This window comes from Halomonas sp. 11-S5 (assembly GCF_029889825.1).
Classification (GTDB): Bacteria; Pseudomonadota; Gammaproteobacteria; order Pseudomonadales; family Halomonadaceae; genus Halomonas.
The window spans coordinates 1-113,305 of record NZ_JARANW010000004.1; the positions used below are offsets into that span (position 1 = coordinate 1).

Here is a 113,305-nt window from a genome sequence, read left to right on the forward strand (position 1 = left end):
CGCAGGAACACCTCGACCACGCTGATGCCCATGGCAATCAGTACCAGCCAGGCGGCGCCGTGGGCGCCCCGGGCCACCAGGCGGTCCAGGGCGGTACGTTCGGGGCCGAGCTCCTCGACCGTGTCGGCGGGATCACGGTTCGCGGATGAGAACTTGGTCATGACATGTCTCGATCAAAAGCCCCCGAGCCACTCTGACCCGGGGGTGGTTACCACGCGAAGATCACTACGTTTAGAGGAGGTTGCGCGAGCGCAAGAAAGCCGTCGCAGAGTCGTAGATCTTCTGAGTCATATCATTTTTACTCGCCCACTCGGCCCATTCTTGCTCGGCGGCTTGGCGAAACTTCTTACGCTCCTCGGCCGGCAGATCATAGGGATGGACGTCGGGATCTTCCTGTAGCTTCTGCAGGGTCACGACATCCTGTGCCTTGAGACGCGCGATCAAGTCGTAGGCCATGCCGTCGAAGGCAACTTCCAGCGTAGTCTGGAGTTCGGAAGGTAGTCCGTCCCAGATCTCCTTGTTGACCGAGACCGCGATCATCGGCATGGAATGGAAGCCCGGGTAGAGCGGATAGGGGGCGAAGGCGTGGATGCCCATAGCGTCGTTGTTGGAGAGCACCGTGGAGTCGGCGGCATCGATCACGCCCTTCTCGAGCGCGGTGTAGACCTCGGAGCCCGGCAGGTTGACCGGCGATGCCCCGATGCGTTCGAAGATGTTGGAGACCATGCCCTGAGGGGCGCGGATCTTGAGGCCATTGAAATCATCGAGTGTCTTGATGGGAACGGTGGAAGGGATCGATTCGAGTGGGAATGTCGCGGCCCCGATCAGGTGAGTGCCATAGGGGTTGGCCAACTCGTTGTAGAGCTCCTCACCACCGCCATGCTTCATGTACTCCAGGAAATCGTAGGGATCGCTCCAGGCGCCCACCAGGTTGCCCAGCATGCCGAAGGCCGGATCCTGGCCGGAGAAGTAGCTGGGGTCGGTCATGTGGCCCTGGAGGATGCCCGAACTCACCGCGGTGAGTGTCTCGGTCGGGCCGACGATGGAGTTGATCGGAAGGATTTCGATCTCGACACGACCATTGGTCATCTTCGTGACCTTGTCCGCCCATTCCTGCTTGATCTTGAAACTAGGCTCGCCGCTGGTCTCGGAGGCCTGGAATTGCCACTCGTACTCCGCCGCCTGGGCGGTCGACAGGCCGAGTAACAGGGCCGAACCCGTGAGCAGCAGGCATGACGTGCGTTTGAGCATGGTTCTCTCCAGAGGGGATGTTGTTGGTTGTGTGCTGGCATGGGGTCATGTGTGACGCCCTTAATGTTGAACATTTGGGTAGTTTGTTCAACATATACTTTCGTATGTATCGACTGCGAGGGTGTCAAGCGTTACCTTCGTCGCAATCGATCCCCCAGGTGCATGCCGGCCGGCTGCGCCCCAGGCAAGGAGCAATAGAGATGACCGCCCGCAAGCGCCCCCTGCGCAGCGCCGAATGGTTCGGCAGTGCCGACAAGAACGGCTTCATGTACCGCAGCTGGATGAAGAACCAGGGCATCCCCGACCATGAGTTCCAGGGCAAGCCGATCATCGGCATCTGCAACACCTGGTCGGAACTGACGCCCTGCAATGCCCACTTCCGCAAGCTGGCGGACCACGTCAAGCAGGGCATCCTCGAGGCGGGCGGCTACCCGGTGGAGTTTCCGGTGTTCTCCAACGGCGAGTCGAACCTGCGGCCCACGGCGATGTTCACCCGCAACCTGGCGAGCATGGACGTGGAGGAGGCGATCCGCGGTAACCCCATGGACGGCGTGGTGCTGCTGGTGGGCTGCGACAAGACCACTCCGGCATTGCTGATGGGAGCGGCGAGCTGCGACCTGCCGACGATCGTGGTGACCGGCGGGCCCATGCTCAATGGCAAGCACCAGGGCAAGGACATCGGTTCGGGCACCGTGGTCTGGCGGCTCTCCGAGCAGGTCAAGGCCGGCGAGATCTCGATCCACGACTTCATGGCCGCCGAGGCCGGGATGTCGCGCTCGGCGGGCACCTGCAACACCATGGGCACCGCCTCGACCATGGCTTGTATGGCCGAATCGCTGGGTACCTCGCTGCCCCACAACGCGGCGATTCCCGCGGTGGACTCGCGGCGCTACGTGCTGGCCCACCTGTCCGGTAATCGCATCGTCGAGATGGTCGACGAAGACCTGCGGCTATCGCAGGTGCTGACCCGCGAAGCCTTCGAGAATGCCATCCGCACCAACGCCGCGATCGGCGGCTCGACCAACGCGGTGATCCACCTCAAGGCGATCGCCGGGCGCATCGGCGTCGACCTGGCACTCGACGACTGGACGCGGATCGGCCGTGGCACGCCGACCCTCGTCGACCTGCAGCCGTCGGGGCGCTTCCTGATGGAGGAGTTCTACTACGCCGGCGGCTTGCCGGCGGTGCTGCGCCGACTCGGTGAGGCCGACCGACTGCCCCACAAGCACGCCCTGACGGTCAATGGCCGAAGCCTGTGGGACAACGTCGTTGACGCCCCGCTCTACAACGAGGAGGTGATCCGCCCGCTCGACAATCCGTTGCTTGAGGATGGCGGCATGTGCGTTGTGCAAGGCAACCTGGCCCCGAAGGGGGCGGTGCTCAAGCCCTCGGCGGCGAGTCCCGAGCTGATGCAGCATCGCGGCCGGGCGGTGGTGTTCGAGGATTTCGATGACTACAAGGCACGCATCGATGACCCCGACCTCGACGTCGATGCCGACAGCGTCCTGGTGATGAAGCATTGCGGGCCGCGGGGTTACCACGGCATGGCCGAGGTGGGCAACATGGGCCTGCCCGCCAAGCTGCTGGAACAGGGCATCACCGACATGGTGCGTATTTCGGATGCGCGCATGAGCGGCACCGCCTACGGCACCGTGGTGCTGCACGTGGCCCCGGAGGCCGCCGCCGGCGGCCCACTGGCGGCGGTGCGCAACGGCGACTGGATCGCGCTCGACTGCGATAGCGGCCGGCTACACCTGGAGGTCGGCGACGAAGAGCTCGCCACGCGGCTGGCGGAGAGCGACCCCACCGAGCGGTCGCGGCGCATCGCCAGCGACGGTGGCTACCGCCAGCTGTACATCGAGCATGTGCTGCAGGCGGACGAGGGGTGCGATTTCGACTTCCTGGTGGGCTGCCGGGGCGCCGAGGTGCCGCGCCATTCACACTGAGACCGGAGGCACCATGACAACCAAGCGACCCCGCATCGCGCCCGACCAGCTGCGCTCGCGCTGGTGGTTCGACAACCCTGACCACCCGGGCACCACGGCGCTGTGCATCGAGCGCTATATGAACCAGGGCATCACCCTGGAGGAGCTCACCAGCGGCCGGCCGATCATCGGCATCTGCCAGTCGGGCTCCGACCTGACGCCCTGCAATCGCCACCATGTGGCGCTCGCCAAGCGGGTCAAGGACGGTATTCGCGCCGCTGGTGGGGTGCCCTTCGAGTTTCCCATGCACCCCATCCACGAGAACGTGCGTCGTCCCACCGCGGCGCTGGACCGGAATCTGGCCTATCTGGGCCTGGTGGAGGTGCTGCACGGCTATCCGCTGGACGGCGTGGTGTTGACCACCGGCTGCGACAAGACCACCCCGGCCGCGCTGATGGCTGCGGCCACGGTGAACATTCCGGCTATCGTGCTCTCCGGCGGACCCATGCTCAACGGCTGGCGCGGCGCCGAGCGAGTGGGGTCGGGCACGATCGTCTGGGAACTGCGCAAGCGGCTCGCCGCCGGCGACATCGACTACGCCGAGTTCCTGTCGCGAATCACCGATTCCGCCCCCTCGGTGGGTCACTGCAACACCATGGGCACCGCCTCGACCATGAACTCCCTGGCCGAGGCACTGGGCATGAGCCTGCCCGGCTCGGCGATGATCCCCGGCCCCTACAAGGAGCGCGCCATGGTCGCCTATCAGACCGGCGAGCGGGTCGTCGAGATGGTCTGGGAGGACCTGCGGCCTAGCGATATCCTCACCCGCGCGGCCTTCGAGAACGCCATCGTTACCTGCTCGGCGCTGGGGGGGTCCTCCAACGCACCCATTCATGTCAACGCCATCGCCCGCCACGCCGGTGTCGAGCTCGACAACGACGACTGGCAGCGCCTGGGCCACGCCATCCCGCTGCTGGCCAACGTCATGCCCGCGGGGGCCTACCTCGGCGAGGAGTTCCATCGCGCTGGCGGTGTGCCGGCGGTGATGCACGAGCTGCTGGCGGCCGGCGAGCTCCACGGTGAGGTGCTCACCGTCAATGGCCAGGCGCTGGCCGCCAACCTGGCCGACCGCGAGACCCAGGACGCCGAGGTGATCCGCCGCTACGCCAATCCGCTGGTGGAGCATGCGGGCTTCCTCAACCTCAAGGGCAACCTCTTCGACTCGGCGATGATGAAGACCAGTGTGATCTCGACGGACTTCCGCGAGCGCTTCCTCAGCGACCCGGACGATCCCGAGGCCTTCGAGGGCAAGGTGGCGGTGTTCGACGGCTCGGAGGATTACCATGCGCGCATCGACGACCCGGCGCTCGGGATCGACGAGCGCACCATCCTGGTGATGCGCGGCGCCGGCCCGGTGGGCCACCCCGGCGGCGCCGAGGTGGTCAACATGCAGCCGCCGGAAGCATTGATTCGCCGTGGTATCGAGTCGCTGCCATGCCTGGGCGATGGCCGCCAGTCAGGCACCTCGGGGTCGCCGTCGATTCTCAATGCGTCGCCGGAGGCGGCCACGGGTGGGCCCTTGGCGCTGCTCGAGAGTGGTGACCGATTGCGGGTCGACCTGGGCCGTGGTGAGGTCGGGTTATTGGTGGACGAAGCGGTTCTTGCCAAGCGTCGCGAGCAGCTCGATGCTGCCGGCGGCTACCATTATCCGGCACACCAGACCCCTTGGCAGGAGATTCAGCGCACCCTGGTGGAGCCGCTGGATCGTGGCATGGTCCTGCGGGGCGCCGACAAGTATCGCGATGTGGCTCGCCGCACTCCCCCCAGGGATAACCACTGACTGAAGCTCACCGTGCACGGTGCGAAGCGCATGTCGGCTGCGCCACCCTGTCATTGCCATTAACATAATGTCATGGTGTCATACCAGGGTGGCGGTAAGGTTCTGTCGCATCACGCTGCCATCTTTGAGTGAGTAGTGGCCTTGCTTAGGTAACCGTCCTGTCCGTTACTGTCGCCGGCGAGTCGAGACCCAGATTCACTGAGTGTCGCGCTCACTGGAGGTCTGAGCGAATGCAAATCGAGCCGTGAGAGGGGCCTCATGCCTGACGTGACACGAATTCCCAAGCACAAGGCCCATGGCCATATCGCGATGGTTCACCTGGGGCTGGGGGCCTTTCACCGCGCTCAGCAAGCGGTCTACCTCGAGCGGTATCGCCAGCGTACCGGCGATACCCATTGGGGCCTGAGCAGTGCCAACCTTCGTTCTAGTATCGACCTGGTGGATGACCTGCGCACGGCGGGATATGGCTATCATGTGGCCGAGTACGCCGACAGCGAGACCGTGACCCTGCGCGAGATCGGGGTAATCGAGGAGGCGCTGTTTACCGGCCGCGATGCCAAGGGGTATTGGGGGCGCGACCTCGAGGCCCTGCTATTGCGCCTGGCTTCGCCCGAGACCCGCATCGTCACCCTCACCGTCACCGAGAAGGGCTACTTCCTCAACCCGGCCAGCGGCGAGCTGCTCGTTGACGACCCCATGATCGCCGCCGATATCGCCACACCCACACAGCCGCGCACCGCGCCTGGGATCCTGGTGGAGGCGCTGGCGCGGCGTCGCGAGGCAGGCCTGCCGCCGTTCACTGTGCTCTCCTGCGACAATATGCCGGACAACGGCAAGCGGACACGCAACGCTGTAATCCTGCTGGCCAAGCGTCGCGATGCTGCCCTGGGCGAGTGGATAGAATGCGAGGTGGCCTTTCCCTGCAGCATGGTCGACCGTATCGTGCCGGCCATGACCGAGGCTGATTTCAAGCGACTCGAAGCCTTGGGGGTCGATGATCCCAATGCCGTCGTCAGCGAATCCTTCATCCAGTGGGTCATCGAGGATGACTTCCCCCAGGGGTGCCCCGACTGGGCGGCCGATGGAGTGGAGATGGTCGCCGACGTGGCGCCCTTCGAGATCATGAAGCTGCGCATGCTCAACGGCAGCCACTCGCTGCTGGCCTATCTGGGGCCGCCGGAGGGCATCGAGACAGTCTTCGAGGCGGTGAGCCGCGACGACCTGCGCAAGCTGCTGCGTCGCTACATGCGAGAGGAGGCGGCGCCGACGCTGGCCATGCCCGAGGGCGTGGATATAGCGGCCTACGCCGACTCGCTGCTGGCGCGCTTCGCCAACGACAGCCTGCGCCACCGCCTGCACCAGATCGCCATGGACGGCAGCCAGAAGCTGCCGCAGCGCTGGCTGCAAGGCACCCTGGCACGCCGCGAATCTGGGCTGGCGGCGCCCTGCACGGCGCTGGGCCTGGCCGCCTGGATCCGCTATACCGCCGGCAGGGACCGACAGGGTCAATCCTATACAGTGGACGACCCCCTGGCGCCGCGCTTCGCCGAGCTGCACGCGCGTCATGGCCAGGCCCCCGGGGCGCTGGTCACTGCCTTCCTGGCCATGGACGACGTGGTGCCGCCGGCCCTGGCGGCCGACGCCGCCTTTGCCGACGCGGTACTCACGGCCTATCGTTCCCTGACCGAACAGGGCCTCGATGGGGCGCTCGAAGCCCTGGCAGGCAGTAGCGAATAAAGAGGCCTGAGAGGAGATCCCCATGGAACCTACCTGGCGCTGGTTCGGCCCGAAGGACCCTATCCGCCTCGACGAGATCCGTCAGACCGGGGCTACCGGCATCGTCACGGCGCTGCACGAGGTGCCCAACGATGACGTCTGGTCACTGGCGGCGATCCGCGAGCGCAAGGCGCTGATCGAGGCCGCCGGCCTGACCTGGTCGGTGGTGGAGAGCGTGCCGGTCCCCGAGGCGATCAAGCAGGGCCGCTCCGAGCGCGATGCTCTGATCGCCACCTACTGCCAGACCCTGCGCCACCTGGCGGCCTGCGGCATCGACACCGTCTGCTACAACTTCATGCCGGTGCTCGACTGGACGCGTACCGACCTCGCCTGGCCGCTGCCGGACGGCGCACTGGCGCTGCGCTTCGACCAAGTGGCGTTTGCCGCCTTCGATCTCTACCTGCTCGAGCGTCCCGGCGCCGAAGCGGAGTATGGTGAGGACGAACAGCTAGAGGCCAGGCATTTCCTCGATGGCCTTGATGCGGCCGGTCGCGACAGGCTGGTCAATACCCTTATCGCTGGCCTGCCGGGGGCCGAGGAGCACTACACCCTGGAGCGCTTCCGCGGCGTGCTGGAGGACTATGCCGAGATCGACGCCGCGCGGCTGCGCGAGCACCTGGCGTACTTCCTGCGCGCGATGATCCCGGTGGCCGAGGAGGTCGGCATCCGCATGGCGATCCACCCCGACGACCCGCCCCGGCCGATGCTGGGGCTGCCGCGGGTGGTCTCCACCCCCGAGGACGCCGAGTGGCTCCTCGACGCCGTGCCCAGCCCGGCCAACGGCCTGACGCTGTGCACCGGCTCCTACGGGGTGCGCGCCGACGTCGACCTCGCCGACATGGCCCGGCGTTTCGGGCCGAAGATCTACTTCGCCCACCTGCGCTCGACCCGCCGCGAGCAGCGCGATCCGCGCTCCTTCCATGAGGCGCCGCATCTCGAGGGCGACGTCGACATGGTGGCGGTGATCCAGGCCCTGGTGGAGGAGGAGCGGCGCCGCGAGCGCGAGGGCGGCCCGCGTCTGCCGCTGCGCCCCGACCACGGCCACCATATCCTCGACGATCGCCACCGCGACACCGCTCCGGGCTATCCGCTCTATGGTCGGCTACGTGGCCTGGCCGAACTGCGCGGGGTGGAATTGGCGGTACGGCGGTTGACGGCCTGACTGCCCCCACGCCAACGGGCCCCGTCGAAATCGACGGGGCCCGTTGCTTCCAAGGCAGGTCACGAGGCGTCTCAGCGAGCCAGCCAGCCGCCATCCACCGCCAGGGCGTGGCCAGTGACGTAGGCGGCGGCATCCGAGCAGAGCAAGATCACCGCGCCGGCCAGGCCCTGGCCGAGCCCCTTGTTGCAGCCGGTGACCATGGCCACCCGGCCATGCAGGTCAAAGCGAGGCATGGGCGGTCTCCTGGGTGGCGAGCCGGGCCACCGCCGCGGGCAGCTCACCGGCATGATGGATGGCGACGGCGCCGCCAGGCGTCGTCTCTTCATCGGGGAAACGGTTGAGGTGGATGACCCGCATGCCGGCGGCCAGTCCGGCGGCCACGCCCACGGCGGCATCGTCGATCACCACGCAGCGCTCGGGGGGCTGGCCCATGGCCTCGGCGGCCTTGAGGTAGAGGCCGGGGTCGGGCTTCCAGACGTTCAGGGTGTAGGCACTGTAGAGCTTGTCGCCGAAGTGGCGGGCCAGGCCGCTGCTCTCCATGGCGCAGCGGATCTTGCGCGCCGGGCCGTTGGAGACCACCGCCTTGGGGTGGGCGCCCAGGGTCGTCAGCGCCTCCGGCATGCCGTCGATGGGCAGCAGCTCGGCGCGCATGCGTCGCTCCATCAGGTGACGCATCTCGCCCTCCAGCGTCGGGAAGCGTCCCTCGGCAAGGGCGCCGTGGCGCTCTTCCAGGGCCTCGATGATGGTCTGGAAGCGCACGCCGCGAAACTCCTCCAGGTACTGCCGGGCGGAGAAGGGCAGGCCAAAGGCCGGCAGGATGTCACCCATCACCTCGGCGAGCAGGATCTCGCTGTCGACCAGGGTGCCATCGGAGTCAAAGAGCAGGCAGAACGGTGGGGTCATGGGGTCCTCGCGGTCGGTGAAGGGAGAGACGCCGGCCCATCTTAGCAGGGTCCGGTGGGCAGGCTCAGACGAAGTCTAGGATCGCCCGATCAAGCGCCTCGGCGCGTCTCCCAGGCATCTTCGTTGACCAGGCTGATGGGGCGTTCGCCGGAGAGCGCCAGGATGAGATTGTCCACCGCCCGCTGGGCCATGGCGTCGCGAGTCTCATGGGTCGCCGAGCCAATGTGCGGCAGGGCCACCACGTTGGCCATGTACGGCAGCGGCGACTCCGGTGACAGCGGCTCCTGCTCGAAGACGTCGAGGCCGGCGGCGCGGATGCGCCCCATCTCCAGCGACTCGATCAGGGCCGCCTCGTCGACCACTGGGCCGCGGGCGATGTTGACCAGGATCGCCGAGGGCTTCATGCGCGCGAGCTCATGGGCGCCGATCAGGTGGCGGGTGGCCTCGGAGAGGGGCACGGTGACGCACACGAAGTCGGACTCGGCGAGCAGTTCGTCGAGCTCGCGGCGCTCGGCGCCCAGCTCCGCCTCCAGGGCCGGCTTGGGCGAGGCCATGGCGTAGCGCACCCGCATGCCGAAGCCCAGGGCGCCGCGCCGGGCCACGGCGGCGCCGATGCGCCCGAAGCCCACCAGGCCGAGGGTCTTGCCATGCACGTCACTGCCGAAGTGCGCGGGGCCAATGCTCTTCTGCCAGTCGCCTCGCCTGACGAAGTCGGCCAGCTCCACCACCCGGCGCGCGGTGGCCATGATCAGCGCGAAGCCGGTGTCGGCGGTGGTTTCGGTGAGCACATCCGGGGTGTTGCAGAGCAGGATGCTGCGCTGGGTCAGCGCCGCCACCGGATAATTGTCGTAGCCCACCGAGACGCTGGCGATGGCCTCGAGGTTGGGGGCCTCGTCCAGCAGCTCGGCGGGGATCGCCACGCTGGAGCCGATCAGTCCATGGGCCTCGTGCAGAGCGGCCCGGAACTCTGGGTCGTCCGCCGAGGCGAGGCCGTGGAACTGCTGGACCTCGAACTCGCGGGACAGCTGGGCCAGCTGGACCTCGCTCAGGCGGCCGTAGGCCAAGATGCGCTTCTTCATGTCGGTCTCCTCACTGCGGGGTGGATGCCAGTCGCTCGAGGTGGGTGCGGTCGGGCAGACCCTCCATGTCGCCGCGTACCTGCACCGCCAGGGCGCCGACCAGGTTGCCGCGGTGTAGCGCCTCGCGGGGCGAGAGGCCGTCGAGCAGGGCGCTGATCACGCCCACCGCGAAGCCATCTCCGGCACCCACGGTGTCGACCACTTCGGCCACCGGTACACCGGGCACGGTGAAGTCCGCCTGCTCGCCGCCCAGGCTACCCCGATAGTAGCTGCCCTGGGGACCTAGCTTGATGATCACCGCCCGAGCGCCGCGCTCCAGGTAGAAGTCGGCGATTGCCTCGGGGCTGTCCCGGCCGGTAAGCAGCCGCCCCTCGACCAGGCCGGGCAGCACCCAGTCAGTGCGCGCCGCCAAGGCGTTGAGCGTGTCGCGCATCTCGGCCTCGCTCTTCCACAGGCTGGGGCGCAGGTTGGGGTCGAAGGAGAGGCTGGCGCCGGCGTCCCGGGCCCGGTCGAGCATGGTCTCGGTGAGCTCGCGGCAGCTCGTCGAGAGCGCCGGGGGAATGCCGGTGGCGTGCAGGTGGCGCAGCGCCGAGAAGTCGACGCCGTCGGTGTCGCTCGGCGACAGGTGGCTGGCGGCGCTGCCGCGGCGGAAGTACTCCACGTGAGGATCGGCGCCGCCCTTGGCGCGTTCCTTGAACACCAGGCCGGTGGGATGCTCGGCGTCGGTGCGCAGGTGGCGGCAGTCCAGCCCTTCGGCCTCCAGGGCGCGGCGAACGAAGGTGCCGAAGCCGTCGTCGCCGACCCGGCTCAGCCAGCCCACATGGAAACCCAGACGGGCCAGGCCGATGGCCACGTTAGTGTCGGCGCCGGCGATGCGGCGCTGGAAGTGCTCCACGGCGGCGAGCTCGCCGGCATCTTCGGCGACGAACATCGTCATGGCTTCGCCGAAGGCGAGAATCTCGGGAGGGTCGGATGGCTGGGTCATGGCAGTCTCCTGTGGGGGGCGGGGTGTTAGAGGCGGCGCAGTCGCGCCAACTGTTCGGTTGTGATGGCCACCAAATCCTGGCCCTGCAAGGGATATTCGATGGCGCGCGTCAGGCCGGCCGGTAGCCGCTCGCGGCGGATCTCCACGCCGTCGGCGCCGGCCGCGTTGAGCCATGGCAGCACCGCGGCCTGGCCGTGGGTAGTGATGGCGTCGTGGCCGTAGGCAGAGGTGGCGACCAAGGTGGCGGGTGTATCCTCCGCGCCGGTCAACAGTGGTGGGAACGATACCATTCGAGGGCTGGAAGATGTGGCAGACATGGGGCTCCTGCAGGGTTGGATGAATCAGCCGCGGGTGGAACCGCGCGGGATGAGGCTGGCCTGGAAATGCACCCTGCGCGCCGGCGTCGTGCGGTCACCTGCCTCGCGGCGGCGCATCAGACACGCCACGGCGGCGCGACCGATCGCCTCGGTGGGCTGGGCCAGTGTCGTGATGCCCGGAGTGACCAGCTCGCACCAGTCGAGCTCGTCGATGCCCATCAGCCCGGTCTCGCCGAGGCGGACGCCGACGTCGCTAAGCTCTCGATCGAGCAACACCAGGGGAATGCCCTCTTCCACCAAGGCTTGCAGTTCGCGGTCTGAGCTGCCGGCGGCGTTGAACACCAGGCCCTCGACTTGGTAGGAGGCGAGCAGGGCGAGGTGCTCGCGCTCCTGGGCCGGGTCGTTGTCGGTATTGCAGACCATCAACGACAGGCCGCGCTCGCGGCGGCCTGTTCCACGCCATGCATGACCGCCACCGAGAAGGGATTGCGAATGTCTGCCACCAGCATGCCGATCAGTCCCGAGTGGCCCCCCTTGAGGCTACGGGCCATCTGGTTGGGACGGTAGCCGAGACGGCGGGCAGCGGCGGCAATGCGCGGCCGCCGCCCACCATCGACCAGCGAATCGGGGCGGCAACTTTCAGGTCACCCTGGATCAAGGTCATTCATCCTGTGTCAGACGTCCGCCTGGAAGCCCTGACGCTTCAGGTACTCGAGGCTCGCCGTGACTTCACCAATGGGACACATCACTCCCTGGGCGCAGGCATCGAAGAAAACAAGGCGACCCGGGGGAGTCCGGGTCGCCCTGCTATGGTTGGTATGAGCGACTCAGTTGCGCCCGACGTATTCATCCAGGTTGTCAGGGGTCACCAGTTCGAAGGGTACCCACACGGCATTGTCAACATCCTCGCCTTTGATCAGCCGATGCAGGGTGTCGACGGAGCCCGCGCCCTGGGCAGGGCCGTTCTGGAAGACGGTGACATCCAGCTCGCCGGCCTGCATCGCGGCCAGGGCATCGCTGGTGGCATCGATACCGGCGACAATCACCTCATCCATGTCGTGGCCGACATTCTTCAGCGCCTGGATGGCGCCGATGGCCATTTCGTCATTGTTGGCAATCACCGCGTCGAACTCGAGACCTGACGTCAGCCAGTTGGTCATCAAGTTGTTGCCTTCGATACGCTGGAAGTCGGCATCCTGCTGCTCGACGATCTCGAGCCCACTGCACTCGGGGGTGGCAATGACGTCATGGATGTCCTGGGTACGGACCTGGGCAGCGTTATCACCCAGGGTACCCATCATCACAAGCAGCTTGCCCTCGCCATCGAGCTGTCGGCAGACCTCCTGGGTCTGCAGGGTGCCGGACTCCCTCTCGTCGGAGCCGACGAAGGCCTGTTTATCGGGAAGCGACTCGATGTCCATGGGCTGGCGATTCACATAGACCAGCGGGATGCCTGCCTCGGCGGCGGCACGGCTCATGGAGCTGGTGGAGTCCGAGTGCACCGGGTTCACGATGATACCGTCGACGCCGGAGGCGATGAAGTTCTGCACCTGGCTGAGCTGCCGGCCGATGTCGTTGCGGGCATCCTCGACTTGCACTTCCATCCCCTGCTCCTCTGCCGCCAATTCGAGACTCTCGCGCAGGCCGATGATGAAGCGCTCATTGAGGTTGAAGAAACTGACGCCGATATCGAGCTCTTCGGCCAGGGCAGGGCCGGTCATCAGAGCGGCGGCGAGCGGAATAAAGATGAGTTTTTTCATGGTCTTGCTCCTTTCTTGTAGTCTTCGTTATGGGGTGGTCTTACTTGCTGATGGTCTGTTGCAGGGCGTCGATGGAGGACTGGATACCTGCCTCAGTGGACATGGTGAAGTCTTCCATCTCGAGGCTGACCCAGTCGTTGTAGCCCAGCATGCGCACGACGGAGAAGAACTCCTTCCACCACTGGAGGTCGTGGCCAGCGCCGACGGCGACGTAGTTCCAGGCGCGGTTGGCCACGTCGGTGACCTCCCGTAACTCGAGCAGACCATTCACGTCGGCCAGGCCACGCTCGATTCGAGTGTCCTTGCCGTGCACATGATGGATCGCATCGCCCAGGGCCCGGGCCGCGGCGATCGGGCAGGCCCCCTTCCAGAACAGGTGTGACGGGTCGAGGTTCATGCCGACCATCGGCCCCACTTCGTTACGCAGGCGGAACAGGGTCTCGGGGTTCCAGACCAGCATCGCCGAGAAGTTCTCCAGTGCGATTTTGTCGACGCCCACTTCCTTGCTGAGCTTCACCAGGCGATGCCAGTAGGGGAAGGCGCAGTCCTCCCACTGGTAGCGGTCGCGTTCGGGCATCTCCTCCGGCCAGCTCTTGGTATAGACCAGCCAGTTCGGCACGCTGTCGCCCGGCGCCGCGGCCGGCAGGCCGGACATGGTCACGATCTTCTTGACGCCGATCTCGCCGGCCAGGCGGAAGGTCTGTTCGATCTCCTTGCGGTGCCGCTCGCCCAGCGCACCGGGATCGAGCGGGTTGCCCGAGCAGTTGAGCGCGGCGATCTCGAGCCCACGTGCCTCGATCTCATTCAGCTTCTTCTTCAGCAGGCTCTTGTCGGCCAGCAGTTCGTCGGCGCGGAAATGCGGCGCAGGCGACCAGCCGCCGCCGGTCATCTCGATGCCCTCGACACCCAGCGCCACGCATTTGTCGAGCATCTCGGTGAAGGAAAGATCCCCCATCGCGTCGGTACAGATGGAAAGTTTCATGATATGGCCTCGTGTTTTATTGGAAATCGACCCAAGCCGAGCCTGCATCGGCGGAACGTACACAGTTCTCGAGCCAGCGCACGCCTTCGGTGCCAGCCTCGATACCCGGGTAATGGTGGGTCTTCAGGAAGGCGTCGTCGCCACGCTTCCTGGCGTCGATCGCCTGGGCGATCCACAGATAGATGTTGGCCCAGCTGTCACCGAGCCCCTCGGTATGCAGCGCGCCCATGCGATCAATCGCGAGGGACTCCTCCTCGAGGTAGGGCATGCCATGGTGCAGGGTGCGAGGCGGCTCGTCCTGCACTTCGTAGATCAACTGGTCGGGATGGGCATCGGACCACTCGACTGAGGCCCGTGAGCCGACGAAACGGTAGCGCTGGGAACCCATGTGACCGGCGTTCACCGATGACACCCACAGGCGGCCGCGAGCGCCGTTAGCGTAGTGGGTCAACACGGTCGCGTTATCTTCGAGCGGCTCGCGGGTGGGAATGAAGGCCTTGCGGTCGCAGAGCAGCTTGTCGATCTTCATATGCGGCAGCACCACCTCGGAGAGGTAGTAGAGGTGCGTGCCGATATCGCCCAGCACGAAGGTGGGGCCGGCGGTCTCCGGGTTGGTGCGCCATTTCACGGCCTCGCCCGCGTCCGTATCGTCGCCCGAGTTGAAGCCATGGGTATATTGCATGTCGACGATACGGATATCGCCCAGCATGCCCTTCTTGACCATGGCGGCCATCTGGTGGACCAGCGGGTGACCGCTGAAGCCGTAAGTGACGCCCACGATCAGACCCTTGTCCTCGGCGAGTTTCGCGACCTCGTCGCACTCGGCGACGGTGAAGAACAGTGGCTTCTCGCAGATCACGTGCAGGCCGGCTTCCAGGCAGGCCTTGGTGATCGCGTAGTGGGTGAAGTTGGGGGTGGCGATCGACACCACCTCGACGCCGTCGTCGCGCGCGGCTTCGCCGGCGATGAGTTCCTGGTAGGTCGCGTAGCAGCGATCCTCGGCGACACCCAGCTGGGTGCCGAAATCGCGCCCGCGCTCGGCGTCCAGGTCGAAGGCGCCGGCCACCAGCCGATAGGCCGTGTTGTCGCGCAGGGCGCCGGTGCGATGCTTGTAGCCCACCTGGCCGGTGCGGCCGCCGCCCACCATGCCCCAGAGCAGGGGGCGTTCGATCGTCTTCTCGCCGTTCAACATGGCAATGCTCCTCTTGTGAATTGTGTTGATGCGTCTACGTCCAACCACCTTTTCGCGTGCTCGCAACAATTTGCAACCGGGTGCAAGTTGCGGCAAAAAAATTGATGGCTTCATGCCACCAGCGTCAGGCGAGGCTCCATCTGCTAGTATCGAAACGGGTCTGCACCCGGTTGCACAAAGACTAGAATGGAACAAAAATTCCGTCAAGGTGAAATAATGATCAAAAAGTCTAAAGGCAGGGAGGCGGCGGGTGGCACCCACAAGGTGACCGCCAGCGATGTAGCCCGACGGGCCGGTGTCTCCAAGTGGACCGTCTCGCGGGCCTTTACCGAGGGCGCCTCCATTTCTCCCAAGGCTCGCGAGAAGGTTCTGCAAGCAGCGGCGGAACTGGGCTATCGGCCCAATCTGCTGGCCCGCGGCCTGACCAAGCGTCAGACGCGCATCGTGGGTCTGGTCGTGGACGAGATGGATAACCCCAACCTGCTGGGCCTGCTGAACGAAACGAGTCTGCAGCTGCAGCGGCGGGGCTATCTTTCCATGCTGCTCAACATCAGCGAGGAGGACCGGGAGGGGGCCGCCATCTCACTCGCCGATCAATTCCAGGTGGACGGCTTGATCTTCCTGGGGACCGTGCTCACCGAGGAGCTAGTCCGCTTGGCACACGACATCCGCCACATCCCGCTGGTGGTGCTCTACCGCAACTGTGAGGATCCCGACATCCAGGTCGTCTCCACAGATGGTTATGCCGCCGGTCGGGAGATCGCCGAGCTGCTGGTGACACAGCAAGGCTACCGGCGAATCGGCTATATGGCAGGCCCGAGCAGCGAGACCACCCGTTTGCGCCGCCTGGCAGGCTTCCAGGAAGGGCTTGCCCAGCATGGGGTGGATGCCATCGAGCTGCTGGAGGCGGGGCATTATCAGCGTGAGCGAGGGGTCGCCGTGCTGGCGAATTATCTGGAGGCGACGCCAGCGGCGGAGCGCATCGAGGCGCTGTTCTGCGAGAACGACATCCTCGCCATCGGGGCCTTGGACGCCCTCTCCGAGCGCGGCCTGACCGACCGGCTGGCAGTGGTCGGCTTCGACGACATCGAACTCGCCGCCTCGCCACGCTACGCGCTGACCACCTACCGGCAACCCCTGGAGTCCCTGGTCAGTGAGGCAATACGACGCGTGATTGAGCGGCCGGATGCCGAAACCCAGCATCTGCAGCGCGGCGAGCTGATACTGCGTCGCTCCCACCGGGTCGCCACTCAGGCCGCCGAATGAAAGACGCCGAAGCCTCCGGCTCCGGCGTCTTCCGGGTGATCCGCAGAGCGCAGGCTCAGTGCGTCGGCATGGTGAAGTGGTTGGTCTCCTCGCGGATGCCGCTGGGCCAGCGTTGAGTGATGGTCTTCATGCGGGTATTGAAGCGCACACCATCGGGGCCGTGCATGTGCAGCGGACCGAACAGGGAACGCTTCCAGCCGCCGAAGCTGTGGAAGGCCATGGGCACCGGGATCGGCACGTTGACGCCGACCATGCCGACCTGGATCTGCTCGCAGTACTGGCGGGCGGCGTCACCGTCGCGGGTGAAGATGGCGGTGCCGTTGCCGAACTCATGATCGTTGATCATCTTGACCGCGTCATCGAAGCTGGCGGCCCGGGCGATGGCCAGCACGGGACCGAAGATTTCCTCGCGGTGGATGCGCATGCCCGGCGTGACGTGATCGAACAGCGACCCGCCGAGGAAGAAGCCGTCGCCCTCGATGCTTGCGTCGCGGCCGTCCACCACCAGCTCGGCCCCCTCGTCCGCACCGGCCTGGATATAGCCCTTGACCTTCTCCAGGTGCTCGCGGGTGATCAGCGGGCCCATGTCGTTGTCGGGGCCGTCGACGAGGCCCGGGCCGATGCTCAGCTTGTCGAGTTCGGCGACCAGCTTCTCGCGCAGTCGGTTGGCGGTCTCCTCACCCACCGGTACGGCCACGGAAATGGCCATGCAGCGCTCGCCGGCACTGCCGTAGGCGGCGCCCATCAGCGCGCCGACGGCCTGGTCCAGGTCGGCATCCGGCATGATCACCATGTGGTTCTTGGCGCCACCCAGGGCCTGGACGCGCTTGCCGTGGGCCGAGCCGGTGGCATAGATGTACTCGGCAATGGGGGTGGAGCCGACGAAGCTCACCGCCTCGACCCGCTCGTCGGTGAGCAGCACGTCGACGGCCTCCTTGTCGCCGTTGACCACGTTGAAGACGCCATCGGGCAGGCCGGCCTCGGTGAGTAGCTCGGCCAGGCGCATCGAGGTGGAGGGGTCCTTCTCGGAAGGCTTCATCACGAAGGTGTTACCGCAGGCCAGTGCGATGGGGAACATCCACATCGGCACCATGGCCGGGAAGTTGAACGGCGAGATGCCCGCACAGACGCCCAGCGGCTGCATCATGGAGTAGCTGTCCACCCCGGTGCCGACGTTCATGGAGTGCTCGCCCTTCTGCAGGTGCGGGATGCCGCAGGCGAACTCGACGACCTCCAGGCCACGGGTCACCTCGCCCTTGGCGTCGGAGAACACCTTGCCGTGTTCGCTGGCGATCAGTCGCGCCAGCTCGTCGGCATGCGCCTCGACCAGCGCCTTGAACTTGAACAGGATGCGCGAACGCTTGAGTGGCGTGACCTTTGACCAGCCGGCGAAGGCCTCATGGGCGACGCGTACCGCCTCGCGGGTCTCGTCGGCGGTTGAAAGCGCCACCTGCAGGCTCTGCTGGCCGGTGGCGGGGTTGTAGACCGGCGCGGTGCGCTCGCTCTGGCTGGCCACGGCCTGGCCGTTGATGAAGTTGCCCAGAATGCTCATACGGGAGTGTCCTCTTGATCGTCAGTCGGGTTATTCGGTGATTGGAAGTCCGGCCTCGGCACAGAAGCGCTGCAGGTTGTCATGCCCAAGGCGCGCATAGGTCAGCGGATGCGCCACGGCGGGGTCCTGCTCGGCCTCGACCACCATCCAGCCCTCATAGCCGCTCTCGCGCAGCCCCTTGAACAGGGGGACATAGTCGATGTAGCCGTCGCCCGGCACGGTGAACATGCCGTTCAGCACGCCGTCCAGGAAGCTGAGGTCACGGTTGCGCACGTCCTCGAGCACTTCCCGGCGGATGTCCTTGCAGTGCACGTGAACGATGCGGTCGGCATATTGCTGTTGCGCAGCCACGGGGTCGCCGCCGGCACCCACCAGGTGGCCGGAGTCCAGCAGCAGGCCCACGGAGGGCTTGGTTTCGGCCATCAGCCGCTCGATCTCCGCGGGGGTCTCGATCACCGTGCCCAGGTGATGGTGGTAGGCGATCTGTACGCCCTGCTCCAGGCAGTAGTCGGCCACCTGGTTCAGGCGCGGAATCAGCGTCTTCCAGCCTTCTTCGCTCATCCGTGGCGAGTGGGACAGCGGCGTCTCACGCTGTCCATGGATGCAGTGTGTCACCTCGCAGAACACCATCGCCGTGGCGCCCAGCGACTTGAGCAGGTGCAGGTGCGGCTTGAGCGCCTCGATCTCCTCCTCGGCGCTGCGGGTCAAGAGCTCGCTGCTGTACCAGCCGGACACCAGGGAGAGGCCTTGCTTGTCGAGGATCGGCCCCAGCACCTCGGGGTCGCGGGGGAACTTGTGGCCCAGCTCGAAGCCGGAGAAGCCGGCCTGTCTGCCCTCGGAGAGACACACCTCGAGCGGCGTATCACCACCGAGAGACGGCATATCGTCGTTGGTCCAGGTCAGCGGGTTGATGCCCAGTTTTACACTCATGGCGAACTCCTGAGATCGGTCGTCGTGATCGAGATTTAGAGATTCTTGAATTGGCGGGCCTTGTAGGCCTCGTAGCGCGCACGGGCCGCCTTGACCTCGGCGCGCGGGGAGACCTCGGGCACCGCCACGTCCCACCAGGCACCGCCATCCTGGGTGTCGGCCAGCGCATCGGTGTCGATGGCGATCACGTAGCTCACGTCGGACGCCTTGGCGCGCTCAAGTGCCTTCTCGAGCTCGCCGATGTTGCCCACCTGCTCGGCCTTGGCACCCAGCGAGGTCGCGTGAGCGGCGAAATCGGTCTTGGGGGCGCCACCCTCAACGCTCAGGCAGTCGTCGAGCATGTTGTTGAAGCCGGGGCCACCACAGAACTGCTGCAGGCGGTGGATACAGCCGTAGCCACGGTTGTCGAGTACCACGGCGATGATCTTGTGGCCGAGCATCACCGAGGTGGCGATCTCGGAGTTGAGCATCAGGTAGGAACCATCGCCCACCATGACGAAGACCTCGGAGTCGGGCAGGGCCATCTTGGCCCCCAGGCCGCCTGCCAGCTCGTAGCCCATGCAGGAGTAGCCATACTCCATGTGGTAGCCGCGGTCGAAGCGGGTGCGCCAGAGCTTCTGCAGCTCGCCGGGCAGGCCGCCGGCGGCACACACCACGATGTCGCGCTCGCCAGCGGCGCGGTTTACCGCTCCCACCACCTCGGCGTCACACGGCAGGTTGGTGCCACGATCGGCGGTGACGCGCTCCACGGTCTGGTTCCAGTCGGTGCGCAGCGAGGCGGCCTGCTCGATCCAGCCACCCTCGGGTTGCCACTCTTCCAGGCCTGCGGTCAGCTCCGGCAGGGTGATCTTGGCATCACCCACCAGCGCCTGGCCCTTGTGCTTGACGGCATCGAAGGAGGCGACGTTCACGCTCAAGAGCTTGGCCTCGGGGTTGATCATGGCGCGGGAGCCGGAGGCGAAGTCGCCCAGCCGGGTGCCCACGGCGATGATCAGGTCGGCCTCGGCGGCCAGGGCGTTGGCGGCCGCACCGCCGGTGACGCCGATGGTGCCCAGGTTCTGCGCATGATCCCAGGGCAGGGCGCCCTTGCCGGCCTGGGTCTCGCCCATCGGCAGGTGGTGGCGGGAGACGAAGGCGTCGAGCTCGGCCAGGGCGCCCGAGTAGTGGGCCCCGCCTCCGGCGATCACCAGCGGTTTCTTCGCCTGGCGGATCAGGGCGATGGCGTCCGCAAGTTCCTGGCGGTCGGCGGCCTGGCGACGCAGGCGGTGCACCTTCTCGTCGAAGAAGTGCTCGGGGTAGTCGAAGGCGAAGGTCTGGATGTCCTGGGGCAGCGCCAGGGTGACCGGACCGCACTCCACCGGATCGGTGAGTACCCGCACCGCCTGGGGGAGCGAGGTGAGCAGCTGCTCGGGACGGGTGATGCGATCGAAGAAGCGGCTCACCGGCTTGAAGCAGTCGTTGGTGGTCAGGGTGTGGTCGTGGAAGTTCTCCACCTGCTGCAGCACCGGGTCGGGCATGCGGGTGGCGAAGGTGTCACCCGGCAGGAAGAGCACCGGCAGGCGATTGACGTGGGCCACCGCGGCAGCGGTGACCATGTTGGTGGAGCCCGGTCCGGCCGACGCGGTGCAGGCCATCACCTGGCGGCGATTGAGGGTCTTGGTATAGGCGATGGCGGCATGGGCCATGCCCTGTTCGTTATGGGCCCGGTAGGTGGGCAGGCTCTCCCGGGCCTGGTACAGCGCTTCGCCGAGGCCGGCGACGTTGCCGTGGCCGAAGATGGCCCAGACCCCGGGAAACAGCGGTTTGATCTCGCCGTTGACGTCGACCTTCTGGGCCATCATGTAGCGGACGACGGCCTGGGCCATGGTGAGTCGGATAGTCTTCATATCAGTAGCCCTTCAACAGGATCGTTCGGGATCAGGCGCGCTGGCGCGCCTGCCAGGTTTCCACCAGCTCGAGATAGTTGGTCTTCACGGCCTCGATCAGCTGCTCGTCGTCGTAGTCGCCGCGCAGCCACTGGCGGCTCGGCTCGCCGAAGATGGTGCGGCCCACCGCGAAGCCCTTGCAGACATCGACACCGGCGCTGTCCATGATGCCCTTCTTGAGTTCCTCGGCCGGCGCGTCCAGGCCGAGCATGACCACACCGCGACAGTGGGGCGCTCGCTCGGCGAGGAGGTCGCCGATGCGCCGCCAGGCGTCCGGGGTCTGGGGGGGCAGCTTCCACCAGTCGGGCTGCACGCCCAGGTTGTAGAAGCGCTGCATGGCGTTGAGGTAGGTGTCGTCATCCTTGGCCAGGTCGCGTGGCGGAATGATCTCCAGCAGCAGCTCGTTGCCGGACTCGCAGCAGGCGCGATAGAGCTCGATCACCTGGCGCTCCTGGGCGCGGCGCAGTTCCCCCTGGTCCTCGGGGTGGTAGAACACCAGGCACTTGACGATATGCTCGCGCGGCCAGGTCTTGAGCCGCGAGCCGATGCTGCGACCGCCCTCCAGCTCGATGGGGCGCGAACTGGGCAGCTCCACGGGGCGGCCGATCCACCAGCCGCGGCCGGTGACATCGTTGAGGGCGTCCTGACCGTAGGTGTCATCGATCAGCACGCCGACCTGGCTGTCGCCTAGGTGCTCACTGCCGCGCTCGGTGGCCTGGACCAACAATCGCTTGAGCGTGTTGATGCGGGCCGGAGCGGCGCCTTCCTCGCGGGCCATGTCGAAGAGCTGCTTGCGGTGGTCGAAGGCCAGGATGCAGAGGTCCTTCCACTGGGTCGGCAGGCGCTGGGTGGTGACCCGGTGCAGGTGGTTGAGCCGTGTGTCCAAATCGGGACGCGGAATCGACTCGGCACGCGCCAGGTAGTCATCGAGTTCCTCGGCACTGGGGATGGCCGGGGCGCAGCCATGGCGCGAAACCACCAGGGCGCCACAGGCATTGGCGTAGGCGCAGCTCTGAGCATGGGACTCGCCGCGCAACCAGCCGCGCAGGAAGCCGCTCATGAAGGCGTCGCCGGCCCCCAGCACGTTGAGCACATCGACGCGAACCCCGGTATGCACCTCGAAGTCGGCTTCGCTATCGGGGATCTGACCCTCGAGCACCGTGCAACCCTGGGCGCCGAGCTTGAGCACGATGGTGGCATCGGTCAGCCCCCGGATCGTCTTCAGGGCGGTGATGGTATCGGTGCTGCCGCCGGCGATATGCACCTCCTCCTCGGTACCCACTACCAGGTCCAGGTCGGGCAGAATGGTCTGCAGGTGGCGGCTGACCCCCTCGTTGGAGACGAAGCGGGTCTCGCCATCGCCCAGGGTGGTCAGGCCCCACAGCACCGGCCGATAGTCGATATCCAGGATCACCTTGGTGCCGGCCGCCTTGGCGTACTCGATGGCGGTCTTGCTGGTCTGGTAGGTCTGCTCGGTGGAGAAGTGGGTGCCGGTGATCAGCAGCGCCCGGCTGGAGGCGATGTACGCCGGATCGAAGTCAGCGCTGTCGACCGCCATGTCGGCACAGTCCTGGCGGTAGAAGATCAGCGGGAAGGTATCGCGGTCCTTGATGCCCAGGATCACCAGGCCGGTGAGGCGCTCGGCGTCGGTGACCACATGGCTGGTGTCGACCCCGGCCCGGGTCAGCTCCTCGCGCACGAAGCGACCCATGTGCTCGTTACCCACCCGGGTGAGCATCGCCGACTTCAACCCCATGCGGGCGGTGCCATAGGCGATGTTGCCGGACGAGCCGCCGAGGTACTTGGCGAAGCTGGTCATGTCCTCGAGGCGGCTGCCGATCTGGTCACCATAGAGGTCGACGGCGGCACGCCCCAGGCAGATCAGATCCAGTGTCTTGGTGTCATTCATGGGATCACATCCTACGCTTGGCCAGTCGCGAGCCCTGCGCGGATGTCACAGCTCCGCGGCTCGGCCGGTCGGTTTGTTGGAAACGGGGTTCGCGTTCAATTTGTCTGTTTCATTGAAGATCAGTTTAGAACGAAGATTCCATCCAATCAATAAATGGAAAAGATGATTCGTAGTGCTTTGGTCGCATTGGGTGACGCTGGTCGACGAGAAGGGGAAGACCGGGACGGCACGAGGCGCTCGACAAAAGAAGCGGCCCCGGCCCTGCCAGGGGCCGGGGCCGCTCATGGACGGCCGAGAGGCAGGCCTCAGGTGTAGAAGGCCGGCCGTTCGGGCATCTCGATGACCTCGATGCCGCCACTCTCCTGGGCCTTGACGCAGACATCGCCGGCGATGGCCGCCGCATAGCCGTCCCAGGAGGAGGGCCCGCCGATCTCGCCGGCGGCGGCGCCGTCGATAAACGACTGCAGTTCCACGTCGAACGCCTCGCTGAAACGTTTCTTCCAGTCCTGGAGGATCTCGTTGGAGCGCTGGCCGGCCTGACGGAACTGCAGGCTCTGGGGTTCGGGCAGGCGGGCGATGCCGTCCTCGCCGACCACGTCGCACTGGATGTCGTAGCCGTAGCGACAGTTGACGAACACCTCGACGTCGATGCGCACGCCCTTGACCGTCTCCAGCAGCACGATCTGGGGGTCCTCGACCTTGCTGTGGGCATGGCGCGTCTTGCGCGGGAAGAGCACCTGGGCACTCTTGTAGTCGTCGTCCAGTAGCCAGCGGAAAGTGTCCAGCTCGTGGATCAGGGTGTCGTGGATCGCCATGGGGGTGATATAGCGCTCTGGCACCTCCGGATTGCGGTGAGCCGCATGGATCATCAGGGTTTCACCCAAACGGTCGCTATCGATGGCCTCCTTCATCATCCGGTAGCCGCTGTCGTAGCGGCGCATGAAGCCGACCTGCACGTGCCGACGTCCTGCCTTGATCTCGGCATCGATGATGTGGCGGCAGCCCTCGGCGGTGGTCGCCAGGGGCTTCTCGCAGAACACCGGTTTGCCGGCGGCGATAGTGGCCAGCACGTACTCCTCATGGGTCGGCCCCCAGGAGGTGACCAGCACGGCATCCACGTCGTCGGACTGGATCAGCGACTGGCCGTCATCGAAGACGCGGGCCTCGAGTCCCAGGCGGTCGACCACGGCCCGCGCCTGATCCAGGTTGACGTCGGTGACGGCGACGATCTCGCCGCCGGTGAGCTGCTGGGTGATGCGGCGGGAGTGCTCCTCGCCGATCATCCCGGTGCCGATGACTCCGATTCTGACTGTCATGATGTTGTCTCCGGATTATTTCCAGTATGTGTCGACGTAACGCTGGATCTCGTTGCGCATGAAGCGAGAGGAGTCCTCGGCCTTCTCCTCCCAGGCGAAGACGCAGGCGGTCATGATGCCGTCGAAGCCCACGTCGGCCAGGGTCTTGAAGAACAGGTCCCAGTTGACCTCGCCCTCGCCGATGTTGAGGTGCTGATGGACCCGGGCGGTGGAACCCGGCGGGTTGATGATGTAGCGCAGCCCGGAGGACGCCTTGTGGTTGAAGGTGTCCGCCACGTGGACGTGGGCCAGCACCGGCGCGCAGTCGCGAATCATCTGCTCCATGTCGTCGCCGAAGTGGAAGGTGTGCGGCGCGCAGAAGAGGAACTTGACGTTGTCGGAGTTGACGGTGCGGATCATGTCGACCGCGGGGTGCAGCGTCTCGACGAAGTCATCCGGGTGCGGCTCGACGTTGAGCTGGATGCCCTCACGCTCGAAGATCGGTACCAGCTCCTCCATGGAGCGCCACCAGGAGGCCTCGCTGGACTCGGTGGTCGCCCCGCCCTGGCAGCAGCTGGAGCAGCTGCCGCGCTCGGGGTGCGGGCCGCGTCCCATCTCGGAGTTCATGGTGTCGACGCCCAGTTCCACGGCGACCTCGATGGCCTTCTTCCAGTACTTCACCGCGGCCTGGCGCTCGTCCTCATGGGGGCTCGCCCAGCGATACATGGGCAGCAGGGAGGAGAGTTGGACGCCGTGGTCCTTGAGCGACTTCTTGAAGGACTGGAGGCGCTCGGGATAGACCCGCGGATGCACGAACCAGTCGAGGAAGTCGGCGCGCGGGGACAGTTCGATGTGTTCATAGCCCAGGTCGGCGGCGAGCCTCGGCAGGTCATCGAGGGGCACATGGCGGTGCATGAAGGGGTCGAGGGCGATCTTCATGATGAGAATCCTCCTGTGGAATGTTGGATCAGCGTGCAAGGCCCGCTTGGACGAATTGCATGCTGTCATGTAGCGCAGCCACCGGATCGGCCAACGCATGGACCGGCTCGGCGAAGGGTTCGAAGGAGACGTAGCCGTCGTAGCCGTCAGCCAGCAGGCGGCGCAGCTGGCCGACGTTGTTGAGGCGATCGCACTCGCCGACCAGGTAGCGATGGGCATCCAGCATTTCCTCGAAGCCGATCGCCGGGTCCTCCACACCCGAGATATGCACCAGGCCGGTCATGTCGGCAAAGAAGGCCGACTCGCCGGCCCCCTGATGGTGGAAGGTGTCGTGGACCAGGCCGAAGCGCGATTCCAGTCCCAGTGATCGGATCGCCTCGACCGCCTCGGCCTTGGTGCGCAGCGAGGAGATCGGGAACCCCAGCGGCTCGACGAAGCCTTGCAGGTCATAGCGACCCAGGATGGTATCCAGTTCGGTCAGCGCCTGTTCGAGTCCGGCTCGCTTGTCTTCCGCACTGGCGGAATAGTCGGCATCCACCAGTGGACAGAGCACCAGGCCGTGGCCACCGACGGCATCCACCAGTTGCGCCAGCTCCTGTGCCTTGGCGGCACGCTCCTCGTTCCAGATATTGAAGGGATAGAGGGCGTTGATACTGAGTACCTCGATGCCCAGCTCTCGGGCACGCTGCCCGGCGGCACGCGCCGCCTCAAGATCGAGGATGCTGTTCTCACCCACATCGTTGCGCAACTCCACGGCACCGACACCCATCTCGGCGGCGGTCTCGATCAGCTGCTGCGGGGTCCAGCGGGGACAGACCATATGATTCAGGGAGAACTTCAGTGCGTGCTGTGTCATGGCGGCCTCCAGGTGACTTGGCAGTGTCGTCGTAACCCATCGCGGGGCCGTATCGCCCAGCTGGCAGAGGGGTACGCTGTCCAGGGTTTCAGGAAGACTAGAATACATATTCCAACCAATCAACAAACAGAATATTCCATCTTGCCCGCTCCAGCTCCGATAGATTCGACGGCTTCCCCTGAGAATCAGCATGTTGAATGAAGGTGGCGGGATTGACCGAGGGACGGGCCTTCGACCAAAGCAGCAGCTACCCGACGTGATCGAGCGGGCCTCGGCCGCCCCCTCATTGCCAGAGCCGGCATTCTAGACTAACGTTCAAATGGAATTTTTATTCCTAAAAGTCTATACTAGAAGAACAGGATCCAATGTATTGCGAGAAGCCACCCACGAGGCGGACACCATGAGCCAGACACCGCAGGATTTCTCAACACTGGAAGAACGCATCACGGCCGACTATCCCTCGCTGAGTCGTCGTCTGCAGCAGACGGCCCGTTTTCTCCTGGATCATCCCCAGGAGATCGCGTTCGCGACGGTGGCAAAGCTGGCCGAACGGGCCGGTGTCACCCCTTCCACTCTGATCCGCTTCGCCAATCACTTCGGTTTCTCCGGCTTCTCGGAGATGCAGCAGCTGTTCCGTGCACGCCTGGTCGACGAGCTGCCCAACTACAACGAGCGCATACGTGCCGTGCGCAGCGCCACCGGCGAGACACCCGACAGCACCCAACTGCTGTGGGAATTCGCCGAGGCCAACCGCGAGGTGCTGGACCAGCTTCCGGGACGCACCGACCCGCGCCTCCTGGAGCGTGCCCTGGATATCTTCGAGCGTGCACGCGCCATCCACGTGATGGGGGCGCGTCGCAGCTTCGTGGTGGCCAGCTACATGACCTATGCGCTGCACCACATCGACAAGCGCACCTTTCTTGTCAACGGCCTGGGGGGCATGTATGGCGAGCAGGTTCGTGCCATCGATGCCGAGGATGCCCTGCTGGTGGTGAGCTTCTCGCCCTATGCCCAGGAATCTCGCGATGTGGCCGACGAGGCCCGCAGGCGCGGTATCCCGCTGGTGGTGATCACTGACTCCAACTTGAGCCCGCTGGCGCGCCTGGCCGACGTTACGCTGGTGGTGCACGAGGCCGAGGTCAAGAGCTTCCGTGGCCTGACTGCCTCGCTCTGCCTGACCCAGACCCTGGCCATCTCCCTAGGCGTCCGCCAGGACAAGGCGCGCGAGCGCAAGGCCGAGGACGACGGCGCCGAACGTGCCTGACGCCGGTACCAATCCTTGAATTCCATCCACTGCTACGCACAGGAGCGACCCATGAGTTCACTACTGGTACGCCCCCACGAACCCGATGCCCAGGGCACGGTGCTTGACGTCACCCCCGAGTCCGCGAACTGGGGGCATGTCGGTTTTCGCGTCCACAAACTGGCCAAGGGCCAGAGCATCGAAGCTTCCACCGATGAGCGCGAACAGTGCCTGGTGCTCCTTTCGGGCCATGCCACTGTCACCAGCGGGGAGCACCGCTGGGAAGACATCGGCGAGCGAATGGACGTCTTCGAGAAGATTCCGCCCTACGCCGTCTATCTTCCGGACGGCGTCAGCTACAGGGTGGAGGCCACGACGGACCTAGAGCTGGCGGTCTGCAGTGCCCCCGGGCATGGCAATCACGCCCCGAGGCTGATCCGGCCCGACCAGGTGAAACAGAGCACCCGCGGCGGCGGCACCAACACGCGTCACATCCAGGACATCCTGCCGGAGACCGAGCCGGCCGACAGCCTGCTGGTGGTAGAGGTTTATACACCGGCCGGCAACTGGTCCAGCTATCCGCCCCACAAGCATGATGTGGATAATCTCCCGGAGGAATCGATCCTCGAGGAGACCTACTATCACCGGATCAATCCCTCACAGGGTTTTGCCTTCCAGCGGGTCTACACCGACGACCGCTCATTGGATGAGACGATGGCCGTGGAAAACGGCTGCTGTGTGATGGTGCCTTACGGCTATCATCCCGTGGGTGCTCCCCACGGCTACGAGCTCTACTACCTCAACGTGATGGCAGGCCCCAAGCGGGCCTGGAAGTTCCAGAACGATCCGGTCCATGAGTGGATCGCCAAGCTGTAAGCGATATCTCTCCCCCTCGGTGGGCTGTCCGCCCTGACGTCTCTCTTTTCCCCGCCTCGGCGGGGTTTTTTTCGCCCGACAACGAACAGTAGGCCGCCATAACAGGCCCAGGGAAAAGGAAACAAACGTTTCATATATACTAAAGTATAGAACGTTCCTTTTTGCATTTTCCGTATTTAGAATCTACATTCCATATACGGGCTTACACAGACCCTGTGTTCCACCAGCCACGCTGGCAACAAACACAACGACAAATCTTCAGGAGAATGCCCATGAAACGCCTACTCCTTGCCGCCGCCGTCTTCGCCACCTGCTCCAGCCCCGCCATGGCCCAGTCGATCGGCGTCTCCGTTGCCTGGTTCGACGACAACTTCCTCACCACCATGCGTAACGCCATGGAGGCCGAGGCCGAGGCTCAGGGCTACGATATCCAGTTTCTGGATGCCCAGGGCGACATCGGTCGTCAGCTCAGCCAGACCCAGTCTCTCGCCGCCCAGGGCGTCGACGCCATCATCATCAACCCGGTCGACACCGCCGCTACGGGCATGATGACTGACGTCGCCGTCGGCAATGACATCCCGCTGGTCTACGTAAACCGTCAGCCCGAGGGCAGCGATCTCGATCACGATAACGTCGTCTTCGTCGGCTCGGACCAGAAAGTCTCCGGTGAAATGCAGATGGAGGCACTGGCCGAGAAGCTCGGCGGCGAGGGCAAGGTCGCCATCATGCTGGGAGAGCTGTCCTCGGGGGCGACTCACCAACGCACCAACGGGGTTAAGGAAGTCGCTGCCGAGTATCCCGGTATCGAGATCGTCGCGGAACAACCCGCCGATTACCAGCGCACCAAAGCCATCGACTTGATGACCAACTGGGTGGTCGGTGGCCAGCAGATCGATGCCATCGCCGCCAACAATGACGAGATGGCCATCGGTGCCCTCAACGCCATGCGCCAGTTGGGCATTTCACCACAGGACATCCTGGTAGGCGGCATCGATGCCACTCGCGATGCCCTAGAGTCCATGCAGAACGGTGAACTGGCGGTCACCGTCTTCCAGGATCCGATTGGCCAAGGCGGCGGCGCCGTCAAGTCGGCGATCGATCTGGCCGAGGGCAAGGAGGTCGAGAATATCACCTTGGTGCCCTTCAAGCTGGTTACTCCCGAGACTCTTGAAGAATTCCTTGCCAATCAATGAGGTGTTCAGCCCACCCGGCGGTGGGCTGGTCCCGAAGCCTGCGGAGGACACAGCATGGCGACAATGACTGCTGAAGACCTGACCCCCGACGCCGCCGAGTTCATTCTCGAGGTGGCCGATGTCCGCAAGACCTTTCCCGGTGTGGTCGCCCTGGACAACGTTCAGTTGCGGGTTCGCCCAGGCACAGTACATGCCTTGATGGGCGAGAACGGCGCCGGCAAGTCGACCCTGATGAAGATCATTGCCGGGATCTACATTCCCGACCAGGGTGAGGTCCGCCTGAATGGTAAGCCGCTGCACTTGCACGGTCCGCTGGACGCCCTGGAAGCCGGCATTGCCATGATCCACCAGGAACTCAATCTGATGCCCTACATGAGCATCGCCGAGAACATCTGGATCCGCCGTGAACCCCTCAATGCCTTCGGCATGGTGGATCATGGCCGGATGTTCAAGAACACTGAAGCTCTGTTCGATCGCCTGGGCATCGACATGGACCCGGAAATGGAGGTCCGCCGTCTCAGCGTGGCCGGCCGTCAGATGATCGAAATCGCCAAGGCCGTTTCCTACGAGTCTAACGTCTTGATCATGGATGAGCCCACCTCGTCACTGGCTGACCGAGAGGTGGAACACCTGTTCCGGATCATCAAGGACTTGCGGGCCCAGGGGAAGGGGATTATCTACATCACCCACAAGATGGATGAGGTGTTCGAGATCGCCGACGACATCTCGGTATTCCGCGACGGCCAGTTCATCCACTCCGCCGCGGCCAGCGACATGACGGCAGACGAGATCATCAAGCTGATGGTCGGTCGCGAGGTCACCCAGATGTTTCCCAAGGAGAATGTGCCGATCGGGGATGTGGTGCTGTCGGTAGACAGGCTCAGCCTGGAAGGTGTCTTCAAGGACATCAGCTTCGAGGTTCGCGCCGGTGAGATCCTCGGGCTCGCCGGCTTGGTGGGATCGGGACGCACCAATGTCGCCGAGACTCTGTTCGGTGTGACCCCACCCACGTCAGGCCGTATCTCCATCGATGGCAAGGAAGAAATCATCAGCTCGCCGCATCAGGCCATGCTGCGCGGTCTGGCGCTACTCACCGAGGATCGCAAGGAAACGGGCCTGTTTCTCGGTCTCTCGGTTGTCGAGAACATGGAAATGGCCGTGCTGCGTGACAGCTACACCCGGGCAACCTTCGTCGAGCAGGATCGACTCGACCAAGAGTGTGATTCGATGAAGGAACGATTGAACGTCAAGACCCCCTCCATGGATGAGCGCATCGGCAACCTCTCGGGTGGCAATCAGCAGAAGGTGCTGATCGGCCGCTGGCTGATGACCAAGCCGCGCATCCTGATCCTCGACGAACCTACCCGAGGGATCGATGTGGGCGCCAAGGCCGAGATCCACAAGCTGGTTACTGAACTCGTCCGGCAAGACGTGGCCGTGATCATGATCTCTTCCGAACTGCCCGAAGTGCTGGGCATGAGCGACCGCATCATGGTGATGCACGAAGGCAGGGTCACCGGCTTCCTCGACCGCAGCGAAGCCAATCAGGTCAACATCATGGAGCTTGCCTCGTCACCGGTGGAACCGCCGGTCGTCGAGGACTGATTATCTTCCCGGACACGGGTGCCAATGAGGTAGAAGACAATGACCAAGACAATGGAAACCACTGATCACCTGGAGGTGGTCAAGAAGCGTAAGAAGAAGATTCCCACCGAGGTAAGCATCTTTCTCGTCCTCGTCGGCATCGCGATCCTCTTCGAGATCCTCGGCTGGGTCGTGCGTGGTGACTCCTTCCTGATGAATCCCCAACGTCTGCTGATCATGATCCTGCAGATGTCGATCATCGGCATCATCGCCATCGGTGTGACGCAGATCATCATTACCGGCGGCATCGACCTCTCGTCGGGGTCGGTACTAGCGCTGACGGCCATGGTCACCGCCAGCTTGGCGCAGCAGTCTGACTATGCACGGGCCGTCTATCCCGCACTGACCGATATGCCCTGGATCATCCCACTTATCGCCGGTGTTGTGGTGGGTGCCCTGTGTGGGTTGATCAATGGTGCCCTGATTTCCTTCGCGATGATTCCGCCGTTCATCGCCACCCTGGGCATGATGGTCAGCGCCCGTGGCGTGGCTCGCGCTTATACCGACGGCCAACCGGTCAGCATGCTGAGTGACGATTTCACCTGGATCGGCTCCGGTGCCAATCCGGTGATCATCTTCCTGGCGGTCGCGGTGATCTTCCATATTGCGCTGAAGTACACTCGCTATGGCAAATATACCTATGCCATCGGCGCCAATCCCCAGGCCGCCCGTGTCTCCGGTATCAACGTGCGTCGCCATCTCGTCATGGTCTACACCATCGGTGGCCTGCTTGCCGGCCTGGCCGGTGTCGTGGCGTCGGCCCGCGCCGGTACCGGTCAGGCGGGCATGGGCTTGATGTACGAGCTGGATGCCATCGCGGCAGCCGTCATCGGCGGCACCAGCCTGGCCGGCGGTGTGGGGCGTATTGCCGGCACCGTGATCGGGGCGCTGATCCTCGGGGTGATGCTCAGTGGTTTCACCTTCTTGGGCGTCGATGCCTATTACCAGGATATCGTCAAGGGCGCGATCATCGTCGCCGCCGTGGTGGTTGACCAGTACCGCCAGCGCAAGCGCAACAAGACCGTCTGATCGACCTTCCCCCCACCTGATATCAGGAAATTAATTGGCTGATAATCAGGTGGGGAGTTGCATCTCTTTTTTATTGGCTCTTCGTCCGTGGGTGTAGAATTCTCCCCACGAGACAACGATCGACTGGAAGACGAGGCTCACCATCGCCACGGCAAGGATGCCCGCATCGAGCGTTGCAACCGGCAACCTGGATGCCGAGGCCCACGATGTCGTCCCAGCGTCCGAGTGGCCCAAGATGATTCGCTCCAGTCGACTCTACCTGCTGACCTTCCTTGGGCTGATCGCCTGGTGCCTCGCCATCGGCAGCATCCTGCCGACCCGATGCGCCTTGTCTTCTGGCATCAACTCGCCATAGGCCTCGATACCAAACGCCTCGCCGATTGCCGCAGCGGTGTGCCTTCCTTGGGGGTCACATCTACCGTACCGACGCTGGCATTGGCGCTGACGTCCTCTATACCATCCAGCTTCGCGATGGCCGTCTCGACCCTGCGCTCACAGCCGCCACAGACCATGCCCTCGATACGGAACCGATAGGTGTCTCCAGCGGTGATGCTTCGCGATTGATCAACCATGGGGATCCTCGAGCATTGCGTTCAGGGCTGTTTCTCCGCAGGATATTCCCTACAGCCACTAGAGGTTCAAGCTGTGAATGTAGACACCACTGGCTTCGAGACTTCGAGTCTGTCGATCGGCACGCTGGCCCATCGCGCGGAATGCAAGGTCCAGACGATCCGTTACTATGAGCAGATTGGCTTGCTGCCACCGCCCGAGCGGAATGCCGGCAACCAGCGGCGCTATACGGAAGACGCCGTCAAGCGACTGACTTTCATTCGTCATGCCCGCGACTTCGGCTTCACCGTAGAGGCGATACGCGAGCTGCTCGATATGTCGGATCAGCCTGACATGCCCTGTGATCACGTCGACGGCCTGGCCAAGCGCCACCTGGAGGAAGTCGAAGCGAGGCTGGCGCGCCTTTCTGTCTTACGCGATGAGCTGCGTCGCATGATCCTGCTGTGTCAGGGAGGCAACGTCGGAGAGTGCCGAATCATCGAGGTACTCAGTGACCATCGGCTATGCCGATATCACGGCCATGACGCCGATGGCAATGCCCGCGACTAAAACATATATGAACCTTTAATAGGATAGCTACATGGAAACCGCCTCACCGATTGTCCTGGCGTTTGTTGGCAGCCTGTCAGCCGGGTTGCTCACTGCTGTTGGGGCACTTCCCGCATTGTTCGGCAAGGTACCCGACCGCGCTTTCCGCGATCTGGCGCTGGGCTTTGCAGCCGGGGTGATGCTATCAGCTTCCTTTTTCTCGCTGATAATTCCTTCCTTGGATGCAGCGGAGCTGCTCTATGGTGGCACGACTTTGCCAGCCACCATTGCCGGCCTCTCGATTCTGTTGGGCATTGGAGCGGTCGCACTGTTGAATGAACGACTTCCCCATGAGCATTTCCAGCAGGGACGAGAAGGGCCCGAGGCCGATTCACTGCGCCGAGTGTGGTTGTTCGTCATTGCCATCACCATCCACAATTTTCCGGAAGGGCTTGCTGTAGGCGTTGGCTTCGGCGCTGGCGGATACGAAAAAGGGTTGCCGTTGGCGTTAGGGATTGGCCTGCAGAACATGCCGGAGGGGCTGGCGGTGGCGGTTTCTCTGCTGGGTGAAGGATACTCCAAATGGAGGGCATGGATTATCGCCTCACTGACCGGCCTGGTCGAACCCATCGGCGGCTTGCTGGGGGCAAGCGTCGTGAGCATATCCCAGCCGCTGCTACCTTGGGGCTTGGCGTTCGCCGCCGGTGCCATGCTCTACGTTATCAGCCACGAAATCATTCCTGAGACCCATCGCAACGGGCATCAGAACAAGGCGACGTTTGGCCTTTCGGTCGGCTTGGTTATCATGCTGTTTCTTGATGTTTCACTTGGGTGAATGGAGAAAATTCCCAGGACAGGAGGTAGCCCAGCATGCGCTCCAATTCGATACATTACCTCCCCCTGGCTGGCTGTCGCACCTTATCCCTACATGTAGAAGCCCGCACCTCCGATTCATGAACCCAGGCAGCAGCGATCCGTAAAGGCCTGACGCCAGCATGAATGTCGTTTTGTGTGGATTTTTCGTCGTTCTTGGTCAAAACGCCACGTCAAGATGACCGCACACTGTAGGCACATCCTCGTTGAGCCACAGGAGGCCGAACGTGAACCGCCATGTCATCCTGACCTGCGCCGTCACCGGCGCCGGCGATACCACCGGCAAGAACCCCAATGTGCCGGTCACCCCCAGGCAGATCGCCGACGACTGCATCGCGGCCGCCAAGGCCGGCGCCAGCGTGGCGCACATCCACGTGCGCGACCCCGAGAGCGGCGCCGTCAGCCACTCCGTCGACCACTTCCGTGAGGTGATGGAGCGCGTCCGCGAGGCAGACGTCGACATCGTCATGAACATCACCGCCGGCGGCGGCGGCGACTGGATCCCCGGCGCCCAGGACCCCACCCGCGGCGGCCCGGGTACCGACATCCAGACCCCGGCCCAGCGCCACGAGCCGGTGGGCGCGCTGCTGCCGGAGCTGTGCACCCTGGACTGCGGCAGCCTCAACTTCGGCGACATGGTCTACGTGAACCCCGCCGACTGGCTGCGCGAGCACGCCCGCCTGGTGCAGGCCGCCGGGGTCAAGCCGGAGCTCGAGTGCTTCGATCTGGGCCACGTCTGGTTCGCCCGGCAGTTGCAGCAAGAGGGCCTGATCGACGGCGACCCCCTCTACCAGCTCTGCCTGGGCATTCCGTGGGGCGCCGAGGCCGACACCGAGTCCCTGCTGGCGATGCGTAACAGGCTGCCGGCGACCGCCAACTGGGCGGCCTTCGGCATCGGCCGCCAGCAGATGCCCATGGTCGCTCAGGCGATGCTGCTTGGCGGCCACGCCCGGGTCGGCCTGGAGGACAACCTCTACCTGAAGAAGGGGGTGCTGGCGACCAACGCCCAGCTGGTCGAGAAGGCCGGGACCATCATCGAGCAACTCGGCGGCCGCGTGATGACGCCGGCCGAGACCCGCGCCCACCTCGCACTGCGCGATCCGCGCACCGGCCAGATCGTTGAACGGGCCGCAGGAGGTGAGGCATGAGCCAGCAACTCTCCGTGATCGGCACCGGGGTGATCGGCAACGGCTGGATCGCCCGCGCCCTGGCCCGCGGCTGGGACGTGGTGGCCTTCGACCCCGACCCCGAGGCCCCCGCGCGCACCCGCGCCTTCGTCGCCAATGCCTGGGAATCGCTTGAGCGCCTGGGCCTGGCCGAGGGTGCCAGCCCCGAGCGGCTGACCTTCGCGGATAGCCTGGAATCCGCCGTCCAGGGTGCCGACCTGATCCAGGAAAACGTGCCGGAGCGCCTGGAACTCAAGTGCGAGATCCTCGCCGCCCTGGACGCCGCCACCGAGGATGGCGTGGTCATCGGCTCCTCCACCTCCGGCTTCAAGCCCAGCGACCTGCAGCGCGACTGCACCCGGGCGCCGGGCCGGGTGATCGTCGCCCACCCCTTCAACCCGGTCTACCTGCTGCCGCTGGTCGAGCTGGTCGGCGGCGTGGCCACCGAGCCCGGGCATATCGAGCACGCTCGATCCCTCTACCAGGACCTGGCCATGCGCCCGCTGGTGGTGCGTCGCGAGATCGAGGGGCATATCGCCGACCGCCTGATGGAGGCGCTATGGCGCGAGGCGCTGCACCTGGTCAACGACGGCGTGGCCACCACCGAGGAGATCGATGCCGCCGTGGTCTACGGCTGCGGCCTGCGCTGGTCGCTGATGGGCACCTTCCTGACCTTCCACCTGGCCGGCGGCGAGCCGGGCATGCGCCATATGCTCGAGCAGTTCGGCCCGGCGCTGAAGCTGCCCTGGACCAAGCTCGAGGCCCCGGAGCTCACCGATGAGCTGATCGACAAGGTGGTCGAGGGCTGCGAGTACCAGGCCGCCGATCGCCCGGTGGCCGAGCTCGATCGCCGCCGCGACGACTTCCTGGTCGAGCTGCTCGATCTGGTGCAGAAGTACTGGCCCGAGGCCGAGGGCCTGGAGGGACGCATCTGATGGTGATCCTGGAGAGCCGCGTCGCCCCCGAGTGGGTCGACTACAACGGCCACATGAACGACGCCGAATATGCCCGGGTCTTCTCCCTGGCGGTGGAGGCGCTGATGGACCATATCGGCCTGGACGAGGCAGGCCGGGCGCGCCATGGCTACACCCTCTATACCCTGGAGACGCACCTCTGCTACCGCCGCGAGGCCCACGAGGGGCAGCCGCTCAGGGTCGCTCTGACCCTGCTGGATCGCGATGCCAAGCGGCTGCACGTCTTCTTCGAGCTGCTCGACGAAGAGGAGAGCCTGCTGGCCACCAGCGAGCAGATGCTGATGGGCATCGACAGCGACGCCGGCCGCCCGGCGCCGTTCCCGGCGGCCGTGGTGCCCGCCATCACGGAGCTTCCCCATGTTGATCGCGAGGCCTGGCCGGAACTGGCCGGGCGCACCATCGGCATCCGCCGCTGAGCGAACCCTCGTGGGAGGTGAGTCGGATCGGCCCTTAGAGCGTCATGAAGGCCGTGTCCTGCCGGTCGCTGAACTGGTAGACCTCGTAGGGCGCCTGCTGAGGGCCAGGCATGCCGGGTGTACCGAGGGGCATGCCGGCCAGGCCGATGCCATCGATGTCCGGCCGTTCCTCGAACAGCTTCTCCACCGCCGCCAGCGGCACATGGCCCTCGATCACGTACTCGCCCATCTCGATGGTGTGGCAGGCGCCGAGTCCGTAGGGGAGGCCAGAGGCTTCCTTGATCTGGCCGAGATCCCTGTCGTCGATGACGGTGACCGCGATGCCCATCTCCTCGAGATGTCTGGCATAGCCATCGCAGCAGCCGCACTGGGGATTCTTGTAGAGGGTCGCCTCGGCCGGCAGGGCGGCCTGGGCGCTGGTGGCGCCGAACAGCAGGGCGCCGGCGAGCAACATGGACGTGGTGGGGCGATTCATGAGCGGTCCTCCCGGTGGGAATGGTTGGATGAGACGAGGTACTTGATGAGCGAGGCGATGCCGAGGCCAAGCAAGAGCGTGATGGTCAGCGGCATCAGCCAACCCATCCAGCTCATTGAGCCCATGAGGGCGAAGCATTCGTTGCTGAACATGGTAAGACTCCTGACAGAGGGGGAGGAATTGCCGGTAACGGGCAGCCAGCAGCGTTACCGAGGTGCTGGCTGCATGGTCAGGATCTTGGCGGTTGGCACGGCGGTGAGGAGGTGTGCTCGACCACGGCCGGATTGGATATGCCGGCCAAGGTGTCAGAGTGCGCGCTGGTGACGAGGGGCGACTCGGTCAAGGCCACACAGGCGCTGCACTCGGGGTCAGTGTCATCCACGATCTCGACCTGGGCCGTCGAGCAGTCGGAAGCGCAGGCGTCCATGGCCGCATGGCCGGCCAGGCTGGACATCGACAACAGCACCGCGAGCAGCAACGCCAGTAGGCGTCCTCCTCGGATGAGATGTGGGTGCCTGGCCTTGCCGGTCATGCTGATGTCCTCATCATCGATACGTCATTCTGTGCCAGTTTTGCGAGTCGCCACATTGATCCAGCGCAAGAGAGCGGGATGGCTGAGAGGTGCCCGCCAGGCGGCGGGCGCCGGGTGTCATTGTTGGCTATTGGGGGAAGAGGCGCCCTGCCTCAACTGTTCGCGCTGCTCGTCGCTCAGCAAATCGAGCATGGCGTTACGCATGCGTACCATCTCACTTATCATCTCGCCCTGAAGCTCGGCCATCTGGCCATGAAGAGACTTCACCTCTTCGGGGTCGGGCGCCTCGGCGTGCATCTCTTCCATAAGCGCCATGCGCAGGTCCATCATTTGCCCCATGCGTTCGAACTGGGCGGGACGATGCTGCTGCATCAGTTCACGCATCTCGCTACGCTGCTCGGGGCCGAGTCCCTGCATCATGCCGTAGCCCATCATCATGCAGGGGCCCATACCGCCCTGACCGTAGCCCATCATGCCGGGGCCCATACCGCCCTGACCATAGCCCATCATGCCGGGGCCCATACCGCCCTGGCCGTAGCCCATCATGCCGGGGCCCATGCCGCCCTGGCCGTAGCCCATCATGCCGGGGCCCATGCCGCCCTGACCGTAGCCCATCATGCCGGGGCCCATGCCGCCCTGGCCGTAGCCCATGCCGCCTTGCTGCATGCCTTGAGCAGAGGCAGCGCCGCTTGCGGCGACCCCCATGCTGGCGGCCAGAATGATGGCGAGAAACTGCTTGTTCTTGACCATGGTATTTCCCCTCATCTTGCTGGTGGTAGAAAAGTCGTCTTCCCCGGTTGGGCAAGGCGTGGGCTAGCTTTCGCTATGAGCTTACAACCTATGGGTAGCCCCAATGTCAAGGCGTGAGATGAATTGACACTATTTTTTGCTGAGTTCAGCCTATTTTCAGGTTTATACGTTACAAGTGAACCTTCCCGACTCGACTCAAAGAGGTCATATCATGCGCAAGACACTGCTGGCTCTGGCACTGGGCCTGACCACGACGACTGCCTTCGCTGGCGCTGGGCACGGCGGCTCCAATGCCCTGGTTAGCGATGAAGACGTCGATCGCACCGTTCGGCTCGAGGCGGGTGACATGTGGTTCGACTCCGAGAATCTCGACATCGCGCCAGGCGACACCATCAAGTTCGAGATCGTCAACACCGGCAACCTCGAGCATGAATTCGTCATCGGCGATGCCCACGCACAGCAAGAGCATCGCGAAATGATGCAGGCGATGACGGGAAGTGGCCACGGAGATGGCGGGAATGGTGGCCATGGCATGGCCGAGGGGGAGCAAGTTGCCAGCATGCCATCCGTGACCATCGCGCCGGGCGAGACGGCAGAACTCATCTGGACCGCCCCTCAGAACGTCGACGGCCTGGAGTACGCCTGCAACATCCCGGGGCACTACGAGGCCGGCATGTCCGGAAACATCGATCTCCAGGGATGATTCTCCCGCATGAAACTGTTGCTCCTCGAAGATGACGACCTGCTCTGGCGGGTTTCTTGACGGGCTTCGGTGAGAAAGGCCTTGACCCTTGGGTGACCCAAGGGTTCTAGGATGAAACCAATAAGAGGGGGGGGGGATGTGCCCATCCGTCAGTGAGCGCAGGGTTCGAGTTATCTCTTGGTACCGCAAGGAGGTTGATACCCATGAGCACTGTCACTTCGGCGTCTTCTGCACAGCACGAGACGGCTCGCGTCTTCCGCATGAAGACCAGGGAGCACCTCTGCCCGTTCGTCTCCCTGACCGAGAACCTGATCATGATGGCCATGGGCATCTGGATGCCCCTGAAACAGCTCGTCCTGTGATGACAAGGAGATATGGATGACCGACTCCACGGATCGAACTCCTGAGTACGAGGAAGGAAGCCTCACGCTAGTCGGTGCGATTGCCCTGGGCACAGGTGTGATGATCGGGGCAGGCATCTTTGCCCTGACGGGACAGATGGCGGAGATGACGGGGCGCCTGTTCCCGCTGGCCTTCCTGTCGGCTGCCCTGATCGTCTCTTTCAGCGCCTATTCCTATGTCAAGATGTCACGTGCCTATCCGTCGGCAGGGGGCATCGGCATGTATCTGCAGAAAGCCTATGGCCCGACGCTCCCTACCGCCTTCCATGCGTTGCTGATGTATTTCTCCATGGTGATCGCCCAGAGCTTCCTGGCGAGAACCTTCGGCTCCTACACGCTCGAGCTTTTCGATGTGGAGAACAGGTCACTGCTTGTCCCCTCGTTGGGCGTTGCCCTGTTGCTTTCCGCGTTCCTGATCAACCTCTCTGCCAACAAGTGGATCCAGGGCGTTGCGTCAGTACTTGGCGTCATCAAGATCGGCGGCATCATCGTGTTCGGGGTGGTCGGTGTCCTGGTCGCCGACGCCTTGGAGATGGAGGCCTCGTCTTCGGCTCCTGAAGGGTCTCTTTCAGGCTTCCTGGGTGCGACCGCGTTGGGCATCCTGGCCTTCAAGGGCTTCACGACCATCACCAACAGCGGCTCGGAGATCCAGGATCCCCATCGCAACCTGGGCCGGGCGATCATGATCTCGATCGCCCTGTGTGTGGTGATCTATGCGCTGGTGGGCTTCGCTGTCGCCAGTAACCTGTCGCTCGGCGAGATCATCGCGACGCAGGATTACTCGTTGGCAGCCGCCGCCCGGCCCGCGCTGGGGGAGGCCGCCGTCTGGTTCACCGTCATCCTGGCCATGCTGGCCACGGCAGGCGGCATCATCGCCAGCGTGTTCGCGGTGTCGCGCATGCTGGCGATGCTGACCGAGATGAAGCTGGTGCCCCATCGCCATTTCCACATGCCGGGCAGCATCCAGAAACATACCCTGGTCTACACCATCGTCCTCGGCCTGCTGTTGACGGTGTTCTTCGATCTCAGTCGCATCGCGGCGCTTGGCATCATCTTCTATCTGATCATGGATATGGCGATTCACTGGGGGGTATATCGTCATCTTCGGCATGATGTCGGCGCCAACCCTGCCGTTCTGGTCGTCGCCCTATTGCTGGACGCGGTCGTCCTGGCGGGGTTCATATGGGTGAAGGCAACCACCGACCCGATGGTTCTCGTCGTTGCCGTTGCAGGGATGGCGCTCATCCTGATCGGCGAATGGTTTTTCCTGTCATCGCGTGAATCGTCGGACGATAACGGCCATTCGCATTCCCACTGACCTCCCCGGGAGTCGGCAGATGGACATCAAGAGCATCGGCATATCGATCCACTGGGCCCGCCAGTCGCACCGACACCTGCCTTGGCAGACGGGGAGGGTGAGTGATGTCTGATAACGCTTCCCACCGGGTGGTCAAGGATCCGGTCTGCGGCATGGATGTCGACCCGCACGAGACCGAGCACCGGGCCTCCCACGCCGACACGACCTGGTACTTCTGCTCCGCGACGTGCCGGGAGAAGTTCGAGGTCGACCCCGAGGCTTACCTGGGCGACACGCCAGCGGCCGAGCCGGCGCCGCCCGGCACGATATATACCTGTCCGATGCACCCCGAGATCCGCCAGGAGGGGCCGGGGGACTGTCCCATCTGCGGCATGGCGCTGGAACCCGAGACGGTCAGCGCCGATACCGGGCCTTCCGAAGAGCTGACGGACATGACGCGCCGCTTCTGGATCGGTCTTGCCCTCGCCCTGCCGGTGCTGGTGCTGGAGATGGGTGGCCACCTCTTCAGGCTCGATCACCTGGTCGCGCCTCAAGTTTCGAACTGGATCCAGCTGCTGCTCGCCACGCCGGTGGTGGCCTGGGCGGGCTGGCCCTTCTTCGTGCGCGGCTGGCGCTCCATCGTGCGCCGAAGCCTCAACATGTTCACCCTGATCGCCATCGGTACCGGGGCGGCGCTGGTCTACAGCCTGCTGGCGACGATCGTGCCGGGCATCTTCCCCGCGACCTTCCGCCAGGCCGATGGCTCGGTGGCCGTCTACTTCGAGGCGTCGGCGGTGATCGTGGTGCTGGTGCTGCTGGGGCAGGTCCTGGAGCTGCGGGCCCGGGAGAAGACCTCCGGGGCGATCCGCGCCCTGCTCGACCTGGCCCCGGCCACCGCCCGACGCCTCGACGATGACGGCCAGGAGGAGGAAGTCTCCCTCGACAAGGTCGAGGTCGGCGACCGCCTGCGCGTACGGCCTGGCGACAAGGTGCCGCTGGACGGCGAGGTGCTTGAGGGACGCTCCAACATCGACGAGTCGATGGTCACCGGCGAGCCGCTGGCGGTGCGCAAGGAGGCTGGCGATGGCGTGATCGGCGGCAGTATCAACGGCCAGGGCTCGTTCATCATGCGCGCCGACAAAGTGGGGCGCGACACCATGCTGTCGCAGATCGTGCAGATGGTGGCCAGCGCCCAGCGTAGCCGGGCGCCCATCCAGGGGCTGGCCGACAAGGTGGCCGGCGTCTTCGTGCCGGCGGTGATCCTGGTGGCCGTGGTGGCCTTCATTGCCTGGTCGCTGTGGGGGCCGGCGCCGCCCATGGCCTTCGGCCTGATCGCCGCGGTCAGCGTGCTGATCATCGCCTGCCCCTGCGCGCTGGGGCTGGCGACGCCGATGTCGATCATGGTGGGCGTGGGCCGCGGTGCCCAGGCCGGCGTGCTGATCCGCGACGCCGAGGCGCTAGAGCGCCTGGAGAAGGTCGACACCGTGGTGGTCGACAAGACCGGCACCCTGACCGAAGGCAAGCCGCAAGTGACCGAACTGCGCCCGGCGGAAGGCGTCGACGAAACAGAGCTGCTGCGGCTGGCCGCGGGGCTGGAGCGCGGCAGCGAACACCCCCTGGCGCAGGCGATCGTCGAGAAGGCCAGGGAGGTGGGCGTGACGCTCTCTGAGGCCACGGAATTCGACTCCCCCAACGGCAAGGGCGTGACCGGGCGGATTGACGGCCAGCGTATAGCGCTCGGCAATCGTCTGCTGATGGAGAGCGAGAAGGTGGCCCTGGCCGAACTGGAGGAGGAGGCCGAGCGGCTGCGGGGCGATGGCGCCACCGTGATCTTCGCCGCCGTGGACGGCCGCCTGGCGGGGCTGGTGGCCATCGCCGACCCGGTCAAGGAGACCACCGAGGCGGCCATCCGCGCCCTGCAGGCGGACGGTATCCGGGTCGTCATGCTGACCGGTGACAACCGCACCTCCGCCGAGGCGGTGGCGCGCCGCCTGGGCATCGACGAGGTCGAGGCCGAGGTGCTCCCCGAGGACAAGGGCCGCGTGGTGCAGCGCCTGCGTGATGAGGGGCGTGTGGTGGTAATGGCTGGCGACGGCGTCAACGACGCCCCCGCCCTGGCGACCGCCGACGTCGGCATCGCCATGGGCACCGGCACCGACGTGGCCATCGAGAGCGCCGGCGTGACCCTGCTGCGTGGCGACCTCATGGGTATCGTTGAGGCGCACCGGCTGTCGCGGGCCACCATGCGCAACATCCGCCAGAATCTCTTCTTCGCCTTCGTCTACAACGCCGCGGGGGTGCCGATCGCCGCCGGCATCCTCTATCCCTTCACCGGCCTGCTGCTGTCGCCGATCATCGCCGCCGCGGCGATGTCGCTCTCCTCGGTCAGCGTGATCGCCAATGCCCTGCGACTGCGGATGGTGGCCCTGAAAACGGGATGAGGCCTCGCGGACGTCCGGCGCCGAGGCCCCGGGTAGCAGGATGTTCCCCCAGTGTTTCCCGCCACGCTGGGCCTTGGTCACGGCGGGAACTTCATGGCATGGGGGCGCGTTTTACCCCGCCGGCCATTCCTGTCATCTTGTGAGCCGAATCCCGGGACGGAGCCGGTATCACGGGCCGGGCAGCGATATGGAGAGGGCTATGAGGGAGCACGGCAATGCAGTCACGGATGGAGGCTGAAGAGGCCTTTCGCCAGCTGGCGGAGGGCCTCGGCCGGAGCGGGGCCCCCGACTTCTACGACACCCTGGTGGCGCGGCTCGCGACCATTCTGAAGGTCGACCATGTACTGGTGGCCCGGGTCACCGAGGATGCCATGGTCCGCACCCAGGCGGTCTGGTCGCATGGCCAGCCTCGACCGAACATCACCTATCCGCTGGCGGGCACGCCCTGCGAGATCGTCGTGGTCGGCGAGGCGACTTGTCATTACGCGGAAGGCCTCCAGGCCCGCTTTCCCGACGATCGACTCCTGCGTCAACTGGGCGCGGTCAGCTACCTCGGCCTGCCGCTCCTTGCCGCGGACGAGACACCCTTGGGCCTGCTCGCGGTGCTCAAGAACACGCCCATGAAGGCCGCTGGCCTGGAGAAGGAGGTGCTGCGCATCGCCGCGGTCCAGGCCGGTGCCGAGCTGGGCCGCAGCCGGGCCGAGCTGGCGGTGAAGGAGAGCGAGCGTCGTCTCGACACCCTGCTCAATCACCTGCCCGGCATGGCGTATCGCTGCCTGAATGATCGCGACTGGACCATGAGGGTCGTCAGCCAGGGGGCACAAGCGCTGACGGGCTACCGGGCCGAGGAGCTGCAGGACAATCGGGTCACCAGCTATGCTGCGCTGATCCATCCCGCCGACCGAGAGCGGGTGTTCGAGGAGGTCCAGGCCGCCGTGGCACGCAGGGCGCCCTTTCGCGTGATCTATCGTCTGCACCATGCCGGGGGCGACACCCGCTGGATGTGGGAGCAGGGCCAGGGGGTCTTCGCTGCCGCCGGTGAGCTGCTCCATCTGGAGGGCTTCATCACCGACATCACCGAGCAGCATGAGGCGCAGCGTGTCCAGGAGGCGGTGATGCAGGTGGCCTCGACCGTCACCACCCGTATCGGCGACGACTACTTCCATCAGCTGGTCAGCACCCTGGTCGAGATCCTCGAGGCGGATGCTGGCTTCATTGCCTTGCTCGACTCCTCCCGGCCGGACGTCGACCCCCTGAGCGGTCGCGCGTCCGCGACCATGAGCATGGTCAGCGTGGTCGCGGAGGGGCAGCGGCTCGACAACTACGCCTATGCGCTGGCGGGCACCTCCTGCGAGCAGATCCTCGGCGAGCGGGAGGCCATGGTCCAGGACGGCAGCACCGCGCGGCTGCCGGGTGGGGCTGGAGTGGCCAGGGCCTGGATCGGCCGTCTCCTGGACAACGCCAAGGGCGAGCCGATCGGCGTCGTCATGGTGCTCTATCGCCGTCCGCTGGAGGCCAACGCCTTCGCTACCTCGGTGCTGCGTATCCTCTCCACCGGCGCCGCGGCCGAACTGGAACGGCGACGCGACCACCGTCGCATGCACCAGCTGGCCTATACCGACGGTACCACCGGCCTGCCCAACCGGGTGCGCTTCATGGAGGAGCTCATGCGCCTGAGGCAGGAGGCCGAGAAGGGCCAGCATCCCCTGTTGCTGCTGCTCCTCGACATCCGCCGCTTCAAGGAGATCAACGACCTCCACGGCCATCAGGTCGGCGACCAGCTGCTGTCGACCACGGCCGGGCGCCTGGCGCGTGCCATGGGGCCGCATGAGGTGCTGGCGCGGCTCTCCGGCGACGAGTTCGCGGTGCTGGTGCCGCAAGCGAAGGCGAGCGGGCTCGAGCAGAGCATCCGGCGGCTGCAGGCCGCCGTGAGCAGGCCCATCGAGCTCGGGCATCGCAGCTTCGTGCTCGAGGTCAGCATCGGCTCGGCCCGCTACCCGCGGGATGCCGTCACCCCCGGGGAGCTTTTCAAGTCCGCCAGCATCGCGCTCTATCACGCCAAGCAGCAGGATGGCGGGACCTGCCCCTTCGACGAATCGATGACCCGGGCGCTCCAGCGCCGCCAGCAGATGACGGAACGGCTGAGCGCGGCGATCAGCGGCCAGCGCCTCGAGCTCCACTTCCAGCCCCAGGTCGACCTACGCACCGGCGAGCTGGTGGGCGCCGAGGCGCTGTGTCGATGGCACGACGAGGCCTGGGGCTGGGTCAGCCCTGGGGAGTTCATCCCCCTGGCGGAGGAGCGCGGACTGATTCGACCGCTGGGCGATTGGGTGCTGCAGGCGGCCTCCCGGCAGATGGCCGCCTGGCGGCGCGAGGGCATGGCCCTGCCCGGTCGGCTCTCCCTCAACGTCTCCGCCCAGCAATTCGTGGATCCGCAGCTGGCCGAACATATCGCCACCCTGACCCGGGGCATCCCCGCCTCGGCCATCGGCCTGGAGCTCACCGAGAGCGATTTCATGCGCGACCCTGAGCAGGCCGTCGGCATCACCCATGCGCTGCGCGAGGCCGGCTATGCCCTGGCCATCGACGACTTCGGCACCGGCTACTCCTCGCTCTCCTATCTGCGCCGGTTCTCGGCCGATGCCTTGAAGATCGATATCTCCTTCGTGCGGGAGATGCTCGAGAGCCACCATGATCGGGCCATCATCCAGACCATCATCGCCATGGCCCGGACCCTGGGAATGAAGACCGTGGCCGAGGGCGTCGAGACGCAGGAACAGGCCGAGGCCCTGGCCGGCATGGGCTGTGAGCAGGCCCAGGGGTACCATTACGGCCGGCCGCTGCCGGCCGCCGACTTTACCGCTGCTTGGGCTCGGGCCATGCGCCGCGAGGCGGCGGGCTAGCGGCAGTGCCCCGGTAGTTCGCTTTGCGTCTTTTCCTGTCAGCGACCCCCGCCTCTCTGAACGCGACATCATTACCCGTATCACCTGGCCTCCCCCAGGTTGATAGGCCATTGTGACATGCCAAATCACGACACCAAGCGGTACCTTTTCGTACGGACTTGCCTGATCGTGACAGCCAGACACCAGCGGGCGTGCGGATACCGACATAACAACAAAATGTGTACGACATCCGTACAGGAGTCCTGCCATGACGACCTCTCCCCAGCCGCCGCAAAAGCCAGCCGCTCCCCAAGCCATCGGGTTCTTGTTGCTGGAAAACTTCACCCTCTTTTCCCTGGCCTCGGCCATCGAGCCGTTGCGCATGGCCAACCAGCTGGCCGGTCGTGAACTCTACCGCTGGTTCACCCTGAGCATCGATGGCGACCCGATCTCCGCCAGCGATGGTCTCAAGGTCACACCGGATGCGGCGATCACGGTGCCGCTGGCGCTGGACATGGTGGTGGTCTGTGGCGGGGTGGGGCCGGCGCGCGCGGTGCAGCGCGAGCATGTCGTCTGGCTGCAGGGGCAGGCACGCCTCTCCCGTCGGCTGGGCGGCATCTGTACCGGTAGCTGGGCGCTGGCCAAGGCGGGCCTGCTGGATGGCTATGAGACCAGCGTCCACTGGGAGTGCCTGGCTGCCATGCAGGAGTCCTTTCCCCGGGCCGTGCTGACGACCCGGCTGTTTACCATCGATCGCGAAAGGGCGACCTCGTCAGGGGGTATTGCCCCCCTGGACATGATGCTCACCCTGATCGGGCGGGACCATGGCCGTGAGCTCGCGGCAGGCATTTCCGAAATGTTCATCTGTGACCGGGTACGCGGAGAGCAGGACCTCCAGCGTGTGCCGCTCAAGCATATCCTGGGGACCACTCAGCCCAAGCTGCTGGAGATCGTGGGGCTCATGGAGGCCAACCTCGAAGAGCCCATCGCGCTCGAGGAGCTGGCCGCCTACGTCGACGTGTCGCGTCGCCAGCTCGAGCGGCTCTTCCAGAGATACCTGCTCTGCTCGCCGTCGCGCTACTACCTCAAGCTGCGACTGACCCGCGCACGCCAGCTGCTCAAGCAGACGTCGATCTCGATCATCGACGTGGCCTCCGCCTGCGGTTTCGTGTCCACGCCGCACTTTTCCAAGTGCTATCGGGAGTTCTTCGGCCGCCCGCCTCGCGACGAGCGGCTGGGAACGAGTCCCGTCAGGTCGCCGGTGCCGCCTTGCGAGCGGGAAGGGGCCAACCTGGAGTTGCTGACCTTCGAGCCCTACCCGGTCGAGCCGGTCTCATCGGCGATCATGGCGCTCGACCAGGCGCGCGGCGAGCCGACCTACGCCAGCGTCCTGCTGCGTTCCTGAGCGATGCCTTCCTGAGTCCCCCCTGCCGGGTCGCCATGCCTGCCCTTGACCGGCAGGCATGGCGCCTGTGTCAGCGTTCGTCGTAACCACGATAGTCATGACGTTTTTGGAATCCTCTCCGTCGCTTCCAGGCGCCGGGCCGGGGCAGGCCAGCGCTATGCTGCCGTCGAGTCGAACACATCCCCGGAGCGGCACACATGACCCCAAGAGAGCTGCACGACGACGCCATCGTCATCGATGGCCTGATCATCGCCAAGTGGAACCGCGAGCTGTTCGAGGACATGCGGCGCGGCGGGCTGACGGCGGCCAACTGCACGGTGTCCGTCTGGGAGGGGTTCCAGGCCACCGTCGACAACATCGTCAGGTCCAATGCGCTGATGGCCGAATGCAGCGACCTGGTGCGTCCCGTGCGCACCACCGCCGACATCACCCGCGCCAAGGAGGAGGGCAGGACCGGCATCCTCTATGGCTTCCAGAATGCCCACGCCTTCGAGGACCAGATCGGCTACGTGGAGGTCTTCAAACAGCTGGGCGTCGGCATCGTGCAGCTGTGCTACAACACCCAGAACCTGGTGGGCACCGGCTGCTACGAGCGCGACGGCGGCCTCTCCGGCTTCGGCCGCGAGATTGTTGCCGAGATGAACCGCGTGGGCGTCATGTGTGACCTCTCCCACGTCGGCGAAACCACCTCCCGGGAGGTCATCGAGGCATCCACCAAGCCGGTCTGCTACTCCCACTGCCTGCCCTCCGGGCTCAAGGAGCACCCGCGCAACAAGTCCGACGCCGAGCTCAAGTTCATCGCCGACCGCGGCGGCTTCGTCGGCGTGACCATGTTCACTCCCTTCCTGCGTGCCGGCCTCGACGCCACCGTGGACGACTATGTGGAGGCCATCGAGTACGTGATGAACATCGTCGGCGAGGACGCCATCGGCATCGGCACCGATTTCACCCAGGGCCATGGCCAGGACTTCTTCGAGTGGCTGACCCACGACAAGGGCTATGCCCGACGCCTGACCCGCTTCGGCGAGATCATCAATCCCGAGGGCATCCGCACCATCGGCGAGTTCCCCAACCTCACCGAGGCGCTCTCGCGTCGCGGCTTCAGCGAGCCCCAGGTGCGCAAGATCATGGGCGAGAACTGGGTACGCGTGCTCAAGGACGTCTGGGGCAGCTGACGGGCAGCCACCGTGGCGGGGATGTCCCCTGCCCGAAGTCGCGGCTTTACCGGCGATAGGTCTACGAGGGGGCGCTGTGAATCCCTCCCTGGACGCTACTTTTGCCATCCATGGCAAAAGACCCCCTCTACGACCTATCCCCGGCGCCGCTCACCTCACACCTCACACACAACAATGATTTAGAGGAATACGACCGTGACCCAGATGGCCCCCGAACTGCCCATCGAGGTGGACGCCGAGACCGGCGTCTGGACCACCGACGCCCTGCCCATGCTCTACGTGCCCCGGCACTTCTTCATCAACAACCATCTGGCCGTGGAAGAGGCCCTGGGCGCCGAGACCTACGCCGAGATCCTCTACCACGCCGGCTACAAGAGCGCCTGGCACTGGTGCGAGAAGGAGGCCGAGTGTCATGGCATCTCAGGCGTGGACGTGTTCGAGCACTACATGAAACGCTTCTCGCAGCGTGGTTGGGGCAAGTTCGTGACCGAGGCCATCGATCTCGAGGCGGGCACCTGCCGGGTGCGACTCGAACACAGTGCCTTCGTCTACCAGCTGGGCAAGGTCGATCGGAAAATCGAGTACATGTTTACCGGCTGGTTCGCCGGGGCCATGGACCAGATTCTTGCCGCGCGTGGTAGCGATCTGCGCACCCTCGCCGAGCAGGTCCAGAGTGCGGCCGAAGAAGGCTGCGACGTGGGCATCTTCATCACCCGGCCGCTTACCTCCCACTCCCAGGGCTGAGGACTCATCACCATGGCATTCGACGCACTCTTCCAGCCGATCCAGATCGGCAAGCTGACCATCCGCAATCGGGTGGTCAGCACGGCCCATGCCGAGGTGTATGCCACCGACGGCGGCATGACCACCGAGCGCTACGTGAAGTACTACGAGGAGAAGGCCAAGGGGGGCTGCGGGCTCTGCATCTGCGGCGGCTCGTCGGTGGTTTCCATCGACAGCCCCCAGGCCTGGTGGAGCTCGGTGAACCTGGCCACCGATCGCATCATCCCGCACTTCCAGAACCTCGCCGATGCCGTGCACCAGCACGGCGGCAAGATCATGATCCAGATCACCCACATGGGGCGTCGCTCGCGCTGGGATGGTCACGACTGGGTCACCCTGCTGTCGCCCTCCGGCATTCGCGAGCCGGTCCACCGCTCGACCTGCAAGACCATCGAGGAGGAGGAGATCTGGCGCATCGTCGGTGATTTCGCCCAGGCCGCACGGCGGGCCAAGGAAGGGGGCCTCGACGGCGTCGAGCTCTCCGCCGTGCACCAGCACCTGATCGACCAGTTCTGGAGCCCGCGGGTCAACAAGCGCACCGACCAGTGGGGCGGGAACTTCGAGAATCGCATGCGCTTCGGCATGGAGGTGCTCAAGGCGGTGCGCGCCGAGGTCGGCGACGACTTCGCGGTGGGCATGCGCATCTGTGGTGACGAGTTCCATCCGGACGGCCTCTCCCACGAGGACATGAAGCAGATCGCCGCCTACTACGATGCCACCGGCCAGGTCGACTTCTTCGGCGTTGTTGGATCGGGCTGCGATACGCATGACACCCTGGCCAATGTCATTCCCAACATGGCCTATCCGCCGGAACCCTTCCTGCACCTGGCAGCGGGTATCAAGGAGGTGGTCAAGGCGCCGGTGATCCATGCCCAGAACATCAAGGACCCCAACCAGGCCGAGCGGATCCTGGAGGGTGGCTATGTGGATCTGGTCGGCATGACCCGGGCGCATATCGCCGACCCGCACCTGATTGCCAAGATCAAGCTGGGCCAGGTGGACCGTATCAAGCAGTGCGTGGGGGCCAACTACTGCATCGACCGTCAGTACCAGGGCCTGGACGTGCTGTGCATCCAGAACGCCGCCACCTCTCGAGAGTACATGGGCCTGCCGCACATCATCGAGAAGAGTGAGGGCACCAAGCGCAAGGTGGTGGTGGTCGGCGGCGGCCCCGGCGGCATGGAGGCGGCGCGGGTGGCCGCCGAGCGCGGCCACGACGTGACGCAGTTCGAGGCCGCGGAGCAGCTGGGCGGGCAGATCACCATCGCCTCGAAGGCCCCCCAGCGCGACCAGATCGCCGGCATCACCCGCTGGTACCAGCTGGAGCTGGCGCGGCTTGGCGTCGACCTGCACCTGGGGACCCGCGCCGACGAGGCCACCATCGCTGATCTGCGACCGGACATCGTGGTGCTGGCTACCGGCGGCCAGCCGTTCATGAGCCAGCATCCGGGGTGGGGCTATGCCGAGAATCCCGAGGAGAGCCTGGTGGTCAGCACCTGGGACATCCTCTCCGGCCGCGTGGCGCCGGGCAGCAATGTGCTGGTCTATGACGCCATATGCGAGTTCTCGGGCATGTCCACGGCCGACTACCTGGCCGACAAGGGGGCCAAGGTGGAGATCGTCACCGACGACATCAAGCCCGGCGCGGCGGTGGGGGGCACCACCTTCCCGACCTACTACCGCAGCCTCTACAAGAAGGAAGTGATCATGACCTCCGACCTCGCGCTGCATAGGGTCTATCGCGAGGGGACGAGCCTGGTGGCGGTGCTCGAGAATGAGTACACCGGTACCCAGGAAGAGCGGGTAGTCGACCAGGTGGTGGTGGAGAACGGCGTGCGGCCCGATGAAGCGCTTTACTACGCCCTCAAGGGAACGTCGCGCAACCGCGGCCAGCTGGATCTGGAGGCGCTCTACGCCATCCAGCCCCAGCCCTGCCTGTCGGAGGAGGGCGAGGGGTTCCTGCTGTTCCGGCTGGGTGATTGCAGTGCACCGCGCAACACCCATGCGGCCATCTATGACGCCCTGCGGATCTGCAAGGACTTCTAACCACCAGCTGGAAGCCAGAAGCTAGAAGCTGGAAGTGAAACGCGCCCTTTTCGCCCTTTTCTTCCAGCTTCCGGCTTCCAGCTTCCAGCTCGCCCGTCAGGTGAGCCGTGATGCTGAATACCATTCTTCCGATTCTGATCTTCGCCGCCCTGGCGCTGGCTCTGCTCGGCGCCGGGCGGCGCATCCGCCTGTGGCGCCAGGGGCGGCCATCGCCTGTCCCGATTCTCAAGGGCCTGGCGGCCATGCCGCGCCGCTATCTGGTGGACCTGCACCATGTGGTAGGGCGCGACAGGGTGATGTCCAACACCCATGTGGCCACCGCCGGCGGCTTCGTCGCCGCGGCGGTGTTGTTGATCCTGGTCCACGGCCTGGGGCTGGGCTCTGGTCTGGCTGCCGGCGTGCTCGGTTGGGCACTGCTGGTGGCCAGCGCCACCATGTTCCTCGGCAGCCTGTTCGTCTATCGGCGCCGCCGCAACCCGCCGTCACGGCTCTCCAAGGGCCCGTGGATGCGCCTGCCCAAGAGCCTGATGGCCTTCTCTCTCGGCGTCTTCGCCATCACCCTGCCCACGGTGGGCATCCTGCCCGCCGACTTCGGGAGTTGGATACTGGTCCTGGTGCTGGCCGCCGTGGTGGTCTGGGGCCTGGCCGAGTTGGTCGTCGGCATGACCTGGGGCGGGCCCATGAAGCACGCCTTCGCCGGTGCCCTGCACCTGGCCTTCCATCGCCGTCCGGAGCGCTTTTCCACGAAGGCCGGCGGTGAGGGGCGTTCCACCGGCCTCAAGGCCCTGGACCTGGACGATCCCGAGGCGCCGCTAGGCGTCGAGACGCCCGCCGACTTCACCTGGAACCAGCTGCTCGGCTTCGATGCCTGCGTACAGTGTGGCCGCTGCGAGGCGGTTTGCCCGGCCTTCGCCGCCGGCCAGCCGCTCAATCCCAAGAAGCTGATCCAGGACATGGTGGTGGGCATGGCCGGGGGCAGTGACGCGGCCTATGCCGGCAGCCCCTATCCTTCACAAGAGCCTGGGGGAAAGCCCGTTGGTGAGCACTCACTTGAACGGTATGGTTCCCCCCATGGGCCCATCGTGGCTTCGCTTCACGAGCATGACGGCAAGGCCCTGGTGGACGCCGAGACCCTGTGGTCCTGCACCACCTGCCGGGCCTGTGTCGAGGAGTGCCCAATGATGATCGAGCACGTCGATGCCATCGTCGACATGCGTCGTTTCCTGACCCTCGAGCGTGGCCAGACCCCCAACAAGGCGCCCGAAGTGCTCGATAACCTGATCGCCACCGACAATCCCGGCGGCTTCGACCCCGGTGCCCGGATGCACTGGGCTACTGATCTGGAACTGCCATTGATGGCCGACCTCCAGCAGGTCGACGTCCTGCTCTGGCTCGGCGACGGGGCCTTCGACATGCGCAACCAGCGCACGCTCAGGGCGTTGGTGAAGGTCCTGCGTGCCGCTCGCGTGGATTTTGCCGTGCTCGGCAACGAGGAGCGCGACAGCGGCGACGTGGCCCGGCGCCTGGGCGACGAGGCCACCTTTCAGAGCCTGGCGCGGCGCAACATCGCCACCCTGGCGACATATCGTTTCCAGCAGATCCTGACCTGCGACCCTCACAGCTTTCACGTGCTGGGCAATGAGTACGGCGAACTGGGTGGCGTCTATGAAGTGCGTCACCACAGCACCTATATCGCCGAGCTTTACGAGGCGGGTCGCCTGGCCTTCCGGCCCTGGAAGGGCGGGCGCGTGACCTGGCACGACCCTTGCTATCTCGGCCGTTACAACGGCGAGTACGAGGCCCCGCGTCAGGTGCTCCGTGCACTGGGTATCGAGGTCGCCGAGATGGAACGCTCCGGCTTCCGTTCGCGCTGCTGCGGTGGCGGCGGTGGCGCGCCGATCACCGATATTCCCGGCAAGCGGCGGATCCCCGATATGCGTATGAACGATGTCCGCGAGACCGGAGCCGAGCTGGTGGCGGTGGGCTGCCCGCAATGCACCGCCATGCTGGAAGGCGTCGTCGATGCCGGTGCCGAGGTTCGCGATATCGCCGAGCTGGTCGCCGAGGCCCTGGTGGAACCCTCGACATCGGTAGCCACCGATGCGGTTGGCCACGATGCGCGGTCGACAAGACACCTGGCCGAGGAGGTCCCGCTATGAGTGAGTCCAACAGCGAGATGCTGCGTCGCGATCCCCGCCAGGCGTGGATCGCCCGAAACCGGCTGCATCCCCGGCACCTCGAGGTGCTGGCTGAACTGGGCACAGGGGGCGGCCAGGAGGCGGCCAGTGAATGGCTGGGGCCAAATGGCCTGATTCGCCGGAATCCGCGTACCGTGGGCTTTATCGGGCCCCATGGCGTAAAGCGCATCGACCGCAGTGGCGCCCAGCAGGGCGGCGAGGCTCCGGGGGGCACCCGCCAGGTGGTCAAGGATGATCGCCGCCTTGTCGAGATTCCCGAGCCCGCCTTTCTGGTCGCCGTGGTGCCGGACATGGCCGGCGGGCGCCTGACCTCCCACGACCGCGACCTGCTGGGGTTCGCCCGTCAGCTGGCCGATGCCGACCCGGATAGCCGGGGAGCAGTGCTGGCCGTGGTCTTCGGCGGGCACAAGGAGAATGGCGTCGGCGACGCGGGAATCGATCGGGTGCTGCATTTCGACGATGAGGCCTTTGCCGGCTTCTCCCCCGAGGCCCGGCTCGGCGCCCTGGCGGCGGTGGAGCAGGCCTGGACACCCAGGCACTGGCTGCTGCCGGACTCCCCGCTGGGCGGTGCCGACCTGGGCCGGCGGTTGGCGGCGCGGCTCGGCGAGCGACCGGCCACCGGCGTCTGGCAGCTGGAGGCCGACGCCGGGAGTCCGCTGGGCTGGTGCTGCACCGCCCGGGGCGCGGCGAACAGCCTGGATATCCGGCGGCCCTTGCCGCGCCTGGCCCTGATCCTGGCCGAGTGCGCCGAGCCGGTTAGCGAGACCCGCCACGCAGCCCGCCTTCTGGCCCTGCCCGAGGCTTTGCCGCCGCAGCTGGCGCGCCTCGAGGACCTCGGCCAGGTGGCAGTGGACCCGGCCGGGGTGGCGCTGTCCGAGGCCGAGTTCATCCTCTCCGCCGGCAACGGCGTGCGGGACTGGGAGGGCTTCCATCATGCTGCCGAGGTGCTGAGGGCGACCGAGGGGGCTTCCCGGGTGGCGGTGGACGACGGACACATGGCCCGCGACCGGCAAGTCGGCGCCACCGGCACCTGGGTTAGCGCCCGGGTCTATGTGGCCGTGGGCATCAGCGGGGCCATCCAGCACCTGCAGGGGATCCAGCGCTGCGACAAGGTGGTGGCCATCAACATGGATCCCGGCTGCGACATGATCAAGCGCGCCGACCTGGCGGTGATCGGCGACTCGGCCAGGGTGCTCGAGGCGCTGGTGGCCCTGGTGGAGCAGTCAAGGGAGGAGAAGCGTGATGCAGCCTGAGAAGGGTATGGCACCGAACCTGGCGATAACCGTGCTGGTCTCCGTCGGGCGTCACCCGCTGACCGGCCGCGGCAGGCAGGCCGATCAGGATGCCCGGGGCGTGGAACTGGCCCGCTCGATACCGCAGGCCGAGGTGAGCCTGCTGCATGCGGGCCCTCTGGGCGATGCCAGCGAGACGGCCCTGCGCGGCTATCTGGGGATGGGCTTCGAGTCCCTCTCGCTGCTCGAGCAGCCCGATGGGGCCGACGTGCTGCCGGCCCTGGCCGATACCCTGGGCCAGGCGGCGCCACAGCTGGTGATCACCGGTGAGCGAGCCGAGCAGGGCGAGGGCTCCGGCCTGCTGCCCTACCTGCTGGCCGAGCGGCTCGGCTGGCCGCTGGTCAGCGGCCTGGCGGCCGTGGAAGAGGTCGCGGAGGGCGTCGCCACCCTGCTGCAGGCCCTGCCCCGCGGACAGCGGCGGCGCCTGAGGGTCCGCCTGCCGGTCATCGTCACCGTGAACGCCGCCGCGCCGTCGCCGCGCCAGAGTGCCTATGGCCCGGCCCGGCGGGGTCAGTTGGTGCTAGAGGAGGCTCAGGTGGTCCACGACGAGGAACTGGCCAAGTGGCAGGTTCAGCCGGCTCGCAAGCGGCCAAAGCGCCTGAAGATCATCAAGGCGGCCTCGGCGCGGGATCGGTTCAAGGCCGCGGCGGCCAAGGCCGAGGGCGGGGGGGGACAGGTGCTTGCCGACGCCACGCCGGCAGAGGGGGCCGAGGCGATCCTCAGGCTGCTGCGCGAGGAGGGCGTCCTGACCCGCTGATCATGCGGTCGGCCAGACGACGACAGCCCCGGCACCTTGCCGGGGCTGTCGTCCGTGCGGGGCAGGCGAGAACGTCAGGGCGCGATGCGCTCGCTGGCGTCGGTGAAGCCCATCAGGGAGATGTCCAGGTCCATGCGATTGCCGCGCGGCCCGATCAGGCTGAGGGTCGCGCTGCTGCCGCTGCGCAGTCCCTGCAGCAGGGAGGGTTCAAGTGGCAGGTCGGCGCGGCAGCTCTGTTCCAGGCAGACCTGGTAGGGGAACTGGGCCGGCTCGCCGCCTCCCACGCTGAGCTGCAGGCCCGGGGCGAGACGCACGCCCAGCGGCAGCAGGAAGGTCATCGCCGGTCGGCCCTCGAGCTCGGGGGGATAGCCTACGATCACCCGCATCAAGGGATCGTTGCTGCCCGGATTGGTGACCAGTTGGCTCATGGTGCAGGCGCCCTGGCTCCCGGCGGGCGGGCAGATGACCTCCCAGTCCCGGAATTGCTCGGTCTCGACTTCAGCTCCCGGCGATGCCTGCTGGGCAACAGCCTGGGAGGCCAGGGCTATCAGCGACAGCAGGGCGGTCAGGCACAGGCGTCTTGCGAAACGGTTCGACATCGGTAGTTCCTCCTTGGCCTCGGGGGTCATGACGGGACATGGAGCACAACCATGCCTGTTCGTCGACGCGAGGTCGACCCCCGCCACCCGATGGCCGGCGCGAACATACCAGGAACGGGAGGAGAGGGCGATGTCCTGAATGCGACCATAGGTGGCCTGTCGGCCCCTGGGGGCGAGGCGATGTCTCGAGGAGGCATGCGGGTGCCTCTCTGGGACAAGTGGGCCGCCTCGCAGGCCTTAGGCTGGAGCAGCGGAAGCCTCCGCCACGCTACAACGCCGTCCGTTACAACAATATCGAGGAGCTAGCCATGAGTGCAGCCAACCGCGGAGTCGTCTACAAGGGCCCGGGCAACGTCGCCGTCGAATCCATCGCCTATCCGGAACTCGCCCTCGGCAACCGCAAGTGCGACCACGGCGTGATCCTGAAGGTCGTCACCACCAACATCTGCGGCAGCGACCAGCACATGGTGCGTGGCCGCACCACCGCGCCGTCCGGCCTGGTGCTGGGCCACGAGATCACCGGCCGGGTCATCGAAGCCGGCCGCGACGTCGAGTTCATCAAGCCCGGTGACCTGGTCTCGGTGCCGTTCAATATCGCCTGCGGTCGCTGCCGCAACTGCAAGGAGGGCCGGACCGGGATCTGCCTCAACGTCAATCCCGCACGCCCGGGGGCGGCCTACGGCTACGTCGACATGGGCGGCTGGGTCGGCGGCCAGACCGAGTACGTCATGGTGCCCTATGCGGACTTCAACCTCCTGAAGTTCCCGGACGCCGACCAGGCCATGGAGAAGATCCGTGACCTGACCCTGCTCTCCGACATCTTCCCCACCGGCTTCCACGGCTGCGTGACCGCGGGCGTCGGGCCGGGCAGCACCGTCTACATCGCCGGCGCGGGTCCGGTGGGCCTGGCGGCGGCGGTCTCCGCCCAGCTGCTCGGGGCCGCCTGTGTGATCGTCGGCGACATGATCGAGGAGCGCCTGGCCCAGGCGCGCAGCTTCGGTTGCGAAACCCTCGACCTGACCCAGGAGGGCGACATGGCCGACCGGATCGAGGCGATTCTCGGCGAGCGCGAGGTCGATGCCTTCGTCGACTGCGTCGGCTTCGAGGCCCATGCCTGTGGTTGCAACCATGGCAAGGAGGCCCCCGCCACCGTGCTCAACTCCGCCATGTCACTGACCCGGGCCGGCGGCCAGATCGGCATCCCCGGCCTCTACGTGACCGAGGACCCCGGCGCCACCGACGATGCCGCCAAGCATGGCGCGCTGAGCATGCAATTCGGCCTCGGCTGGGCCAAGTCGCATAGCTTCCACACCGGGCAGTGTCCGGTGATGAAGTACCACCGTCCGCTGATGCAGGCGATCCTGTTCGGCAAGGTGAATATCGCCGATGCGGTCAATGTCCAGATGATCACTCTGGACCAGGCGCCTCAGGGATACGCCGATTTCGATGGCGGTGCGGCGAAGAAATTCGTCATCGACCCCCACGGCAGCGTCGCCGCCTGATTACCTGTGACCTGCCCCGGCCCCAGGCCGGGCCATTCCCGAAACGGCTCCTGCATATCCGTCGGTTGCCTCCCGGACCAGCCGGGCATTGCCCCTGCCCGGGGCCGGTGCCAACATGCAGGATAGGCAAGTGCCAACCGATAACAACGAGCACGCCATGACCGTCGAGACCGTCACCCCCAAGCGCCGTTTCCGCAGCAGGCCCCGTGGCCGTGAGCTGCCCCCCGTCGCCCTCGCCTCGTTGCGTCAGCTGCTCGGCGACGAGCGCAGCGATCCGGGGCTGCGGCGCCGTGATTTGCTGATCGAGCACCTGCACGCTCTCCAGGACGCCCATGGCCATCTCTCGCTGGTGAACCTGCGGGCGCTGGCCGCCTACATGAACCTGCCCATGGCGGCGGTCTACGAGACGGCGACCTTCTACGCCCACTTCGACGTGGTGCATGACGACCAGTCGCCGCCGCCGGCGGTGACGGTGCGGGTCTGCGATTCACTCTCCTGCCAGCTGGCCGGCGCGGCGACGCTCAAGGCGCAACTGGCGGCCGGTGTCGACCCGCAGGCGGTGCGGGTGCTGCGCGCGCCCTGCATGGGGCGCTGCGAGACGGCACCGGTGGTGGAAGTGGGGCACCACCATGTGCTCTTCGCCACCGCCGAGGGCGTGGAGGCGGTGGTGGATACCGGCCACTTCCATCCCGAGGCGATCGTCTGGCAGCGCCTGGCGGACTATCGCGGCGAGGGCGGCCACGGGCTGCTCGCTGACTGCCGCGCGGGACGCATCACCGTCGAGGCACTGATGGCGATGCTCGAGACCGCCAACCTGCGCGGCCTGGGCGGCGCCGGCTTCCCCACCTTCAAGAAGTGGCGCTCCGTGCGCCAGGAGCGGGGGCCGCGCTACTGCGCGATCAATGCCGACGAGGGCGAGCCCGGCACCTTCAAGGACCGTTACTACCTGGAGCGCTCGCCGCACCGCTTCCTCGAGGGGGCCCTGGTCAGCGCCTGGGCGGTGGAGGCCTGCGCGCTCTATATCTACCTGCGTGACGAGTACCCCGGCCTGCACCGGGTGCTGCACGAGGCGATCGGCGAGCTCGAGGCCGCCGACCTGGTGCCGCCGGGCTATATCGTGCTGCGCCGCGGCGCCGGGGCCTACATCTGCGGCGAGGAGTCGGCGATGATCGAGTCGCTGGAGGGCAAGCCCGGCAAGCCGCGCCATCGCCCGCCCTTCGTCGCCCAGCAGGGCCTCTTCGGCCAGCCGACCCTGGTCAACAACGTCGAGACCGTCACCTGGATCCCGTTGATCTGGGAGAAGGGCGCCGACTGGTTCGCTGGCCAGGGTCGCCACGGCCGCCAGGGCCTGCGCAGCTTCTCGCTCTCCGGCCGGGTGCGGCGTCCTGGGGTCCACCTGGTGCCTGCCGGCATCACCTTGAACGAGCTGGTCGAGGAGCACGGCGGCGGCATGGCCCAGGGGCACCGGCTCGCCGGCTACCTGCCCGGCGGCGCCTCCGGGGGGATATTGCCGGCCAGCAAGGCGGACATTCCCCTCGATTTCGATACGCTTCAGGAACACGGCTGCTTTATCGGTTCGGCGGCGATCATCGTGCTCTCCGACCAGGACGACCTCAGGGCGGTGGCCACCAATCTGCTGGCCTTCTTCGCCGACGAATCCTGCGGTCAGTGCACGCCGTGCCGGGTGGGCACCGAGAAGATGCTGACCCTGCTCGAGCGCGACGAATGGCGCGTCGAGGAGCTCGAGCGCTTGTCCCGGGTGATGATGGACGCCTCCATCTGTGGCCTGGGCCAGGCGGCGCCCAATCCGGTGCTGGGGCTGCTCAAGGATTTCCGTGGCGAGCTCGCCGGCCAGAACGTGATCGTGAAAGGGTAGGGAGACTGACGATGGCACAAGAGACCTTTACCCTGACCCTGGATGGCGCCGAGGTCAGCGCCCGTCCCGGCGAGACCCTCTGGCAGGTGGCCAGGCGCGCCGGCGAGACCATCCCGCACCTCTGCTTCAAGGATGCCCCCGGCTACCGCAGCGACGGCAACTGCCGCGCCTGCATGGTGGAGATCGAGGGCGAGCGGGTGCTGGCGGCGAGCTGCCTGCGCGAGGCGACCCCCGCCATGGTGGTGAAGAGCGCCAGCTCCGAGCGGGCGCGAGTCTCCCGCGAGGGCGTCATGGAGCTGCTGATGGCCGACCAGCCCGAGCGCGATGACAGCCCCGACCGCTCGAGCCACTTCTGGGCCATGGCCGACCAGTTGGCCATCGACGCCAGCGCGGTGCGCGAATGGCTGCCGGCGCGTGCCGAGCGAGGCGCCCCCACGGTGCACCATGTCGCCGAACGCGACGCCGCGCTCCCCCATGCCCACGGCCATGACGCCAGCCATTCGGCGATGAACGTCAATCTCGATGCCTGCATCGCGTGCAACCTCTGCGTGCGCGCCTGCCGCGAGGTCCAGGGCAACGATGTCATCGGCCTGGCCCATCGCGGCGCCGCCGCCAAGATCGTCTTCGACTTCGACGACCCCATGGGCGCGAGCACCTGCGTGGCCTGCGGCGAGTGCGTCCAGGCCTGTCCCACCGGGGCGCTGATGCCGGCGACCCTGGTCGATGCCGCGGGGCACGGCGACTCGCAGGCGGCCGATCGCACCGTGGATTCGGTCTGCCCCTACTGCGGGGTGGGCTGTCAGCTCACCTACCATATTCAGGAGGGCCCCAGTGACCGCGAGGGGCACCGGGGGCAGGGCGAAGGGGAGGTCCGAGGACCAGGGACGGCCGAGGTAGCGTCCAGGGAAGGATCCACAGCGCCTCCCCGCAGTACTGTCGCCGGGTCAGCCCCGAGCGAAGGACGTATACTCTTCGTCGAGGGTCGAAATGGACCGTCCAACCAGGGCCGGCTGTGCGTCAAGGGCCGCTTCGGCTTCGACTACCCTTACCATCCCGCACGCCTCACTCGGCCGCTGATCCGCCGGCCGGGCGTGCCCAAGGGGCTCGATCCCGGCTTCGACCCCCTCGACCCGCTGACCCATTTCCGCGAGGCGAGCTGGGAGGAGGCGCTGGACCTCGCCGCCCGGAGACTCGGCGATCTCAAGGCGGCCCATGGTCCCGACGCCCTGGCCGGCTTCGGCAGCGCCAAGTGCTCCAACGAGGAGGCCTGGCTGTTCCAGAAGCTGGTGCGCACCGGCTTCGGCTCCAACCATGTCGACCACTGCACCCGGCTCTGTCACGCAAGCTCCGTGGCGGCGCTGATGGAGTGCATCGGCTCGGGGGGGGTGACCGCCTCCTTCATGCAGGCCCTCGAGGCCGAGGTGGTGATCCTCACCGGCTGCAACCCGGCGATCAATCACCCGGTGGCGGCCACCTACTTCAAGCAGGCGGCCAGAAACGGCACCAAGCTGATCATCCTCGACCCCCGTGGCCAGGCGCTGGACGCCTATGCCCACCGCAGCGTGCGCTTCACCCCCGGTGGCGACGTCTCGCTCTACAACGCCATGCTCAATGTCATCGTCAGCGAGGGGCTCTTTGATCAGGCCTATATCGATGCCCACACCGAGGGTTTCGAGGCGCTCAAGGCCCATGTGCAGGACCTGACCCCCGAGGCGATGTCGCCGGCCTGTGGCGTCGCCCCCGAACAGATCCGCGAGCTCGCCCGGCTCTATGCCAACGCCGACAAGGCGATGATCTTCTGGGGGATGGGCATCTCCCAGCACGTGCACGGTACCGACAATGCCCGCTGCCTGATCTCCCTGGCCCTGGCCTGTGGCCACACCGGCCGCCCCGGCACCGGCCTGCACCCGCTGCGCGGCCAGAACAACGTCCAGGGCGCCTCCGACGCCGGCCTGATCCCCATGGTGCTGCCCGACTACCAGCCGGTGAGCGACGCCCAGGTGCGTGCCGCCTTCGAGGAGCTGTGGAACACCCCGCTCGACGCCACGCCCGGGCTCACCGTGGTGGAGATCATGGATGCCATCGCGGCCGGGACCATCAAGGGGATGTACATCCTCGGCGAGAACCCGGCGATGTCCGACCCGGACCTCGACCATGCCCGGGCGGCCCTGGCCAGGCTCGAGCACCTGGTGGTGCAAGACCTGTTCGTCACCGAGACCGCCCAGTTCGCCGACGTCATCCTGCCGGCATCAAGCTGGCCGGAGAAGGACGGCACGGTGACCAACACCAATCGCCAGGTGCAGCTGGGCCGCGCCGCCGTGCCACTGCCCTTTGATGCCAGGCCCGACTGGTGGATCATCCAGCAGATCGCCAATCGGCTGGGCCTGGGCTGGGATTACACGCACCCGCGCGAGGTGTTCGCCGAGATGCAGCAGGGCATGGCCTCCCTCGACCATATCTCCTGGGCACGCTTGGAGCGCGAGAGCTCGGTCACCTACCCGTGCCCCGCCGCCGACGCCCCGGGTGCCGACGTGGTGTTCAGTGAGGCCTTCCCCACCGCTAGCGGGCGGGCGCGGTTCACCCCGACCCGTCCGCTGCCCCCGGACGAGCCCATCGATGGCGACTACCCGACGGTACTGATCACCGGGCGTCAGCTGGAGCACTGGCACACCGGCTCCATGACCCGCCGCTCCCGGGTGCTCGACGAGCTTGAGCCCGAGGCGGTGGCGAGCCTCGCCCCGGCCGAACTGCTGCGCCTGCGCATGGCGCCGGGCGAGCCGATTACCATCACCACCCGGCGGGGCGCCATCACCCTGAAGACGCGGGTCGATCCGCTGATGGCCGAGGGGATGGTGTTCGTGCCCTTCTGCTACGTGGAGGCGGCGGCCAACATCCTGACCAACCCGGCGCTCGACCCGTACGGCAAGATCCCGGAATTCAAGTATGCCGCATGCCACTTGGGTTATGCCGCATCGGCATTGGCGGAGGGCGACTGAGGTCCGTGAGGCTGGTATAAATTAGACTTCCGCTGGTGTATGCGCGTTGTGCATGACTTGCAACATTTTGCGCCAAGGGTGTCTAACCTAATTAGCAAGATATGATGTTGCATTCGCCTATTGAGGCGCATTTTCCGAAGCCAACGGAGGTCACATATATGATCCCACAGGACGTACTTAAGAAGGTCGGTATTCTTGGTATCGCATTTGGCTTGGTCCTTGGTCCACAGGCCTTTGCTGCCGATGAGCCAGCAGCAAAGGCCACGGATTCGGCGGCCAATCCCGTGGAAGAGGGTGATCTGGACGAAACCCTTAGGGATGGCGAAATGGTGAGTGAAGACAAGGTGCCTGACCGCGTCAAGTCCACGGATTCGGCGGCCAACCCGGTTGAAGAAGGTGATCTCGATGAGGCGGTAGGACCCAATGGTGAAACGCTGAGCGAAGATGAGGTGCCTGACCGGGTCAAGGCCACGGATTCGGCGGCCAACCCGGTGGACGATGAGTGAGATATTGCCGATTCATAGCACCTAGCATTGGCGGTTCACGCCAGTGAAAGCAAGACGCCCCCGAGATCGGGGGCGTCCTTTTTGTAAGTGCTTGTTCTTTGGAAGTACTTATCTATACCTGCTTCCTTGTAGGGTTTCGCGTAGAGTCGCAGCGGCTTGCCAAACCCTTGCTGGACCCGGCGAGCATGGCAAGCAAGCGGTCAGCCTTCCGCCAGCTTTAGGTGCGGGGCGGTATGGCCGAGGTTCTCCAGCAGGCTCTCGCTGTACCAGTCGATGAAGTCGATCACCCCGAACTCGAAGGTCTCCGAGTAGGGGCCGGGCTCATAACCCCGGGAGTTGATCCCGCGCTGGTTCTCTTCGGTCAGTCGGCGATCCTGTTCGTTGGTGGCGTCCCAGACGCGGCGCAGCTGGGTCGGATCGTAATCGACGCCCTCCACGGCGTCCTTGTGGACCAGCCACTTGGTGGTCACCACCGTCTGCTGGGGCCCCAGCGGCATCACCCGGAACACCACGGCATGATCACCCATGAAGTGGTTCCAGGAGTTGGGCAGGTGCAGGATGCGCAGGGCTCCGAGGTCGGCGCTGGGGAGGCGGCCCATCAATTTCCTGCATCCTGGTTTGCCGTCCAGGGTCATCGAGACGGTGCCTTCTAGCAGCGGGGTGCGGGTCAGGCGGTTGCGCTTGCCCAGTCGCCTCAGCTGCCAGGGCACGCCCATCTCTCCCCACTGCTGCTGCTTGTGCGCCACCAGCGCCTTGTAGGTCGGGGTGGCGCGGGGGTCGTCGCTGTCGTCGAACTCTTGCAGCGAGCTGAGCAGCTCCGGATGGGCCGCATTGCAGTGGTAGCACTCGCGGTTATTCTCGATCACCAGTTTCCAGTTGGCCTGCTCGATGATGCTGGATTCTACCGCCACCTTGACGTTGTCCATGTCGTAGGGGGCGAGGTAGTGCGCCAGGCTTTCGAGGAGCTCCTCGATGGCCGGGGGCTCATCGGCCAGGCTGACGAAGAGATAGCCGCCGGCGGTGCGCACGTTCACCGGCTTGAGTCCGTAGGCGGCGAGGTCGAAGTTCACCCCCATGTCGCTGCCCGCGAACAGCAGCCGGCCATCCAGCTCGTAGGTCCACTGGTGGTAGGGACAGACCAGCTTGGCGACCTTTCCCTTGTCGCTGACGCAGAGCCGGGAGCCGCGATGCCGGCAGACGTTGTGAAAGGCATGGATCCTGCCGTTATCGCCCCGCACGATGACTACCGGGTTGTCGCCCGCCTCCAGGGTCATGAAGTTGCCCTTGGCGGGAATCTCGCAGGTCATCCCGGCAAACAGCCACTCCTTCTCGAAGATTTCCTGCATGTCCAGGCGGAACAGCCGTTCGTCGTTGTAGAAGGGTTGGGGTAGCGAGAAGTGATGCTGGCGGTGGGTCAGCATCTCGGCCGTTGCCTCGCGGGCCGGTGCCAAAGGATCATCCAGACGAGCGGGAGACATAGGGTCCATTGCGATACATCCTCTTGCTGGGCCGTTTTGGCGGCCTCGCGGTTGTTCGGGAAAAAAGGAACCGATGGTGGCCGCTCACGGCCGTTGGCAGTGGCGGATTGTAGCGAGTGTGGATCAGCGGCTTCGAGTCCAGTTGTCTCGTCGCGACTCGCGATGATGCAGTAGCGACGCGGACCACAAGATAAAGTTGCCGGTCAGGAGGTCATGGGCATGTCCGTGTCGCTGACAGGCAAGTCGAGTGGCGCCAGGCTGCGCAGAATTCGCTCAACGGCAGGCGGGGCACCGCGGTCGGAGACCTTCATGCTGCAGCCCGGGCGATACGACAATGACAATGAGCTTCCTCAATCCCGTCACCACCCAGACCTGGACCAACGGCCGTCACCTGGTGCGCTGCGTCAAGGTGATCCAGGAAACCTGGGATACCTGCACCTTCTGCTTCATGGCCGAACAGCCCGTCATGTTCTTCTTCAAGCCGGGACAATTCGTGACCCTGGAACTGCAGATCGACGGTCAGCAGGTCATGCGCTCCTACACCATCTCCAGCTCGCCGTCCGTGCCCTACAGCTTCTCGATCACCGTCAAGCGCATTCCGGGCGGGGTGGTGTCCAACTGGCTGCACGACAATCTGGGGGTGAACGACGAGCTGGCGGTGCATGGGCCGGTCGGCAACTTCAATGTCATCGACTACCCTGCCGACAAGGTGCTGATGCTCTCCGGTGGTGTCGGTATCACGCCCCTTATGTCGATGGCACGCTGGTTCTTCGACACCAACGCGGCCGTGGACCTGCAGTTCGTGCATAGCGCGCGTACGCCGCGCGATATCATCTTTCACCGGGAACTCGAGCATATCTTCTCGCGGATTCCCGAGTTCACGCTGCATATCGTGTGCGAGCGAAGCGACGAGCTGGGGGAAGCCTGGTCCGGATTCCGTGGCTACCTTGGCCAGCCGATGCTCGAGCTGATGGCGCCGGACTTCATGGATCGAGAAATCTTCTGCTGCGGTCCCCCCCCCCTACATGAATGCCGTCAAGACGCTGCTGCGTAAGAACGGCTTCGATATGAGTCACTACCACGAGGAGTCCTTCGATGCCACGCCGCTGGATATCCAGGAGGCGGTGATCGAAAACGTCGAGCAGGCGGAAGCCGAGGCCGAGGAGTTCGATGTCGCCGAAATGATCAGCGTCGAGTTCAGCACGACCGGCAAGAGTGTGCGCATACAGCCGGGTGAGACAGTGCACTCAGCGGCGGCCAAGTTGGGGCTGCATATTCCCAAGGCCTGTGGCATGGGGATCTGCGGGACCTGCCGGGTACCCCTCAGCGCTGGTCAGGTCGACATGGAGCACAACGGTGGCATCACCGACGAGGATGTGGCCGAGGGCTATATCCTCTCCTGCTGCAGCAAGCCGCTGGGCAACGTGGTGGTGGAATATTGACCGCTCCGCGCCGTATCGGCGCGAACTGCGGCGGCGCTTCACGTCCATTCCACGCGCCTGTCTCGCGCAATGACGGCGGTGTCGTTTCCAGGATACCGCGAGTTTCTCTTTATCTTAACGTTGCGAAGCCAACCACCAGGGTGATGCCATGAACGCCAACAACCTTACAACAACCGACCCGCAGATCGCCGCCGCCATCGCCGACGAGGTGGCACGCCAGGAAGCCCATATCGAGCTGATCGCCTCGGAGAACTACGCGAGCCCCCAGGTCATGGAGGCCCAGGGCACCCAGCTGACCAACAAGTACGCCGAGGGCTATCCCGGCAAGCGCTACTACGGTGGCTGCGAGCATGTCGATGTGGTCGAGCAGCTGGCTATCGAGCGGGCCTGCGCGCTGTTCGGCGCCGACTATGCCAACGTCCAGCCCCACTCCGGTGCCCAGGCCAACGCGGCGGCCTTCATGGCGCTGGTCAAGCCGGGTGACACCGTGCTGGGCATGAGCCTGGCCCACGGCGGCCACCTGACCCATGGGGCGGCGCCCAACTTCTCCGGCAAGTACTACCACGCCGTGCAGTACGGCCTGAACCCGGAGACCGGCGAGATCGACTATGAAGAGGTCGAGCGCCTGGCGCAGAGCCACAAGCCGAAGATGATCATTGCCGGCTTCTCGGCCTACTCCCGGGTGGTCAACTGGCGCCGCTTCCGCGACATCGCCGACGAGGTCGGGGCCTGGTTACTGGTCGACATGGCCCATGTCGCCGGCCTGGTGGCCGCCGGCCACTATCCGAGCCCGCTGCCTCACGCCCACGTGGTGACGACTACCACTCACAAGACCCTGCGCGGTCCCCGCGGCGGCCTGATCCTCTCCGCCAGCGGCGACGAGGCCCTCTACAAGAAGCTCAATGGTGCGGTCTTCCCGGGCCAGCAGGGCGGCCCGCTGATGCATGTGATCGCCGCCAAGGCGGTGGCCTTCAAGGAGGCCATGAGCCAGGACTTCGTGCGCTACCAGGCCCAGGTCATCGACAACGCCCGGTGCATGGCGAATGTCGTCGTCGAACGCGGCTTCGACGTGGTCTCCGGCGGTACCGACGACCATCTCTTCCTGGTCTCGCTGATCCGCCAGGGGGTGACCGGCAAGGCGGCGGATGCCGCTCTGGGGCGTGCCCACATCACCGTCAACAAGAACGCCGTGCCCCATGATCCCCAGAGTCCCTTTGTGACCTCCGGGCTGCGTATCGGTACCCCGGCGGTGACGACGCGAGGCTTCCGCGAGGCGGACTGCGAGGCGCTGGCCGGCTGGATCTGCGACATCCTCGACGTGCTGGCCGAGCAGGCCGACACGACCGCCATCGAGGACGAGGTGCGCGGCAAGGTGGCCGAGCTCTGTGCGCGCCATCCCGTTTATGCCGCCGTGTCGGCCCCGCAGATGTCCGAGTCTGCCACGTCCATCGCGTAAGCCCGTTCCCGTCGGCCTGGCCGGCGGGGCCATGGAGGAGACCCCTATGCAACGTTATTCAGGCTTCGCGCTAGTCAAGCACGCGTTGAGCCATCACGAGAACTGGGAGCGCCAGTGGCGCAATCCCGAGCCCAAGAAGGCGTATGACGTGATCATCGTCGGCGGTGGCGGCCATGGCCTGGCCACAGCCTATTATCTGGCCAAGGAGTTCGGCGTCCGCAATATCGCCGTGATCGAGAAGGGCTGGCTGGGCGGCGGTAATACGGCGCGCAATACGACTATCGTGCGTTCCAACTATCTGTGGGACGAGGCGGCGGCGCTCTACGAGCACTCCATGAAGCTGTGGGAAGGGCTCTCCCAGGACCTCAACTACAACGTCATGTTCTCCCAGCGCGGCGTGCTCAACCTGGGCCACACCCTGCAGGACATGCGCGATATCCAGCGCCGGGTCAATGCCAACCGCCTCAACGGCATCGACGGTGAAGTGCTCGACGCCAAGGGTGTCCAGGCGCGGGTGCCGATCATGGACTGCTCGAAGAACGCCCGCTATCCGATCCTCGGCGCCTCCTGGCAGCCGCGGGCCGGCGTGGCCCGCCACGACGCCGTGGCCTGGGGCTTCGCCCGGGGCGCCGACGCCCATGGCGTGGACATCCTCCAGCAGACCGAGGTCACCGGCTTCAAGGTCCGTGACGGCCGCGTCTACGGGGTGCATACCAACCGCGGCGACATCGAGGCCAAGACCGTGGGCTGCGTGGCGGCCGGCAACTCCGGCGTGCTGGCCAAGATGGCCGGCTTCAAGCTGCCGCTGGAGTCCCACCCGCTGCAGGCGCTGGTCTCCGAGCCGCTCAAGCCGGTACTGGATACCGTGGTGATGTCCAACCACGTGCACGGCTACATCAGCCAGACCGACAAGGGCGACCTGGTGATCGGGGCCGGCATCGATGGTTACAACGGCTATGGGCAGCGAGGCAGTTACCCGACCGTGGAGCACACCCTGCAGGCCATCGTCGAGATGTTCCCGATCTTCTCCCGGGTACGCATGAACCGCCAGTGGGGCGGCATCGTCGACACCTGCCCGGACGCCTGCCCGATCATCTCGAAGACTCCGGTGAAGGGACTCTACTTCAACTGCGGCTGGGGCACCGGCGGCTTCAAGGCCACCCCGGGATCGGGGCAGGTGTTCGCGGCCAGCCTCGCCAGGGGCGAGATGCATCCCATCGCCGCACCGTTCTCCATCGATCGCTTCCATTCCGGGGCGCTGATCGACGAGCACGGTGCCGCTGGCGTCGCCCACTGAGGAGATCACCATGTTCCATATCCATTGCCCCTACTGCGGCGAACACCGCGAGGAAGAAGAGTTTCATGCCAAGGGCCAGGCGCACCTCCAGCGTCCCGCCGACCCGGAGGCCTGCAGCGACGAGGAATGGGGCGACTACCTGTTCTTCCGTGACAACCCCCGCGGTATCCACCATGAGCTCTGGGTGCATGCCGTGGGCTGCCGCAAGTTCTTCAATATCACGCGCAATACGGTGACCTACGAGATCCTGGAGACCTATCGGATCGGCGAGCAGCCGTCGTTCACCGCCGAATATCCCGACGGTCGGCGCCCCCAGGATGCAACGCGGGAAGCGCAAGCACCGCTCAAGGCAGGAGTCCACGCATGAGCCAACCCCATCGTCTCGGCCAGGGCGGGCGCATCGACCGCTCCTGCAAGCTGGGCTTCATCTTCAATGGTAAGCGCTATCAGGGTCATGCCGGCGACACTCTGGCCTCGGCGTTGCTGGCCAACGGCGTCGACATCGTCAACCGCAGCTTCAAGTACTCGCGGCCGCGAGGCATCGTCGCCGCCGGCGCCGAGGAGCCCAATGCGCTGGTCCAGCTGGGTAGCATCGAAGCGGCACAGGTGCCCAACGTGCGGGCCACCCAACAGGCGCTCTTCGATGGGCTGCAGGCATGCAGCACCAACGGCTGGCCCAATGTACAGCGCGATATGATGAGCCTGGTCGGCAAGCTGGGCGGCACCTTCATGCCGCCGGGGTTCTACTACAAGACCTTCATGGCCCCGGCCTCCCTGTGGATGACCTACGAGAAGATCATCCGCAAGGGCGCGGGGTTGGGTCGTAGCCCCATGGAGCGCGACCCGGACAGCTACGATCATCTGCACCAGCACTGTGACGTGCTGGTGGTCGGTGCCGGCCCGGCGGGGCTGGCCGCGGCCCTGGCCGCGGCGCGCAGTGGTGTTCGGGTGATCCTCTGCGACGAGCAGGAGGAGATGGGCGGCTCGCTGCTCGACAGTCACGAGACCCTCGATGGCCGGCCCGCCGGTGCCTGGGTCGCCGAGGCGCTCAAGGTGCTGGGCGAGAGGGACAATGTCACCCTGCTGCCGCGGACCACGGCCAATGGCTATCACGACCACCATTTCGTCACGCTGCACGAGCGGCGCACCGAGCATCTCGGCGAGACCGCCCCACGCAAGGGAGGGTGGCGCCAGGTGCGTTCGCGCCTGCACCGCGTGCGAGCCGGCCGGGTGATCCTCGCCACCGGGGCCCACGAGCGCCCGCTGGTCTACGCCAACAACGACGTGCCGGGCAACCTGGTGGCCGGCGCCGTCTCCACCTATATCCGCCGCTACGGCGTGGTGCCGGGCCGGAAGTTGGTGCTCTCTACCAGCAACGACCATGCCTACCGTGCCGCACTGGACTGGGCGGAGAGCGGCCGCGAGGTGGTGGCCATCGTCGATGCCCGGGCCGAGCCCGACGGTGAGCTGGTCGAGCAGGCCCGCGCCAAGGGCATCCGCATCATCACCGGAAGTGCGGTGATCGAGGCCAGGGGCGATGCCCGGGTCAGCGCGGCGCGGGTGGCGCGCGTCGACCTGGAGGCATTTCGTGTCACCGGGGAGATGGAGACACTGGCCTGCGACACCATTGGCAGCTCCGGTGGTTACAGCCCGGTGATCCACCTGGCGTCGCACACCGGCGCGCGGCCTACCTGGCGTGACGATCTCCTGGGCTTCGTGCCCGGTCTGGTGAAGGGGGTGAGCGCCGCCGGCGGGGCCATGGGCACCTACCCAACCGGCGAGGTGCTGGAGGAGGGTGCCCGGGCAGGGCATGAGGCCGCAGCGGAGCTCGGTTTCCCGGAGGGCGCCGTGGCCCTTCCACGGGTCGCGACACGCCGCGACGGCGCGGCGATGGCGCTGTATCAGGTCCCCCACGTAAAGCCGACCCTGCGCGCGCCCAAGCAGTTCGTCGACCTGCAGAACGACGTCACCGCGGCGGCCGTCGAGCTGGCGACCCGCGAGGGCTTCGAATCCATCGAGCACGTCAAGCGCTACACCGCCATGGGCTTCGGCACCGACCAGGGCAAGCTCGGCAATATCAACGGCATGGCCATCGCCGCCCGCTGCCTGGGCAAGTCGATCCCCGAGGTGGGCACCACGGTGTTCCGCCCCAACTACACGCCGGTGACCTTCGGCGCCATCGTCGGGCGCCACTGCCGCGAGCTGTTCGAGCCCGAGCGTCATACCGCCCTGCATCCGTGGCACGTAGCGCACGGCGCCGAGTTCGAGGACGTCGGCCAGTGGAAGCGCCCCTGGTACTTTCCACAAGAACGCCGCGGCGAGGTCGGCAGCGAACGCGAGAGTATGGCGGAGGCGGTGGCGCGGGAGTGCCGTGCGGTGCGCGAGGCCGTCGGCATCCTCGACGCCTCCACGCTCGGCAAGATCGACATCCAAGGGCCGGATGCCCGCGAGTTTCTCGGGCGGGTCTACACCAACAAGTGGGCTCAGCTGGCGCCCGGGCGCGTACGCTACGGGCTGATGTGCAAGGACGATGGCATGGTCTTCGATGACGGCACCACCAGCTGCCTGGCCGATAATCACTTCCTGATGACCACTACCACCGGCGGAGCGGCCGGCGTGCTGGAGTGGCTGGAACTGTGGCACCAGACCGAGTGGCCGGAACTGCAGGTCACTTTCACCTCGGTGACCGACCACTGGGCGACCATGACCGTCACCGGCCCCGAGGCCCGCAGGCTGCTGGCCGAGATCACCGACATGGACCTGGACCGCGACAGCTTCAAGTTCATGGATTGGCGCGAGGGCGTGGTGGCCGGCGTCCCGGCACGGGTGTTCCGCATCTCCTTTACCGGTGAGCTCGCCTACGAGATCAACGTCCAGGCCAACTATGCCATGCACGTCTGGGAGGCGCTGTTTGCCAATGGCGACCGCTACGGCCTGACGCCTTACGGAACCGAGACCATGCACGTGCTGCGGGCCGAGAAGGGCTTCATCATCACCGGCCAGGAGACTGACGGCTCGGTGACCCCGGAGGATCTGGGTATGCAATGGTGCGTAGGGTATGACAAGCCGTGTTCCTGGATCGGCAAGCGGGCTCTGTCTCGCCCCGACACCAAGCGCCCCGACCGCAAGCAGCTGGTGGGCCTGAAACCCAGGGACCCCAAGGTGGTGCTGGAGGAGGGCGCCCAGATCGTCTTCGACCCGAACCACTCTATCCCCATGCCCATGGCGGGCCATGTGACCTCCAGCTACTACAGCCCGACCCTGGACAGCGGTTTCGCCCTCGCCGTGGTCAAGGGCGGCCAGCAGAAGATGGGCGAGACCGTCTATCTGCCCATGGCCGACGGCCAGGTCCATGAGGCCGACATCGTCAGCCCGATCTTCGTCGATCCCAAGGGAGAGCGCCAGAATGTCTGATCCCGTCATCGCCAACGTCAGGACCTTCGATACCCGTACCGAGGCCAAGATCCCGGTGAAATCGCCGCTGGCCTATGCCTATCGTCGCACGGGGGCCCCGGCCCCCACTGGCGAGAGCCGCGTGGTGCTGCGCGAGCGGCCCTTCCTCGGTCACCTGGTCCTGCGTGGCGGGGCCATCGTCCTCGATGAGGCGGTCCGCGCGGTGCTCGGTGTCCCGCTGCCCGGTGAGCCCCAGGGGCTCACCCGCGATGCGGCGGGCGAGCGTTCGATCCAGTGGCTCTCCCCCGACGAGTGGCTGCTGATCGTGCCCGGCGGCGAGGAGGCCGCGCTGGAGAATCGGCTGCGCGAGGCGCTGGGCGACGCTCACTTCGCCATCAGCAACGTCAGCGGCGGACAGACCCTGGTCGAGCTCGAGGGCGAGTCCGCCCGGGAGCTGTTGATGAAGTCGGTGGTCTACGATGTTCACCCCAGTCACTTCCCGGTCGGCAAGGGCGTTACCACGGTCTTCGCCAAGGCCACGGTGATCCTGCGTCGCCCCGATGAGCAGTGCTGGGAGCTGGTGGTGCGCCGCAGCTTCGCCGACTACACCTATCGCTGGTTGCTGGATGCCGGCGAGGAGTTCTGCCTCGGCGTCGAGCGCTGATCCCGGGCTTTTCCCTCACATGCGTTTCCAGGCCGGGGCCCGCCCCGGCCTGCTTCGTCAGGAGTCATCCCATGAGCCCCATGAATCGTAGTGTCGATATGAGTGACGATACATGGATCCTCACGGCCCAGTGTCCCAGCCGGTTGGGCACCGTGGACGTGATCACCCGCTTCCTCAAGGAGAACCGCTGCTACATCACCGAGCAGCAGTCCTTCGACGACCGCCACGCCGAAAGCTTCTTGCATGCAAGACGCACCGTGATCTTCGAGCGATAGCCGTTCTCCCTGACGGGATTATCGTCACGAGCTGGTACCGCCGGACCGGAAAGGGGGAAAGCCGCGTCGGCCGGCGGATGGCGTGTCACCTCTTTCACTCTCCCGGTCTCAGGTACTCTGGCCGACCATGAGCGTGAAGCCCACATCCTGCTGCCGTTGCGTCACCGGCTGGTGATCCAGTCGTCTCTGGACCTGCTCGGCCGCCAGTCGACCCATGGTCTCGCGGGGTGACTGGATGGTGGTCAGCCGGGGCGTGACGTGCTGGCCCAGCGTCAGGCCATTGAAACCGGCGATGGCGATGTCCCCGGGGACCCGCAGGCCGAGGCGCTGTGCATGCAGCAGGGCGCCGGTCGCCAGGTCATCGTTGGCGAAGTGGATGGCCCGGGCCCCGGGGAAGCCGCCCAGCACCTGGTCGAGTCCGGCGGCACCCGCCTCCAGGCTGCCCAGCCGATCGAGTTCGATGAGGGGGGCGTCCAGGCCGGCCGCCTCGAGCACCTCGCGATGTCCCGCGAAGCGCATGCCGGCACGGTAGTCCCTGTCCAGGCAGGCCCCCACATAGACGATCGAGCGGTGCCCCCGCGCCAGCAGGTGGCGGGCCATGCAGCGCCCCGCCTCCTGGTGGTCGAGGCCGACATTGAGGTCCAGGGCCTCGCCCAGTTCCATCACTTCCATGATCGGCTTGTCCCAGTGCCCGAGCAGGCCGAGACAGGCGTCGCTGTGACGCAGTCCTGCCGTGACCAACGCCGAGCAGGACCAGCCCAGGAAGGTGCGCACCAGCTGATACTCGCGGTCCAGGTCGTAGTCGGTGTTGCCGAGCAGGATCTGGTAGCCGCGGGCCTCGAAGGTCTCCTGCAGGCCGCGGATCACCTCGATGAACACCGCGTTGGCCAGCGACGGCACGATCACCGCGATGAAGCGGGAGCTGGCGGATGCCAGGCTGCCGGCGACGAGGTTGGGTACGTAGCCCACCTGATCGACGGCCTCGAGGACCCGCTTTCGGGTCTCCTCGTTGACCCGCTCCGGCGTGTTCAGGGCGCGGGACACGGTAATCGGAGAGACGCCGGCCGCATCAGCCACCTGCTTCAGAGTGGGCTGATCGGAACCTCTCCGCCGTCGCGGGCCTGCGTTCGAGTTAGACATTGGTCTCATCCTTGCACACTAGGCTTGCTGCCGGGAAGTCACTCGTCTAGAACTATGGTAGCGCTAACATGGTAGCGCTACCACCGTGAATCACAGCACATAGCAAATCACGCGACCATCGGGAGATCGAAAGGTGAGCGACATTTCCGCAAGCACGCCTCGCATCGGGGTCATCGGTCTAGGGGCCATGGGCATGGGCACGGCTGCCGCACTGCTCGAACAGGGTCTGGCGGTGACAGGCTGCGACGTGTCGGCCCAGGCACGCCAAGCCTTCGAGGCCAAGGGAGGCCGCGGCGCCGCCACCCCCGCGGAACTGGCCGCTCACTGCGACATCGTGCTGCTGGTGGTCGTCAATGCCGATCAGGTCGAGCAAGTGCTGTTCGGTGACCAGGGCCTGGTGGGCGCTCTCGCCCCGGGTAACGTGGTGCTGCAGTGCGCTACGGTGGCCCCCAGCATCGCCCGCCGGCTCGGCGCGCGGCTGGCCGAGGCCGGGCTCGAGATGCTCGACGCGCCGATCAGCGGCGGGGCCGCCAAGGCGCGGGCCGGGCAGCTGTCGGTGATGGCCTCGGGCACGCCGGCAGCCTTCGACAAGGCCGCTCCGGCCCTCGACGGCATGGCCGCCACCGTCTATCGGCTGGGTGACGAGGTGGGTGTCGGGTCGAGCATGAAGCTGGTCAACCAGCTGCTGGCCGGCGTGCACATCGCCACCGCCGCCGAGGCCATGGCGCTGGGCATCCGCATGGGGCTGGACCCGGACACCGTCTATGAGGTGATCACCCATTCGGCGGGCAACTCCTGGATGTTCGAGAACCGGGTGCCGCATATCCTCAAGGGCGACTATACGCCGCTGTCCGCCGTCGACATCTTCGTCAAGGACCTCAACATCGTCCACGACACCGGCCGCGAGCTGGCCCTGCCGACCCCGGTGGCGTCATCTGCCCTGCAGCAGTTCACGGCGGCCAAGGGTGCCGGCTTCGGCCGCGAGGATGACGCGGCCGTGATCAAGGTCTACGAGCGCTTGTCGGGCATCACGCTGCCCGAGGCCGCCAACGATCCCGGGGAGGCGTGACCATGACGATCGTGCTGGGCGCCATCGCCGATGACTTCACCGGGGCTACCGACCTGGCCAACAACCTGGTGCGCAGCGGCATGCGCTGCCTACAGGTAATCGGGATGCCGGAAGGAGAGCTGGCGCTGGATGATGTCGATGCGGTGGTGGTGGCGCTGAAATCTCGCTCCTGCCCGGCAGGGGAAGCCGTGACGGAGTCCCTGGCGGCGCAGGCGTGGTTGCAGGCCCAAGGCGCCAGACAGATATTCTTCAAGTACTGCTCGACCTTCGATTCCACCGACGCCGGCAATATCGGCCCAGTCGCCGACGCCCTCCTGGAGCGGTCGGGGAGTGCCCAGACGGTGATGGTCCCGGCCTTTCCGATCAATGGCCGCACCGTCTACCAGGGCCACCTCTTCGTCGGCGATCGCCTGCTCAACGACAGTGGCATGCAGCACCATCCCTTGAATCCCATGCACGACGCCGACCTGGTGCGCGTACTGGGTCGCCAGACACCCCATGCGGTGGGCCTGGCGGCGCGGCCGGTGTTGGCCCGCGGCGCCGAGGCCACGCGCGTCCATCTTCGGTCCCTGGCGGAACAGGGCGTGCGCCATGCGATCTGCGACACCCTCGACGAGCAGGACCTCGAGGTGATCGCCGAGGCCGTGGTCGACCTGCCGCTGGTCACCGGCGGCTCCGGGCTCGGCCAGGCGCTGCCGGCGCAGTACCGGCGCCGGGGCTGGCTGGCCGAGGTCGCCGAGCCCGGCCGTCTCGCCCCGGCGACGGGCAGCGCCCTGGTGCTCTCGGGGAGCTGTTCGCGGGCCACGCTCGGCCAGGTCGATCATTTCCTCGAACGCTACTCTCTCGAACACCCCCGGGGCTTCGCCCTGGATCCGCTCGAGCTCGCCGAAGGCGATGCCCACCTGGAGGCGGCCCTGGCCTTCGCCCGCGAGCGTCTCGCCGATGGCGGTCCGGTGCTGGTCTATGCCTCCGCCGACCCGGAGCGGGTCAAGGCCGCCCAGGCGGCGCTGGGCGTCGAACGCGCCGGCGAGCTGGTCGAACAGGCTCTGGGGCGGCTGGCCAGCACCCTGGTTGCCGAAGGCGTGGGCCGGTTGGTGGTGGCCGGGGGCGAGAGCTCCGGTGCCGTGGTCTCGACGCTGGGCATCGACATGCTACGCATCGGCGACCAGATCGACCCCGGCGTGCCCTGGACCCAGGCGCCGCTGGCAGGCCGCGAGGCCCCACTGTCCCTGGCTCTCAAGTCGGGCAACTTCGGTGGCCGTGACTTCTTTACTCGAGCCTTCGAGGTGCTGCCATGAGCGCTCACGCCATCAATGCGCTACGCGAGCAGATCAGCACGCTTGGCCAGTCGCTGTTCGATCGTGGGCTGACCATGGGTTCCAGCGGCAACATCAGCGTGCGCCTCGAGGATGGCGGATGGCTGATGACCCCCACCAATGCCTGTCTGGGACGCCTCGACCCGGCACGCATCTCGCGCCTGGACCGGGACGGCCGGCTGCTCGACGGTGACAAGCCGACCAAGGAGCATTTCCTGCACACGGCGATGTACGAGGAGCGTCCCCAGTCCGGCGCCATCGTGCACCTCCACTCCACCCATTCGGTGGCCGTGTCCTGCCTGCCCGACGTGGATCCCTGCGACTGCATCCCGCCGCTGACCGCCTACTACGTGATGCGGGTGGGCCGCCTGCCGCTGGTGCCCTACCACATTCCAGGCGACCCGAGCCTGGGCGATGCCGTGCGCGGGCTGGCGGGGAAACACAGCGCGGTGCTGCTGGCCAACCACGGCCCGGTGGTCGCCGGCAAGTCGCTGGAGGCCGCGGTCTATGCCACCGAGGAGCTGGAGGAGACCGCCAAGCTCTATCTGCTGCTGCACGGACGAAATCCTCGCGCCCTGACACCGGAACAGGTGGCCGAGCTCGAGGCCCGTTTCCCCCGCAGCTGACCCGATGCAAACAGGAAACCGACGATGATCCGACTGGCCGCCAACCTCAGCATGCTGTTCACCGAGCATGCCTTCCTCGACCGCTTCGCCGCGGCCGCCGATGCCGGCTTCACGGGGGTCGAGTACCTGTTTCCCTATGCCCACGCGCCGGAGAGCCTCGCCGAGGCGCTGCGTGCGTCGGGCGTCGAGCAGGTGCTGTTCAACCTGCCGCCCGGTGACTGGGAGGCGGGGGAGCGGGGGCTCGCCAGCCTGCCGGGCCGCGAGGCGGAGTTCCGCGATTCCGTGGTCGAGGGGCTGCGCTACGCCGAGGCCCTGGACTGCCCGCGCGTGCATGCCATGGCCGGGCTGCTGCCGGAGGGCGTCGATGCCCGAACTCAGACCGAAGCCCGCGCGGCGCATCACGCCACCTATATCGACAACCTGCGCTTTGCCGCTCGTGAGGCGGCCAAGGCCGGACGGGACCTGCTGATCGAGCCGATCAACACCCGTGATATGCCGGGGTACTTCCTGTCCCGTCAGGACCAGGCGCTAGCGGTGCTCGAGGCCGTGGGTGCCGACAATCTGCGCCTGCAGTTCGACCTCTACCATTGCCAGATCATGGAAGGCGACCTGATCCGCCATCTCGAGCGGCTCCTGCCCCATATCGGCCACGTGCAGATCGCCGGCGTGCCGCAGCGCCATGAGCCGGACATCGGCGAGGTGCATTACCCGGCGGTGCTCGAACGCCTCGCGGCCCTGGGCTATAGGGACTGGGTCGGCTGCGAGTACCGGCCGGCCCAGGGCACCCGCGACGGCCTGGGCTGGGGCAGGCCTTACGGGCTTCTGAGCTGAGCCGGTCGTGCTCACGCCCCGCTTCATCATCGACAACAGACAATTGCAAGCGAGACCACCATGCACATAGCAATCACCGGCGCCGCCGGCTTTCTCGGCCAGCGCCTCGTTGCCCAACTCCTCGAACGCGGGGAGCTCAATGGTGCCGCGATCCAACGCCTGACGCTGATCGACCAGACCGAGCCGCCCGCCATCGATCAGGAGGCCGTCGACGTGGTGTCTGTGGCGCTGGATATCACCATGCCGGGAGCCCTGGACCCGGTACTGAAGGCCCAGCCCGACGTCATCTACCACCTCGCCGCGGTGGTCAGCTCGGCGGCCGAGGCGGATTTCGACCTGGGCATGCGGGTCAACTTCGACGCCACACGCGCCCTGCTCGAGGGTTGCCGTGCCCAGGGCCTGTCCGCTACCCGTTTGATCATGGCCAGCTCCGTGGCGGCCTACGGCGGCGACCTGCCGGAGGTCCTCGACGACATGACCGCGCTGCACCCCCAGAACTCCTATGGCGCCCAGAAGGCCATGAGTGAACTGCTGGTCAACGACTACAGCCGTCGCGGCCTCGTCGATGGGCTGGTGCTGCGCCTGCCGACCATCGTCATTCGCCCCGGACGTCCCAATGCCGCGGCCTCGAGCTTCGCCTCCAGCATCCTGCGCGAGCCGCTCAATGGCGAAGAGGCTGTCTGTCCGGTACCCACCGACCTGGACCTGTTCGTGATGTCGCCGGCCAAGGTGGTCGATGCCCTGATCCATGGCGCCGAGATCCCCGGCGACGTCCTGGGCCCCTTCCGGGCCTTCATGCTACCGGGCATCACGGTGAGCGTCGCCGAGATGCTCGAGACGCTGCGCGAGGTGGCCGGCGAGGAGGCGCTGGCCCGGGTCCGCCACGAGCCCGATGCGCGCATCGAGGCCATCGTCGGCAGCTGGCCGGCGCGATTCACTAATAAACGAGCCCGCCAGTTGGGCTTCCAGAGTGATCATGACTTCCACGAGATCGTCGAGGCCTTCCTGGACGAGCGTGCCTGATCCCGGGGTCCGTCCCCGGGATATTTCCCAAGCGTGTCAATGCCAATCGAGGTGACAACAATGAAAGCCACTTTCGCACGCCGCACCCTGGTTACTGCCATCACCGGTGCCACTACCGCCGTGCTCGCCATGGGGGCCCTCAGCGCCCAGGCGGCACAGACCATCAACCTGGGCCACACCCTCTCCGACAGCTCCCACTACTCGGTCGGGGCCGATGCCTTCAAGGAGACGCTCGAGCGCCTCAGTGACGGCGAGTTCGAGGTCGTGGAACATCCCTCGGGCGCCCTCGGCGGCGAACGCGCCATGATCGAGGGCCTGCAGATCGGCACCGTGGACGTGGTGATCACCTCCACCGGCCCGCTGGGCAACTTCGTGCCGCAGACCTATGTGCTCGACCTGCCGTTCCTGTTCAAGGACTATGATCAGGCGCGCTGCGTGCTGGACGGTGAAATCGGCCAGGACCTGCTCGACAAGATGAGCGAGCACGACCTGGTGGGCCTGGCCTGGTCGGAGAACGGCTTCCGCCACATGACCAACAGCAAGCGGCCGGTCAAGACACCGGCCGATGCCGAGGGCCTCAAGGTGCGCACCATGGAGAACAAGGTGCACATGGAGGCCTTCGAGCAGATGGGCGTGCATCCCACCCCGATGGCGTTCCCCGAGGTGTTCACCGCCTTGCAACAGGGCACCGTAGACGGCCAGGAGAACCCCATCACGGTGATCGTCGCCACCAAGTTCTGGGAAGTGCAGGATTACCTCTCGCTGACCGGCCATGTCTATTCGCCGGCAGCAGTGCTGGGCTCCCCGATCCTGCTCGACGGGCTCTCCGAGGAGCAGCGTGGCTGGTTCGAGCAGGCCGCCGAGGCCTCCGCCGCGGCCACCCGCGAGGAAGTGTCGCGTCTCGAGCGTGACGGCGTGGAGCTGCTGCGCGAGAAGGGCATGACCGTTGAAACGGACATCGACAAGGCGCCGTTCCAGGAAGCCGTCAAGCCGGCCTACCAGATCTACACCGACCAGTACGGCAGCGAGATGCTCGACCGCGTGCGCGCCAGCGACTGCTGATCCGCTGAACCGATTCCCCGGCCCCCCTGGGGGCCGGGGCCCTGATTCACTGATGGTGGCCACGATGCTGCAACTCTTTCTCAGCGTCGAGCGCCAGACCACCCGTCTGGCCCTGCTCGGCGCGGTCCTCATGCTGATCGTCTCGGTCGCCCTGGGCTTCTACCAGGTGATGACGCGATTCGTCTTCGATGCCCCCTCGACCTGGTCCGAGGTCATCTCCCGTTCGGCCATGATCTGGTGTGTCTTCCTGGGCGCCGCGGCAGGCTTCCGGGGCGGCTTCATGATGTCCGTGGAGGTCATCTACAAGCTGATACCGGGGCGTCACCTGGTCTGGCTGGAGGCCTTTATCGCCGTGTGCTGCGCCGTGGTGCTGGTCGTGCTGATCACCTTCGGCACCGCCATGATGCTGCGCGTGCAGAGCCAGATGCTGTCGGGTCTCGAGGTATCGATTGCCTGGGCCTATGCCGCCATGCCGGTGGGCGCCAGCTTCGCGCTGATCGCGGTGGTCGCCCGCCTGCTCGCCCAGGCCACCGGCCAGGAGACCATCGGCCCGGTCGTGGAGGAGGACCTGCCAGCATCCGTGGCGGCGGTGGCTGGCGAGGGCGCGGGGCCGTTGACCGCCAGCCCCTCCCGGGACGCGGTTACCCCCGGCAAGCCCAACGACAGGAGTGAACGCCCATGAATGCCGCCATCGGACTCTCGCTGATCATCCTGTTCAGCCTGGGGGTGCCCATTGCCGTCTCGATCGTGCTGGCCTCGATCATCGGCATCGAGTTTTTCTCGCGTCTGCCGCTGTTATTGGTGCCCCAGCAGATGTTCGTGGGCATCGACAACTTTCCCCTCATGGCGATTCCGTTCTTCATCCTGGCCGGCAACCTGATGGCCGCCGGCGGGATCTCGCGGCGCCTGGTGGACCTCGCCAAGTCGCTGGTGGGAGGGCTGCAGGGCGGCCTGGCCATGACCTGCGTGCTGACCTGCATGATGTTCGCCGCGGTATCGGGCTCCAGCGTGGCGACCACCTTCGCCATCGGCTCGATTTTGATCCCCGCCATGGTCAAGCACGACTACCCGCGCCCGCTGGCGGCCTCCATCCAGGCCTCTTCGGCCGAGTTGGGGGTGCTGATCCCGCCCTCCATCCCGTTGATTCTCTACGGGGTGAGCACCGATACCTCGATCGGCAAGCTGTTCATCGCCGGCATCGGGCCGGGCCTGTTGATCGGCGGCGCCCTGCTGCTGTTCCTCTACCTGTTCTGCAAGGTGCGCGGTTACGGCCTGCGTGACCGCGAGGACCGCCACGACTTTCCTACGGCCTTCAAGCGCGCCTGGCTGGCGATGCTGATGCCAGTGGTGGTCATCGGTGGCATCTACGGCGGCGTGTTCACGCCCACCGAGGCCTCTGCCGTGGCGGTGGTCTATGCGCTGATCGTGGGCGGACTGATCTACCGCGAGCTGCCCCTGGCGGAGATGTTCCCGATCTTCAAGCAGAGCGTGATCTCGACGGCGGCGGTGATGCTGATCATCGCGGCGGCGGCGCTGTTCAGCTTCCTGATCAGCCGCTCGGGGCTGCCGAGCGAGGTGGCCGGCTGGGTGACCGAGGTCTTCGACAGCCCCATCGCCTTCCTGCTGGCGGTCAACGTGATGCTGTTGATCGTGGGGATGTTCATCGAGACGTCGGCGGCGATCCTGGTGCTGGCGCCGATCTTCACCCCCATCGCCATCCAGTACGGCATCGACCCGGTGCACTTCGGCCTGATCGTCGTGGTCAACCTGGCGCTGGGCATGTTCACCCCGCCCCTGGGTGTGAACCTCTTCGCCGCCTGCGCCGTGGCGAAGCTCTCGGTCGACCAGCTGCTGCCCTGGCTGATGCGCTTCGTGCTGGTGGTGCTGGCCTGCCTGATCGCGATTACCTACCTGCCCTGGATCTCGCTGGGGCTGGTCGACCTGCTCTACTGACGCCAACGACGATGACAACACGCCTGACACGGAGGCCACTCCATGCCTGCATTACCCGAGATGCCCCGCCGCGAGGCCCTGATCGGCGGTGAATGGGTCGCCACCGGCGAGACCCTGGCGGTCGAGGCGCCCGCACGGGGCGAGACCATCACGCGGATTGCCCGCGGCCAGGCCGAGGAGATCGACGAGGCCGTCAAGGCGGCCGGTGACGCCTTCGCCGGCCGTCTGGGGGACTGGTCGGACTGGAGCGCCCGCCGGCGCAGCGAGTGGCTGCTGGCCTTCGCCACGGCCATCGAGGCCGATCATGAACGGCTCACCGCCCTCGAGTGCGTGGATACCGGCAAGCCGATGTCCCAGGCACGCGGCGACATCACCGCCTGTGCCCGCTACTTCCGCTTCTACGGCGGCGCGGCCGACAAGCTGCACGGGGAGACGATCCCCTTCGAGAACGACTTCGCGGTGATGACCTGGCGCGAGCCCTACGGGGTCTGTGGGCAGATCATTCCCTGGAACTACCCCGCGCAGATCTTCGGTCGCTGCGTCGCCGCGGCCCTGGCGGCCGGCAATACCGTGGTGCTCAAGCCCGCCGAAGATGCCTGCCTGAGCGTGCTGCGCCTGGCCGAGCTGGCCGTGGAGAAGGGCCTGCCGGCGGGGGTGCTCAACGTCGTGCCCGGCCTTGGCAGCGAAGCCGGTGCCGCGCTGTCGGCGCACCCGGCCATCGACCATCTCTCCTTCACCGGTTCCCCGGAAACCGGCACCCGGGTGGCCCAGGCCGCGGCGGTCCACCATGTCCCGGTCACCATGGAGCTGGGCGGCAAGTCGCCGCAGCTCCTCTTCGCCGATGCGGACCTGGAGGCGGCGCTGCCCTTCGTGGTTCGCGGCATCATCCAGAACGCCGGCCAGACCTGCTCCGCGGGCAGTCGGCTGCTGGTGCAGCGCGAGGTGGCCGATGAGGTGCTGGGGCGCCTGGCCGAGCGCTTCGAGCTCCTGCGCTGCGACGCCGGCGAAGCGGACGCCGACTGCGGTCCGCTGATCAACGCCCGCCAGAAGGCCAGGCTGGAGGCCCGCCTGGAGGCGGCCCGCGCCGACGGCATTCGCACCCTGGCCCGCGGGCGCCTGGCGGAGGGGGCGCCAGCCGGCGGCCACTACGTGGTGCCGCGGCTGCTGGTCGATATCCCCGCCGGTCACGAGGTGCTGCGCGAGGAGCTGTTCGGTCCCGTCCTGGCGGTGCAGGTCTTCGACGACGAGGCCGAGGCCCTGGCACTGGCCAATGGCACCGACTTTGGCCTCTGTGCCGGTATCTGGACCCGCGACGGCGGTCGCCAGCTGCGCCTGGCCAAGGGCGTGCGCAGCGGCCAGGTGTTCGTCAACAACTATGGGGCCGCCGGTGGCATCGAGCTGCCGTTCGGTGGCGTCGGTCGCTCCGGCCATGGTCGCGAAAAGGGCTTCGAGGGGCTGCGCAGCTACACTCGCATCAAGACCGTCGCGATCCACCACGGATGAGCAGGGAGGAGAAGATGACACAGACGCTGCGTATCGGCCTGGTCGGGGCCGGCCTGATGGGCCACGGCATCGCCCGCAATATCCTTCGGGGCGGCTATCCGCTGACGATTCTGGAGCATTCCGGCAACCAGCCGGTGAACGACCTGGTGCAAGCGGGCGCTCATATGGCAGGCACGGGGCGCGAGGTGGCCGAGGCCGCGGATGCGGTGCTGCTCTGCGTGACCGGCTCCCCCCAGGTCGAGGCGGCACTCTTCGAGCCCGGTGGGGTGCTGGAGGGACTGGTGCCGGGGGGTGTGGTGATCGACTGCTCCACGGCGCTGCCCAGCTCCACGGCCAGGGTTGCCGCCCGGGTGGTGGAGGCCGGCGGCCACTTCATGGATGCCGCCATGACCCGGACCCCCCGTGAGGCGGAGGAGGGGCGCCTGAACCTGATCGTGGGGGCGTCCCCGGCGCTGTTCGCGCAGATGCGGCCTCTGCTCGCCTGCGTTGCCGAGAACATCACCCATGCCGGCGAGGTGGGGGCCGGGCACACTCTGAAGCTGCTGCACAACTTCGTCTCGCTGGGCTTCTCGGCGGTGCTGGCCGAGGCGACCGCGGCGTCACGCCGGGCGGGTATCGACGATGCGGCCTTCCTGGAGGTGGTGGGCAAGGGCGGCGGTGGCGGGGTGGTCTTCGACCGCCTGCGGCCCTTCATCGCCGAGGGCGACGCGTCGGGCTTCCGCTTCAGCGTGGCCAATGCCAGCAAGGACCTAGGCTACTACCATGCCATGACCGACGAGCTGGGGGCCGGTCGCCGGGTCGCCGAGGCGGTGGAGGCACTGTATGCGGGGATCGATGACCAGGGCCTGACGGTGCCGGACGTCATCCGCGTCCTGGAGGGGGAAAAGGCGTGAGGGAGGCACGGCCGTGAGGGTAGGGCGGTCGGGTGCCGGGCTCTCCCATCGCCAGCAGGGCCTGCTGCTGACCGGGGGCGGGGCGCTGATCATGTCGCCGGATGCCCTGCTGATCAAGCTGGCGGCCCTGCCGGACGCCGAGATCCTGATGTGGCGGGGGCTCCTCTCGGCGCTGGGCTTTCTGGTGATCGCCCTGGCGCGCTACGGCCGCGGCACCCTGGCCGCCTACCGGCGCTGCGGCGGCACCGGCATCGCCGTGGCGCTGCTCTTCAGCCTGACGACCTGCTGCTTCGTGCTGGGCAACCAGTACACCAAGGCAGGCAATGTCTTGCTGATCCTGGCGGGGGCGCCGCTGATCGCCGCCCTGCTGTCCCGCGCGATCCTCGCCGAGCGGTTGCCGCGCCGGACCTGGCTTTCGATCGGGCTGTGCATGCTGGGCATCGGGATGATCGTGATCGACGACACCGGGGTCGGCTCCTGGGTGGGCAATGCCTTCGCCCTCATGGCCGCCACCACCCTGGCGCTCAACTTCACGCTCTGCCGTCGGCGCCCCGGCGTGGACATGAGCCCGATGCTGGTGTTCAACGGCCTCATTGTGGGCGGTGGCGCCGCCCTGGTGCTGCTGCTGGGGGGTGGCGGGATCGACATGCCGCCCATCGATCGCTGGTTGCTGGTGGTCCTGCTGTGCCTGTTCATCGTGCCCACGGGGGTGACCCTGCTGCAGCGCGGGCCTCTCTATCTGCCCGCCGCCGAGGTCGGCCTGCTGCTGCTCCTGGAGGTGGTGGTCGGCACCCTCTGGGCCTGGTGGCTGCTGGGCGAAACCCCGGCACCGATCGCCCTGGCCGGGGGCGGGCTGGTGCTTGGGACCCTGGTAACCAAGGGGCTCTATGAGCGGCGCCTGGAACTACGCCTGCGCGCGGCGTCGCGGGTGGCATCGGGCAGCTGACCGGGCCGCGGCGGGGTAGAGGGTCCATCGGCGCTCCGGAACGTGACCTGGGTCGCATGGGCCGCGAATCCCCCTTCCCGAAGCGGAGCCGGCCCGTTACGCTGCCTGCCCCGATACCATCCCGATCCGAAGGAGTGCCCGTGGCCATTTCCCGTTATGCCGACTTGCTGGACGAGGCGCGTGCCCAGTCAGAGCTGCAGCGCCTGTTGTTCGTCTTCACCCGCGCCGAGCTGCCGGACCATCCCAGCGAGGCGCAGCGGCGTCGCTTCGAGCAGGGCGAGGGCGGCGTGCTGACGCCGGTGGTCTGCGTCGACAAGGCCCCGGAGGAGCTCTCCGACATGGCCGCGCTGGTGGAAGAATCCCGGGAGACCGGGGCCGACTGGGACATCGTCTTCGTGGCGGCCCTGGCCGGCGAGGATGCCCAGGCCCAGGCCGAACAGCACCTCAACCGCATGGTCGAGTCGCTCAAGATGGGCAACATCTCCCAGTTCCTGGCCTTCGACCGCCAGGGCGAGGCGGTGGACATCGGCTGACGCCCGCCCCGTGGACCATAGGCTTGAATTATCAGGTCCATGACGCCATTCAATTTACGCTATCAGCGGATACGGTCTACCCTGTATTTTGTATGGCCGTCACTCATTCAACGAAAGTCGAAAGGAGCACTACCGAATGTCGCTGCTGAACACCGAAGTCAAGCCGTTCAAGGCCACTGCCTACCACAATGGCGAGTTCATCGACGTCACCGAGGAGAGCCTGAAGGGCCAGTGGAACATCTTCTTCTTCTATCCGGCCGACTTCACCTTTGTCTGCCCCACCGAGCTGGGTGACCTGGCAGACCACTACGAGACGTTCAAGAAGCTGGGCGTCGAGATCTACAGCGTCTCCACCGACACCCACTTCACCCACAAGGCCTGGCACGACAGCTCCGAGACCATCAACAAGCTGCAGTACCCGATGCTGGCCGACCCGACCCACGCCATCTCGCGCAACTTCGAGGTGCTGATCGAGGATGCCGGTATCGCCGAGCGTGGCACCTTCGTGGTCGACCCCGACGGCAAGATCCAGATCATCGAGCTGAACGCCGGCAACATCGGCCGCAACGCCGAGGAGCTGCTGCGCAAGGTCAAGGCCGCCCAGTACGTGCGCGCCAACCCGAACGAAGTCTGCCCGGCCAAGTGGGAAGAAGGCGAAGCGACCCTGTCTCCGTCCCTGGACCTGGTCGGCAAGATCTAAGCGATCTGCCCCTGCCGGCGAGGCCCTCTCCGGCCTCGCCCGGGTATCCCCTGCCCGGGCCCTGATTCCGGAAGCATGAGCGAACTGGGCCTCCCCGCATGGGACGTCCCGGTCCCCTCATGCCTCCACCCCGACACCCGAACATGAAGGAATGTCGCTGTCATGTTGGACGACAATCTGAAAAGCCAGCTCAAAGCCTATCTGGAAAAGGTCACCCAGCCCTTCGAGATCGTCGCGTCCCTCGATGACGGCGACAAGTCCAAGGAACTGCACGGCCTGCTCACCGATATCGTCGGCCTGACCGACAAGATCTCCCTGAGGCTCGATGGCCAGGACGCGCGCCGTCCCTCCTTCGCGCTCAATCGCCCCGGCGAGGAGACCGGCCAGCGTCACGAAACCGGCGTCGTCTTCGCCGGCCTGCCCATGGGCCACGAGTTCACCTCCCTGGTGCTGGCGCTGCTGCAGGTGGGTGGCCATCCGCCCAAGGCCTCGGATGAGGTGGTCGAGCAGATCAAGGGCCTCGAGGGTGAGCTCCATTTCGAGACCTACTTCTCGCTTTCCTGCCAGAACTGTCCTGACGTGGTCCAGGCGCTCAACCTGATGGCGATCCTCAATCCGGGCGTCCACCACGTGGCCATCGACGGCGCGCTGTTCAAGGACGAGGTGGAAGAGCGCGAGATAATGTCGGTGCCCAGCGTCTACCTCAACGGTGAACCCTTCGACCAGGGGCGCATGAGCCTGGAGCAGATCCTGGCCAAGGTGGATACCGGGGCCGCCGAGTGCGAGGCTGCCAAGCTGGGCGAGAAGCCGGTCTTCGATACCCTGATGATCGGTGGCGGCCCGGCCGGTGCCGCGGCGGCGGTCTATGCCGCGCGCAAGGGCATCCGCACCGGCGTCGCCGCCGAGCGTTTCGGCGGCCAGGTGCTCGACACCCTGGGCATCGAGAACCTCATCTCCGTGCCTCGCACCGAGGGCCCCAAGCTGGCCGCGGCGCTGGAAGAGCACGTCAAGGAGTATGAGGTCGACATCATGAACCTGCAGCGGGCGGTCAAGCTGGTGCCCGGCCGGCCCGGCGAGGAGCACGAGGTGCAGTTCGAATCCGGCGCCAGCCTCAAGAGCAAGACCCTGGTGCTGGCCACCGGCGCCCGCTGGCGCGAGACAGGCGTGCCCGGCGAGGCCGAGTACCGCAACAAGGGCGTGGCCTACTGCCCCCACTGCGACGGCCCGCTGTTCAAGGGCAAGCGCGTGGCGGTGATCGGCGGCGGCAACTCCGGCGTCGAGGCGGCCATCGACCTGGCCGGCATCGTGGGTCATGTCACCCTGATCGAGTTCATGGATGAGATGCGCGCCGACGCGGTGCTGCAGAAGAAGCTGCGCAGCCTGCCCAATGTGGAGATCATCCTCGGCGCCCGCACTACCGAGGTGAACGGCGACGGCACGCGCGTCAATGGCCTGACCTTTGAAGAGCGCGCCAGCGGCGAGATCAGGAAGGTCGAGCTGGAGGGCGTGTTCGTGCAGATCGGCCTGGTGCCCAACACCGAGTGGCTGCAGGACTCGCCCATCGAGCTCTCCGAGCGCGGCGAGATCGTGGTCGATGCCCACGGCATGACCTCGGTGCCCGGCATCTTCGCCGCCGGCGACGTGACCACCGTGCCCTACAAGCAGATCGTCATCGCCATGGGCGAGGGCTCCAAGGCGGCCCTGGGCGCCTTCGATTACATCATTCGCCACTGACTCACCGCCCTGGGCGTCGCCGATGCCCGGCCCGGAGGATTGCGTCACCCCCTCGCGCTTGGGATAGTGGTGCTCCCCGCACCGATTGCCGGGGAGGAGACCGACAAGCACTGACAAGGAGCCGCCGATGTCGAGCTGTGCGCGAGTCGCGGGGCACTGCGGCCGCTGCGAAGGGGAGCTGCCCTTCGACTTCACCATGGCCTTCCAGCCGATCGTCGATGTGGACGCGGCGCGGATCACCACCTACGAGGCGCTGGTGCGGGGGCCGGCGGGGGAGTCGGCCTGGAGTGTCCTCGCCCAAGTCACCGACGACCTGCTCTACCGCTTCGACCAGGCGTGCCGGGTGCGGGCCATCGAGATGGCCAGCGCGCTGGGCATGCGCGAGAACCTGTCGATCAACTTCCTGCCCAATGCGGTCTATGAGCCCGAGGCCTGCATCCAGGCGACCCTGGACGTCTCGGCCCGGGTCGGCTGGCCCACCGAGCGCATCGTCTTCGAGATCACTGAGACCGAACGGGTCCGTGACCGTCAGCACCTGCGCGGCATCATCGAGGCCTATCGCGCCATGGGCTTCGCCACGGCGCTGGACGACTTCGGCAACGGCTACGCCAACCTGGACCTGCTCACCGACCTCACCCCCGACCGCCTAAAGGTCGACCGTGAACTGATCATGGGTTGCGACGGCGACCGTCGCCGCCAGGTCCTGCTGCAAGCCGTGAAGTCACTGGCCGACGAGCTCGACATCCTGCTTATCGCCGAAGGCGTGGAGACCCGGGAGGAGGCACTATGGCTGGTGCGGGCCGGCATCACCCGCCAGCAGGGCTACTTCCATGCGCGGCCGGCGGTGGCCGCGCTGGCCGAGGACCTGGGGCCTGCGCTGGCCGCGCTGCGCGACGCTAGCCGTCGCCAGGGCGCCTGAGACGACCTCGGCCGGCCAACGGGCTCGCCTCAAGCTGCTGATCTCGCTGCACTATATACGAATACGGCACTGCGTGTTCAGCCCCCTGCCGCGTCGCAGAGGCGGCGCAGGCGTTCGATCGCCTCGTCGGCGCCCTCCAGGCCGAAGACCATGAACCAGGGATCGTCCTCGCCGCGCATCATGCGTAGGCGCAGCAGCTCCCCCTCGGCCATCTCCTCGAGCAGCAGGTCCAGCTCGGGGAGCGCGAAGCGCACGTAGAAGCCATCGTCGCCGCGTTCGGTGACGAAGGCGGCACTACCGCTGTGGATGGTCGCCTGATCGACGCGCAGGTCGGCAGGCACCCGGTTCACTGTGGTGCTCTCTGACTGGTTCTCGGCGAGCGCCACGCGCAGCTCCAGCCACGGCAGGTCGCAGGCCCCGGCGCTGGCGTTGACGCTGAAGATGGCGTCGCTGTAGCTCTGCTGGTCGATGGCGCGGAAGTGGCGCTCCTCGCCCAGCGACAGAACCAGGGAGTGCCAGCCGCCATGGGCCTGGACGTCGCCGGTGTTGTAGTCGGTGGCCGACACCGTCCCGGCCAGGGCCAGGCAGAGCGGCAGCAGCAGAAGCGGGGCGAGACGGGAGAGGCGGGGCATGGCGTAGGGCTTTCTCGGGCCGACGATGCGCCGAGGCTAGCACGGTGGCCAAGGGCTGTCCTGCCCCGGTGCCCGGGCCCTCGTCAGTCGTGGTCGGGCATGCCGCCCATGCCCTGGTCGACATCGCCACCCAGCTCGCCGCGGCCCAGGCGACCCAGCAGGTCGAGGGTGATGTCGTCATAGACCACCAGCTCGCCGCCGTGCGCCTCGCGGAACGCCTCGGCGTCGGCCTGTTCGGCAAACGACGCCAGGGTGTGGCCCATGCTGCCGCGCCGGTCGTGGCCCACCACGTACCAGGCATCGCTGGCCAGGATGAAGGCCTCGTCCGAGGGCTTGCCCCAGGACGTCACCCCGATGTCGTGGACATAGGCGTGGGAGAGGCGGGTCTCGTTCTCGGGCTGCTTGAGGAAGGCGAAGAGGTTCATGGTCACGCTCGGCGCGCATGGCGCAACATCGACGCTCTCGAAGGCATAACCGAGGAGTTCGTCACCGGCGCGCACCTCGCTCACCGGCCACTGAGACTCCGCCGCTGCAAGGCGCTCGGCGCCGGGGAAACCCTCGCAGACCTGCTCCAGCTCCAGGGCGTGGAGTACCGGAGTGGTCAGCAGGAGCAGCAGGCCGGCGACGCCGGCTGGCCGAGGCTGTGGTGCGGGCATGGCGAGGTCCTTGTGGGCGTGAACCTGGGCGCGGGCCGGCATCGCGGCCGCCATCCATCGGGGCAGGCCGGCTTGAGGGCCGGCCGGGGGTCAGGGCTGGAGGCTGGCGTAGTAGGCGGCGATGTCGGCGATATCCTCATCCGAGAGCGCCTGGGCCTGGGGAGTCATTATCGCGGACATGCCGCCACCGCGCTGGCCTTCGCGGTACGCCTTCATGGCGCTCTCCAGATAGGCGGCGGACTGGCCGGCCAGGTTTGGATAGATCGGCGCGGTGCCCTTGCCGTCGGTGCCGTGGCAGGCGGCGCAGGCGGTGATCTTGCCCTTGCCGGCCTCCGGGTCACCGGCGGCCTGGGCGTCCATGGCCAGGAAGGCGCTGCCCAGCAGGGCGGCGACGAATAGTGACTTCATAACACACCTCCTAAATGCATCTTTAAGTGCTTGAAAAAGCCCGAGTCGGGCAACGGCCGCGCCGGGCGATTGAGGCCATGATGCCAGCCGTCGCCCGGGCGAGGCTTGACGTGCGTCATCTACAGGCTAGACACCTGGCAGCGACTCGGCCCGTCGATTCAGATCCCCGCCCACCAACGATAGCCACGATCTTCCCAGTAGCCCCCCGGTAACGATCGGCGCAGTGGAAGACCACGAAGCGCGCCTCGTCGCGTACCCCCACTCGGGCCAGCAGCTCGCCGAGGGAGAAGGCCCCCGGCCGCTCGACCAGGCCGTCGACCTCGAGGCGCCAGTCGCGGAAGTCGTTGGCGGCCAGCTTCAGGTAGACAGTGCCAGCCACGCCTCGATGGTCGCCAACCTGTCCCATGACTTTCGCACCCCGCTGACCTCGCTGCGCGGCTATGTCGAGCAGCTGCTGGAGCGCGAGGAGGCGTCCCCCGGGGAGCGGCGACGGGCGCTGGGCGCGATCCTCGACAACGCCGATCGCCTGACGCGGCTGGCCCAGCAGCTGTCGACCCAGGCCCGGCTCGATGCCAATGACCGGCCATTGCAGTGCGAGCCGTTCTCGCTGGCGGAGCTCGCCCACGACATCGTCGGCAAGTTCCAGCACCAGGCCCGCCAGTCGGGGATCATCCTCGAGGTGATCGGGGAACCCTCGTTGCCCTGGGTCGAGGCGGATCTCGGCCTGATCGATCGCGCCTTGTCGAACCTGGTCGAGAACGCCTTGCACGCGACCCCGGCCGGGGGGCGGGTCCGGCTCGAACTCGAGGCGATGGCCGAGGGCGTCAGGTTGGCGGTCGCCGACAGCGGGATCGGTATCGCCGCCGAGGAGGTGCCGCTGGTGACCCAACGGTTCTATCGCACCCGGGGCAGCCCGGCACGGGGCGAGGGCTCGGGGCTAGGCCTGTCCATCGTGCGCGAGATCTGCGAGCGCCACGGCACCCTCCTGGCCATCGACAGCCGCCAGGGGGAGGGCACCCGGATCAGCCTGCTGTTGCCCTATGTTTTAGAGTGAGGGGCCTGAGCGGCCGGTGGGGCCGGGTCCTCGATCTTCAGCAGCTGGATCAGCCCGGCACGCTGCGGGCCGAGCAGGTCGGCCAGGGTGTAGTGGTCGAGCACGGCAAGAAAGGCGGCAAGTGCCTCGGCCAGGATCGGCTTGAGCCGACAGGCGGGGGTGATGATGCACTCGTTGTCGTCGCCGAAGCACTCCACCAGGGCCAGGTCACGCTCGGTGTCGCGTACCAGCTCGCCCAGCGGGATCGTCTCCGGGGCGCGCTTGAGCAGCAGGCCGCCGTTCTTGCCACGAATGGAGATGATGTAGCCGCGGTGGTTGAGGTCCTGCACCACCTTCATCAGGTGGTTGCGGGAGATCTCGAAGCGTTCGGCGATCTCGGTGATGGTCGAGCGCTGCTCGCCCTTGACGGCCAGGTAGATCAGCACGCGCAGCGAATAGTCGGTGAATCGGGTCAGGTGCATGGGTGTCCCGGCGCGTCGGACGCCTCGCAAGGCGTGGTAAGAAAACAAATAATTCTAACATCATGCCTGTCAGGTTTGATTCGTGACTGTGGCATTCGGTCGCGTGGCGACCGTTGGCGTACGATTGGCATGGCTATCCCTAAGATGTAATTTATATGCATGTTATGGTTCGTTGCCAGTGATGCAGGTCAAGCCGCCGGCACCCGCCGGCCTGACCGGCGTTCCGCCTGGTCGCTGTTCTTTCCGCTCGCCGCCCCGCCGGCTGGCGCTGCCCCTGGCCGACCTCCCGGCGCTGTGGGGCGCCTGCTACCTCGACTTGATCTGGGTCAGCTACCCCTTGAAGGGTACCGACGCGCCTGGTCATGGCTGGCATAATTCGCCCATGCGGTGGCGGCACCGGCCGCCGCCTTACGGTTCCAGAGGCTCGATTCGATCATGCAAGACACCCTGCCGTTCATCCGCTCCCTGGTCGAGAAATACGACCGCCCGGGGCCGCGCTATACCTCCTATCCCACGGCGCCGCAGTTCCAGGCGGCCTTCGCCGAGGACGACTATCGTGCCGCCGCCTCTCGCAGCAACCGGGCCGCGGCGCCCAAGCCGCTGTCGGCCTATGTGCACATCCCGTTCTGCGAGAGCCTCTGCTACTACTGCGCCTGCAACAAGATCATCACCCACAACCGCGAGCGAGCCGCGGAGTACCTCGCCTGGCTCAAGCGCGAGGTCGAGCTCCAGGGGGCGCTGTTCGATGATTCGCGGCGCATGACCCAGCTGCATCTGGGCGGTGGCACCCCCACCTACTTGAGCAATGACCAGCTCGGCGAGCTGATGACGGCGCTGGATGCCGCCTTCCACTTCGCCGCGCCCGAGGCGCGGGAATTCTCCCTGGAGGTGGACCCGCGCACCGTGACCCCCGAGCAGATCCACGAGCTCCATGCCCTGGGGTTCAACCGCCTGAGCTTCGGCGTGCAGGACTTCGACGCCAGGGTCCAGGAGGCGGTCAACCGCGTCCAGAGCGAGGCCCAGGTGGTGGAACTGGTGAGCGCGGCCCGCGAGGCCGGCTTCCAGTCGGTGAGCGTCGACCTGATCTACGGTCTGCCGCTGCAGACCGTAGCGAGCTTCGATGCCACCCTGGACAAGATCATCAGACTGCGCCCGGACCGCATCGCCGCCTACAGCTATGCCCACCTGCCAGAGCTGTTCAAGGCCCAGCGGCTGATTCGCCCCGAGGACATGCCGCCGCCGGAGCGCAAGATCGAGCTGCTGGAGCTGACCATCCGTCGCCTCACCGAGGCCGGCTATGCCTATATCGGCATGGACCATTTCGCTTTGCCCGAGGACGAGCTCTCGCTGGCGAAGGAGAACGGCACCCTGCAGCGCAACTTCCAGGGCTACTCGACGCATGCCGACTGCGACCTGATCGGCCTGGGGAATACCGCCATTGGCAAGGTGGGCGACAGCTACAGCCAGAACGTCAAGGAGACGGCTCAGTATCAGGCGCGCCTCGAGGCGGGACGGCTGCCGGTGATGCGCGGTTACCGCCTGAACGCCGATGACCTGCTGCGACGCGATGTGATCAACGCCCTGATGTGCCATGGCCGCATCGACTTCGCCGCGATCGAGGCGGATCACGATATCGACTTTCGCAACTATTTTGCCGACGCACTCGCCGAGCTGGAAGAGATGGCGGACGACGGCTTGCTGGCGATCGATGACGGGAGCATCGCGGTACTGCCGGCCGGGCGGTTGATGATGCGCAACGCCGCCATGGCCTTCGATGCCTACCTGGGCCACGGTCCGGGACGCTACTCGCGCACCGTCTAAGCCCCGATCACCTGCCGACACGACACGGCGCCCCGAGGGGCGCCGTGTCGCATTAGATGGAAGTCGAGCGGCGGCGGGCTCAGACGACGCCCTGCTCGATCATGGCATCAGCTACCTTGCGGAAGCCGGCGATGTTGGCGCCCAGCACCAGGTTGGTGGGGTCGTCAAACTCCTCGGCGGTCTCGGCGCACTGGCGGTGGATATTGGCCATGATCTCCTTGAGCCTGGTGTCCACCTTCTCCAGCGGCCACTGCTCCATGCTGCTGTTCTGGGCCATCTCCAGCTGGCTGGTGGCCACACCGCCGGCATTGGCCGCCTTGCCGGGGCCGTAGGCGGCCTTCGCGGCCAGGAAGCGGTCCACGGCCGCGGCAGTGGAGGGCATGTTGGCCCCCTCGCTGATGCAGGTCACGCCATTGCCCAGCAGGGCCTCGGCATCGGCCTCGGTCAGCTCGTTCTGGGTGGCACAGGGGAAGGCCACGTCGCCTTCGATGCGCCAGACCGCATGGCCGTCGGCCGGGTAGTCGCCGACCGGCAGGTAGCGCGCCTCGGGATGCGTCTCCAGGTAGGCCTCCAGCGAGACGCGCTTGACCTCCTTGAGCTCCTTGAGTAGGTCGAGATCGATGCCGCGGGCGTGATGGAGGGTGCCCCGGGAGTCCGAGCAGGTGATGGGGATCGCGCCGAGCTCATAGAGCTTCTCGATGGTGTAGATGGCCACGTTGCCGGCACCGGAGACCAGGCAGGTCTTGCCCTCCAGGGTCTCGCCGCGGGCCTCGAGCATGTTCTCGGCGAAGTAGACAGCACCGTAGCCGGTGGCTTCCTTGCGCCCGATGGAGCCGCCCCAGTTGAGGCTCTTGCCGGTCAGCACGCCCTCGTAACGGCCGGTCAGGCGCTTGTACTGGCCGTAGAGGAAGCCGATCTCGCGGGCCCCCACGCCGATATCGCCGGCCGGCACGTCGGTGGTCGGGCCGATGTGGCGATAGAGCTCACTCATGAAGGCCTGGCAGAAGCGCATGATCTCGCCGTCCGACCGGCCCTTGGGCTCGAAGTCCGACCCGCCTTTGCCGCCGCCGATGGACAGCCCGGTCAGGGCATTCTTGAAGATCTGCTCGAAGCCCAGGAACTTGATGGTGCCCGAGGTGACGCTGGGGTGGAAACGCAGCCCACCTTTGTAGGGGCCGAGGGCGGAATTGAACTGGACGCGGTAGCCCTTGTTGACCTGCACCTTGCCGGCGTCGTCGGTCCAGCAGACGCGGAACATGATCTGGCGTTCCGGCTCGACAATGCGCTCGATGATGTTGTGGTCGAGGTAGTGGGGGCTGTGCTCGAAGAGCGGGCGCAGGCACTCCAGTACCTCCTCCGCGGCTTGGTAGAATTCGGTCTGGGCCGGGCTGCTCTTGCGTAGGGCCTCGAGGGTATCGTGGACGTAGGGCATGGGAAGGTTCCTGTGCGGTCGAAACGGGTCAGCTGCACTATAAGGCAATGCACCATTATGCAGCAACTGCATGGGCCATGCGGAGAATAGACATGATGTTGAGCCTAAAACCTTCAAAAGTGCGAAAATTGTGCACCAGATTAATCCATTAGATTATATTCATAGATTGTGGTTCAACGAAGATGCACGGGCCAAAGGCGCGCGGAAGATGTGCGCCTCCTCGCATCGGCCCGCCGTGTCGGCATCGCCACAGCGAGCGGAGCGGCGCATCACCGGCGCGGCGGCGCTCTGGGCGGCGTGGTGACATTTTTTGCACATCTTGTGCTTGAGTCTGGCCAGTGGTCTATATATGGTACTGGCCCAGCGGGATCCACGGTGCCGGCGACGGCTTGACGCACGTCAGTGCAGGCGGTTTAGATGGCCCCTAGGATGAGCGGTTCGGCGGCCCAGCCGCGTCGACGTCATCAGGAGAACCTTCATGTCCCTGCCCCTACCGTCACTGTCGCTTCCGCGCCCGCCCGTGCCGAGCCGTCTGATCCGCACCCTGGACCCCTGCGTGCCCCTGGCCGTCAAGCGGCGGCTGGTGGAGCCGGTTCTCAACCGCACCTTCGCCGAGCCGCTGGAGGAGGGCGAGTTCGATGCCCTGGAAGGGCGCCGGATCAGCCTGGCCATCGAGGACCTCGGCGTGACGCTGACACTGAGCCTCGAGGCGCAGCGCCTGGTGCTCTGCCGCGAGCCGGGCGAGGCCACCATCCGCGGCGGCTGGCGCGAGTTTTTATGTCTCGCCACCCGGCGCGAGGATCCCGACAGCCTGTTCTTCCAGCGTCGCCTGCTAATTGAGGGCGACACCGAGCTGGGCCTGACGGTCAAGAACCTCCTCGACGGTCGCGAGGAAGGGCTGGCTCAGGGTCCCTTCGGCGAACTGCTGTTCCGCCTGGAGCGACTGGCGCAACGCAGCATCTAACATATTGTCAATGTTCTTCTTCCGGAGCCATCTGAATGAGCACTTCCACCAAGGCCGTCAAGACCTCCAACGAGGTGCCGCTGCAGGTGCCGTCCCGCGACATCTGGGACGCCAAGTATCGCCTCAAGGATCGTCACGGCCATCCCGTGGACAAGGACGTCACCGCCACCTGGGATCGCGTGGCACGGGCCCTGGCGGCCGTGGAGGGCGACAAGGCCGAGGCGTGGCTGCCGAAGTTCCGCTGGGCGCTGGAGAATGGGGCCATCCCGGCCGGGCGGATCATGTCCAATGCCGGCGCCGAGGCCTACAAGCCGGCGGTGAGCCTGATCAACTGCACCGTCTCGCGCACCATCCGCGACTCCATGCAGGACATCCTCGACTCGGTGGTGGATGCCGGCATGACCCTCAAGGCGGGCTGCGGCATCGGCTACGAATTTTCTACCCTTCGCCACAAGGGGGCCTTCGTGTTCGGCGCCGGCGCCGGCACCAACGGCCCGCTGGCGTTCATGGATATCTACGACAAGATGTGCTTCACGGTGGCCTCGGCGGGCGGGCGCCGTGGCGCCCAGATGGGCACCTTCGACGTCGGCCATCCCGACGTCCGTCAGTTCATCGAGGCCAAGCGCGAGGCGGGCCGGCTGCGCCAGTTCAACCTCAGCCTGCTGATCACCGACGAGTTCATGGAGGCGGTCAAGCACGATGCCGACTGGCCGCTGGCCTTCCCGCTCCACGAGGGCGAGAAGGACGATGTCGAGGCGAGCGAGCTGATCTACCGCGACTGGCCGGTGATCGAGGAGGGCTATACCGTTGATGACGAGGGGCGTGTGGCCTGTCGGATCGTCGAGGTGATCAAGGCCCGCGAGCTGTGGGACACCATCATGGCCTCGACCTACGACTTCGCCGAGCCGGGCTTCATCCTGATCGACCAGGTCAACCGCATGAACAACAACTGGTTCTGCGAGGAGATCCGCGCCACCAACCCGTGCGTGACGGCGGATACGTGGGTGCAGACCACGGAAGGACCGCGCCAGGTTGCGCAGCTTATTGGCCGCTCCTTTGACGCCGTGATCGATGGCAAGGCCTACCCCAGCGGGCCGGAGGGGTTCTTCCAGACTGCGACCAAGCCGGTGATTCGGCTGTACACGGCCGAAGGCTACAACCTCAAGCTGACTGCTGATCATCGCGTCCGGCGGGTATCGGCCTTTACGCGTTATCGCACCGAGACAGAATGGTGTGCCGCGGGAGAACTCCAGGCAGGTGATCGGGTGTTGCTCAACGACCATCGTGATGCCTCAGATTGGGACGGCAAGCTCGATGAGGCCAAGGGCTACCTCCTGGGACTGCTGGTCGGCGATGGCACGCTCAAGGACGACAAGGCCATCCTTTCTGTTTGGCCACAGGCCGCCGTGGCCAATGGCAGCGACGGTGCAATGAACGAGGGTGTGCGTGCCGTCATGGCCCTGGCAGAAAAGGCGGCCAGGAGCCTGCCGCATCGTGCAGACTTCTCAGGCTGGCAGAAGGTCAGTGGTCGCGACGAGTACCGTCTGTCCACAGCCTCACTGCGAAATCTGGCGCGCGAGATGGGGATGCAGCCTGGTAACAAGGCGATCACACCTGAGCTAGAGCAGGCGTCTTCGAGCGGTTATGTCGGTTTCCTGCGTGGCTTCTTCGATGCGGATGGTTCTGTTCAGGGGAGTCAAGTGAAAGGCGTCAGTGTGCGTCTGGCGCAGTCTGACCTGCCTCGCCTCGAAGCCGTACAGCGCATGTTGCAGCGTTTCGGCATCATCTCCATGCTTTATCAGGACAGGCGCAATGCCGCCAAGCGCGACCTGCCCGATGGCAAGGGCGGTCATCGTGGATACGAGACGCTACCTCAGCACGAGTTGGTGATCAGTGGTGCCAACCTTGAGCGTTTTTCTGCGCGTATTGGCTTCGGAGACAGTGACAAGCAGGATCACCTTGACACCCTGCTGGACGGGTACCAGCGCCAACTGAATCGCGAGCGCTTCGTGGCCCGGGTCGTGGGTCATGAAGATGCGGGTGTCGAAGAGGTTTATGATGTTCAGGTACCCGGCATCAATACTTTTGATGCTAACGCTTTTCATGCTCATAATTGTGGTGAGCAACCATTGCCGCCCGAGGGCGCCTGCTTGCTCGGCTCGGTGAACCTGACCCGCTTCGTCATCGACCCCTTTGGCAAGAAGCCGCGCTTCGACTGGGAGCGCTACCGTCAGGTGGTGGCGATCTTCACCCGCATGCTCGACAACGTGGTGGAGATCAGCAGCCTGCCGCTGCCCGGCCAGCGCCGCGAGATCGAGGCCAAGCGCCGCCACGGCATGGGCTTTTTGGGCCTGGGCTCGACCCTGACGATGCTCAAGATTCCCTACGGCTCGCCGGAGTCACTGGCCTTTACCGAAGAGGTGAGCCGCAACCTGGCCTTGGAGGGCTGGAAGCAGGCGCTGGAGCTTGCCCGCGAGAAGGGCGTGGCGCCGGCACTGGCCGAGGACTACGCGATCACCCCGCGGATGATGCGCGAGCGCCCCGAGCTCAAGCAGGACGGCTACGAGGTGGGTGACAAGGTGCCCGGCCGCATCCTGCACGCTCGCTACAGCCGCTACATGCAGAAGGTCGCCGAGGTAGAACCGGAGCTGGTGTCTCAGCTCGCCGAGCACGGCGCGCGCTTCACCCACCACAGCTCGATCGCTCCCACCGGTACCATCTCGCTGTCGCTGGGCAACAATGCCTCCAACGGCATCGAGCCGTCCTTCTCGCACCGCTATTTCCGCAACGTCATCCAGTCGGGCAAGAAGACCAAGGAGCAGGTCGAGGTGGTCTCCTTCGAGCTGGCGGCCTATCGCCACTTCATCGCCGCCGACGCCGTGGAGAGCGACCTGCCCGACTACTTCATCACCGCCGACGCGGTGAGCCCCAAGCAGCACGTGGCGGTGCAGGCGGCGGCCCAGGGGTGGGTCGACTCGGCCATCTCCAAGACGGTGAACGTGCCCACCGAGTTCGCCTTTGATGAGTTCAAGGACCTCTACCTCGACGCCTACACCAGCAAGCTCAAGGGCTGCACCACCTTCCGCTTCAACCCGGAAGCCTTCCAGGGCGTGCTGGTACGCGAGGACGACCTCAAGAACACCACCTACGTCTTCGAGCTGGAGAACGGCGAGACCGTGGAGCTGGCCGGCGACGAGAAGGTCATCTACGACGGCGAGGAGCACAACGCGGCGAACCTCTATGACGGGCTCAAGGAAGGCACCTATGGCAAGTGGTAATAATGGCACTTGCCGGATCAGCCCCGAGCGATGGATGCCCAGTGCCAATCAACAACTTTCCGGAGGAGCCGCCTGATGGCCGTCGAGATCAATTCCAAGATCGTGTCCTACAGCGTCAAGAAGGCGGTGGAAGAGCCGCCCCTGGCCGAGGAGAACCCGCTCACGGTGCGCATTCCCTCGCGCCCTGAAGGCACCCTGGAGGCCGTGTCGGAGAAGATATCCTACGTCGGCGCCGAGGGGCGCAAGAAGGTCTACCTGCTGGTGTCGTTCATGCCGGTGGAGGGCGTGCTGGGCGGCAAGCGGGTGGTGATCGAGCGTCCGGTGGAGTTCTTCTTCCCCTCCGGCCAGCTCTCCAGCGAGCACCAGTGGATCACCGCTACCATGCGCAGCCTCTCGCTTGCCGCTCGGGGCGGTTACGTCACCCAGGCGGTGGCCGACCTGCGCAAGGTGGCCTGGGACAAGGGCCTGGTGCGCTGCGGTATGAACCGCTGGGGCAAGCCGATGTTCCATGACTCCGAGGTCGCGGCCATCGCCTGGTCGATCCAGCAGATCCTTTACCGCCGTGGCTTCCTCGACCAGGATGGCAACCAGGTGCCGGTGGAGAAGCTGGTCAGCCGCTATGCCCAGCGTCTGGCCAGCGGCCATCCCTGGCAGCCGCCTACTCCCGAGGAGATCGAGCAGGCCGAGCGTAAGGCCCAGCATGCCGATCATGCCAAGGGTGACGGCCCCACCGTGGTGGGCCACTGCCCCGAGTGCAACGGTGAGCTGATCATGATGGATGGCTGCCCCACCTGTTACGCCGGCTGCGGCTGGTCCAAGTGTGGATAAGAGAGCTCGAGCAAGGCGCTGTGGATAAGTCGGGCCGGCCGAGCTGACCCCGCCCTTATGGCCATGGAGATGCCCCGGGTCGCTTGCGCGTCCTGGGGCGTCTGCGTTGGGGCAAGCCGCCATGGTGGCTCAGGGGCATGGGGTCAATAGACGTCCTCACGATAGCGCCCCTGGGCCTTGAGCGTTGCGACGTCCATGCCAAGCGGTGCAATGACCTCGTCCATCGCCGCCATGACGCTTGCTGCCATATCCCGGCCGCCGCAGACCAGGATCTGTGCGCCCTTCTCGATCAATCGGCGTAGTTGCGCCGCATCCACGGAGATCTTGTCCTGAACATAGGCGCTATCGCTGACGCGGGAGAAGACGGCATTCAGCTCTGTCAGCCGCCTGTCCTCCATATAGGTGTTCAGTTCAGGTTCATAGAGGAAGTCGGACTGTGGACTACGGCCGCCCCAATAGAGGTGCATGGGGTGACGCGACCTGTTGTGACGGATGAAGCCGACCAACGGCCCGATCCCGGTGCCCGCGCCGATCAGCACCACCGGCGCCTTGCCGGCGGCAGGGCGAAAGTCCGGGTTGGGCTGGATGAAGGCCTCGATCGTACCGCCTACCGGCAGCGCATGGAGGAAGCTCGAACACAGGCCACCAGGATGATGACGCACGCAGATCTCCAGGGTGCCATCCTTCGAGGCGGAAGCCAGCGAATAGAAGCGCGGCACGTGGCTGTCCGGCGGCAGGATGCCGACCAGGTCGCCGGCCTCGAAAGGCGGCAGGCCGGTTCGCCCCAGCAAACGGTTCAGCAGGCTGGGCTGGCTACCGTTCTCGGGCGCCATGAAGCGCAACACGGCAGTGGGAGCCTGCACGTCGGCGCCGTAATCCACCCGCTCGCCGAGTTTCAGGGTGGTGGTGTGGGGACGAGTGGGGGTGTGGATCAGTGTCAGCTCGGTACTGATCGCCTTGCTCACCGCGTCTCCCCAGCGGGTGAACGCCTGCGGTGATTGCTGGTTGATGGTGTCGAGCGGCAGCAGCTGTGGCCAACCCTTGGCGGCGAGCGCCGCCTCGACCTCTTTCGCGAACCCACAGAACCGGGGGAATTGCCGGTCACCGAAGCCCAGCACGGCAACCGGGAGGTCGGGCGTGTTGGACATCTTCTCGAGCCGTGCCAGGAACCGGCTGGCCGAGGCCGGCGCATCGCCATCCCCGTAGGTCGCAGTGAGGATGAACAGCCGTTTCGCGCCGCGATAGCCGGAGGCCAGCTGGTTCATGGGAGCGGTATGCACGCGGTGGCCCTTCCGCGCCAGGCTGTCGTGCAGCGTCCTGGCGAAGCCCCAGGTCGTGTTGCCTTCGCTGCCGACGAGGATGATGCTGTCCGCGGCGTTTGGCCCGCTGTTGGCGGCGAGCTTGGGTTTCGACTGCTGGCGCTTCCACCAGATTATCGGACCTGTCACGGCCATCACCGGCACCGTCAGGGAGGCCAGGCCGAGGATGACGCCAAGCCACCAGAGACCTTCGCCGGTGTGAAGCATATAGATGAACTCATAGAGCCTGTGGGTCGCATCATGGGGTTGGTAGGAGAGCCACTCGCCGCTGGCCTGGTCGATATAACCGGCGCCTTGATCGGTACTCAGTGAGTACATGTCCGTGGGATCGTTCGGATAGGGGTAGACCAACTCCCGCAGGTCGTTGAGGTCGGTTGCCTTCAAGGCCGAAAGGGTGTCGACGGCGGCGGGGGGACCCCCGCTCACCTCCATCGGGAATTCGGGCTCGGCCGCCACGCCCTCCGGAGCCAGGCCGAAGGTGGTGGCGGAGAGGTAGGATGCGGTCAGCCCCGACAGAAGCAGGCCGAGCATCGCTGCTCTACCGAGCTCGATGTGCAGTCGCTGGCTCAGGGTGCCGCGCACCGGACGCAGCAGCTGGCGCCATCCACCCAGGCGAGCGGCCAGCAGCAGCGCACCGGAGATCGCCAGCACCACCATCGCCAGCGCCATGATGCCTGCCACCGCGCGACCGGGCATATCGAGCAGCAGTGAGCGGTGCAGGTTCTTCACCCAGGCCGAGAATGATGACGGTTCATAGGCGGCGATGGATTGCCCGGTGCGCGGATCCACCCGATCGGCCCCCATCTGGCCGTCTCGGGTGTAATAGACGATCAGGGTGCCCGAGGGCGTGCGCTCGATCTGATCGACCCCCGGGTAATGCTCCGCCACCTTGCCTGCCAATTCGGCGACGCTGATCTGCCCGGTGGCGGGAACTACGGACCCCGCCCGCTCGAGCGCCGGGTTGAGCGACAGGATCGCCCCGGTCACCGAGAGAACGATGACGAACAGCGCCGCGATCAGGCCGGGCAGCGAATGAAACTGGCGTAGCATGGTAGCTGTGCTCCTCGATCAATCAGAAGGTGTAGCGGAACGACTGCACGTAGCCGCGGCCCGAGACCGGCTTGCCTGCGCCCTCGGTGGTCAGCGGGGCGACGACGTCGTAACGATTGTCACGCCGGTCCTCGACGGCGGTGTCCACTCGCACCTCATACCCCGCGTCGAACAGCTCATCGGCAAGATCCAGGGTGATGGTCAGGGAGCGTCCGCTGCCGACGCTGGCACCGCTCAGTCCGTCATATTCACTCCTGCGCTGGCCGCTGCCTCGCGCCCAGCCACGCAGGTGCTTGTAGTATTTCGACTTCTCGCCGGCGATCCAGAGCGTTCCTGCGTATTGGCCGTTAGCATCGGTGAGATAGAGCGCCATATAGGCGCCATCGCCGCCGTAGTCTTTCAGCTCGGTCGTGAAGGTCACTTCGCGTGCCTGGGCTAGGGCCGGCAACGTAATGGCGGCGGCAAGGCCGAGGGCCAGAGCAAGGTTGAGTCTTTTCATCGTCTGTTCTCCGTGACATGTCGATACGAGCAACCTAGCGTCGGTCGCTGACAGCCGCCTGAAGCGAGAGGCAACATTCGCTGTTCGGACTGATGTTGGATAGGGTGCTGAGGCGCCCCGCGGAAACGTGCAAGGCGATTAAGCGCCGCTGTGGAGTGACGAATTCACTGGATGCGAACGGATGGGCGGCCACTGATGATGCTGCTGTTGGGAGCGGAACGGGTATCAGAGCGCTGACGGGTATTCTCTCCGTCGTCATCATCATCGTCATCGTCATCGTCGTCTTCGTCGTCTTCGGATTCGATTTCCAGCTCGCGCAAGCGCAGCGATGCCGGGGCATACTCCGCCTCGACCTTGTTGCCATCCTGATCGAGGCCCTTTACCTCGTAGCAGCCGTCATCGATCTTGATACGACGTACCTCCCAGCCTTCGGCCTCGAGCTTCTGGCGCAGGACTTCACGAGGCTGCCAGTCGGAGACCGGATCACGACAATCGTCATCGGCGAAGGTCATTGTGCTCGCCAGGGTGGCGGCCAGCGTGGTAGTGACAAGCAGTGGCGTTTTCATGGGTTTCTCCAGCTGATGTGTACGTTGTCACTGTAGCCGGATCACCTGACAGGAAACTGAAGTGGACACGACTGGTTCGACATAGGAGGCGGTTCGGTCCCGTTCAGGTTGCCGTCAGGCAGATCCGTTAGGCTCAGGATGTCTGTGGCGCCAGGAGAAAATGGGATATGCGCATATTGCTGATTGAGGATGCTCCCTCCCTGGGCGAGGCGGTGCATGATCAGGTCACCGAGGATGGCCATGCGGTGGACTGGATGCAGTGCCTCAAGCATGCTGAAGCGAGCGTCGCGACGACCACCTACGACCTGATTCTGCTCGATCTGATGCTGCCCGACGGCCGGGGGCTCGAATTTCTAAGGCGCCGACGCAAGGCAGGCGATACCACACCGGTGATTATCTTGACCGCGCGCGATCAGATATCCGACCGTATCGAAGGGCTGAATGCCGGCGCGGACGACTACCTGGTCAAGCCCTTCGACCTGGCGGAGCTCTCGGCGCGTATCGCCGCTGTGGCACGGCGTTACAGTGGCAATCCCAATCCGCTGATCCGTGTGGGTGATCTGGAGATCGATCTGGTTGATCACTCGCTGCGCCGGGCGGGGCAGAGCGTCGAGTTGACGGCCCGGGAATGGGCGCTGCTCGAGGCACTCGTGCAACATCCCGGAGCGCTGTTGTCCCGGGCTCAACTCGAGGATCATCTGTATGCTTTCGGCGCGGAGATTGAAAGCAACACCGTAGAGGTGCATATCAGCCGCATGCGCAAGAAGCTGGGACATGCCAGCATCGAGACCGTGCGTGGCATGGGCTATCGGCTGGGGCAGAGATGAGCAGGCCGGTTAGCCTGCAGCGTCGCCTCGGCCTCGGCTTGACCCTGGGGGTGACGCTACTCTGGCTGATCGCCACCACGGTCACGGCGCTGATCGTCGAACATACCATCGACAGGACCCTTGATAGTTCCCTGGAGGAGACCGCGCAACGCATCCTGTCCCTGGCCGTCGTCGAGATCTATAACCGTGAAGATGCCGGCCTGCTCCAGCAGGTGGCCGCCCTGCGCCCTCACGAGGAGTACATCACCTACCTGGTTCGGAGAATGGATGGCACGCCGTTGCTCGCCTCGCATGATATCGAGCTGTCCACTTTTCCGGAGACGCCTCAGGCGGGGCTGCGCAGTACGGCGACGCATCGGCTCTACGGTACCACCGCGGTCAGTGATACCCTTTTCATCGAGGTCGCCGAGCCGCTTGCCTCTCGACGCCAGGCAAAATGGCAAGCGATCATGATGCTGCTCTTGCCGTTGATGGGTCTGATACCCCTGAGCCTTATTGGCATCTGGTGGTTCGTGCGTCATAGCTTGAGTGGAGTGAGAGCGTATCGGCATGCGCTCGAGGCTCGTGGGGCAGGGGATCTGTCGCGGGTGGAGGACAGGCGCCTGCCGGCGGAACTCGTGCCCATCGCCGAGGCGGTGAACCATCTGCTGGAGCGATTGCGCCGCGCGCTGGAGTCTGAACGCAGCTTCACGGCCAACAGCGCCCATGAGCTGCGCACACCCCTGGCGGCGACCCTGGCTCAGGTGCAGCGTCTGCGCCACGAAGCGCCGCCGGGGCGGCTGCAGGACAGGGCGGCCCGCATCGAGGCATCGCTGCACGAGCTTTCGCGGCTATCAGAGAAGCTGATGCAGCTGGCCAAGGCGGAGAGCAGTGGCCTCCTGGCCGAAACACCCCAAGACGTCAGGCCAATCATCGCTCACGTCGTCGACGACTTTCGCCGTATTCCCGCGGTACGCCTCGAACTTTCGCTGCCCAAGGAAGCGCGAATCTTGTCATCGATCGATCCAGATGCCCTGGCGATTCTACTGCGTAACCTGATCGAAAATGCCCTGAAGCATGGGCAGGACGATCAGCCCGTCGAGGTCGCCCTGTCGAGCGAAGGCGTGTTGCGGGTGGTCAACGCGGGGCCGGTGATTCCGGCAGAGGTTCTCGCTCGGCTGACGGATCGCTTCTCCCGGGGCAATACCCGGGCCGGTGGCTCCGGCTTGGGTCTCGCTATCGCCCAGGCGATCGCCGAGGGAGCTGGTGTCACCTTGACGCTCCTCGCCCCTGCGTCAGGACGAAAGGATGGTTTCGAGGCGAGTCTGCGGTTACCGCCGTGAGCCTTGGCAAGTGTCAAAGGTATACTGATGGAAACCAGCAAAGGACCCGACACCTAGTCATCATCCGCGATGTCTTTCTCAAGGGTGGCAGTATGGACCTGCTATGGTCGCATCCTGGCTCAAGGAGCGCTCGGCGCGCTGGCAGTGCCCTGTATGTTTGCAAGCGTATAGCTTGATAAGCGGTCGCGATTCCATCCGGTAGATATTGCGCATGGCGCGAGTCGAAAAAAATGCCTCGATTTTTGGGTTCTTTCAGCGCCGTGTAAGCCTGCCTCGCCAGACTGTTGATGAGCCGGGTGGAACCCTCCGCTCGGCAGTCAAACTTCCTCGATCGATGAGGAAGGAGGATAATATCATGAACCGTCTTCATATCATTAGCCTCGTTATCAGTGCGATATTCCTGGCTGGCGTTGCCGTCCCCGCGGTAGCAGCAAAGCCGGCGTCCTCGGAGACCACGCCCCGAATACCGCAGGTCGCCTTCATGGAGCATCACGACAAGCTGCAGGAGTGGTCCAAAGGATTGGGCGTCACGCTGCCCTTGGCTGATGCGCCAACGCCTGTCGTAAAGACCACGTCGTATTCCCCTGAGCCCATGCCCCGGCTACCGCAGAGCGCTGTCACGGAGCACCGCGACAAGCTGCGGGAGTGGTCGCGGGGGCTCGGTGTCACCCTGCATGATCTCTGATCACGGCTGGTTCAAGTGTGGATAAGCATGGTGAGGCCAAGCGCTGAATGCACCGCTGACCGTCAGCCGTTAGGACGCATCACCCCGGGTCACGAGAGTGGCCCGGGGCGTTGCCGCTCAATGAGTTGTTGCTCGATGCTCAGTGGACACTGGCATTACCTGCCACCACGTTGTGCACCTCCTCAAGGTAGTGCACGTAGTCCACGTAATGTTCGACGAACTCTCGGCCCTTGTCCGGGCTGTCGCTCGCTTGTTGTTTGGCCTCCAGGGTAGCCTCGAAGCGCGAACGGGCCTGCTGCTCGAACTGCTCGACCACCTGTGCCAGGAAAGGGTCGATCTCACCCTCCTCCAGTGCGCGGTCCGCAGCCTGGATGGCCGGATCGATCTCGCCGGCCGGCTTGATGCCGGTGAAGGGGGCACCCTCATAGGCACGGTGAATCTCCACCAGCGTGGCAAAGAACTGCTGGTCGGCCAGTTCCTGGGCGTCGTCGCTGAGCTTCCTGACCGCCAGTGTCTTGTCGAAGCTCTCTGCTAGTGCGGTTTCATCCTTGGCCGGTACCCACTTGAGCAGAGGGCTGATATCGCCCGAGTCGAGCGCCTTTTGCGCTTCAGTGATCACCGGACCGTCCATGGCATCGCAGTGGGCGAGCGCCGGCGTCGCCATTGATAGGGCCAGGGCGGAAGTGGTAGCGATGGCTAGAAGGTGCTTACGAAGTGGCAGTGTCATGGTGTCTTGCTCCAAAGTCATGGATGGGCCAGTCGAGTTGCTGATCGACTGTGCCTCCATGCTAGGGAGTCGAGACGTCGGGGTCGTTCGAAAGCCTGAGGTCGAACTTCATTGGAAATCCTTTTAAATCAGTGTCCTGATGGTTCTTTATTCGGGGTTCGGAAAGTCGAACACCGAAGGGCAGGGTGATAAACGTGGCGACCGGCTATGAGCGGGCGCGATAGGCGCTAGGGGTCATGCCGGTGGCTTTCTTGAAGGCCGTGTTGAACACCGACTTGGAGTTGAAGCCCGAGTCGTACATCACCTGCAGAATGGTGGTGCCGGCATCAGCCGCCTGCAGTCGCCGGCGAGCCTCGGCGATACGGTAGTCGCTGATGAACTCGAAGAAATTCTTCTCAAGCCCCTGATTGATGGTGCGTGACAGTTCGCGTGCAGGCACACCGAGCTGACGTGCCAGCTGTTCCACGGAAAGGTTGGCATCCAGGTAGGGCCTGGCCTCTAGCATATGGGCCTCGAGGCGGTGGAGCAGTGCGCTTGCGATGCCATCGATGGTCTCTGCCGGGTCGTCATCACTCTGGGCCAGTCGCATTTCCTCGGCGCTCAGCCCCGAGAAGATGATGGGCTGGCGCAGGGCGTGAATGATCAGGTAGTTGATGAACAGAAAGCCGGTCACCGCACCAATGGCAGAAACCCATTGCGCGCTGGCGCTGCTCTTGAAGACATGGGCGGAGAGACAATAGAGCAGGCTGACGGTCCAGACACAGGCGTAACCGATCAGCAGCGTGCGCAGCCAGGCCAGCTGCTTGTTCTCAGTATTGGAGAAGAGCTGTCGTATCGTGGTGCCGAAGCAGCTGAGTTGACGGATAGTGGCACAGAGGTAGCCGAGAACGACCAGATGAATGGCCGCGGCCAACAGGGGAGAAGTGAGCACGCCCGGATGGTCGCGGCTCATCAGGATCTGACGCTTCACCTCGTCGGGCTGCAGGTAGTACTCCACCACGAAGATGGCTGAGACCACCCAGAACAGTAGGCTATGGATGGCATGTCCTGGAACGAGCCGGAAGTCGCGATACATCAACGACTTCGCATAGAGATAGAGCAGGCTCGCCTGGAGCAGGCCGATCAGGGTGCCCACATAGGCCAGGTTTGGATGCTCAAGGGCTAACCCAGTGGAATAGAGGAAGACCTCGCCGAGGCCCGCTGCAAAGGTGAGAACGCTGGCTGCCAGCAGGCGGTTGCTGACCAGGCGGAAGGTCTCTGGCAGCAGCAGGAAGGCGGCCAGGGCCAGCGATTGCAGGATGCTGGTGACAAGCAGAATATCGGCCAGCGTCAGATACATGGTTGAGGCCTATCCTTGGTCTGCCGGCTCAGCCACGCAGTTCGACGCGCTCGAAGTGGCGCCTGAGCCGTTTGACCAGTGTCTCAAGCGCCTCCCGGGGCGGGGCGCTGGCCACCGGCAGGCAGTAGTCGGGGTCGCGGCAGCGCTCCACGCGGGCCACCTGCAGGGCATAGCGACGCACGCCGCAGTCGGCCAGCGTCATGGCCAGGCGCTCCAGGTCCTCCAGGGCGAAGTCCCGCCAGTGTACCGTGGTGCGACACTCGAAGGGGGTGTCGCCCTCCAGCAGCAGCGAGAGGCTGCGGGCATGCTGCTGCCAGATGCCGCGGCGACCGCAGACCCGGTCGAAGTCCCGCCCGCGCCCCTTGACGTCCAGGGCCACCCAGTCGAGCCGCGGCAGCAGGGTGGCCAGGCGCTCCGGGTAGGGGCCGGCGGTGTGTAGCCCCACGGCCAGCCCCATCTCGCGCACCTGCGCGAGGGCGTGGGGGAGGTCGGCATGCAGGGTGGGTTCGCCGCCGCTGAACACCACGGCGTCGAGCTCGTCGGGCCGGGCCTCCAGGAAGGCGCGCATCGCCTCCCACTCGCCGGGCTCGCCACGACGGGGACTGGCCATCTCGCTCACCTCGCAGTAGCCGCACTGCAGGGGGCAGCCCTGGAGATGGATCACGGCGGCGCGCCGGCCAGGGAAGTCCACCGTGCTCGATGCGGTCAGGCTCGCCACCGGCAGGTGGATGTCGCCGGTGCCGGGCCGACGCCGGCCCGCCTCGATCATGGCGTGGCCCCCCCACGGGTGTTGTCCATCCCGGGTCGGCCATACCAGTAGCCGTCGCAGACCTCAGCGTCTACCAGCGTCAGCGGGTCGGGGGCGGGAAGCGCACCGCGCCGGGCCGCATCGAAGGCCGCGACCACCTCGCCCATGCCCTCGGCGCGCGGACTCAGCCGCGCGCTCGCCACGCCCATCTCGGCCATGTCGCCCACCTCGTGGCGCAGGTCCTGGCAGGCGCCGGAGAGGGTCTGGATTCCGTTGAGGGTGAATACCTCCCTCGACTCCTGGGAGCGCAGCGCCAGGCCCTCAGGGTGCTTCTGGCAGACGAACTGGCAGCGGTCCTTGGGCGTCTGGTAGCGCCGCGCGGTGAAACAGCGCGACGACCAGGCCAGCGGTAGATGGCCGTAGGCGAACACCTCGCAGGGCGCCTCGAGGCCCTGCTCGCGGCAGTCGGCCAGCAGCCGCGCGAGGTCACTCCGCGACATCTCCACCGGGGCCTGCCAGCCCTGCATGCCGGCGCGGGCCAGCACCGCCAGGGTCGCGGGGTTGTAGAGGTTCAGCGCCGCGCCGGCGACGAAGGGCAGGCCTGCCGCCGAGAGGCGCTGCACCGCACTCTGGTCGTTGGCCTCGACCAGGAACTCGCCGTTGTCGCACAGCTTGCGCAGGTCGCGAAGGTCGGCCTCGGACTCGATCAGGGTCTGGCTGGCCAGCACGACCTGCTTGCCGCTCTGGGCCAGCTCGCGGCCTAGCCCCAACCAGTCATCGAGCTTCATGTCGCGACGCCGGGAGCAGACCGTCTCGCCCAGGGTGACGATCTCCACCGGCCAGTCGGCGGCCTCGCGATAGAAGTCGGCGTAGTGCTTGCGGGTCCAGTAGAAGAGCACCGGGCCGAGCGACAGCTGGAGGGTGGGGGTAGCGGACATGGGCTCTCTCCTATTTCCAGCGGCGCTCGTAGGCGCCCAGGGTGGTGGTGCTGCCTTCGGAGACCTCGCCGAGGCCGGTCATCCAGGCGGGCTCGACGTGGAAGTGCTTGGGGGCTCGATCGACACGATCCAGTGCCTGGCGCCAGATGCCGGCGACCTTTGATACATAGGCCGGGCTGCGCTGGCGGCCCTCGATCTTCACCGCCGCGATGCCGAGCTCCTGGAGCTCCGGGAGCAGTTCCAGGGTGTTGAGGCTGGTGGGCTCCTCGATGGCATGGTAGGTCTCGCCTCCCACCTCGAAGCGCCCTTTGCACAGGGTGGGGTAGCCGGCATTCTCGCCCTCCCCGTAGCGGTCGATCAGCACGCCGTTGAGGCGCGATTCCAGCCCTTCCCGGGTCTCCTCCCAGCGCACATGGGCCGCCGGGGAGCAGACCCCGCGGGTGTTGGGCGATTCGCCGGTGAGATACGATGAGAGATAGCAGCGCCCCTCGGCCATGATGCACAGGCTGCCGAAGGCGAATACCTCCAGTTCCACCGGCGACTGCTTGGCCAGGTCGCGCACCTGGGTGATGGAGAGCACGCGGGGCAGCACCGCGCGCCGGATGCCGAACTGCTCGTGGTAGAAGCGCAGCGCCTCATGGCTGGTGGCCGAGCCCTGCACCGAGAGGTGGCGGGCAAGGTTCGGGTGGCGGCGGGCGGCGTAGTCGAGCAGCCCCATGTCGGCCATGATCAGCGCATCGACGCCCAGCTCGGCGGCCTGGTCCACGGCGCGGGTCCACATCGCCCAGCCATCCGGCTGCGGGTAGGTGTTGATGGCGCAGAACACCCGCTTGCCGCGAGCGTGGGCGTAGTCGATGCCCTCCCGGGCGCGCTTGTCGGTGAAGTTGAGGCCTGCGAACTGGCGAGCGTTGGTGGTGTTCTGGAAGCCGAAGTAGACGGCATCGGCGCCCTCGTCCACGGCGCGCTTCAGGGCGGGCAGGTTGCCGGCGGGGCAGACGAGCTCCATGGCGAGACTCCTCTCGATGAAAACCCGACCATGTTAGTCGACTATCCCTGTTAGACCCTTGACTGGCGTCATGGCGAGAGAGTATTCACGTGGGCGTGATGCAGATCATACCGGGATGATGAAGGAGAGACCCGACGAAGCCTTGCACAGGCGTCTGGCCTAGTCTTGAGTCAGGCATGCTCACCAGGCGGGGAGAGTCATGGACATTGAACGCCTGTTCGATGAGAGCTACGTGCGGGTCCTGAGCCGGGAAGTCGAAGGGCAGGCGTTCTTCGCGGCCTTCTATGAGCGCTTTGTCGCCGCCTCTCCGGAGGTGAAGGAGAAGTTTCGTCATACCGACATGGCGCGCCAGCGGGCCATGCTAAAGAAGGCCTTCTATCACTTGCTGGCGTTCTACGCGTCGAGTCATGCCGACTACTACCTGCAGCAGGTGGCGGTCAGCCACGATCGTGCCCATCTCGATATCCCCCCTGCGCTCTATGACCTCTGGCTCGAGACCCTGGTCGACACGGTGCGCGACTTCGACGAGCAGTTCGATGACGACGTCGAGCTGGCCTGGCGGCTGGTGATGACGCCGGGCATCGTCTTCATGACCTTCCATTACGATCGGGGAATCCGTTTCGACTAGCCCAGTGCAAAGAGCCCCCAGGGGCGGATGTCCATGGGGGCGATGCCGGGGCTCCTGTTGCATGTCGGGTCAAGAGGCGGGCGCCGGCGTGGCGTCGCAGAGCGGGCAGAAGTCGGCCTGCTCACTGTGGCCCAGACGCAGCCCGGTGTGGTGATCGGCGATCTGCCGGTAGAGCCTCTGGAAAGCTGGGCTGCCTTCGGCGGGGATCAAAAGCGGGATACGGGGCGACATCTCATCCAGCTCGGCGGCCGGGACACAGCGCTCGATGAGCGGATAGACGTGGCGGTTCTCGCTGTACAGGTGATGGTGATAGAGCTCGCTGAAGGCGCGAGCCAGGTTGAGCCGGCCGGGGTCGAGCTCATCCTCCGGCATGTCATCCGCCTGGCGGCGGAAGGTCGCCTCGAGCTCGTTTCCATCGCGGGTGATCCGCCGGTGCTCCTCACTGAGCACCGCCAGCAGCTCGGCGCTTTGTGCATGGCAGCCGGCCAGGCGGGCGAAGAGGGCGTCCTCCACCGGGTGGTGCCACTCTTCGGGCTGGTGGGTCAGGTAGTGGCATAGATTGGCCAGCAGTCGATAGTCGGGGACCTCTTCGCAAGCGGCGATATGCAGCTGGCGGTCGAGGATGCACAGCAGTGCCTCGTAGCGATGGTGGTCGGCATGCAGGCGTTCGAGAACGATGGCTTTCATGGTGGCCTCCTTGACGCACCGCCACCCGGCGGTGCGTCGCGGCTGGGCGCCGCCCGGGTTCAGCCGGCGCGTTCGAAGAGCAGGTTGTTCTCCAGGTGGATGTGCTGCATCAGGTCGTCACGAAACTCACGCAGTCCGGTGTAGAGCGCACGCCAGGTGGTGCAGGCGCCCTTGGGCGGGGTGATGTCGTCGGTCAGCGCCGCCA

Annotated in this window: 101 protein-coding genes and 2 pseudogenes (1 of these 103 cut by a window edge); 62 read left to right on the plus strand and 41 right to left on the minus strand. The window is 65.9% G+C overall.

Annotated elements, in window-relative coordinates; translation table 11 throughout:
* Window positions 1–231: 231 nt before the first annotated feature.
* On the minus strand, window positions 232–1,251 hold the full coding sequence (locus OP497_RS04335) for a TRAP transporter substrate-binding protein (protein WP_280546772.1): 1,020 nt from the start codon (window positions 1,249–1,251) through the stop codon (window positions 232–234).
* Window positions 1,252–1,451: 200 nt separating this feature from the next.
* Between OP497_RS04335 and OP497_RS04340 the strand changes: the two genes are divergently transcribed.
* The 4 genes from OP497_RS04340 to uxuA all read left to right on the plus strand — a co-directional run bounded on the left by OP497_RS04340 (window position 1,452) and on the right by uxuA (window position 7,954).
* The gene (locus OP497_RS04340) at window positions 1,452–3,197 is read left to right on the plus strand and encodes an IlvD/Edd family dehydratase (RefSeq protein WP_280546773.1); all 1,746 of its coding nucleotides are present in this window, start codon (window positions 1,452–1,454) and stop codon (window positions 3,195–3,197) included.
* Between the two features lie 13 nt (window positions 3,198–3,210).
* The gene (locus tag OP497_RS04345) at window positions 3,211–5,016 is read left to right on the plus strand and encodes an IlvD/Edd family dehydratase (protein ID WP_280546774.1); all 1,806 of its coding nucleotides are present in this window, start codon (window positions 3,211–3,213) and stop codon (window positions 5,014–5,016) included.
* A gap of 258 nt (window positions 5,017–5,274) precedes the next feature.
* Entirely contained in the window at window positions 5,275–6,753 is a 1,479-nt protein-coding gene (locus OP497_RS04350; RefSeq protein WP_280546775.1) for a mannitol dehydrogenase family protein, read from the plus strand.
* 22 nt (window positions 6,754–6,775) lie between these two features.
* Window positions 6,776–7,954 carry a mannonate dehydratase gene (gene uxuA, locus OP497_RS04355; protein WP_280546777.1) on the plus strand — a complete coding sequence of 393 codons (1,179 nt, stop codon included), beginning with the start codon at window positions 6,776–6,778 and terminating at the stop codon, window positions 7,952–7,954.
* Window positions 7,955–8,025: 71 nt separating this feature from the next.
* On the opposite strand, the gene OP497_RS04360 is transcribed toward uxuA, so the two are convergent.
* The 10 genes from OP497_RS04360 to OP497_RS04400 form a co-directional block, all read right to left on the minus strand.
* Window positions 8,026–8,187, minus strand: coding sequence for an SDR family oxidoreductase (locus OP497_RS04360; RefSeq protein ID WP_280546779.1), 162 nt, complete (start codon window positions 8,185–8,187; stop codon window positions 8,026–8,028).
* Window positions 8,174–8,857 carry an HAD-IA family hydrolase gene (locus OP497_RS04365; RefSeq protein WP_280546780.1) on the minus strand — a complete coding sequence of 228 codons (684 nt, stop codon included), beginning with the start codon at window positions 8,855–8,857 and terminating at the stop codon, window positions 8,174–8,176. The genes OP497_RS04360 and OP497_RS04365 overlap by 14 nt, the downstream gene beginning before the upstream one ends.
* Before the next feature lie 89 nt (window positions 8,858–8,946).
* Window positions 8,947–9,936 (minus strand): D-glycerate dehydrogenase, encoded by a 990-nt coding sequence (locus tag OP497_RS04370; RefSeq protein ID WP_280546781.1) that lies wholly within the window; start codon window positions 9,934–9,936, stop codon window positions 8,947–8,949.
* A gap of 10 nt (window positions 9,937–9,946) precedes the next feature.
* The gene (locus OP497_RS04375; RefSeq protein ID WP_280546782.1) at window positions 9,947–10,921 is read right to left on the minus strand and encodes a sugar kinase; all 975 of its coding nucleotides are present in this window, start codon (window positions 10,919–10,921) and stop codon (window positions 9,947–9,949) included.
* A 26-nt stretch (window positions 10,922–10,947) separates the two neighbouring features.
* Window positions 10,948–11,160 (minus strand): hypothetical protein, encoded by a 213-nt coding sequence (locus OP497_RS04380; RefSeq protein ID WP_280546783.1) that lies wholly within the window; start codon window positions 11,158–11,160, stop codon window positions 10,948–10,950.
* A 102-nt stretch (window positions 11,161–11,262) separates the two neighbouring features.
* Window positions 11,263–11,661 carry a substrate-binding domain-containing protein gene (locus OP497_RS04385; protein ID WP_348533106.1) on the minus strand — a complete coding sequence of 133 codons (399 nt, stop codon included), beginning with the start codon at window positions 11,659–11,661 and terminating at the stop codon, window positions 11,263–11,265.
* Window positions 11,661–11,789: a hypothetical protein gene (locus OP497_RS17500; protein ID WP_348533107.1), complete on the minus strand. Its 129-nt coding sequence runs from the start codon at window positions 11,787–11,789 to the stop codon at window positions 11,661–11,663. The genes OP497_RS04385 and OP497_RS17500 overlap by 1 nt, the downstream gene beginning before the upstream one ends.
* A gap of 276 nt (window positions 11,790–12,065) precedes the next feature.
* Complete coding sequence (locus OP497_RS04390; RefSeq protein ID WP_280546785.1) at window positions 12,066–12,998, minus strand: sugar ABC transporter substrate-binding protein; 933 nt, start codon at window positions 12,996–12,998, stop codon at window positions 12,066–12,068.
* A gap of 40 nt (window positions 12,999–13,038) precedes the next feature.
* Entirely contained in the window at window positions 13,039–13,980 is a 942-nt protein-coding gene (locus tag OP497_RS04395; protein ID WP_280546786.1) for a sugar phosphate isomerase/epimerase, read from the minus strand.
* Between the two features lie 16 nt (window positions 13,981–13,996).
* Entirely contained in the window at window positions 13,997–15,172 is a 1,176-nt protein-coding gene (locus OP497_RS04400; RefSeq protein ID WP_280546787.1) for a Gfo/Idh/MocA family oxidoreductase, read from the minus strand.
* A 216-nt stretch (window positions 15,173–15,388) separates the two neighbouring features.
* Between OP497_RS04400 and OP497_RS04405 the strand changes: the two genes are divergently transcribed.
* Entirely contained in the window at window positions 15,389–16,438 is a 1,050-nt protein-coding gene (locus OP497_RS04405; protein WP_280546789.1) for a LacI family DNA-binding transcriptional regulator, read from the plus strand.
* Between the two features lie 55 nt (window positions 16,439–16,493).
* Here the strand turns inward: OP497_RS04405 and OP497_RS04410 are convergent, their stop codons facing one another.
* The 7 genes from OP497_RS04410 to OP497_RS04440 form a co-directional block, all read right to left on the minus strand.
* The gene (locus OP497_RS04410) at window positions 16,494–17,990 is read right to left on the minus strand and encodes a CoA-acylating methylmalonate-semialdehyde dehydrogenase (protein WP_280546791.1); all 1,497 of its coding nucleotides are present in this window, start codon (window positions 17,988–17,990) and stop codon (window positions 16,494–16,496) included.
* Between the two features lie 30 nt (window positions 17,991–18,020).
* Window positions 18,021–18,920 (minus strand): myo-inosose-2 dehydratase, encoded by a 900-nt coding sequence (gene iolE / locus OP497_RS04415; RefSeq protein ID WP_280546792.1) that lies wholly within the window; start codon window positions 18,918–18,920, stop codon window positions 18,021–18,023.
* A 35-nt stretch (window positions 18,921–18,955) separates the two neighbouring features.
* Window positions 18,956–20,806 (minus strand): 3D-(3,5/4)-trihydroxycyclohexane-1,2-dione acylhydrolase (decyclizing), encoded by a 1,851-nt coding sequence (iolD, locus tag OP497_RS04420; RefSeq protein ID WP_280546794.1) that lies wholly within the window; start codon window positions 20,804–20,806, stop codon window positions 18,956–18,958.
* A gap of 31 nt (window positions 20,807–20,837) precedes the next feature.
* Window positions 20,838–22,754 (minus strand): 5-dehydro-2-deoxygluconokinase, encoded by a 1,917-nt coding sequence (iolC, locus tag OP497_RS04425; RefSeq protein ID WP_280546797.1) that lies wholly within the window; start codon window positions 22,752–22,754, stop codon window positions 20,838–20,840.
* A 305-nt stretch (window positions 22,755–23,059) separates the two neighbouring features.
* Window positions 23,060–24,070, minus strand: coding sequence for a Gfo/Idh/MocA family oxidoreductase (locus OP497_RS04430; protein ID WP_280546798.1), 1,011 nt, complete (start codon window positions 24,068–24,070; stop codon window positions 23,060–23,062).
* Between the two features lie 15 nt (window positions 24,071–24,085).
* On the minus strand, window positions 24,086–24,988 hold the full coding sequence (locus tag OP497_RS04435; protein ID WP_280546800.1) for a sugar phosphate isomerase/epimerase: 903 nt from the start codon (window positions 24,986–24,988) through the stop codon (window positions 24,086–24,088).
* A gap of 28 nt (window positions 24,989–25,016) precedes the next feature.
* The gene (locus tag OP497_RS04440; protein WP_280546801.1) at window positions 25,017–25,844 is read right to left on the minus strand and encodes a TIM barrel protein; all 828 of its coding nucleotides are present in this window, start codon (window positions 25,842–25,844) and stop codon (window positions 25,017–25,019) included.
* A 400-nt stretch (window positions 25,845–26,244) separates the two neighbouring features.
* Here OP497_RS04440 and OP497_RS04445 point away from each other — a divergent pair, with 400 nt between their 5' ends.
* The 5 genes from OP497_RS04445 to OP497_RS04465 all read left to right on the plus strand — a co-directional run bounded on the left by OP497_RS04445 (window position 26,245) and on the right by OP497_RS04465 (window position 31,829).
* Window positions 26,245–27,108 carry a MurR/RpiR family transcriptional regulator gene (locus OP497_RS04445; RefSeq protein ID WP_280546802.1) on the plus strand — a complete coding sequence of 288 codons (864 nt, stop codon included), beginning with the start codon at window positions 26,245–26,247 and terminating at the stop codon, window positions 27,106–27,108.
* 51 nt (window positions 27,109–27,159) lie between these two features.
* The gene (gene iolB, locus OP497_RS04450) at window positions 27,160–27,963 is read left to right on the plus strand and encodes a 5-deoxy-glucuronate isomerase (protein WP_280546803.1); all 804 of its coding nucleotides are present in this window, start codon (window positions 27,160–27,162) and stop codon (window positions 27,961–27,963) included.
* A 272-nt stretch (window positions 27,964–28,235) separates the two neighbouring features.
* The gene (locus OP497_RS04455; protein ID WP_280546806.1) at window positions 28,236–29,156 is read left to right on the plus strand and encodes a sugar ABC transporter substrate-binding protein; all 921 of its coding nucleotides are present in this window, start codon (window positions 28,236–28,238) and stop codon (window positions 29,154–29,156) included.
* 54 nt (window positions 29,157–29,210) lie between these two features.
* Window positions 29,211–30,761, plus strand: a complete 1,551-nt coding sequence (locus tag OP497_RS04460) for a sugar ABC transporter ATP-binding protein (RefSeq protein ID WP_280546808.1) — start codon at window positions 29,211–29,213, stop codon at window positions 30,759–30,761.
* A 51-nt stretch (window positions 30,762–30,812) separates the two neighbouring features.
* Window positions 30,813–31,829, plus strand: coding sequence for an ABC transporter permease (locus OP497_RS04465; protein ID WP_280547036.1), 1,017 nt, complete (start codon window positions 30,813–30,815; stop codon window positions 31,827–31,829).
* 341 nt (window positions 31,830–32,170) lie between these two features.
* Here the strand turns inward: OP497_RS04465 and OP497_RS04470 are convergent, their stop codons facing one another.
* On the minus strand, window positions 32,171–32,401 hold the full coding sequence (locus tag OP497_RS04470) for a heavy-metal-associated domain-containing protein (protein WP_280546810.1): 231 nt from the start codon (window positions 32,399–32,401) through the stop codon (window positions 32,171–32,173).
* On the opposite strand from OP497_RS04470, the gene OP497_RS04475 reads away from it, so the two are divergent.
* The 5 genes from OP497_RS04475 to OP497_RS04495 all read left to right on the plus strand — a co-directional run bounded on the left by OP497_RS04475 (window position 32,400) and on the right by OP497_RS04495 (window position 36,356).
* Window positions 32,400–32,948 carry a helix-turn-helix domain-containing protein gene (locus OP497_RS04475; protein ID WP_348533108.1) on the plus strand — a complete coding sequence of 183 codons (549 nt, stop codon included), beginning with the start codon at window positions 32,400–32,402 and terminating at the stop codon, window positions 32,946–32,948. The two genes, OP497_RS04470 and OP497_RS04475, sit on opposite strands and share 2 nt — an antisense overlap.
* Before the next feature lie 31 nt (window positions 32,949–32,979).
* Complete coding sequence (locus tag OP497_RS04480; protein WP_280546812.1) at window positions 32,980–33,762, plus strand: ZIP family metal transporter; 783 nt, start codon at window positions 32,980–32,982, stop codon at window positions 33,760–33,762.
* A gap of 265 nt (window positions 33,763–34,027) precedes the next feature.
* On the plus strand, window positions 34,028–34,948 hold the full coding sequence (locus OP497_RS04485; RefSeq protein ID WP_280546814.1) for a 3-keto-5-aminohexanoate cleavage protein: 921 nt from the start codon (window positions 34,028–34,030) through the stop codon (window positions 34,946–34,948).
* Window positions 34,945–35,901 carry an L-carnitine dehydrogenase gene (locus tag OP497_RS04490; protein WP_280546815.1) on the plus strand — a complete coding sequence of 319 codons (957 nt, stop codon included), beginning with the start codon at window positions 34,945–34,947 and terminating at the stop codon, window positions 35,899–35,901. Before OP497_RS04485 ends, OP497_RS04490 begins: the two co-directional genes overlap by 4 nt.
* Window positions 35,901–36,356 (plus strand): thioesterase family protein, encoded by a 456-nt coding sequence (locus tag OP497_RS04495; RefSeq protein ID WP_280546817.1) that lies wholly within the window; start codon window positions 35,901–35,903, stop codon window positions 36,354–36,356. Before OP497_RS04490 ends, OP497_RS04495 begins: the two co-directional genes overlap by 1 nt.
* A 34-nt stretch (window positions 36,357–36,390) precedes the next feature.
* Here the strand turns inward: OP497_RS04495 and OP497_RS04500 are convergent, their stop codons facing one another.
* The 4 genes from OP497_RS04500 to OP497_RS04515 form a co-directional block, all read right to left on the minus strand.
* Window positions 36,391–36,831 carry a DUF411 domain-containing protein gene (locus OP497_RS04500; RefSeq protein WP_280546818.1) on the minus strand — a complete coding sequence of 147 codons (441 nt, stop codon included), beginning with the start codon at window positions 36,829–36,831 and terminating at the stop codon, window positions 36,391–36,393.
* Window positions 36,828–36,983, minus strand: a complete 156-nt coding sequence (locus OP497_RS04505) for a hypothetical protein (RefSeq protein ID WP_280546819.1) — start codon at window positions 36,981–36,983, stop codon at window positions 36,828–36,830. The genes OP497_RS04500 and OP497_RS04505 overlap by 4 nt, the downstream gene beginning before the upstream one ends.
* Before the next feature lie 77 nt (window positions 36,984–37,060).
* On the minus strand, window positions 37,061–37,363 hold the full coding sequence (locus OP497_RS04510) for a hypothetical protein (RefSeq protein WP_280546821.1): 303 nt from the start codon (window positions 37,361–37,363) through the stop codon (window positions 37,061–37,063).
* A gap of 117 nt (window positions 37,364–37,480) precedes the next feature.
* Complete coding sequence (locus tag OP497_RS04515; RefSeq protein ID WP_280546823.1) at window positions 37,481–38,113, minus strand: Spy/CpxP family protein refolding chaperone; 633 nt, start codon at window positions 38,111–38,113, stop codon at window positions 37,481–37,483.
* A 211-nt stretch (window positions 38,114–38,324) separates the two neighbouring features.
* Between OP497_RS04515 and OP497_RS04520 the strand changes: the two genes are divergently transcribed.
* The 12 genes from OP497_RS04520 (at window position 38,325) to OP497_RS04575 (ending at window position 55,493) form a co-directional block, all read left to right on the plus strand.
* Complete coding sequence (locus OP497_RS04520) at window positions 38,325–38,816, plus strand: plastocyanin/azurin family copper-binding protein (protein WP_280546825.1); 492 nt, start codon at window positions 38,325–38,327, stop codon at window positions 38,814–38,816.
* A 203-nt stretch (window positions 38,817–39,019) separates the two neighbouring features.
* On the plus strand, window positions 39,020–39,178 hold the full coding sequence (locus OP497_RS04525) for a hypothetical protein (protein ID WP_280546826.1): 159 nt from the start codon (window positions 39,020–39,022) through the stop codon (window positions 39,176–39,178).
* Window positions 39,179–39,194: 16 nt separating this feature from the next.
* A complete protein-coding gene (locus tag OP497_RS04530) occupies window positions 39,195–40,535 on the plus strand; it encodes an APC family permease (RefSeq protein WP_280546827.1) in 1,341 nt (446 codons plus the stop codon).
* Window positions 40,536–40,639: 104 nt separating this feature from the next.
* Complete coding sequence (locus OP497_RS04535) at window positions 40,640–42,955, plus strand: heavy metal translocating P-type ATPase (RefSeq protein WP_280546828.1); 2,316 nt, start codon at window positions 40,640–40,642, stop codon at window positions 42,953–42,955.
* A gap of 215 nt (window positions 42,956–43,170) precedes the next feature.
* Window positions 43,171–45,858: an EAL domain-containing protein gene (locus OP497_RS04540; RefSeq protein WP_280546830.1), complete on the plus strand. Its 2,688-nt coding sequence runs from the start codon at window positions 43,171–43,173 to the stop codon at window positions 45,856–45,858.
* A 247-nt stretch (window positions 45,859–46,105) separates the two neighbouring features.
* Window positions 46,106–47,242 (plus strand): GlxA family transcriptional regulator, encoded by a 1,137-nt coding sequence (locus OP497_RS04545; RefSeq protein ID WP_280546831.1) that lies wholly within the window; start codon window positions 46,106–46,108, stop codon window positions 47,240–47,242.
* A 197-nt stretch (window positions 47,243–47,439) separates the two neighbouring features.
* On the plus strand, window positions 47,440–48,417 hold the full coding sequence (locus OP497_RS04550; RefSeq protein ID WP_280546832.1) for a dipeptidase: 978 nt from the start codon (window positions 47,440–47,442) through the stop codon (window positions 48,415–48,417).
* 195 nt (window positions 48,418–48,612) lie between these two features.
* Window positions 48,613–49,161: a DUF5943 domain-containing protein gene (locus OP497_RS04555; protein WP_280546833.1), complete on the plus strand. Its 549-nt coding sequence runs from the start codon at window positions 48,613–48,615 to the stop codon at window positions 49,159–49,161.
* A gap of 12 nt (window positions 49,162–49,173) precedes the next feature.
* Window positions 49,174–51,246 (plus strand): dimethylglycine demethylation protein DgcA, encoded by a 2,073-nt coding sequence (dgcA, locus tag OP497_RS04560; RefSeq protein WP_280546834.1) that lies wholly within the window; start codon window positions 49,174–49,176, stop codon window positions 51,244–51,246.
* Window positions 51,247–51,356: 110 nt separating this feature from the next.
* Complete coding sequence (locus OP497_RS04565) at window positions 51,357–53,405, plus strand: (Fe-S)-binding protein (protein ID WP_280546835.1); 2,049 nt, start codon at window positions 51,357–51,359, stop codon at window positions 53,403–53,405.
* Complete coding sequence (locus OP497_RS04570; RefSeq protein ID WP_280546836.1) at window positions 53,402–54,697, plus strand: electron transfer flavoprotein subunit alpha/FixB family protein; 1,296 nt, start codon at window positions 53,402–53,404, stop codon at window positions 54,695–54,697. The genes OP497_RS04565 and OP497_RS04570 overlap by 4 nt, the downstream gene beginning before the upstream one ends.
* Complete coding sequence (locus tag OP497_RS04575) at window positions 54,687–55,493, plus strand: electron transfer flavoprotein subunit beta (protein ID WP_280546837.1); 807 nt, start codon at window positions 54,687–54,689, stop codon at window positions 55,491–55,493. Before OP497_RS04570 ends, OP497_RS04575 begins: the two co-directional genes overlap by 11 nt.
* A gap of 74 nt (window positions 55,494–55,567) precedes the next feature.
* Here the strand turns inward: OP497_RS04575 and OP497_RS04580 are convergent, their stop codons facing one another.
* Complete coding sequence (locus OP497_RS04580; RefSeq protein ID WP_280546838.1) at window positions 55,568–56,092, minus strand: invasion associated locus B family protein; 525 nt, start codon at window positions 56,090–56,092, stop codon at window positions 55,568–55,570.
* Window positions 56,093–56,400: 308 nt separating this feature from the next.
* Between OP497_RS04580 and fdhA the strand changes: the two genes are divergently transcribed.
* The 4 genes from fdhA (at window position 56,401) to OP497_RS04600 (ending at window position 62,972) form a co-directional block, all read left to right on the plus strand.
* Window positions 56,401–57,594 (plus strand): formaldehyde dehydrogenase, glutathione-independent, encoded by a 1,194-nt coding sequence (fdhA, locus tag OP497_RS04585; RefSeq protein WP_280546839.1) that lies wholly within the window; start codon window positions 56,401–56,403, stop codon window positions 57,592–57,594.
* 130 nt (window positions 57,595–57,724) lie between these two features.
* The gene (locus OP497_RS04590) at window positions 57,725–59,470 is read left to right on the plus strand and encodes an NADH-ubiquinone oxidoreductase-F iron-sulfur binding region domain-containing protein (protein WP_280546840.1); all 1,746 of its coding nucleotides are present in this window, start codon (window positions 57,725–57,727) and stop codon (window positions 59,468–59,470) included.
* An 11-nt stretch (window positions 59,471–59,481) separates the two neighbouring features.
* Complete coding sequence (locus tag OP497_RS04595; RefSeq protein WP_280546841.1) at window positions 59,482–62,466, plus strand: molybdopterin-dependent oxidoreductase; 2,985 nt, start codon at window positions 59,482–59,484, stop codon at window positions 62,464–62,466.
* Window positions 62,467–62,624: 158 nt separating this feature from the next.
* Window positions 62,625–62,972 (plus strand): hypothetical protein, encoded by a 348-nt coding sequence (locus OP497_RS04600; RefSeq protein ID WP_280546843.1) that lies wholly within the window; start codon window positions 62,625–62,627, stop codon window positions 62,970–62,972.
* Between the two features lie 200 nt (window positions 62,973–63,172).
* On the opposite strand, the gene OP497_RS04605 is transcribed toward OP497_RS04600, so the two are convergent.
* On the minus strand, window positions 63,173–64,459 hold the full coding sequence (locus tag OP497_RS04605; protein ID WP_280546844.1) for an aromatic ring-hydroxylating dioxygenase subunit alpha: 1,287 nt from the start codon (window positions 64,457–64,459) through the stop codon (window positions 63,173–63,175).
* Window positions 64,460–64,784: 325 nt separating this feature from the next.
* Here OP497_RS04605 and OP497_RS04610 point away from each other — a divergent pair.
* The 7 genes and pseudogenes from OP497_RS04610 to OP497_RS04640 all read left to right on the plus strand — a co-directional run.
* A pseudogene (locus OP497_RS04610) lies at window positions 64,785–65,892 on the plus strand (hybrid-cluster NAD(P)-dependent oxidoreductase).
* A gap of 148 nt (window positions 65,893–66,040) precedes the next feature.
* A complete protein-coding gene (glyA, locus tag OP497_RS04615; RefSeq protein WP_280546846.1) occupies window positions 66,041–67,348 on the plus strand; it encodes a serine hydroxymethyltransferase in 1,308 nt (435 codons plus the stop codon).
* Between the two features lie 46 nt (window positions 67,349–67,394).
* On the plus strand, window positions 67,395–68,645 hold the full coding sequence (locus tag OP497_RS04620) for a sarcosine oxidase subunit beta family protein (RefSeq protein WP_280546847.1): 1,251 nt from the start codon (window positions 67,395–67,397) through the stop codon (window positions 68,643–68,645).
* 10 nt (window positions 68,646–68,655) lie between these two features.
* Window positions 68,656–69,012: a sarcosine oxidase subunit delta gene (locus tag OP497_RS04625; RefSeq protein ID WP_280546849.1), complete on the plus strand. Its 357-nt coding sequence runs from the start codon at window positions 68,656–68,658 to the stop codon at window positions 69,010–69,012.
* Entirely contained in the window at window positions 69,009–72,059 is a 3,051-nt protein-coding gene (locus OP497_RS04630; RefSeq protein WP_280546851.1) for a sarcosine oxidase subunit alpha family protein, read from the plus strand. The genes OP497_RS04625 and OP497_RS04630 overlap by 4 nt, the downstream gene beginning before the upstream one ends.
* The gene (gene soxG, locus OP497_RS04635; RefSeq protein WP_280546853.1) at window positions 72,052–72,702 is read left to right on the plus strand and encodes a sarcosine oxidase subunit gamma family protein; all 651 of its coding nucleotides are present in this window, start codon (window positions 72,052–72,054) and stop codon (window positions 72,700–72,702) included. Before OP497_RS04630 ends, soxG begins: the two co-directional genes overlap by 8 nt.
* A gap of 80 nt (window positions 72,703–72,782) precedes the next feature.
* Window positions 72,783–72,926, plus strand: a pseudogene (locus OP497_RS04640) (formyltetrahydrofolate deformylase); the annotation flags it as partial.
* 159 nt (window positions 72,927–73,085) lie between these two features.
* On the opposite strand, the gene OP497_RS04645 reads toward OP497_RS04640, so the two are convergent.
* Window positions 73,086–74,126 carry a LacI family DNA-binding transcriptional regulator gene (locus OP497_RS04645; protein WP_348533109.1) on the minus strand — a complete coding sequence of 347 codons (1,041 nt, stop codon included), beginning with the start codon at window positions 74,124–74,126 and terminating at the stop codon, window positions 73,086–73,088.
* A 124-nt stretch (window positions 74,127–74,250) separates the two neighbouring features.
* On the opposite strand from OP497_RS04645, the gene ltnD reads away from it, so the two are divergent.
* The 15 genes from ltnD to OP497_RS04720 all read left to right on the plus strand — a co-directional run bounded on the left by ltnD (window position 74,251) and on the right by OP497_RS04720 (window position 89,225).
* Complete coding sequence (gene ltnD, locus OP497_RS04650; RefSeq protein WP_280546855.1) at window positions 74,251–75,186, plus strand: L-threonate dehydrogenase; 936 nt, start codon at window positions 74,251–74,253, stop codon at window positions 75,184–75,186.
* A gap of 2 nt (window positions 75,187–75,188) precedes the next feature.
* Entirely contained in the window at window positions 75,189–76,484 is a 1,296-nt protein-coding gene (otnK, locus tag OP497_RS04655; protein WP_280546856.1) for a 3-oxo-tetronate kinase, read from the plus strand.
* On the plus strand, window positions 76,481–77,128 hold the full coding sequence (gene otnC / locus OP497_RS04660) for a 3-oxo-tetronate 4-phosphate decarboxylase (RefSeq protein WP_280546858.1): 648 nt from the start codon (window positions 76,481–76,483) through the stop codon (window positions 77,126–77,128). The genes otnK and otnC overlap by 4 nt, the downstream gene beginning before the upstream one ends.
* A 24-nt stretch (window positions 77,129–77,152) precedes the next feature.
* On the plus strand, window positions 77,153–77,959 hold the full coding sequence (gene otnI / locus OP497_RS04665; protein WP_280546860.1) for a 2-oxo-tetronate isomerase: 807 nt from the start codon (window positions 77,153–77,155) through the stop codon (window positions 77,957–77,959).
* A gap of 60 nt (window positions 77,960–78,019) precedes the next feature.
* Window positions 78,020–78,982 carry a D-erythronate dehydrogenase gene (denD, locus tag OP497_RS04670; protein ID WP_280546862.1) on the plus strand — a complete coding sequence of 321 codons (963 nt, stop codon included), beginning with the start codon at window positions 78,020–78,022 and terminating at the stop codon, window positions 78,980–78,982.
* A 60-nt stretch (window positions 78,983–79,042) separates the two neighbouring features.
* Window positions 79,043–80,044 carry a TRAP transporter substrate-binding protein gene (locus OP497_RS04675; RefSeq protein WP_280546864.1) on the plus strand — a complete coding sequence of 334 codons (1,002 nt, stop codon included), beginning with the start codon at window positions 79,043–79,045 and terminating at the stop codon, window positions 80,042–80,044.
* Window positions 80,045–80,108: 64 nt separating this feature from the next.
* Window positions 80,109–80,726, plus strand: a complete 618-nt coding sequence (locus OP497_RS04680) for a TRAP transporter small permease (RefSeq protein WP_280546865.1) — start codon at window positions 80,109–80,111, stop codon at window positions 80,724–80,726.
* Window positions 80,723–81,997: a TRAP transporter large permease gene (locus OP497_RS04685; protein ID WP_280546866.1), complete on the plus strand. Its 1,275-nt coding sequence runs from the start codon at window positions 80,723–80,725 to the stop codon at window positions 81,995–81,997. Before OP497_RS04680 ends, OP497_RS04685 begins: the two co-directional genes overlap by 4 nt.
* A 42-nt stretch (window positions 81,998–82,039) precedes the next feature.
* On the plus strand, window positions 82,040–83,500 hold the full coding sequence (locus OP497_RS04690; protein ID WP_280546868.1) for an aldehyde dehydrogenase family protein: 1,461 nt from the start codon (window positions 82,040–82,042) through the stop codon (window positions 83,498–83,500).
* Between the two features lie 14 nt (window positions 83,501–83,514).
* Window positions 83,515–84,393 (plus strand): NAD(P)-dependent oxidoreductase, encoded by an 879-nt coding sequence (locus OP497_RS04695; RefSeq protein ID WP_280546870.1) that lies wholly within the window; start codon window positions 83,515–83,517, stop codon window positions 84,391–84,393.
* 13 nt (window positions 84,394–84,406) lie between these two features.
* Window positions 84,407–85,339, plus strand: coding sequence for a DMT family transporter (locus OP497_RS04700; RefSeq protein ID WP_280546871.1), 933 nt, complete (start codon window positions 84,407–84,409; stop codon window positions 85,337–85,339).
* A 140-nt stretch (window positions 85,340–85,479) separates the two neighbouring features.
* Window positions 85,480–85,872 (plus strand): ribonucleotide reductase subunit alpha, encoded by a 393-nt coding sequence (locus OP497_RS04705; protein WP_280546873.1) that lies wholly within the window; start codon window positions 85,480–85,482, stop codon window positions 85,870–85,872.
* A 136-nt stretch (window positions 85,873–86,008) separates the two neighbouring features.
* Complete coding sequence (gene ahpC / locus OP497_RS04710; protein ID WP_280546874.1) at window positions 86,009–86,572, plus strand: alkyl hydroperoxide reductase subunit C; 564 nt, start codon at window positions 86,009–86,011, stop codon at window positions 86,570–86,572.
* A 162-nt stretch (window positions 86,573–86,734) separates the two neighbouring features.
* The gene (gene ahpF, locus OP497_RS04715) at window positions 86,735–88,306 is read left to right on the plus strand and encodes an alkyl hydroperoxide reductase subunit F (RefSeq protein WP_280546875.1); all 1,572 of its coding nucleotides are present in this window, start codon (window positions 86,735–86,737) and stop codon (window positions 88,304–88,306) included.
* A gap of 127 nt (window positions 88,307–88,433) precedes the next feature.
* Entirely contained in the window at window positions 88,434–89,225 is a 792-nt protein-coding gene (locus tag OP497_RS04720; RefSeq protein WP_280546876.1) for an EAL domain-containing protein, read from the plus strand.
* Window positions 89,226–89,302: 77 nt separating this feature from the next.
* Here OP497_RS04720 and OP497_RS04725 read toward each other — a convergent pair whose 3' ends face one another.
* From OP497_RS04725 to OP497_RS04735, 3 genes are all read right to left on the minus strand, one after another.
* Window positions 89,303–89,857 carry a hypothetical protein gene (locus OP497_RS04725; protein WP_280546877.1) on the minus strand — a complete coding sequence of 185 codons (555 nt, stop codon included), beginning with the start codon at window positions 89,855–89,857 and terminating at the stop codon, window positions 89,303–89,305.
* Window positions 89,858–89,940: 83 nt separating this feature from the next.
* Window positions 89,941–90,513 (minus strand): nitrous oxide reductase accessory protein NosL, encoded by a 573-nt coding sequence (locus OP497_RS04730; protein WP_280546878.1) that lies wholly within the window; start codon window positions 90,511–90,513, stop codon window positions 89,941–89,943.
* Window positions 90,514–90,603: 90 nt separating this feature from the next.
* Window positions 90,604–90,921: a cytochrome c gene (locus OP497_RS04735; RefSeq protein WP_280546879.1), complete on the minus strand. Its 318-nt coding sequence runs from the start codon at window positions 90,919–90,921 to the stop codon at window positions 90,604–90,606.
* Window positions 90,922–91,144: 223 nt separating this feature from the next.
* On the opposite strand from OP497_RS04735, the gene OP497_RS04740 reads away from it, so the two are divergent.
* Entirely contained in the window at window positions 91,145–91,975 is an 831-nt protein-coding gene (locus OP497_RS04740; protein ID WP_280546880.1) for a HAMP domain-containing sensor histidine kinase, read from the plus strand.
* On the opposite strand, the gene OP497_RS04745 is transcribed toward OP497_RS04740, so the two are convergent.
* Entirely contained in the window at window positions 91,960–92,436 is a 477-nt protein-coding gene (locus tag OP497_RS04745) for an Rrf2 family transcriptional regulator (RefSeq protein WP_280546881.1), read from the minus strand. The two genes, OP497_RS04740 and OP497_RS04745, sit on opposite strands and share 16 nt — an antisense overlap.
* 435 nt (window positions 92,437–92,871) lie before the next feature.
* Between OP497_RS04745 and hemN the strand changes: the two genes are divergently transcribed.
* Window positions 92,872–94,257 carry an oxygen-independent coproporphyrinogen III oxidase gene (gene hemN, locus OP497_RS04750; RefSeq protein WP_280546882.1) on the plus strand — a complete coding sequence of 462 codons (1,386 nt, stop codon included), beginning with the start codon at window positions 92,872–92,874 and terminating at the stop codon, window positions 94,255–94,257.
* A gap of 79 nt (window positions 94,258–94,336) precedes the next feature.
* Here the strand turns inward: hemN and gdhA are convergent, their stop codons facing one another.
* A complete protein-coding gene (gene gdhA / locus OP497_RS04755; RefSeq protein ID WP_280546883.1) occupies window positions 94,337–95,689 on the minus strand; it encodes an NADP-specific glutamate dehydrogenase in 1,353 nt (450 codons plus the stop codon).
* A 478-nt stretch (window positions 95,690–96,167) separates the two neighbouring features.
* Here gdhA and OP497_RS04760 point away from each other — a divergent pair, with 478 nt between their 5' ends.
* The 3 genes from OP497_RS04760 to OP497_RS04770 all read left to right on the plus strand — a co-directional run bounded on the left by OP497_RS04760 (window position 96,168) and on the right by OP497_RS04770 (window position 100,759).
* Window positions 96,168–96,653: an SCP2 sterol-binding domain-containing protein gene (locus tag OP497_RS04760; RefSeq protein ID WP_280546884.1), complete on the plus strand. Its 486-nt coding sequence runs from the start codon at window positions 96,168–96,170 to the stop codon at window positions 96,651–96,653.
* Between the two features lie 35 nt (window positions 96,654–96,688).
* The gene (locus OP497_RS04765; protein ID WP_280546886.1) at window positions 96,689–99,931 is read left to right on the plus strand and encodes an LAGLIDADG family homing endonuclease; all 3,243 of its coding nucleotides are present in this window, start codon (window positions 96,689–96,691) and stop codon (window positions 99,929–99,931) included.
* Between the two features lie 75 nt (window positions 99,932–100,006).
* Entirely contained in the window at window positions 100,007–100,759 is a 753-nt protein-coding gene (locus OP497_RS04770) for a ribonucleoside-diphosphate reductase (protein WP_280546888.1), read from the plus strand.
* Window positions 100,760–100,902: 143 nt separating this feature from the next.
* On the opposite strand, the gene OP497_RS04775 is transcribed toward OP497_RS04770, so the two are convergent.
* The 3 genes from OP497_RS04775 to OP497_RS04785 all read right to left on the minus strand — a co-directional run bounded on the left by OP497_RS04775 (window position 100,903) and on the right by OP497_RS04785 (window position 104,193).
* Window positions 100,903–103,128 carry a PepSY domain-containing protein gene (locus tag OP497_RS04775; RefSeq protein WP_280546889.1) on the minus strand — a complete coding sequence of 742 codons (2,226 nt, stop codon included), beginning with the start codon at window positions 103,126–103,128 and terminating at the stop codon, window positions 100,903–100,905.
* Between the two features lie 22 nt (window positions 103,129–103,150).
* On the minus strand, window positions 103,151–103,627 hold the full coding sequence (locus OP497_RS04780) for a DUF2271 domain-containing protein (protein ID WP_280546890.1): 477 nt from the start codon (window positions 103,625–103,627) through the stop codon (window positions 103,151–103,153).
* A 164-nt stretch (window positions 103,628–103,791) separates the two neighbouring features.
* Window positions 103,792–104,193: a PepSY domain-containing protein gene (locus tag OP497_RS04785; RefSeq protein ID WP_280546891.1), complete on the minus strand. Its 402-nt coding sequence runs from the start codon at window positions 104,191–104,193 to the stop codon at window positions 103,792–103,794.
* Between the two features lie 167 nt (window positions 104,194–104,360).
* On the opposite strand from OP497_RS04785, the gene OP497_RS04790 reads away from it, so the two are divergent.
* The 3 genes from OP497_RS04790 (at window position 104,361) to OP497_RS04800 (ending at window position 107,027) form a co-directional block, all read left to right on the plus strand.
* Window positions 104,361–105,020: a response regulator transcription factor gene (locus tag OP497_RS04790; protein WP_280546893.1), complete on the plus strand. Its 660-nt coding sequence runs from the start codon at window positions 104,361–104,363 to the stop codon at window positions 105,018–105,020.
* A 50-nt stretch (window positions 105,021–105,070) separates the two neighbouring features.
* Window positions 105,071–106,342, plus strand: coding sequence for a HAMP domain-containing sensor histidine kinase (locus OP497_RS04795; protein ID WP_280546895.1), 1,272 nt, complete (start codon window positions 105,071–105,073; stop codon window positions 106,340–106,342).
* A gap of 355 nt (window positions 106,343–106,697) precedes the next feature.
* Window positions 106,698–107,027: a hypothetical protein gene (locus tag OP497_RS04800; protein WP_280546897.1), complete on the plus strand. Its 330-nt coding sequence runs from the start codon at window positions 106,698–106,700 to the stop codon at window positions 107,025–107,027.
* A gap of 139 nt (window positions 107,028–107,166) precedes the next feature.
* Here OP497_RS04800 and OP497_RS04805 read toward each other — a convergent pair whose 3' ends face one another.
* The 5 genes from OP497_RS04805 to OP497_RS04825 form a co-directional block, all read right to left on the minus strand.
* Window positions 107,167–107,754 (minus strand): DUF6448 family protein, encoded by a 588-nt coding sequence (locus OP497_RS04805; RefSeq protein ID WP_280546899.1) that lies wholly within the window; start codon window positions 107,752–107,754, stop codon window positions 107,167–107,169.
* A gap of 205 nt (window positions 107,755–107,959) precedes the next feature.
* Window positions 107,960–109,093, minus strand: coding sequence for a helix-turn-helix domain-containing protein (locus OP497_RS04810; protein ID WP_280546900.1), 1,134 nt, complete (start codon window positions 109,091–109,093; stop codon window positions 107,960–107,962).
* Window positions 109,094–109,121: 28 nt separating this feature from the next.
* Window positions 109,122–109,862: an anaerobic ribonucleoside-triphosphate reductase activating protein gene (locus tag OP497_RS04815; RefSeq protein WP_280546901.1), complete on the minus strand. Its 741-nt coding sequence runs from the start codon at window positions 109,860–109,862 to the stop codon at window positions 109,122–109,124.
* Window positions 109,859–110,779: a U32 family peptidase gene (locus OP497_RS04820; RefSeq protein ID WP_280546903.1), complete on the minus strand. Its 921-nt coding sequence runs from the start codon at window positions 110,777–110,779 to the stop codon at window positions 109,859–109,861. The genes OP497_RS04815 and OP497_RS04820 overlap by 4 nt, the downstream gene beginning before the upstream one ends.
* Before the next feature lie 10 nt (window positions 110,780–110,789).
* A complete protein-coding gene (locus tag OP497_RS04825) occupies window positions 110,790–111,785 on the minus strand; it encodes a peptidase U32 family protein (RefSeq protein ID WP_280546905.1) in 996 nt (331 codons plus the stop codon).
* Window positions 111,786–111,984: 199 nt separating this feature from the next.
* Between OP497_RS04825 and OP497_RS04830 the strand changes: the two genes are divergently transcribed.
* A complete protein-coding gene (locus OP497_RS04830; protein WP_280546907.1) occupies window positions 111,985–112,413 on the plus strand; it encodes a globin in 429 nt (142 codons plus the stop codon).
* Window positions 112,414–112,482: 69 nt separating this feature from the next.
* Here the strand turns inward: OP497_RS04830 and OP497_RS04835 are convergent, their stop codons facing one another.
* On the minus strand, window positions 112,483–113,100 hold the full coding sequence (locus OP497_RS04835; RefSeq protein ID WP_280546908.1) for a hemerythrin domain-containing protein: 618 nt from the start codon (window positions 113,098–113,100) through the stop codon (window positions 112,483–112,485).
* Between the two features lie 59 nt (window positions 113,101–113,159).
* On the minus strand, window positions 113,160–113,305 hold the final stretch of the coding sequence (ytfE, locus tag OP497_RS04840; RefSeq protein ID WP_280546909.1) for an iron-sulfur cluster repair protein YtfE. The gene runs 511 nt beyond the window's last position; the window shows 146 of its 657 coding nt (coding positions 512–657); the start codon falls outside the window, past its right edge; the stop codon is at window positions 113,160–113,162.

What these genes read in the sequence shown, in the direction of transcription:
- OP497_RS04335 (WP_280546772.1), bottom strand. Translation starts at nt 1,251, where the DNA reads ATGCTCAAACGCACGTCATGCCTGCTGCTCACGGGTTCGGCCCTGTTA.
- OP497_RS04340 (WP_280546773.1), top strand. Translation starts at nt 1,452, where the DNA reads ATGACCGCCCGCAAGCGCCCCCTGCGCAGCGCCGAATGGTTCGGCAGT.
- OP497_RS04345 (WP_280546774.1), top strand. Translation starts at nt 3,211, where the DNA reads ATGACAACCAAGCGACCCCGCATCGCGCCCGACCAGCTGCGCTCGCGC.
- OP497_RS04350 (WP_280546775.1), top strand. Translation starts at nt 5,275, where the DNA reads ATGCCTGACGTGACACGAATTCCCAAGCACAAGGCCCATGGCCATATC.
- uxuA (WP_280546777.1), top strand. Translation starts at nt 6,776, where the DNA reads ATGGAACCTACCTGGCGCTGGTTCGGCCCGAAGGACCCTATCCGCCTC.
- OP497_RS04360 (WP_280546779.1), bottom strand. Translation starts at nt 8,187, where the DNA reads ATGCCTCGCTTTGACCTGCATGGCCGGGTGGCCATGGTCACCGGCTGC.
- OP497_RS04365 (WP_280546780.1), bottom strand. Translation starts at nt 8,857, where the DNA reads ATGACCCCACCGTTCTGCCTGCTCTTTGACTCCGATGGCACCCTGGTC.
- OP497_RS04370 (WP_280546781.1), bottom strand. Translation starts at nt 9,936, where the DNA reads ATGAAGAAGCGCATCTTGGCCTACGGCCGCCTGAGCGAGGTCCAGCTG.
- OP497_RS04375 (WP_280546782.1), bottom strand. Translation starts at nt 10,921, where the DNA reads ATGACCCAGCCATCCGACCCTCCCGAGATTCTCGCCTTCGGCGAAGCC.
- OP497_RS04385 (WP_348533106.1), bottom strand. Translation starts at nt 11,661, where the DNA reads ATGGTCTGCAATACCGACAACGACCCGGCCCAGGAGCGCGAGCACCTC.
- OP497_RS17500 (WP_348533107.1), bottom strand. Translation starts at nt 11,789, where the DNA reads ATGGCCCGTAGCCTCAAGGGGGGCCACTCGGGACTGATCGGCATGCTG.
- OP497_RS04390 (WP_280546785.1), bottom strand. Translation starts at nt 12,998, where the DNA reads ATGAAAAAACTCATCTTTATTCCGCTCGCCGCCGCTCTGATGACCGGC.
- OP497_RS04395 (WP_280546786.1), bottom strand. Translation starts at nt 13,980, where the DNA reads ATGAAACTTTCCATCTGTACCGACGCGATGGGGGATCTTTCCTTCACC.
- OP497_RS04400 (WP_280546787.1), bottom strand. Translation starts at nt 15,172, where the DNA reads ATGTTGAACGGCGAGAAGACGATCGAACGCCCCCTGCTCTGGGGCATG.
- OP497_RS04405 (WP_280546789.1), top strand. Translation starts at nt 15,389, where the DNA reads ATGATCAAAAAGTCTAAAGGCAGGGAGGCGGCGGGTGGCACCCACAAG.
- OP497_RS04410 (WP_280546791.1), bottom strand. Translation starts at nt 17,990, where the DNA reads ATGAGCATTCTGGGCAACTTCATCAACGGCCAGGCCGTGGCCAGCCAG.
- iolE (WP_280546792.1), bottom strand. Translation starts at nt 18,920, where the DNA reads ATGAGTGTAAAACTGGGCATCAACCCGCTGACCTGGACCAACGACGAT.
- iolD (WP_280546794.1), bottom strand. Translation starts at nt 20,806, where the DNA reads ATGAAGACTATCCGACTCACCATGGCCCAGGCCGTCGTCCGCTACATG.
- iolC (WP_280546797.1), bottom strand. Translation starts at nt 22,754, where the DNA reads ATGAATGACACCAAGACACTGGATCTGATCTGCCTGGGGCGTGCCGCC.
- OP497_RS04430 (WP_280546798.1), bottom strand. Translation starts at nt 24,070, where the DNA reads ATGACAGTCAGAATCGGAGTCATCGGCACCGGGATGATCGGCGAGGAG.
- OP497_RS04435 (WP_280546800.1), bottom strand. Translation starts at nt 24,988, where the DNA reads ATGAAGATCGCCCTCGACCCCTTCATGCACCGCCATGTGCCCCTCGAT.
- OP497_RS04440 (WP_280546801.1), bottom strand. Translation starts at nt 25,844, where the DNA reads ATGACACAGCACGCACTGAAGTTCTCCCTGAATCATATGGTCTGTCCC.
- OP497_RS04445 (WP_280546802.1), top strand. Translation starts at nt 26,245, where the DNA reads ATGAGCCAGACACCGCAGGATTTCTCAACACTGGAAGAACGCATCACG.
- iolB (WP_280546803.1), top strand. Translation starts at nt 27,160, where the DNA reads ATGAGTTCACTACTGGTACGCCCCCACGAACCCGATGCCCAGGGCACG.
- OP497_RS04455 (WP_280546806.1), top strand. Translation starts at nt 28,236, where the DNA reads ATGAAACGCCTACTCCTTGCCGCCGCCGTCTTCGCCACCTGCTCCAGC.
- OP497_RS04460 (WP_280546808.1), top strand. Translation starts at nt 29,211, where the DNA reads ATGGCGACAATGACTGCTGAAGACCTGACCCCCGACGCCGCCGAGTTC.
- OP497_RS04465 (WP_280547036.1), top strand. Translation starts at nt 30,813, where the DNA reads ATGGAAACCACTGATCACCTGGAGGTGGTCAAGAAGCGTAAGAAGAAG.
- OP497_RS04475 (WP_348533108.1), top strand. Translation starts at nt 32,400, where the DNA reads ATGGGGATCCTCGAGCATTGCGTTCAGGGCTGTTTCTCCGCAGGATAT.
- OP497_RS04470 (WP_280546810.1), bottom strand. Translation starts at nt 32,401, where the DNA reads ATGGTTGATCAATCGCGAAGCATCACCGCTGGAGACACCTATCGGTTC.
- OP497_RS04480 (WP_280546812.1), top strand. Translation starts at nt 32,980, where the DNA reads ATGGAAACCGCCTCACCGATTGTCCTGGCGTTTGTTGGCAGCCTGTCA.
- OP497_RS04490 (WP_280546815.1), top strand. Translation starts at nt 34,945, where the DNA reads ATGAGCCAGCAACTCTCCGTGATCGGCACCGGGGTGATCGGCAACGGC.
- OP497_RS04495 (WP_280546817.1), top strand. Translation starts at nt 35,901, where the DNA reads ATGGTGATCCTGGAGAGCCGCGTCGCCCCCGAGTGGGTCGACTACAAC.
- OP497_RS04500 (WP_280546818.1), bottom strand. Translation starts at nt 36,831, where the DNA reads ATGAATCGCCCCACCACGTCCATGTTGCTCGCCGGCGCCCTGCTGTTC.
- OP497_RS04505 (WP_280546819.1), bottom strand. Translation starts at nt 36,983, where the DNA reads ATGTTCAGCAACGAATGCTTCGCCCTCATGGGCTCAATGAGCTGGATG.
- OP497_RS04510 (WP_280546821.1), bottom strand. Translation starts at nt 37,363, where the DNA reads ATGACCGGCAAGGCCAGGCACCCACATCTCATCCGAGGAGGACGCCTA.
- OP497_RS04515 (WP_280546823.1), bottom strand. Translation starts at nt 38,113, where the DNA reads ATGGTCAAGAACAAGCAGTTTCTCGCCATCATTCTGGCCGCCAGCATG.
- OP497_RS04520 (WP_280546825.1), top strand. Translation starts at nt 38,325, where the DNA reads ATGCGCAAGACACTGCTGGCTCTGGCACTGGGCCTGACCACGACGACT.
- OP497_RS04525 (WP_280546826.1), top strand. Translation starts at nt 39,020, where the DNA reads ATGAGCACTGTCACTTCGGCGTCTTCTGCACAGCACGAGACGGCTCGC.
- OP497_RS04530 (WP_280546827.1), top strand. Translation starts at nt 39,195, where the DNA reads ATGACCGACTCCACGGATCGAACTCCTGAGTACGAGGAAGGAAGCCTC.
- OP497_RS04535 (WP_280546828.1), top strand. Translation starts at nt 40,640, where the DNA reads ATGTCTGATAACGCTTCCCACCGGGTGGTCAAGGATCCGGTCTGCGGC.
- OP497_RS04540 (WP_280546830.1), top strand. Translation starts at nt 43,171, where the DNA reads ATGCAGTCACGGATGGAGGCTGAAGAGGCCTTTCGCCAGCTGGCGGAG.
- OP497_RS04545 (WP_280546831.1), top strand. Translation starts at nt 46,106, where the DNA reads ATGACGACCTCTCCCCAGCCGCCGCAAAAGCCAGCCGCTCCCCAAGCC.
- OP497_RS04550 (WP_280546832.1), top strand. Translation starts at nt 47,440, where the DNA reads ATGACCCCAAGAGAGCTGCACGACGACGCCATCGTCATCGATGGCCTG.
- dgcA (WP_280546834.1), top strand. Translation starts at nt 49,174, where the DNA reads ATGGCATTCGACGCACTCTTCCAGCCGATCCAGATCGGCAAGCTGACC.
- OP497_RS04565 (WP_280546835.1), top strand. Translation starts at nt 51,357, where the DNA reads ATGCTGAATACCATTCTTCCGATTCTGATCTTCGCCGCCCTGGCGCTG.
- OP497_RS04570 (WP_280546836.1), top strand. Translation starts at nt 53,402, where the DNA reads ATGAGTGAGTCCAACAGCGAGATGCTGCGTCGCGATCCCCGCCAGGCG.
- OP497_RS04575 (WP_280546837.1), top strand. Translation starts at nt 54,687, where the DNA reads ATGCAGCCTGAGAAGGGTATGGCACCGAACCTGGCGATAACCGTGCTG.
- OP497_RS04580 (WP_280546838.1), bottom strand. Translation starts at nt 56,092, where the DNA reads ATGTCGAACCGTTTCGCAAGACGCCTGTGCCTGACCGCCCTGCTGTCG.
- fdhA (WP_280546839.1), top strand. Translation starts at nt 56,401, where the DNA reads ATGAGTGCAGCCAACCGCGGAGTCGTCTACAAGGGCCCGGGCAACGTC.
- OP497_RS04595 (WP_280546841.1), top strand. Translation starts at nt 59,482, where the DNA reads ATGGCACAAGAGACCTTTACCCTGACCCTGGATGGCGCCGAGGTCAGC.
- OP497_RS04600 (WP_280546843.1), top strand. Translation starts at nt 62,625, where the DNA reads ATGATCCCACAGGACGTACTTAAGAAGGTCGGTATTCTTGGTATCGCA.
- OP497_RS04605 (WP_280546844.1), bottom strand. Translation starts at nt 64,459, where the DNA reads ATGGACCCTATGTCTCCCGCTCGTCTGGATGATCCTTTGGCACCGGCC.
- glyA (WP_280546846.1), top strand. Translation starts at nt 66,041, where the DNA reads ATGAACGCCAACAACCTTACAACAACCGACCCGCAGATCGCCGCCGCC.
- OP497_RS04620 (WP_280546847.1), top strand. Translation starts at nt 67,395, where the DNA reads ATGCAACGTTATTCAGGCTTCGCGCTAGTCAAGCACGCGTTGAGCCAT.
- OP497_RS04625 (WP_280546849.1), top strand. Translation starts at nt 68,656, where the DNA reads ATGTTCCATATCCATTGCCCCTACTGCGGCGAACACCGCGAGGAAGAA.
- OP497_RS04630 (WP_280546851.1), top strand. Translation starts at nt 69,009, where the DNA reads ATGAGCCAACCCCATCGTCTCGGCCAGGGCGGGCGCATCGACCGCTCC.
- soxG (WP_280546853.1), top strand. Translation starts at nt 72,052, where the DNA reads ATGTCTGATCCCGTCATCGCCAACGTCAGGACCTTCGATACCCGTACC.
- OP497_RS04645 (WP_348533109.1), bottom strand. Translation starts at nt 74,126, where the DNA reads ATGAGACCAATGTCTAACTCGAACGCAGGCCCGCGACGGCGGAGAGGT.
- otnK (WP_280546856.1), top strand. Translation starts at nt 75,189, where the DNA reads ATGACGATCGTGCTGGGCGCCATCGCCGATGACTTCACCGGGGCTACC.
- otnC (WP_280546858.1), top strand. Translation starts at nt 76,481, where the DNA reads ATGAGCGCTCACGCCATCAATGCGCTACGCGAGCAGATCAGCACGCTT.
- otnI (WP_280546860.1), top strand. Translation starts at nt 77,153, where the DNA reads ATGATCCGACTGGCCGCCAACCTCAGCATGCTGTTCACCGAGCATGCC.
- denD (WP_280546862.1), top strand. Translation starts at nt 78,020, where the DNA reads ATGCACATAGCAATCACCGGCGCCGCCGGCTTTCTCGGCCAGCGCCTC.
- OP497_RS04675 (WP_280546864.1), top strand. Translation starts at nt 79,043, where the DNA reads ATGAAAGCCACTTTCGCACGCCGCACCCTGGTTACTGCCATCACCGGT.
- OP497_RS04680 (WP_280546865.1), top strand. Translation starts at nt 80,109, where the DNA reads ATGCTGCAACTCTTTCTCAGCGTCGAGCGCCAGACCACCCGTCTGGCC.
- OP497_RS04685 (WP_280546866.1), top strand. Translation starts at nt 80,723, where the DNA reads ATGAATGCCGCCATCGGACTCTCGCTGATCATCCTGTTCAGCCTGGGG.
- OP497_RS04690 (WP_280546868.1), top strand. Translation starts at nt 82,040, where the DNA reads ATGCCTGCATTACCCGAGATGCCCCGCCGCGAGGCCCTGATCGGCGGT.
- OP497_RS04695 (WP_280546870.1), top strand. Translation starts at nt 83,515, where the DNA reads ATGACACAGACGCTGCGTATCGGCCTGGTCGGGGCCGGCCTGATGGGC.
- ahpC (WP_280546874.1), top strand. Translation starts at nt 86,009, where the DNA reads ATGTCGCTGCTGAACACCGAAGTCAAGCCGTTCAAGGCCACTGCCTAC.
- ahpF (WP_280546875.1), top strand. Translation starts at nt 86,735, where the DNA reads ATGTTGGACGACAATCTGAAAAGCCAGCTCAAAGCCTATCTGGAAAAG.
- OP497_RS04720 (WP_280546876.1), top strand. Translation starts at nt 88,434, where the DNA reads ATGTCGAGCTGTGCGCGAGTCGCGGGGCACTGCGGCCGCTGCGAAGGG.
- OP497_RS04725 (WP_280546877.1), bottom strand. Translation starts at nt 89,857, where the DNA reads ATGCCCCGCCTCTCCCGTCTCGCCCCGCTTCTGCTGCTGCCGCTCTGC.
- OP497_RS04730 (WP_280546878.1), bottom strand. Translation starts at nt 90,513, where the DNA reads ATGCCCGCACCACAGCCTCGGCCAGCCGGCGTCGCCGGCCTGCTGCTC.
- OP497_RS04735 (WP_280546879.1), bottom strand. Translation starts at nt 90,921, where the DNA reads ATGAAGTCACTATTCGTCGCCGCCCTGCTGGGCAGCGCCTTCCTGGCC.
- OP497_RS04745 (WP_280546881.1), bottom strand. Translation starts at nt 92,436, where the DNA reads ATGCACCTGACCCGATTCACCGACTATTCGCTGCGCGTGCTGATCTAC.
- hemN (WP_280546882.1), top strand. Translation starts at nt 92,872, where the DNA reads ATGCAAGACACCCTGCCGTTCATCCGCTCCCTGGTCGAGAAATACGAC.
- gdhA (WP_280546883.1), bottom strand. Translation starts at nt 95,689, where the DNA reads ATGCCCTACGTCCACGATACCCTCGAGGCCCTACGCAAGAGCAGCCCG.
- OP497_RS04760 (WP_280546884.1), top strand. Translation starts at nt 96,168, where the DNA reads ATGTCCCTGCCCCTACCGTCACTGTCGCTTCCGCGCCCGCCCGTGCCG.
- OP497_RS04765 (WP_280546886.1), top strand. Translation starts at nt 96,689, where the DNA reads ATGAGCACTTCCACCAAGGCCGTCAAGACCTCCAACGAGGTGCCGCTG.
- OP497_RS04770 (WP_280546888.1), top strand. Translation starts at nt 100,007, where the DNA reads ATGGCCGTCGAGATCAATTCCAAGATCGTGTCCTACAGCGTCAAGAAG.
- OP497_RS04775 (WP_280546889.1), bottom strand. Translation starts at nt 103,128, where the DNA reads ATGCTACGCCAGTTTCATTCGCTGCCCGGCCTGATCGCGGCGCTGTTC.
- OP497_RS04780 (WP_280546890.1), bottom strand. Translation starts at nt 103,627, where the DNA reads ATGAAAAGACTCAACCTTGCTCTGGCCCTCGGCCTTGCCGCCGCCATT.
- OP497_RS04785 (WP_280546891.1), bottom strand. Translation starts at nt 104,193, where the DNA reads ATGAAAACGCCACTGCTTGTCACTACCACGCTGGCCGCCACCCTGGCG.
- OP497_RS04790 (WP_280546893.1), top strand. Translation starts at nt 104,361, where the DNA reads ATGCGCATATTGCTGATTGAGGATGCTCCCTCCCTGGGCGAGGCGGTG.
- OP497_RS04800 (WP_280546897.1), top strand. Translation starts at nt 106,698, where the DNA reads ATGAACCGTCTTCATATCATTAGCCTCGTTATCAGTGCGATATTCCTG.
- OP497_RS04805 (WP_280546899.1), bottom strand. Translation starts at nt 107,754, where the DNA reads ATGACACTGCCACTTCGTAAGCACCTTCTAGCCATCGCTACCACTTCC.
- OP497_RS04810 (WP_280546900.1), bottom strand. Translation starts at nt 109,093, where the DNA reads ATGTATCTGACGCTGGCCGATATTCTGCTTGTCACCAGCATCCTGCAA.
- OP497_RS04815 (WP_280546901.1), bottom strand. Translation starts at nt 109,862, where the DNA reads ATGATCGAGGCGGGCCGGCGTCGGCCCGGCACCGGCGACATCCACCTG.
- OP497_RS04820 (WP_280546903.1), bottom strand. Translation starts at nt 110,779, where the DNA reads ATGTCCGCTACCCCCACCCTCCAGCTGTCGCTCGGCCCGGTGCTCTTC.
- OP497_RS04825 (WP_280546905.1), bottom strand. Translation starts at nt 111,785, where the DNA reads ATGGAGCTCGTCTGCCCCGCCGGCAACCTGCCCGCCCTGAAGCGCGCC.
- OP497_RS04830 (WP_280546907.1), top strand. Translation starts at nt 111,985, where the DNA reads ATGGACATTGAACGCCTGTTCGATGAGAGCTACGTGCGGGTCCTGAGC.
- OP497_RS04835 (WP_280546908.1), bottom strand. Translation starts at nt 113,100, where the DNA reads ATGAAAGCCATCGTTCTCGAACGCCTGCATGCCGACCACCATCGCTAC.